Source organism: Desulfovibrio mangrovi (genome assembly GCF_026230175.1).
GTDB lineage: Bacteria > Desulfobacterota > Desulfovibrionia > Desulfovibrionales > Desulfovibrionaceae > Halodesulfovibrio > Halodesulfovibrio mangrovi.
Window position 1 is genome coordinate 2,816,185 of record NZ_CP104208.1, and the last position, 115,343, is coordinate 2,931,527.

Below are 115,343 nucleotides of genomic sequence, written 5' to 3' on the forward strand. Positions count from 1 at the left end.
ATAACGGTCTTGCGGGCCACGTAAAGAATGAGGCAACCGAGCACGGTTACCAGAGCGATGGTACGGGCACCCGTGGCGATGACCTGATCCAGAAGCTCCTTGCGGACATGCTCCACAGTCACCATGACAAGGACGGAACCGATATATTGCCCGTCCATGCCCAGCTCTTCAGAGTAGAGCAGCATATCGCGGGTCTCGTCCACGGGAATGGAAGTAAGGCGGGTGCCATCGTTACGCACACCGAAAAAGACGGTACGCCCGTCATCTTCCAGCACGAACATGGCGTAGACGCGACGGTCGTCCAGTTCTGAAGCTATGATGGATTCTACAGCCTTGATATCGACGTTCCAGACAGGGCGCAGCAGCGTCCGTGCAGTACGCGCCGCCAGATGCTGGGTGAAATTCTCCAGCTCGACATACTTTTGATGCCGCACGGCCACATAGTCGAACGCACTGAAGAGCAGCAGCACCAATGTGGAAACCGCCACCACAAGTGTCGCCAGTCTTGCCTGCAGGCTATTGAATCCCAATCCTGTCGATCTTTTTATCATGCACCGTATCTTCCAAAATACATTACCGTCAGTAGCGGACCATTACCGCACAGCAACGTTCTTCAACAGCAGGCATTCCGAAGCTCAGCACAATACCGTCGCAGAAGGCCGCACCACTTCTTCTAGCACAGCACGCCGCCCACCGGAAGAGGACGACGGCATTTCATCGACGCAACAGCAGTTTTACATCAGGACTTCCGCACAGCATAGCACTTCCGGCGTAGAACACAATGATAACAGGTATTCCTGTAAGACTCCAAAGGCCGAAACGGGCTGCACAGAAATCCGCTCCCGCAAACACCCCCGCGCTGAGAGCAAAGTATACCACCGCCCAGCCCAACCGGAACGGATGCCCGCCTTCTCTTCTCAGGAACAGGCGGTACAACAGGATGACGTTGGTCCATGAGCCGAGCGACACCGCAAGGGCAAGCCCTGCCGCACCCATGAACTGCATGAGCACGGCTCCGCCGCCCACAGTGACCACAAGCCCGCCCACAGCCGCCGCAACAGGCGTTGCGGCATCCCTGCGGGCATGAAAGGCCGCAATCAACGGGCGCGTCGCCGCAAAGGCCGGAAGCCCCGGCGCATAGCCCCACAAGGCATACACGGTCTGCTCCACCGCCGCTGCGTCGAAGGCACCGCGTCCGAACAGGGTATCCACGATGGGCGCTGCCATACCGGCAAGTCCGGCAGCGGCAGGCAGACTGATGAACAGGGTAAGGCGCAGCGCCTCTTCAAGTGCCGCATGAAAACGCGCATGATCTCCGCGTGCAGCCAGCGTTGCCAGCGCAGGCAGTGCCGCGGTGCCGACAGCCACACCGAACACCCCCAGCGGGAACTGCACCAACCTGTCCGCATAGTACAAATGGGAGATACTGCCTTCGGGCAGCAGAGAGGCGAGCATGGTGGTCAGCACGATGCCGATCTGATACACGGCGGCCCCGAAAACGGAGGGCAGCATGAGCCGCCCCACCCTGCGGGCTGCCTCGTCCTTCAAGGAACAAAGCCCATGCCAGCGAAAGCCCGTGCGGGCCAGAAAAGGCTGCTGCAGCGCAATCTGCAACCCACCTGCCACCAGCAGGCTGACGCCCAGCGTCTCGGGCACGGGCCAGCCCGCCATCCATGCGACGGCAGCCCCGCCGATGAGCGAACAGTTGAACAGACTCGGAGCCAGAGCGGGGGCGAGAAAGTGCCCCTGCGCCTGCAAGGTGGCCCCGCACAGGGCCGTAATGCAGATAAGCAGGGCATAGGGGAAACACAGACGGACAAGCTCCGCCGTGCGGGCAAAAACCTCAGGCGTTTTCATCAGCCCGGGAGCCAGCATGGCCGTAACGGGCTCGGGCCAGTACATGGCCGCCAGACACACCGCACCCAGAATGAGCAGCAGCCAGACAAAGCAGGCTCTGACCATGGAAAAGGCGGCTTCAAGGCCAGAGGCTTGGCGGGTATGGGCAAATTCGCCGATAAGGGCGAGAGAAAGAGAGCCTTCACCAAAGAGCCTGCGCATGAGGTTGGGCAGGCGCAGGGCTACGAAAAAGGCATCGGCCAACGGCCCGGCCCCAAGCACAGATGCCACAACACAGTCACGCACAAATCCCAGCAGCCGCGACAACAACGTAGCACCGGAAACCACCGCGGCGTCACGGGCCACGGTTCTGTCCATGCCGCCGTCAGAGGCAGCCCCCAAGCCGTCATGCCCCCTCCCTTCCTTTACGGAAGGAGCCTCGGGCTGGTGGGCCGCAGAGCGGTCGCGGTCGGCTTCAGGCTTCATGTTCCAGTCGCACCGTTAATAGAGTTCCTTGGTTTTCGCAGGTTCCGGAGATTCCGCGCTGGCCATGCGCTCCTGCGCCAGCTTCTCGCGGCGACGTTCTTCCTGCCGCAACTCACGGCGACGCATGGCCTCTTCGTTCCGGCGGATATGGGTCTGGCTTTCAAAAACAAGGGGCGGAGCGGGCGTGGGCTTGCGGTTCTCATCCATGGCCACAAAGGTCAGGTAGGCAGAGGCCACATGGCGCACATCGCCGGTCAGCAGATTCTCCGACTCCACACGCACCCCAACCTCCATGGATTTGGAACTGACCATATTCACGCTGGCCTTGAGGATGAGCAGTTCGCCCACATGCGCGGGGGCCTTGAATTCCATGCGGTCGATGGAGGCCGTAACCACCGTGCAGCCACGGGCATGACGCATGGCGCACACCGCGCCCGCCAGATCGATATGCTTGAGTATGACCCCGCCGTGCACGTTGCCTGCGGGGTTGGCATCACTGGGCAATGCGCGGTGCGTTGCCACGGTTTCACTGTCACTGACCTTGCGCGCTTCCATTCCCACTCCCTGATTCATATTTCCTCCGGCAAAACGGGCGGCTGCCCATGCCGTTACATTCACCAATACATCCCTTTACGATACGCCCCTTTGTCCGCATCGGCAACATGCCTGAAACGCACGCGGAGCAACCATAGCTCCTCCCTCGGGCAAGGAGCCGTCGTCACCGGCCAAACGGCACACGACCGGACACAAGGCGTGCTAACGCCTCCGTGGGATCGGTACAATGCAAAAGGATGATCATCAGCCAGACAGCCTCTGCGTTGCAGACAGCCACGGGCTCAAGGATATTCGAGAAGAAGGACCCGCCCGGGGCGACTCACATCGCCCCTGTCCCCGGCATGCATCTAGGCAACGGCCTTCCTGTCCACGCCTTCGGAAAGTTCCGCCAGCTCCATGAGCAGTTCCATGACCAGCCGAATCTGGTCCCGCAGGATGAACACGGGGGTCACCACCGTGCGCAGGGGAATGGTATCGGGGTCCTTGCGGATACGGCTCAGATAGAGCCGTATGACATCCGCCTCGCGCCTGCCGTCGCCCAGCTTCCGGGCATACCCTTCGCGTATGGCGGGTTCCACGTCCGTGGATTCAATCTTGCGCAGCAGGTTCACTATGCGCCGCGCACGTTCCCGCTCCAGCGACATATCGTCCTGCGCCACCAGCAGATCCACCTTGGCGACGAATTTGCGCAGGCAGTCAAAATAGAAGAACACGGAAGGCGTGGACATGCCGGCCCTGTAGAACAGGCTGGGCGCAAACAGCTCTTTCAGGTCCCCCACGTGAAACGACATGGTGCGCAGTTCTGCGGAGGAGAACTTCTTCACCTTCTTGGCCATCATGCTGTTGATCGCAATCAGCAGAATGACGGCTGCAGGTTCGATAAGATCAAGGCGCTTGGTGATATTCCACAACCGCTTCAATCTTGTTTCGTCCTTTTCCATTTCCTCACGTACACGGGCGTAAAAGCTTGCCAGCGAATTGAGGAACATGCCTATGACAATCACGCCCAGAGTGGCTTCTGAAGCCACTATGCACTTGGCCAGCTGCGAGGCTGGCGTAATATCGCCATAGCCGAGCGTGGTGATGGTGATCATGGAAAAGTAGAAGGCGTCGAGCAGGCTGTGGCTCAGCTGCCTGAATTCCCGGTAGTGCAAAAAGTAGACGAGAGAATAGAAGCAGGCCGTGAACAGGTAGCAGAAGAGGATGAAATAGGGGCGCTGCCACAACCGCATGTCGGCATAGGCCTGCCGTTTAGCCTTGGCGAAGTCCATGGAAGATGCTCCCGCTCCCCTCTTTTCCCGCCCGAACAATTCGGCGGACCGGTACCGGAGAGCTGCCCTCATGGGGGCGTGAAGCGCAGGTATCCCACTTGCAGGGTTTCAGCAATCATCCCTCAGGATCTTTTCCACAACCATCCGCCTTTCCGGGACATTTTCTTCTGACCCGGACCGGAGACACTGCCTGTTATCGATAAGCGCCGGACCACTCCTGCCCGCCCCCGCATCCGCGGATATGAAAAAGCCCCCGTCTTTCAACGGGGGCCACGTATTCGGCAGGTTGCAACAATCCATGCCGCCCGACACATGCGCCTGGCAGCCTCAATGACGGAACCATGGGTTCCGCGAACAGAGGAACCCTAGGCGCCTACGGCTTTGTCGGTATCGCGGATATTACCCAGAATATGGTTGAGCGCCTCGGCGATCTCATCCGTAAGAATGGGCATGGTGCTCAACAGCTGCACCACTTCGGTCACGGTGGCATCTTCGGAAACGGGCAGGCCCGATTCGCGTGCAATGCGGATCAATTCATCTCTGTTGGCTTGGGTCATGGCAACAAACTCGCTTCTTCATGTGATCCCCGGTCCGGCATTCCTCTGCCAGACTGAAGATCCGTAATCCTTGCCGGAACTCATACGGCACGGGCATTGCCCGCCCTGCTGACTATTCCCGCAAAAATCCCCCTTACAATCGCACAACCGATACGTCAAGCCTCGGCGAAACGTCCGTAAACAGCGCTAACCGCCTGAAAAACTGATCATATAAACAGTCTCAACCGAATTGACATGATTGTGTGCATCTGACAGAACTGAAATGATTGTATGGGTTTTTCATGGTCGGGGCGTGTTTCCCGCCCGAGCTTGCCGAATGGAGACCGGCCAGCTCACGGTTCGGCGTCCCCGTCGACACAATTCGGCATTCTCCGGTCGCATATGCGCACCGCAGACGTTGCCGGATCAACGGGCAGCGGACTTTGCTCCGCGTCGCCGGGATTCCGCGATCAACCCGACACCCGCTCCTGCCTGCTGATAGAGGTATCGGCGGGGGGTAACAGGAACGGCGGGAGAATTGCATTCTCCCGTGTCAGTGGCTTTTCTGGAATCAATGAACCGAGACGGAGGATGTATCATTTTTTCTTGGCCTGCAGCGGCAATGTCTGATCGGTGGCACTCCCGCACGCAAGGTCGGTTCCGGCAGCGTTTCGCGCACGACGCCGGAATGGAAAAGCTCAATGAGGGCATCCGGTGGGGCCGGATGTTCGACGGTAACGGCGGCTTGCCGCCCGTGCCACGCACGGAGGACCGGTGCGAAAGGTCCCCGGGCTATTGTGGAGGAGTTTTCCCGACGCGTATGCGAAGGGACTGTTACTGTACATGCGGGACCGCAAGGAGTATCGGCCCGCATAAACGCGAAAGATATGCTTTTGGCATGAAAGGCCTCCCCCTGTTGGCGCTAGGGGAGGCCTTTTCTTTTATCCCACCTGCATTAACGCCTGCGCAGGCCATTCCACCGTATCCCCGAAGGGGTTTTCATGATACGAACACTCCGCAGGCGATTTATTGCGCGGACGGGCAAAATCTGTTGACCGGCCCCGCGCATTGCGCCTATCCCAAGGCAGCGGCCAGAGTGCCATGGCGCACGCACAGCCGCGATACCGGCAGAAAGAAGGTCACTGGCATGGCCTTATCATATTCAGGGATTGCAAGGAGATAGTGTATGCGTAGAACGCAGATCGTGGATGCGCTCAATGCTCAGGGCCCCATGGCGGAGATCAAGATTTGCGGCTGGGTGCGTACCCGCCGCGACTCCAAGGGCTTTTCGTTTCTGGAACTGAACGACGGTTCCTGCCTGACCAACATTCAGGTCATCGTGGATGAAACCGTGCCCACCTACCCCGTCATCAAGGACGTGAACACCGGCGCTTCCGTCGAGGTTACGGGCGAACTGGTGGAGTCCCCCGGCAAGGGACAGAAGTGGGAGGTGCGCTGCACCGAACTGAAGCTCTTCGGCGTGGCAGATGCCGAAACCTTCCCCCTGCAGAAGAAACGTCATTCCGATGAATTCCTGCGCACCATCGCGCACCTGCGTCCCCGCACCAACAAGTACGGCGCAGCCTTCCGCATCCGTTCCGAAGCGGCCTACGCCATTCACACCTTCTACCGTGAACGCGGCTTCTTCTATGTGCATACGCCCATCCTGACCGGTTCCGACTGCGAAGGCGCGGGCGAAATGTTCCGCGTGACCACCCTGCCCGTAACCGGCGCACAGAAGCCGGAAAGCGGCGACTATTTTGAAAACGACTTCTTCGGCCGCGAGAGCAACCTCACGGTTTCCGGTCAGCTGGAAGCCGAACTGCTCGCCATGGGTCTGGGCAAGGTATACACCTTCGGCCCCACCTTCCGCGCCGAGAATTCCAACACCCCCCGCCACGCTGCCGAATTCTGGATGATCGAGCCTGAAATGGCCTTTGCCGACATCCACGACGACATGGACCTTGGCGAAGAAATGACCAAGTACGTGGTACAGCACGTGCTGGACAACTGCGCCGACGACCTGAACCTGTTCGCCAGCTTTGTGGACAAGGAGCTGATGGGCCGTCTGGAAACGCTGGTGAAGGAACCCTTTGCCCGTGTGACCTACACCGAAGCCATAGACATTCTGCTCGCCGCCAAGAAGGACTGGGAATACCCCGTATCCTGGGGCTGCGACCTGCAGACCGAGCATGAGCGCTATCTGGCGGAAGAGCACTTCCGCAAGCCCGTGATCGTGCGCGACTACCCCAAGGAAATCAAGGCCTTCTACATGCGCCTCAACGACGACGGCAAGACCGTTGCCGCCATGGACGTGCTGGTGCCCCGCATCGGCGAACTCATCGGCGGATCGCAACGTGAAGAGCGTCTGGATGTGCTGGAAAGCCGCATCCGCGAGATTGGCCAGAACATCGACGATTACTGGTGGTATCTGGATACCCGCCGCTTCGGCACCGTGCCTCATGCCGGTTTCGGCATGGGCTTTGAGCGCCTGCTGATGATGCTGACCGGCATCACCAACATCCGTGACGTCATCCCCTTCCCCAGAACGCCCAGCAATATCGAGTTCTAGGGTCTGGTTAACAAGACAAATAGAGAGCCGGAAGCGGAAACGCTTCCGGCTCTCTTCACATTTAGGGGACCGTGTTCACGAATCACGCGTGAAGCAAGAAGCTTCTTCCTCCGGAACGGATAGTCAAACCGAAGCCCTTGGTGTCGCAGGTGTGGATAAGGAGGCTGCATTGCATGATGGTACCCCCAGTCGCACCCCATCACTCAAAAAACGCCGCCCCCACCGGATGCCCATTCCGGCAGGGACGGTCTCGACCGGGGCATACGCACAGCTAATTTTCCGCCCCATACGCAGTAAAGGTCGTCCCTACGCCACTTGCTTTTCGCGATACATCTCCCACTGGTGCATGAAGCAGGCTTCAAAGCTGCGGCTTTCGGTATAGGCGCGGGCAGCCTTGCGCATCTCGTCCAGCATTTCCGGGGCATCCGCAAACTGCAGCATGGCATCGGCCAATGCGATGGGATCGCCCTCCGGCACGATGAAGCCGGTCTTGCCGGGAATGAGATTCTCCTTGGGGCCGCCCATATCCGAAACAATCACCGGCAGGCCGGAAGCCTGCGCCTCCAGCACCACGTTGCCGAAGGTATCTGTGCCGGAAGGAAATACGAACACATCCGATGAGGCGTAGGCCGCCGCAAGATCTTCGCCCGTGAGGTATCCGGTAAAGGTGACGGGAAGGCCTTTCAGGTCCAGCTCCATCTCTTCGCGGTAGGGACCGTCTCCCACCACAACAAGCCGAATACCCCGCAATCTGTGGGCCATCAGCCGGAAGGCCTCCGTCAGTACATGGATGTTCTTTTCAAGCGAGATGCGGCCCACGTACACAAACTTCAGTTCACCCTGCCGTTCTCCCGCATCCTTCACTCCTTCTTCCGGCACATATCGCTTGAAAAAGCCGTTGCGGTAACGGGGATGAAACTGCTCCGTATCTATGCCACGCTGATAGAACACCACCTTTTCGCGGGGCAGGCCTCTGGCGACAAGCTCTTCGCCTGTTGCGCGCGAAGGCACGTATACCCTGTCCATCTGGTTGTAATACCAGATCATGTACCGCCACATGGCCTCTTCCAGCGCCGCATCGTCGGTAAGCATGCTCACATACTGCGGGAATGCGGTGTGGTAGGTGCCGTGAATGGGTATTTGCAGAATGCGCGAAACGGCCAGCGCCACCAGACCGATGGGGCCGGGTGTGGCGGAATGGATGTGCGTGAAATTCTGATCGTAGGCATACTGCAGCATGCGCAGTACCGGCGGATAATACAGCGCCAGTTCGGGATATTCCGGCATGGTAAAGGTGCCTATGGGGTCGAAGTTGACCACACCGGGGCGGTTGTCCGTTACGGAAGACGGCCCGCAGGTGATAACCTTGAGCCGCTTCCCCACCCTGTGGGCTATGTCCAGCTGCATTTGCAGGGTCCGCGCCACGCCGTTCACATCATGGTAGGTGTCCGAGAAGTGACCGATGTGCAGCCGCTGCCGCTCATGACTGCGCTCTATGAAATGGTCCCGGCTTTCTGCGCAGAAGGTGCGGTCCTTGGTAAACAGGGTGTAGGCCACGAAATAGGGGGCCAGCATGGCATACAGCGACCCTGCGGAGCCGATGGTGTTGAAGACGCTGAACAGGTTCGCGCCCAGTGCGTGCCCCATGAGCGAATCGGCCAGATTGCGCATTACGGTTTCCGAGGCGTGATTCACAAACCGGAACCATGCCTGTTCCGAGGCCAGTCCGCTGTTTTCCATGGTGTTGATGAGGGTGCGCAACTCATCATCGTTCCAGATGATGTCTTCTGCCTCCTTCTGCAACAGCCCCTGCACACTGCGCGGCGGTCTGGCAAACACATGCTTGGCGCGCCTGAAACCGATAAGGCTGTGCAGACGGGTCAGCAGGCCTCCTTCCGGTTCCGGCGACGAGGTCAGGGCGCGGTCTGCAAAGCGCAGCAGCAGGTCGCGGTTCACGTGGCGGTTCAGGGCAAACTTGTTCTTATAGAACTGGTAGGCAATGGAATACAGGTTGTGGGCCATGGTTTCCGGCTGCGCCGCCTCACCGCAGACCTCCGAACGGCCATCACTGATGCCGCGCAGAAAGTCTGCAATGCGTTCGCCCTCCGTGTGCCCATGCGCCACATCCTGCACAACGGTGTGCGTGCGGGCAATATTCAGGGACGAGTGGTCGTCGGACCCGCCTATCAGATACTTGCGCCATGGCTCGTGCATTCGGGGCAGCATGTTGTGTTCATCAGCCATGCGTTCGACGCGCGCCTTGTCCAGCGAGCCCAGAATCTCGCACAGGGTGCTGTTCAGCACCTCATTACGCGCGCCGTTCAACTCAAAGGTACGGAACAGCAGGATAAGGCGCTCAATATGCTGCTGGGTGAGCTTGCCGTTCAGGGAATACATGGCATGCGCCATGGCGTGCGGAATACCCTGCTGAAGAAAGTAGTCCACCAGCTCATACACGTTGGTACGCAGGCCTTGTATTTCCTCATGTTGGGCTTCAGTGATGTTGTAACAGAGCACATGCAGCTTGCAGCGGTCTTCGGGGAAATAGGCGGTGACTTCTTCGGAGATGAAGGTGTGCGGCAGGTGCGCAATCTGCAATGCCCCCTCGATGGTGTTGTGATCCGTAATGGTCACAAAATCCATGCCCTGTCGTCTGGCGGTGTGGTAGAGCGCCACTGGATCGGTGTAGCTTTCCGCGCAGCCTATCTTCTGCAGAATCCATTCGGACGGTCTGGTGGAAAAACGCGAATGCACGTGCAGGTCTGCCTTTCTGCTGCGCACAGAACCGCGCTTGCGCGTCTCCGTATCGAGCGACAGTGTGTTCTCCTGCTCCTCCGCTGCCAGTGGGTTCTGTACCGAACGCATGACGACCTCCTCCTGTTCACGGTTTCGGGTGCTGCCCGCTCCATGCCCTTTCAGTATCCCTGAGATGCTCCCCCTGCGTGAACACGACATGTCGGCTGCGTTACGGAAGCCGCAAAGTGCGGTGAAATGGCGGTGACCGACGGGCGACAACAGCGTTACACGGGTCCAATGGCTCCCGATGAAAGCATCAGGAATGGCAGAAAATGCCTGTTCTTTGTCATTGCAGACAAGACGCGATGCGCTATGCTGCATTCAAAGGGAGGCCCCGCATGAAACAAGACGTTGTCGTACTGCTCTTTGAACAGGCCCTGAGTCTGGACTTTTCCGGCCCCGTTGAGGTGCTGGAGGCAGCCACGCGCCTGCTTGACGCACAAGGCCGCGGGAACAAGGGCTATACCCTGCGCTATGCCGGTCTGCAGACCGGCCCCGTGCGCCTGAGCTGCGGTTTGCGCGTGCATGCCGACATCACGCCGGAGGACGCCGCAGGCTGCGGCATGCTGCTCATACCGGGCGGTTTCGGCGTAGACAGCTTGTGCAAGGACAAGGTGGCCCTGTCCCGTCTGACAACGCTGGCACACAGTGCAGGCAGGGTGGTCTCAGTATGCAACGGAGCCTTCATTCTTGCACAAACCGGCCTGTTGCAGGGCAGGCAGGCCACCACGCACTGGTACATGGCAGAGGACTTTGCCGCACAGCACCCTGCCGTGCGCCTGCACACGCAGGCCCTGTATGTGCAGGATGGCCACATATACACCAGCGCAGGAGTCACGGCAGGTATAGACCTCGCCCTGAGCCTTGTTGAAGCAGATTTCGGCCATGCCCTTGCCATGCAGGTTGCCCGCATGCTGGTGCTCTACCTGCGGCGCCCCGGCACGCAGCAGCAGTTCAGTGACCCGCTGGAAGCACAGGGCAATGCGGGCACACGATTCCGCCATGTATACGAATGGGCCCAGGCCCATCTGCAACACGCACTCACCGTGGAAGAACTGGCTGATGTGGCTGGCATGAGTCCGAGAAATTTCGCGCGCGTATTCACCAGAACAACCGGAAGGACTCCCGCTAAATTCGTGGAAGAACTGCGACTCATGCGGGCCCGTGAACTGCTGGAAGCCGGAGAAAGCAACCTTGATCACGTTGCGGAACGTGCCGGTTTCGGGCGGGAGGAACGGCTGCGCAGAGCCTTTGCGCGGAGCCTCGGCATCTCACCCAAACAGTATCTGTCGCATTTTGCGGCAAAGGAGCGCTCATCATGACGCTGACATACGGACTGTATATCTTTGACGACGTGGCCAAGCTGGACTTTGTTGGTCCGCACGAAGTGTTCTGCGCCTCGGCCCACCTGTTGCAATCCGGCAGGGTAATCACTGTTGCGGAATCCGCCGCCCCCGTTACCACGGCCTTCGGCATGCGGGTTATTCCCGACCACGCCTTTGACGACGCGCCCCCCGTTGACGTGCTGCTCATCCCCGGCGTGGTGACGCCGGAGGCGGCCCGCCGCAGCGAACGCGCCATGCAGTGGATACGGGATACGGCAGCCAAGGCACGCTTTACCACTGCGGTCTGCACGGGTGCCCTCATACTGCAGCGGGCCGGCCTGCTCGCAGGGAAACGGGCCACCACCCACTGGCAGTTGGTGCCTGAACTGGAAAAAGCCGCAGACGTGACCGTGCTGCCGGATATGCGCTACGTACGCGACGGCAACATCGTCACCTCGCAGGGTGTTTCCGCAGGCATAGACATGGCCCTGTGGCTGGTGGGCCAGCTGCACAGTCCCGACCATGCCCGCGAGGTGCGCAAACTGCTGCAATACGATCCTGCCCCGCCCTATACTGCGGAAGTATAGAACCAACCGCATCCCGCTCTTCACCATAGCTTTTGAAAACGCATGGGCAGTACAACCTGCGTTGCACTGCCCATGCGTTACCCACACAATGGCATGTTCTCTACCGTTACAGCAGGTTCCCCGCAGCGCCCCTGTCCCTGAGAAAGGAACGCAGAAACATGATGTGCTGCACCATGTACCGTCTGGCACCGTTGGCATCCCTGCTGACAATGGCGTCCAGAATTTTGTAATGGTGCTGCTCAATGATGAGATGGACATCCCGATCCTCATAGAGCTTGTCGTGCAGGCTGCTGATACTCTCGAACATGTAGCTGTAGAAATGACGGATCAGGTCGATGTACACGGAGTTATGCGTGGCCAGCGCTATGCCGATGTGGAACCTGATGTCGGAATCCCGTGAACGCGCGCTGTCCGGCTCCCCGTCCATGAGGTCGGCAAGGGCATCCCGCAGATAGGCTATGTCGCGCTCATCGGCCTTTTGTGCGGCAAGAGCCACACCGTGGCTCTCCAGCCCGATACGCACTTCCATAAGCTCATCCAGAGACGCGCTTGAAGGCAGCATGATATGAGGGAACGGATTGTGCGGTGCCTGCGCATGGGGAAGCGCCACAACGCAGCCTTTCCCTCTGCGGCGGTCCACGTAGCCCTGTCTTGCGAGCGTGACCACAGCCTTTTCCGCGGCGTATCTGCTGACATTCATCAACTCGGCAAGCCGTCTGACAGAGGGAAGCTGTTCACCGGGCTTCAGATCGCCACGAAAGATGCTGTCCCGCAACTGCGCAAAGACCACTTCGGCCCCGCAAGGGCTCACCCGTCCTCCGCAAGACATAACCTCACCTCCAGCTTCCCTCTTCCATATCGGAATTCCCGATGCTGCTTCTTGGCAAAGGCCAAACAGCACGGGGGCCACACAAGCCTTTCCGCTCTGCCTACACTGCCGTCACCAGATTGTACAGTCAAACAGCACTTTTTCTAACGGACTCGGGGTGTTACCCCGGAACAAGGCAACATGAAGAAAACCTTGGCAACCGCAGATCAGGACGCCAGCAGGTAATCCCGCCCAGCCACGTATCCTATGGAATGCAGAAAGGCCTCAAGGTCATCGGCGGCACCGTGACCGGCCAGATAGGCGAGGGAGAATCCGGCCTCCGGCGCGGGCAGGCAGTCGCGGCCGCACACACGCACGCCGTCCACCACGTTGCCTATCTTGCGCGGGTCCACGTCTATCCAGCGGTCGATGACAATGCCGTGGTCACGCAGCAGCATTGCCCTGCGCCGACTCATCCTGCCTGCCCCGATAACCGAGATGTGGGGGTGAAAAGGGTTGTTGGCCGCCAGCCAACGGGCGAGATAGCCCGTCTTCATGGCATAGAACACATCCGTGCCGTAGCGGGCATCCGTGCGGGAAAGGCGCGTGGGCGGATCATCCCAGCGCAACAGGGTCTGCGGCAGCTTGGCCAGCCGCACGCCCGCCTCCATCCAGCGCAGCCAGAGTTCGTAGTCTTCGGGGAAGGGGCCGTCCCTGTACGGGCCGTGCTGCTGTATGAGCGAAGCGCGAAACATGACCGAAGGGTGCGCGAAGGGCGACTCTCGGAACCGCTCCACGGCAATCCGGTCGGGATCAAGCAGCGTGTTGGTCCAATCCACATACCGGGCATAGCCGCCTGCATCCTCACCGCCGCCAAAGGCCACACGGCACCCGGCCATCCCAACACAGGGGTGGCACTCCAAAAAATCATACTGTAATTTCAGGCGCTCGGGCAAACTGTAATCATCAGCATCCATGCGCGCGATATAGTTTCCACGGGCAGCGGCAAGCCCCGCGTTCAGGGCGGAGACGATGCCGCCATGCGGCACACGCAGCACACGCACCCGGGCATCACGCGCAGCAAGGGCCTCCAGAACGACGGCCGTGTCATCCGTGGAACCATCGTCCACGGCAAGACACTCGAAGTCCGTGAAGGACTGGGCAAGGATGCTTTCTAGGGCATCGGCAACGGTGCCTGCCGCGTTATATGCGGGCATGAGAACGGAAATGCAGGGTGCGTTCATGCGGCCTTGGTAGGACATTTGAGACAGCGAGGCAAGAGGATGGCAGGGGCCCCGGAACAGCCTTGCGGAAGCAGGCTTTTCTACTGATTCAGGAATTTTCCTGCCGGACAGGAAAAACATTCTTGCCGGACAGGAAAAAAAGTGATCAATCAACCAGAAATCTGCCGGAAAGCTAGATTTTTCGGGGATCGATGAGCTTGAGACTATTTGGCACAAACTGTGCTTTCTTAGATCCGCGTCCACTGGGATTGTTGTTGCGTGAGCCCCCGGAGTAACGGACGTCTCCGGGATCACATATGGAGACTGGTTGTTTGTTGCCGTCCGGAGTCGGAGTGCCCCGAAGCCGGATTCAATCGGTTGGTCATGTTGACCCATCACCCGATATGGAGGAGTCGTTCAAATGAGTTTACACAACGTGACGCTTCATGTGCCCCCGAAGAACAAGCTTTCGGGCCAACTGGATGTCCTGATGATGGTTTCCGGCTTTCTGCTTGCCGTATTCGTCGGCATGCACATGCTGTTCGTGGGCAGCGTCATCCTCAGCCCCTCGCTGATGAACGGGCTGGCATGGTTCTTTGAAGAGCTGTACCTCGTGCAGATCGGCGGCCCGATCATCCTGCTGGTCATGGTTGCCCATTTCATCCTCGGCGCCCGCAAGATGCCCTTCCGCCAGAAGGAATTCATCGCTTTCCGCGCCCATTCCAAGATGATGCACCACACCGACACCACCCTGTGGCTGGTGCAGGTTGCCTCCGCCATCATCATTCTGGTCATGGCGAGCATCCACATCTACACCATGCTCGACACCCTGCCCATCACGGCGGCCAAGAGTGCCGCCCGCATCCAGCATGGCAGCTGGATGCCCTTCTACATCGTTCTGCTTGCCGCTGCGGCCATCCACATCGTGATCGGCCTGTACCGCATCGGTGCCAAGATCGGCTTCATCACCCGCGACAACCGCCCCGTATACCGCAAGTACATGGTCTACCTGCTCATCGCGGCTGCGGCTGTCAGCTTCCTGACCCACGTTCGCCTTTCCCTTCTGACCATCTAAGAGGAGTACCACATGCAGACCATATATACTGATCTTCTCTGCATCGGCGCCGGCCTTGCAGGTGAACGTGTGGCTGTGGAAGCAGCCATGGCAGGATTCAACGTCATATGTCTTTCCATCGTACCTCCCCGCCGCTCCCACTCCTCCGCCGCACAGGGCGGCATGCAGGCTGCCCTCGGCAACGCGGTGATGGGCAAGGGCGATAGCCCCGACGTGCACTTTGCCGACACCGTCAAGGGCTCTGACTGGGGCTGTGACCAGGAAGTGGCCCGTATCTTTGCCGACACCGCACCCATCGTCATGCGCGAAATGGCCCACTGGGGCGTTCCGTGGAACCGCGTTGTTGCCGGTACCCATACCTATTACAAGGGTGGTAAGCCGTTCGAGGCGGAGGAAGCCGCCGACAAGCACGGCCTTATCCATGCCCGCGCCTTTGGCGGCACTGCCAAATGGCGCACATGCTACACCGCGGACGGCACCGGCCGCTCCGTTCTGAATACGCTGGACACCAAGTGTCTGCAGTACGGCGTGGAAATCCATGACCGCACCCAGGCAGAAGCCCTCATTCACGACGGCGAACGCTGCCTCGGCGCCATCGTGCGCTGCCTGAAGACCGGCGAACTGCGTGCCTACCTCGCCAAGGCGACCCTTATCGCCACCGGCGGTTACGGCCGCATCTACCGCGCCACCACCAACGCCATCATCTGCGACGGCGGCGGTCAGATCATCGCACTGGATACCGGCCTCGTGCCCATGGGCAACATGGAAGCCGTTCAGTTCCACCCCACCGGCACCGTGCCCACCGACATTCTAGTGACCGAAGGCTGCCGCGGCGACGGCGGCACCCTGCTGGACGTGAACGAATACCGCTTCATGCCCGACTACGAGCCGGAAAAGGCCGAACTGGCCTCCCGCGACGTTGTGTCCCGCCGCATGATCGAACACATCCGCAAGGGCTTCGGCGTACAGAGCCCCTACGGCGAGCACCTCTGGCTGGATATCCGCCACCTCGGCGTGAAGCACATCACCACCAAGCTGCGTGAAGTATACGACATCTGCACCAACTTCCTCGGTGTTGACCCCATTCACCAGCTCATCCCCGTACGTCCCACCCATCACTACTCCATGGGCGGCGTCCGCGTGGACAAGACCGGTGCCGCATACGGCCTGAAGGGCCTGTTCTCCGCCGGCGAATCCGCCTGCTGGGACATGCACGGCTTCAACCGTCTGGGCGGCAACTCCCTTGCGGAAACCGTTGTGGCCGGTTCCTACATCGGCAAGCAGGTGGCCCAGTTCCTGAAGGGCTACGAAGTGGACTTCAAGTCTTCCGCCATCCGCGATGCCGAAGCCAAGATCGCCGAACGCATCAAGAACATCACCACCAGCGCCAAGGGCCGTGAAAACTGCTTCCAGCTGCGTAACGAGATGCAGGATGTGATGATGGAGCACGTGGGCATCTTCCGTAACGGCAAGGATCTTCAGGCCGGTGTGGACAAGCTGCAGGCCCTGTACGAACGCTCCATGAACATCGGGCTGCAGGCCCCCACCAAGGGCTTCACCCCTGAAATGTCCATGGCCCTGCGCGTTCCCGGCATGCTCAAGCTGGCCCTGTGCACCGCCTACGGCGCGCTGCAGCGTACAGAGTCCCGCGGCGCGCATACCCGCGAAGACTACCCCGAACGTAACGACCGCGACTGGCTGAACCGTACTCTCGCCTACTGGAAGGATGGAGACACCCTGCCCACCCTGAAGTACGAAGAAGCCTCCCCCTACTACGAACTGCCCCCCGGCGACCGCGGCTACGGCGGCGGCAAGATCATTCCTGCCGAACTGCCCGCAGAAAAGTTCGTGGTGCCCGGCAAGAGTGCACCTACTGAAGCGCCCTCTGAAGCACCCGCGGCCAAGCCCGCCAAATCCGAGAAGAAGAAGTAAGGGGAGGTCAACATGTCTCGCAGACTCCATATCGAAGTATTCCGCTACAATCCGCTGGATCCCGATTCCGTACCCCACATGCAGTCGTTCTACGTGAACGAGTACGACTCCATGACCCTGTTCATCGCCCTGAACATCATCCGCGAAGAACAGGACCCCAGCCTGCAGTTCGACTTCTGCTGCCGTGCAGGCATCTGCGGTTCCTGCGGCATGGTCATCAACGGCCGTCCCGGCCTTGCCTGCCATACCCAGACCCGCGACCTGCCCGAACACATCGTGCTGCACCCGCTGCCGGTGTTCAAGCTCATCGGCGACCTCTCCGTGGACACCGGCACCTGGTTCCGCGAAGTGGGCAAGAAGATCGAGGCATGGGTGCATTCCGATGACACCGCCTTCGACTCCAAGGCCGAAGAATCCCGCATGGAAAACGCCCTTGCCGAACAGATCTTCGAACTCGACCGCTGCGTGGAATGCGGCTGCTGTATCGCAGCCTGCGGCACCGCCCGCATGCGTGAGGACTTCCTCGGCGCAGCCACCATCAACCGCGTGGCCCGCTTCTACATCGACCCCCGCGACCAGCGTTCCGAAGACGACTACTACGACGTCATCGGCAACGATCAGGGCGTGTTCGGCTGCATGGGCCTGCTGGGTTGTGAAGACGTCTGCCCCAAGAAGATCCCGCTGCAGGACCAGCTCGGCATCATGCGCCGCATGCTCGCCATCAACTCCGTCAAGGGCATCCTGCCCAAGGGCATTCTGGACAAACTGAAGCACAAGGGTTGCTGCCATGAAAAGCATTAAGGCGCAGGACATACATGACGCCGTGGTCGGCATCGTCATGTCCGCCGCCCGCTATCTGCCCGAAGATGTACGCAAGGCGCTGAAGACCTCGCTGGACGGCGAGACTTCCGACTCCGCCCGCGAGATTCTCGGCCAGCTGCTGGAAAACGCCGACCTCGCCGCCGAAAGCGGCCTGCCGCTCTGTCAGGACACCGGCGTGGGCGTCTTCTTCGTGGAACTCGGCGACGAAGTGCACGTGGAAGGCAATCTGGTGGAGATCATCAATGGCGCCATGGTGGAAGGGTATCAGAAGGGACTGCTGCGCAAGTCGCTGTGCCACCCGCTGACCCGCAAGAACACCGGCGACAACAGCCCTGCCGTGATCCACGTGGACATCGTGCCCGGCGACAAGCTGAAGATCAAACACATGGCCAAGGGCGGCGGTTCCGAAAACATGTCCCGCTGCACCATGCTCACCCCCGCACAGGGCTGGGCAGGCATCAAGGAATTCGTGGTACGCCGCATGGCCGAAGCCGGTCCCAACCCCTGCCCCCCCACCATCGTGGGCGTGGGCATCGGCGGCACCTTCGACCTGGCTCCCACGCTGGCAAAGAAGGCCCTGTTCCGTCCCGTGGGCGTACGTAATCCCGATCCGGAAATCGCCACCATGGAACAGGAACTGCTCGACGCCATCAACGATCTGGGCATCGGCCCCATGGGCCTCGGCGGCAAGACTACCAGTCTGGACGTGAAGATCGAGATGCGCCCCTGCCATATCGCCAGCCTGCCGCTGGCCGTGAACGTGCAGTGTCATTCTTCCCGCATCAAGGAGGTTGTTCTGTAATGGCTACCTACAACCTGACCACCCCCCTGCGCGATGAAGACCTGCTCAAGCTGAAGGCCGGCGACGTGGTCAAACTCTCGGGCACCATCTATACCGCCCGCGACGCAGCCCACAAGCGCCTGTGCGATCAGCTGGACAAGAGCGAGAAGCTTCCCTTCGAGCTGCAGGGTGCCGTGATCTACTACGTAGGCCCGAGCCCCGCTCCCGAAGGCAGACCCATCGGTTCCGCCGGTCCCACGACCAGCTACCGCATGGATACCTACGCCCCACGTCTGCACAGCCTGGGCGTGAAGGCGAGCATAGGCAAAGGCAAGCGCAACGCGGCTGTCCGCGAGGCTCTGCAGAAATACGTGGGCGTGTATTTCGGCGCCACCGGCGGTGCGGGAGCCCTGCTCTCCCAGTGCATCACCGCGGCCGAAGTGATTGCCTACGATGATCTCGGGCCGGAAGCGGTGCGCAAACTCACCGTAAAGGACTTTCCGTTGCTGGTGGTGAATGACGCCCACGGCAACGAGCAATACGCAAAACCCAACTACGATTTGTAGAAGGGAACTCGTCACAACAGAGGAGATTCATATGGCTCTGTATACCAAGCAAGAAGCGCTCGACTATCACGAACTGCCCCGCCGCGGTAAGGTGGAAGTCGTCCCGGTCAAGCCCTGCAATACCCAGAAGGACCTTTCCGTCGCCTACTCCCCGGGTGTGGCGGAAGCCTGCATGGCCATTCACGCCGACCCCTCGATGGTTGACGTGTACACCGGTCGCGCCAACCTCGTGGCCGTTGTCTCCGACGGCACCGCGGTGCTCGGTCTCGGCAACATCGGCCCCAAGGCCGGCAAGCCGGTTATGGAAGGCAAGGGCATTCTGTTCAAGACCTTCTGCGATATCGACGTATTCGACATCAACCTTGACGTGAAGAGCGCTGACCAGCTCATCGACATCGTCAAGGCCATGGAGCCCACCTTCGGCGGTATCAACCTTGAAGACATCAAGGCCCCCGAATGCTTCTACATTGAAGAAACTCTCAAGCGTGAAATGAACATTCCCGTGTTCCACGATGACCAGCACGGAACCGCGGTCATCTCCGGCGCGGGTCTGATCAACGCCTGCGAGATCACCAACCGCAAGATCGAAGATCTGAAGGTTGTCGTTGTAGGCGCCGGCGCAGCCGGTATCGCCTGCGCCAACTTCTACGTCCAGCTCGGCGTGGACCGGAAGAACGTCTTCATGTTCGACTCCCGCGGTCTCATCCACAAGGGACGCGGCGGCATGAACAAGTACAAGGAAGCCTTCGCTCAGGACAAGGACTACGGCTCTCTCGCAGAATGCCTGAAGGGTGCCGACTGCTTCCTCGGTCTTTCCGTGAAGGATCTCCTGAACAAGGAAATGGTTCAGGCCATGGCCAAGGACCCGATCATTTACGCCATGGCCAACCCCGATCCGGAAATTCCGTATCCCCTTGCCAAGGAAGCCAGCCCCAACTGCATCATGGGTACCGGGCGCTCTGACTTCCCCAACCAGGTGAACAACGTTTCCGGCTTCCCGTACATCTTCCGCGGTGCTCTGGACGTACAGGCCACCGAGATCAACGAGGCCATGAAGGTTGCCGCCGCACGGTCCCTCGCTGCTCTCGCCAAGGAACCCGTACCGAGCGAAATCTGCGACGCCTACGGCGTGAAGGAACTGAAGTACGGTGTGGACTATGTAATTCCCAAGCCCCTGGATTCCCGAATCCTGGAATGGGAAGTACCCGCCGTTGCCAAGGCCGCCATGGAAACCGGCGTTGCCCGGGCTCCCATTGCCGACCTCGACGCATACACCAAGCAGCTTAAGGAACGTGTTGCCGCGTCCCGCAAGCGCATCAATGCATACGTCAAGAGCTACGGCTTCGAGTTCTAGTTTGTAGAAACCCCGCCCGCCGGTGCTGCACCGGCGGGCGTCCCCTCCCCCTCAACCCCTGCAACCTGTGGTCCGTGAGGGACCGTCACCCCCCGCTGGCCTGTGACCGATCAACGTGTTTAACGTGTTAAATGAGGATACAACACATGAAACGATTGATTCCGATTCTCGGTCTGGCTCTCATGCTGGTGCTTGTTGTTGCCGGAGTATGCTTCGCTGCAGATGCTCCGCCAGACCCCACCAAAGCTTATCTGACTCTCGGTATTCTCGCTGTTGCCGCAGTGCTGTTTTTCACCGAAGTCGTTCCGCTGCCCGTTACCGCCATGCTGGTACCCATTGCTCTCAGCATATTCAAGATCGTGGATGCCAAAGCCGCGTTCTCGAACTTTGGTAACGTCTGGGTAATCATCTTCATGGCCATGTTCATCGTGGGTGAAGCCACCTTCATCACCGGCTTTGCCGACAAGGTGGGCAAGGCGACCGTAAAGATGGCCGGTGGTAGCGAGAAGCGCCTGCTGGTGCTCTCCGTCGCCGTTATCGGCATCCTTTCCGCCTTCCTGTCCAACACCGGCACCACCGTTGTGGCAATTCCCATGATCATGGGCATGTGCGCCACCGCGGGCATCCGCCCCAGCAAGATCCTGATGCCCGTGGCCTTTGCCTCGTCGCTGGGCGGCACGATCACCCTGGTGGGCACCCCGCCCAACGGCATCATCAACTCCATGCTGCAGAAGATGGGCCCTGCGGGCATTCAGCCCTTCGGCTTCTTTGAATTCGGCTACTTCGGCGTTCCGCTGCTGCTCGTGGGCATTCTCTTCTACGCCACCATCGGCGCAAAGTTCCTGCCCAACACCCATGCGGAGTGCACCCTTGAGGAACAGGCCGCTCCCAAGCCGCAGCGTCCCGAAAAGATGTGGTGGGCCCTCGGCATCTTCGTCTTCGTTGTTGCCGCCATGGCCTCCAACTTCCTGCCGCTGGTCACCGCCGCCATGCTGGGCGCCTGCCTTGTGGTCATCACCGGCTGTATGACCATGAAGGAAGCCTTCAAGGCCATTGACTGGACCACCATCTTCCTGTTTGCGGGCATGCTCTCCATGAGCACCGCCATGGACAAGTCCGGCGCCGCTTCCCTGATCGCCAAGAGCGTGGTAAGCCATGTGACCGACCCGTACATGCTGCTGGCGGTTTGCTGCGCCCTGACTGCAGTCATCACCAACTTCATGTCCAACACCGCCACTGCCGCCCTCATGGCTCCGCTGGCTATTCCGATTGCCGTACAAAGCGGCATCAGCCCGCTTCCGCTCGCCATGGGTATTGCAATGTCGGCTTCGGCATGTTTCCTTACGCCCGTGGCTACCCCGCCCAACACCATCGTGCTTGGGCCCGGTAATTATAACTTCATGCATTATGTAAAGGCAGGCTGGCCTTTGCAGATCATAACCTTTATCATGTGTGTTGTATTAATCCCCATGATCTGGCCCTTCTAGGTACTTCCGGTAGGCGTCAGGTTGCGAACCTGAACAGGATACTCTCATGGCGAACACAATTCTCAAGAAAGAGCAGTTGATTCCCGGGCAGACCAGCAAGCTGGTTATTGATGCGCCGCATATCGCCGCCAAGGCGAAACCGGGGAACTTCGTTATCCTCCGCGTTTGCGAGAAGGGTGAACGAATTCCGCTGACCATTGCGGACACGGATCCTGAAAACGGCACCATCACCATCGTGTATCTGGTTCTGGGCAAGAGTACGGCTCTGCTGGAAGAACTGAACGAAGGAGACGACATCCTCGACCTGTGCGGACCTCTGGGTAAAGCTACCCATATCCACAAGGGCGGAACTGTCATCTGCGTAGGCGGCGGCACCGGCATTGCAGCCATGCATCACATCGCCAAGGGACACCATGAGGCCGGCAACCATGTTGTGGCCATCATCGGTGCACGCAACAAGGATCTGCTGCTCTTTGAAAAGGAATTGAAGAGCTTCTGTCCCGAAGTGCTGATCTCCACCGACGACGGCAGTTACGGCCGCAAGGGCCTTGTGACGGAACTGCTGAAGGAACGGCTGGAGCAGGACAAGTCCGTCATCGAAGTGGTGGCCGTTGGCCCCGTTCCGATGATGGCCGCAGTTTCCAAGACCACCGAACCCTTCGGTGTTCCCACCACGGTCAGCCTCAACTCCATCATGGTGGATGGTGTGGGCATGTGCGGCGCCTGCCGCGTGACCGTTGGCGGCAAGACCAAGTTCGCCTGCGTGGACGGCCCCGAATTCGACGGCCACCAGGTGGACTTCATGGAACTGCGGCAGAGGCTGGCGGCCTTCTCGTCCATGGAAAAGGAATCCTACGAACATCACTGCAGGTGTAAGTGCAATGACAAAAAGTAAAAAAGAAATTGCCGCCCGCGTTCCCATGCCCAACCAGCCGCCGGATGTGCGCAGGAACAACTTTGAAGAAGTTGCGTTGGGCTACACCAAGGAAATGGCAATCGAAGAGGCCAAGCGCTGCCTTCAGTGCAAGAAGCCCAAATGCGTGAAAGGCTGCCCTGTTGAGGTGCCCATTCCCGACTTCATCTCCCATCTGGCAAAAGGCGACGTGGAAAAGGCCTACGCGGTCATCAAGTCCACCAACAGCCTGCCCGCCGTATGCGGTCGCGTCTGTCCGCAGGAGATCCAGTGCGAGGGAGCGTGCATTCTCAACGCCAAGGAACAGCCCGTAGCCATCGGCCGTCTCGAACGCTACGTTGCGGACGAGTACATGTACATGGACGCGTGCGATCTCATCTCCGCTAAACCTGAATGTCCGTTCATCGACCCCGAAAGAAAGGTCGCATGTATCGGTTCCGGTCCCTCCAGCCTTACGGTAGCCGGCTATCTGGCCTCCCGCGGCTGCAAGGTGACCGTTTTTGAGGCTCTGCACGAGGTAGGCGGAGTTCTGGTATATGGCATTCCGGAATTCCGCCTGCCCAAAGAAAAAATCGTAGCCAAGGAAGTAGGCGCCCTGAAGGAACTTGAAGTGGAGTTCGTCACCAACTACGTTGGCGGCAAGACCTTCAACATCAAGGAACTGTTCGATCAGGGCTACAAGGCCGTGTTCATCGGCGTGGGCGCAGGCTTGCCCAGATTCCTGCGCATCCCCGGCGAGAACTTCATCGGCGTATTCTCCGCCAACGAGTATCTCACCCGCGTGAACCTCGGTCGTGCCTACGATTTCCCCAACTACGACACCCCGATTATACGAGGTCGCAAGGTCACCGTATACGGTGGCGGAAACGTGGCCATGGACGCGGCGCGCACAGCGCAGCGCCTTGGTGCCGAATCCGTTCACATCGTCTACCGCCGCACCGCGGACGCTATGCCTGCGCGTCATGAAGAGATCGAACATGCCGTGGAAGAAGGCATCCATCTCGAGTGTCTGGCCAACCCCATCGAGTTCCGTGGAGACGAAAAGGGTAACCTTACGTCTGTCCTCCTCCAGCGCATGGAACTCGGAGAGCCCGACGCATCCGGTCGTCGTTCCCCCAAGCCCGTGGAGGGCGACACCTACGAGCTGGAAACCGATCTCGCAGTCATTGCCGTTGGCACCAACCCCAACCCGGTGCTGCTGGAAAACGAGCCCGATCTGAAGCTCAACAAATGGGGCTACATCGAAGTGGATGAAGCCACCGGCGAGACCTCCATTCCCAATACCTATGCCGGCGGTGACATCGTCACCGGTGCGGCAACGGTCATCCTTGCCATGGGCGCGGGCCGCCGCGCCGCCAAGGAGATAGCCCGCCGTTTTGGTATTGAGGAATAACGCGACCTGTCCCTAAGGCCTTTCGGCCTGTATCCCACCGCTCGCCCGCTGCCCACGGGCGGGCGGAATGGATGCAGGACGGCTGCTCCCCCGCTCCCCTCTGCGCGCCGCACTTGCCGGCGGACTTGTGACGTCTTCCAATCCTGCGGGGAATAGCGTATTCTGGACCCGATTCTGCGTTTCCATTCAGTTTATTTATGAAAAAGCGGCCAATACGCCGCTCCGGAGAAGTCAACTATGCCCGATACCCCCGCACACGAGCCCAAGAAGCTGCCCCGGCAGTCAGGCTCAACCTTCAAGGACAAGGTAGCGGAACTCCTGCCCGAGGGCGGAAACCTTAACCTGTGCCTCACCTGTGGCGCCTGTTCCGCGGGATGCCCCGCCACGGGTCTGGAAGGCATGGACCCCAGAAAGTTCCTGCGTATGGCCGCTCTCGGCATGGATGAGGAACTGACCACCACCCCGTGGGTATGGATGTGCACCATGTGCACCCGCTGTGTGCATGTTTGCCCCATGCGCATCAACATTCCCCAACTTGTGTATCAGGCCCGCAAAAGCTGGCCCGAGGACAAGAAGCCTCGCGGCATCGTGAACTCCTGCCATCAGGCCCTGAAGACCGAAGGCTTCAGCGCCATGGGCGCAAGCTCCGAAGACTTCCGCTTCGTGGTGGAAGACATGGTGGAGGAAGTGCGCGAATCACAGCCCGGTCAGGAAAACCTTGAAGCGCCCGTGGACAAGCATGGTGCCGAGTACTTCCTGAACCAGAACTCCCGCGAGCCGGTGACCGAACCCGATGAAATGGTTCCGCTCTGGAAGATCCTGAACAAGGCCGGATGCGACTGGACCTACGGCTCCGTCGGCTGGGCGGCAGAAAACTACTGCCTCTTTGCTGCGGACGACGAAAACTGGGAACGGATTGTCCGGACCAAGATCAAGGCAGTGGAGGATCTTGGCTGCAAGTACTGGCTGAACACGGAGTGAGGCCACGAACTTTACGCAGTCCGGTTCGGATTGCAGAAATTCAACATCAAGACCGACGTCCAGATCGAATCCATCATCCGTCTCTACGCAAAGTGGGTACGCGAGGGCAAACTGCCCGTGAATTCCGACTGGAACAAGGATGGCATCAAGTTCACCGTGCAGGACCCCTGCCAGCTGGTCCGCAAGACCTATGGCGATCCTGTTGCGGATGACTTGCGATATGTGGTGAAGGCCGTTGTAGGTGAAGAAAACTTCATCGACATGTGGCCCAACAAGTCCAACAACTATTGTTGCGGCGGCGGTGGCGGTTTCCTCCAGTCCGGCTTCCCGGACGCGCGCCGGTACTACGGCAAGCGCAAGGATGAGCAGATAAAGAATACCGGTGCGCCGTATGTAATCGCACCCTGCCACAACTGCCACTCACAGATTCACGATCTCTCCGAATACTATGGCGGCGGGTACCACGTGGTGCACCTGTGGACCCTCATTGCGCTTTCGCTGGGCATGCTCGGTGAAAACGAACGCGAGTATCTCGGTGCAGATCTGTGCGACTGCGGTATGTGCAGCATGGATGACGAATAACGTTCCGCCGTCCGGAAAACGGCGGAAGGCACACCAGAGAGGAAGCTATGAACGCAGCGACCACGTCGAAACTGTCTGATGCCCCTCCCGGTACTTCCGGCCCTTCCCAAGGTGCCGTTATGGTGGTTGGTGGCGGTATTGCTGGCATGCAATCCGCCATTGACCTCGCCAATTCGGGATTCAAGGTATATCTGGTTGAAAACAAGTCCGGCATCGGCGGGGTCATGGCCCAGCTGGCCAAAACCTACCCAACAAACGACTGCGCACTCTGAATACTCTCACCCAAGTTGGTAGAGTGCGGTCGGCACTTGAACATCGAACTCCTGCCCCTCACCGAGGTGCAGAAGGTGGAAGGCGAAGAAGGCAACTTCACGGTGCACCTGCGTCAGGCTCCGCGATTCATTGATCCGGAAAAATGCATAGCCTGCGGCGAGTGTTCCAGAAAATGCCCCAAGAAGATTTCCAACCCCTTCAACGCCGGTCTGGACACACGCAAATCTGTCCACATCATCTACGACCAGACCGTCCCCCTGAAGTACGCCATTGACGAGGAAAGCTGCATCTACCTGCAAAAGGGCAAATGCGGTGCCTGCGCCAAGATCTGTCCCGCCGATGCGGTGAACTTCAATGACAAGCCCCGCGAGTTCAGCGTGAACGTGGGTTCCGTGGTGCTCGCCCCCGGCATCAAGACCTTCGACCCCACGTCCTTTGACAGCTACGCCTATTCCCGCATTCCGGACGTCATCACCAGTCTGGAATACGAACGCCTCCTTTCCGCATCCGGCCCCTGTCAGGGCCATGTGCTGCGCCCCTCAGACAGCACGGAACCCAAGCGCATAGCATGGCTGCAGTGCGTGGGTTCACGCGGCAACAACAAATGCGACAACGACTACTGTTCCAACGTCTGCTGCATGTACGCGCTCAAGCAGGCGCTGGTCACGGCGGACCACGCCCACGGCGAGGGCCACGATCAGGCCATCTTCTTCATGGACGTGCGCGCCCATAACAAGAGCTTTGAACAGTATTACAATCAGGCCATGCACAAGGGCGTGCGCATCCTGCGTGCCCGCCCCCACTCCTTCCTGCCCGGCGAGGGCAACAAGGGCGTGCGGGTGGAATACGTGGGCGAAGCGGGCGATCCGCACTCGGAACACTTCGACATGGTCGTGCTCTCCGTGGCGCTTGAAGCCCCTGCGGAGGCAAAGAAGCTCGCGGAAACCTTCTCCATTGATCTGGACAAGTGGAACTTCGCGGACACCGACCCCTTCGACCCCGTGCGCACCTCGCGCAAGGGCGTGTACGTCTGCGGCGGGTTCCAGGAACCCAAGGACATTCCCCGCTCGGTCATGGAAGCCAGCGCCGCAGCCAGCGCCGCCACGGCCTCACTCGCACCGGCGCGCGGCACCCGCACCGTGGACCGACAGGTGCCGGAAGCCATCAACGTGTTCGGCGAAGCGCCCCGCATAGGCGTGTTCGTCTGCGCCTGCGGTATCAACATCTCCAGCGTCATCGACGTGCATGGGGTTGCCGACTATGCCCGCACCCTGCCCGGCGTGGTGCATGTGGAAAACAACATGTTCTCCTGTTCGCAGGACACGCAGGTGGCCATTGCGGAAGTCATCCGCAAACACAACCTCAACCGCGTTGTGGTTGCGGCCTGCACGCCCCGCACGCACGAACCGCTGTTCCGCGAAACGCTGGAAGCGGCCGGTCTGAACAAATACCTCTTCGCCATGGCGAACATCCGCAACCACGGTTCGTGGGTACACGCCACCGATCCGGAAGGCGCCACCCGCAAGGCCAAGGATCAGGTCCGCATGGCCGTGGCCAGCGCCCGCCATCTTGCCCCGCTCAAGGAAGTGACGCTCGGCGTCACCCCCTCTGCCCTCGTGGTAGGCGGCGGCGTCTCCGGCATGACCGCCGCGCTGGGCATCGCCGAACAGGGCTTTGAGGTGCATCTGGTGGAAAAGGAAGCGGAACTCGGCGGCAACGCCCGCAAACTGCGCGTGGCGCAGGGCCGTTTCGCGGTAGCTCCCTACCTTGACGAGCTTGAAAAGAAGGTACGCGCACACGACCGCATCTCCCTGCATACGCAGACCGCCATTGAGGATGTGGACGGCTTTGTGGGCAACTTTGTCACCCGCCTGAAGGAAAACGGCGCGGAACAGGAAATCCGACATGGCGCCGTGGTGCTGGCCACCGGCGGCGTGGGCCACAAGCCTGAAGGTCGCTACGGTTTCGGCTCGCACCCCATGATCATGACGCACCAGCAGATAGACGCCGGATTCATGGATGGTTCCATCAAGCCGGAAGCCCTGCAAAGCGTGGTGTTCATCCAGTGCGTCGGCTCCCGCGAGCCGGAACGCCCGTACTGTTCGCGCGTGTGCTGCACGCACACCGTGGAAAGCGCCCTGCACATCAAGCGCGCCAATCCCGACGCCCGCGTGACCGTGCTCTACCGCGACATGCGCACCTACGGCCAGCGCGAGCTGCTCTACAAGGAAGCCCGCGCCGCAGGCGTCATCTTCTCCCGCTTCCGCCTGAGCGAACGCCCCCGGGTGAGCGTGGTTGACGGCGTAATCAACGTGACCTTCAAGGATCATGTCCTTCAGGAAGAGCTGACCGTGGAAGCCGACATGCTGGGTCTTGCCTCGGCCATTGTCGCGCCGGACGTGAACGATCTGGCGCAGATGGTCAAGGCCACCCTCAGCGACGAAGGCTGGTACGTGGAAGCCCACTCCAAGCTGCGCCCCGTGGACTTTGTCACGGACGGCGTGTTCATGGCCGGTCTGGGGCACTATCCCAAGCCGCTTGAAGAATCCGTGACACAGGCGCGTGCCGCCGTCTCGCGCGTTGCCACCGTGCTCAGCCGCACGGAGATGACGCTGGCGGGCACCGTGGCCACCATCAACAAGGCCAAGTGCGTCGGTTGCGCGGTGTGCTGGAATGTATGCCCGTACAACGCCATCAGCCCCGACGAGAAGGGGTTCGCCGAAGTGAACGAGGCACTCTGCAAGGGTTGCGGCTTATGCGCCGCGGCCTGCCGTTCCGGCGCGCCGGATCTTCGCGGCTTCACCACCAGCGACATCATGGCGCAGGTTTCCGCCATGCTCGGTTAGCCACGAGCTGACGCAAGGAGAGTTTGCATGAAAGAGTTGGAACTGTACGAACCCCGCATCGTGGCATTCTTCTGTCACTGGTGCTCCTACGGTGCAGCCGACCTCGCAGGCGTGAGCCGCATGGAGTATCCCGCAAGCTTCCGCGCCGTGCGCATTCCCTGCACGGGCCGCATGAGCCCCAAGTTCATCCTCCATGCCCTGCGCCAGGGCGCGGACGGCATATGGGTTTCCGGCTGCCACCCCGGCGACTGCCACTACGGCACCGGCAACTACCATTCCCGCCGCAGGCTTGAGCTGTTCAAGAACATGCTGGAATACATCGGCATCGAAAAGGACCGCATCCACTTCTCGTGGATATCCTCCGCAGAGGCCGAAAAATTCCAGCAGATGGCCATCAGCGTTGTGGAATCCGTGCGCAAGCTCGGCCCCAACACCAAGCTGGTCAAGGACCTGTGCAACGACTGCATACCGCCCGTTCCCACCTGCAACTACATGAACGAGTGCTACGAAGATCTTGAAGCAATCGCGGAAGCAGGGGGCCTCAACAAGCCGATCGGCGGGAGGGACGCAATATGATGCCCGCACGCACCGAAGCAATCCGCGCGGCCGCCCGCAGGCTTCTCGAAGCAGGCAGGGTGGACGCGGTTATCGGCTACACGCAGGGCACCATTCCCCTGCGCGCCCAGCCCTTCATCGCCTACACGCCGGAAGAATGCGACAAGCTCATCTGGAGCAGCTTCTGCGGCGGCAACCTCGCCTCCATCGCCTCCGGTCGCACCGACCGCGTGGCCGTGGTGGCGCAGGGCTGCGTTTCGCGCAACCTGAACGGGCTGGTGCACGAAAAGCGCATCAAGCGCGAAAACCTCTACATCATCGGCGTGCCCTGCCTCGGCATGCTGGACCAGCGCAAGGTTGAGGCCAAGCTCATGGGCCGCAACATAGAGACGCTGAAAAGCGACCCCGAGGAAGATCTGGGCGGTATCGTCATAACCGGCTGCAACTCCACGCGCGAATGCTTCGTGGAGTTCATCAAGCGCCGCGACGTTAAGCGCGACAACTGCTACACCTGCATGCACCGCAACCCAGTGGGTGCGGACGAAGTGGTGGCTGAACCCGTTTCCGAAACCGCAGGCGGCGATATAGATGCCGTGGCCGCCCCCTGGGCACGCTTTGACGCCGACCGCCGCTGGGACGAGTTCACCAAGAACTTCGAGGACTGCATCCGCTGTCACGCTTGCCGCGATGTCTGCCCGCTGTGCTACTGCACCACCTGCTTCGTGGACGAATCCAATCCCCAGTGGTGCGGCAAGACGCAGGACCCGGCAGACGTGCAGACCTTCCACATCCTGCGCGCCTTCCACTGCGCCGGACGCTGCACCGACTGCGGTGCCTGCGAAACGGCCTGCCCGCAAGGCATCAAGATGCGCCGTCTGACCAGCATGCTGGAGAAGGACGTGCGCGCCAAGTGGGGCCACGAACCGGGTATGGATTGCGACACCAAGCCGCCCCTTTCCACCTACAGGCCGGACGACCCGGAAGACCACTTCAAGTAGGAGGCCGCCGTGCAATACAAGATACTGAGCAAGGACAGCCTCGCCGGATTTGTCGAGGCGCTGAGCAAGGAATATACGGTCTACGCCCCCAAGCGGGACAAGAAGGTGCCCAACAAGATGGTCTGGAAGGTGCTGGAAGCGGACGAGACGCCCACCTTCGAGTTCGTCAACACCGAGATGTCGCCCAAGGACTTCGTGTTCCCGCAGAGCGAGTGCATGATGCGCTTCAAGGCCGAGGGCAAAGAGGCCATGGTGCTCAAGCCCGTGGAGATGGACACGGAGCGGCGGGTGCTGCTGAACGTGCGCCCCTGCGACGCCAAGGGTCTCTCCTTCATGGACATGATCTTCTGTCAGGACGAGCAGACCAACGACGTATACTGGCGCGACAAGCGCGAGCGCACCGTCATGATCGGCCTCGCCTGCAACAACCCGTGTCCCAGCTGCTTCTGCCTTGAGGCCAACTGCGGCCCGCACCATGAGGCCGGACTGGACATCCTGATGGTGGACCTTGGCGTGAATCTGCTCGTCAAGCCGCTCACCGAACGCGGCAAGAGCATTGCCGCCTCGCTGCCCGACGCCGAAGCCGGTGAACCGGAGCGCGCGGCGATCATAAAGCGCCATGCCGAAGACGCCATGAAAAAGACCTTCAGCACAGAGCGCGTGGAGCAGCGCAGCCTGATGGAGCTGTACAACCTGCCCTACTGGGAACGGGTGTGCGAGACCTGCATCAACTGCGGCACCTGCACCTTTGTCTGCCCCACCTGCCACTGCTTCGACATTCAGGACGAAATGCCCGCCAACGGGGACACCGGACGCCGCGTGCGCAACTGGGACTACTGCATGGCCCCGCTGTTCACCCTGCACACCTCGGGGCACAACCCCAGAGGCAAGAAGGTGGCCCGCGTACGCCAGCGCTTCATGCACAAGTACAAATACATCCCCATGAAGCGTGGCGGCGAGGTGGGCTGCGTGGGCTGTGGACGCTGCGTGCGCCTGTGCCCCGTGAACATCGACATCCGCGACGTGATCAACGCCATGAATGCCCCTGACGCCACGGCAGAAGGGCGGGAGGTGTAGCCATGCTGAATCCCTATCTGCCCTACCCCGTGCGCATCTCGGATGTGCGCGTGGAGACCGAGGACAAGACCCTGCGGACCTTCGAGTTCGAGTTTCTGCATGAAAAGGACGCCAAGGCCTTTGCATACCATCCCGGCCAGTTTGCGGAGCTTTCCATCCCCGGGGTTGGTGAGAGTCCCATCGGCATCGCTTCGAGCCCCACAGAGGGAAATAAGCTGCTTTTCACGGTATTCCGTGCGGGCAGCGTAACGAGCAAGCTGCACGGCATGAAGGTGGGCGACGTCATGGGCGTGCGCGGCCCCATGGGCAACTGGTATCCGCTCGACCAGAACGAGGGCAAGAACCTCGTCATCATCGCCGGCGGCTATGCCGTTACCACCCTGCGTTCGACCATGGTGTGGCTGCAGGACCCCAAGAACCGTTCCCGCTTCGGCGAGATCGACTTCATCTACGGTGCCCGCACCCCCGGCATGTTGCTGTATCGTGACGAGATGGAGGCATGGCAGAACAAGGGTGGCGTGCGTTGCCACGTTACCGTGGACCGCGAGTTCCCCGACTGGAACGGCCTTACCGGCTTTGTGCCCGCCGTGGTGGAACGCCTCGCCCCCAAGCCGGACAACGCCATAGCCCTTGTCTGCGGCCCGCCCGTGATGATCAAGTTCACCCAGCCCGTGCTGGATAAATGCGGCTGGAAGAGCGACCAGATTTTCCTGTCGCTGGAAAACCGCATGAAGTGTGGCATAGGCATCTGCGGCCGCTGCAATGTGGGGCATCAATACGTCTGCAAGGACGGCCCCGTGTTCAGCAAGGCCGAGCTGGATGAGTTGCCGGTGGAGTATTAGCGGCGAAAGCCGAAAGGCTTAACGAGATGAAATGAAAACGGGCAGGTGAAAACCTGCCCGTTTTATTATACAACAGACTACAATCAAGTTAACTTTTATTGGGAGATCAATAGCTCAAGAATTTCTTTAAGAGGCTTGGCAACCTTTTCAGAACTTTTACAAAACAGAGGAACAACATTAATCTTTAGATCCTCTATATCTCTATGCAATTGATTCGACACACCAACCTTATCGTCAACGATTATTAAAACAAGTACGTCAATCCTATTTGTTTCTATAATATGTAAATATTTTTCTAGAATATTCCGACCTAAATTAGCCGAACTTCCCTTGATTTCAATAGCTATTGACTTACTAACTCCTCTTAATTCAAAATCAAAACTATTATCCAATAACAACCCACACCCATAGTCCTCAGCAAACTTAGCAACAAGTGAATTTACCGCTTCTGACATCGATATAGCTCTTGAAATTCTAACTGTTAAATCAGATGCACTGATCTCTTTATCAACATGCAGACTGTGCTTCTTACCCTTATCATCTAGAATCAACAATTCACTTGTCTTATCATCATATGAAAATGATATAATTTTTTTTACTAACTCAACAGCGACAGGGAACAAAAGCCCTATTAACAAAATTCTGAGCAGCTCACCCATCACAACTTACCTTTTACGTAAGACATTACAAGACTAATCATATATACAACCATACCAATCACCTGATGAGCTGGAAAACTAAAAAAAGCTGGCCCTATAAGCTTTATAGACAAGTAGCAAGCCGAACTCCATGCAAACAGAGACACTAATATAAAAAACCAAACAAAAGGTATAAAATGCATATCCTTTTTTGTTGTCACAAAAACATCATTACGTCCTTCGATTGGTATCTTAAGCTCTTTTGGCTGCACAAGAGGTAACAAAAAGGTAAGCCCGGCAGCAGATAGAGTTGGCCCTATAAACCCTCCAGAATCAACATCAAGCGCACTCCGAAGCCCCCACTCGAACAGAAGCAACGTCAACGGAAACAAATAAATAAGAATTTTATACCACAAAGCAATTACTCCCCACTGCGGACATAACGAATAGCAATTATTGCATAAGCCTTTTTGCTGTTATTTTAACCAGACGCCTTTTGTCAACAGACCAATAGCAAGGAGGACTAGGTAATGATCCAAATCATCCTTTGGCTGACTTTTTCAAACTTTCTTTCCTCCCCCCTTTACAAAACAGGATTGAGCGCTCAACTTATATCCAACGACGAAGAACCAGAGCGACAACGGTTCATCAGGGGATGTAAACATCCCTACGGGAAACCTCCAGACTCCATCTGAAGCAGTCCTCCGCTCAACGCTCCGCGCTCCTCGCTGAAACGGTTACGGCTCGCACGGCAACAGCCCTGCAATCTGTCTCTCAACATTCAGACGATGAGGATGCCATCATGAACAACAACGTTCAGAACTCCCCCTCCTTTGCGTCCGCGCTGGACGCATTCGGCAACGGCCTTCACCACGCACATGCAGACAACGCACACGCTCCGCAGCCTGCCTTTGCTTCCGCACTGGATGCCTTCGGTTCCGGCTTGCACATCAGCCACTCGGCCCCGCCTTATGCGCAGCGCGCACGCAAGGCAGGCCAGCATGCCTGCGATCTGAACGGGCTCTGCTACTACTAGAATCAACCACTCTGCCCCTCGACCTCACTACTACGTAACTACGGCTGGAACATAAAAAACCGCACCGGATGCTCAGCGGCTTCCGGTGCGGTTTTCGTTTTGAAATGCAAATCAGCTGCGACGCAAGCGCCGCTAGATATCCAGATCAAGCCATACAGGACAATGGTCCGAACCCTGCTGGTCCATCTCTATCCATGCATCGCGCACAGCGCCATCCAGCTCATTGGACACGAAGAAATAGTCTATGCGCCAGCCCACGTTCTTTTCACGGGCCTTGAACCGGAACGACCACCACGAATACATGTCGGCTTCGCCGGGATGCTTGAGGCGGAAGGTATCCGTGTAGCCGTGGGCCACGAGCTTATCCATCCATGCCCGTTCAATGGGCAGAAAACCGGACGTGTTCTCGTTCTGCTTGGGGCGGGCAAGGTCTATGGGGTGATGCGCCGTATTGAAGTCGCCGCACACCACAATGGGCTTGGCCTTGCGCAGCGCCTCCGCATGCTCGAGAAAGGCGTCGTAGAAGCCGAGCTTGTATTGCAGGCGGTCTTCGCCGGACTGGCCGTTGGGGAAATAGATATTGAAGTAGTGGAAGCGTTCGAATTCCAGATGAATGACACGCCCTTCGCCGCGATAGTCCGCATGCGGCAGGTCATAGTTCACGGCCAGCGGCTCGATGCGGGAAAACACCGCCGTGCCGGAGTAGCCCTTCTTCACCTCGGCGGCATGCCAGTAGCTGTGAAATCCTTCAGGATTCCTGACGGCTTCCTCAACCTGTTCAGGCGTTGCCTTGGTTTCCTGCAGGCCTACGACATCGGCACCGCAGGTATCGAACCAGCTCCATTCGGGCTTCTTGCTCACGGCACGAACCCCGTTCACGTTCCAGGAGACCAACCGCATTCCTACACCGCTCCCTCATGAGCCTTGCAATAGACTCCGTAATCTTTGTCCAAGCGCATTATGTGCTCCGTAAGCCACGATTGCAGGAAGTGGAACATCTCCATGGGCAGCATGCCCGAGGAATGCCCCTCTTCCAGCACCAGCATGAAATCGCGGATTCGCTCCATGAAACGGATGTGTTCCTGCTGGTGTTCCGCAAGACCGGGGTACCCGCAGCTCCGCATCAACGCCTCCTCATCCTCGAAGTGAGACTGGGCGTATTCCATAAGCTCCATGCCGACCAGCGCCATGGATGCCCAGGCTCCCCCTTGGGCGACCGCGTTGAACAATTCATTGATGATTTCCAGCATCTTCTTGTGCTGGGCGTCCAATTCCTCATAGCCCACACTCAGGCTGTCGGACCATTCGATATACGACATCGCACCACCGTCGTAAGCAATTTCAGAGTGAGCCCCCGCCCATCATACCGACCCGCACGGTATCAACCTATAAAAACAAGAGATTGTACCTTACAGCACCTGTGCAGTTACTGCAACACGGGCGCTCTGGGTATGCGGAAGAGCACCTGCGTTCCCTGCCCCGGCAGGCTGTCGATCTGCAGGCCGTAATCCGGCCCGAACATCTGCGCCAGACGCTGATGGCAGTTCATCACGCCGATGCCTTCGGAAGCGGATTCCACAGCCCGCGGCGTGAACAGGTGTTGCACCTGCTCCGGCGGCATGCCCACCCCGTTGTCCTGCACGGCCACGCAGAGTTCATCACCCTCGCGCGAGATGGCCAGCTTGATCAGGCCCCCTTCCTCGCGGCGGGCAATGCCATGCTTCACGCCGTTTTCCACTATGGGTTGGATCAGAAGCGGCGGCACGGGCCAGCTTTCGCAACCGGGAGCCACGTCCATCTGCACGCGAATACGGTCGCCGAAGCGCGCCTGCTCGATGGCGAGGTACGACTGCACCTGCTCCAGTTCATCGGAAAGCGGAATGAACCCGCGGCTGGAATCAAGGTTGCGGCGCATGTAGCGCGAGAGGTCCAGCAGAAGCTCGCGCGCCTTGTCCGAGTTGGTGCGGCAGAAGGCCGCAATGGTGTTCAACGAGTTGAACAGGAAGTGCGGATTGATCTGGGCTTGCAGACGGCGGATCTCCGCATGGGCGAGCATGCGGGTCTGCAGATGCAGGTCTTCCAGCTCCAGCTGCGTGGAGAAGAGGCTTGCCAGCCCCTTGGCAAGCTCGAAGCGTATGCGGTCCAGCGGATCATCCTTGGAACCGTAGAACTTGAGCGTTCCCACAATGCGGTCGCGCTTGCGCAGCGGCACCACGATGCCGGAATACAGCGGGCATGACTTGAATTCGCAGCCGATGTCCTCCGGCCCGCTCAGAAAAAGAGGTTCGCCCGTTTCCAGAACGCGGCGCGTGCCGAGGGTGCTGATGTCGCACCCGACGGTATGATGGTCGCCGCCGATGCCGATATGGGCCAGCACGGTGGTGTCATCCGTGATGGACACGGCGGAAACGGGAATACGGTCATAGATGATGCGCGCGGTTTCGCGTGCGGAGTCCGCGTTCAGGCCGCCACGCAAATGCGCCACGGACTGGTTGGCAATGGAAAGGATCTGCTCCGCCATGTCCGAGTCGCGCTTTTCACGGTCCTTGAAGACAAGGCTGATGACCTGCACAAAGAGCACCGCGCCCAGCGAGTTGACCACAACCATGGGCATGCCGATGATCTTGACCAGATGCAGGGCGTCCTCAAAGGGACGCGAGAGCAGAAGCACCAGCCCCATATGCAGGGTTTCGCCCAGAATGCCGATTGCGGCGGCGGCGCGCCAGTCCAGACCGTCGCCCAGCTTGCGGGCCACAAGACCGGCCACAAGACCCTCTATAAAGGTGGCAAGGCCGCATGGCAGGGCCGAAAAACCGCCAAGATCGATGAGGTTTCTGTGCAGGCCCGCAATAAGCCCCGCACCGGCGCCGACAACGGGACCGCCGAACAGCCCGCCCGTAATGACGGCCATGGCGCGCAGGTTGGCAACGGACTGATGGATGTCGTTGCCGCTGTAGGTGCCCAGAATGCCGAAGATGCCGAAAAAGGCCATATAAAAGACGGTCTGCACCGATGAGGTGTGCTTGCCGCCAAAACGCTCCAACGGGCGCAGCGAAAGCAGCAGAAACGCCGCCGCCACAATAAGCCCGAACCGCTCAATGAGCACACGGAGCAAGACTTCTGTCGTCATGTTGAATCCTGATTGGTGATACGCAGAGAACGCGCTTTTGCCGCCTACAGTCCGAGGCGGTCCTTGAAATCCTTAACCCTGCTGCGGTTGACCACGATTTCCGTGCCCACGGCGTCGTCCATGATAACGGTGTACTTGCCGTTAAACCATGGAGCGAACTCCCTGACCTTGGCAAGATTCACCAGATCGGCCCTGTTGGCGCGGAAAAAGGCATGTGCGCCCAGCCGCTCTTCCAGTCTGCCGAGGTTGACCATGCCGTGGCCCAGATACTGTTCGTCGCGGGTGTGCACCCACACCTTCTTGTCGTCGGCACGGCAGAAATACACATCCTGCGGCTGCAGCAGCAGAACGCGCCCCCTGCTTTCCACGGAAATGCGGGTGAACGAATCGCGCTGCCCTATCCGTTCCAGCAGCTGCGTCAGTTCCATATGCGGCTTTTCACCGGCCTCCTGGGCCGTATCCCGCGCCAGACGCTGACGCACCTTGTCCAGTCCCTTGCGAACGCGCTGCTCTTCAAGCGGCTTCAGAATGTAGTCGATGGCGTTCTCTTCAAATGCACGAATGGCGTACTGGTCGAACGCGGTCGCAAAAATGACGAAGGGTGGGTCTTCCATATCCATGAGCTGCTCAACGACGGTAAACCCGTTGCCGCCCGGCATCTCTATATCCAGAAACACCAGATCGGGCTCATGTTCGTAAATAACCTCAAGCGCCTGCGTAGCGGAAGACGCGGTGGCAACCACCTCCACATCCTCCATGCGGGAAAGCATGTAGAGCCACTCGTCGCGTGCCGGCGGCTCGTCATCCACTATGATGCACCTGATTTTCATGCGCGGATGCTACCCTGCCATGTATGCGTTGTAAATAGGGGCTTCTTGCCAGCGCGCGCCCTTCGCGGTACAAGAACACCTCTCAGGATGCTCCACGCGCCGGACAATGCCGCTGCGGCATCACTACAACCGACAACACCATCCACCATAGGTTCGGAGGCTCCATGTTCCACAAGGCCCTGACAGCCGCATTGCTCATCTCCCTCTGCCTGTTCGCCGGAACCGCCAGCGCGGCAGACGCCACAACCACCAAGGATAACGAAGCGCTGAAACAGCAACTGGAAAGCATTCTGCGCGAAAATCCCGAAGTGCTCATGAACGTTCTGCGCGAAAACAGCGAAGAGCTGTTCATGATCATGCGCGAAGGCTCCCAGAAGGCTCAGCGCAAGGCCATTACCGCCCAGTGGAAAAACGACGTGGACGTGCCCAAGACCGTGAACCTGAAGAACCGTCTTGTACGCGGCGATGCGGACAGCCCCGTTACCATCGTGGCCTTTTCCGACTTCACCTGCCCCTACTGCGAGCAGGCCGCCTTTACCGTGAACACCATTCTCAAGCACTACGGCAAGACCGTGCGCTTCGTGTTCAAGAACTTCCCGCTTGCCAGCCACGAGCACGCCCGCACGGCTTCCGAATACTTCGTCGCCGCCGGCCTGCAGGACAAGGACAAGGCATGGAAGCTCTATGACGCCATCTTCGCCAACCGCGCCGTGCTCATCGCCGACGGTGAGCCCTTCCTCAAGGACACCGCCGCCTCCCTCGGGCTGGATGTAAAGCGTCTGGAAGCAGACGCCAAGAGCACCGCCGTGAAGGCCATCATTGATGAAGACACCAAGGAAGCACAGGACTTCGGATTCTCCGGAACCCCCTACTTCCTCGTGAACAACATCGTCATCCGCGGCGCGCTGCCCTTCGACCTTTTCAGCGAAGCCGTGGACCTTGCGCTGGATCACGCCAACAAGAAAAAATAGCACCAATCAAAAATGTAAGTCCTGCGTTTGCGGACGCAAGACAGCAGAAACGCACACGGGGCGGAAGGGTAATCCTTCCGCCCCGTTTTTGGTGTCGGGGAAATATGAACCCGCTTTGGAGTATGGCTTCAAGTGAGCCGTTTATCCGGTGCAGGTTCATCACATGAATAAGACTTCATAACATTGCAGCACAATGAATTATAACAAAAAAGCCCCCGTCCTTGCGGACAGGGGCTTTTCATTATCTCGTATTTCCTTGCGAATCGCCTAGAACTGCAGCGTTCCCTTGAAGGACTTGGCCAGCTCTTCCACATTCTCGCTGATGAGCTTGGAAGAACCGGAAGTCACGGTGAACAGGCCGCTGTCGGTGACTTCGCCGAGGCAGGCGATGTGCTGGCCCTTGAACAGGGCTTCAAAGGCATCGGCCTTGGCAGCGGGCACGGTCACGACGAGGCGGGATGCGGACTCGGAGTACAGCGCTTCGGCCTTGTTCAGGCTGCCCACGGTAACGAGCTTGTCGAGGTCCACGGAGGCACCCAGACGACCGGCCAGAGCCATTTCCGCAAGAGCCACAACCATGCCGCCGTCGGAACAGTCGTGACAGCCGTTGACCAGACCGGCGTTGATGGCCTCGTACACGGCAAGGTAGCGGGTGCGGGCGGCAAGAGCGTCCACCTGCGGCACATCGGCCGCGCTCAGCTTCAGTTCGTCAATAAGCTCGGAACCGCCCAGTTCACGCAGGGTTGCGCCCAGCATGTAGATGCGGTCACCGGCCTTCTTGAAGTCGGAAGTGGTGGTCTTGTTCACGTCCTTGATCACACCCATGACGGAGAACAGCACCGTGGGCGGAATGGAGATCTTTACGCCGCCGCCGGTGTAGTCGTTCTTCATGGAATCCTTGCCGGACACGCAGGGCACGCCGTAGGCAAGGCAGAAGTGGGCCAGCGCCTGGTTGGCGCGGACCAGCTGGGCGAGCTTGTACTGGCCGTCGGGGGTCTTTTCCGACTGCACGGGGTCGCACCAGCAGAAGTTGTCGCAGCCGCCCATGTGGCGCAGGTCAGCACCCACGGCCACGGCGTTACGCACGGCTTCGTCAATGGCGTTGGCCATCATCCAGTAGGCGTCGTAGTCGCTGTAGCGGGGGCAGATGCCGTGCGAAAGCACGATACCGGCATCGGAATCCAGACGGGGACGCACAACGCCCGCGTCGGAAGGACCGTCGCGCTTCACGCCCACCATGGGCTTGATGACGCTGCCGCCCTTCACTTCATGGTCGTACTGGCGAACAACGTATTCCTTGGAGCAGATGTTCAGGCGGCCCAGCATGGTCTTGAGCAACCCGCCCTGATCGGCGTCGGCCACTTCAATGGCCTGATCAGCATGCGCGGGACGCTTCCATTCGGCCTTCAGCTGCATCTGCGGCACGCCGTCATGCAGGAAGTCCATGCTCAGGTAGGTCACGGGCTTGTCGCCGTAGGTCACATGGAAGTAGCCGCTGTCGGTGAATTCGCCGAGCGCGGTGGCTTCCACGTCCATTTCGCGGGCAAGCTGCATGAACTCGTCAATGTGCGCGGGCGGAACCGCAAGGGTCATGCGCTCCTGCGCTTCGGAAAGCAGAATCTCCCACGGACGCAGGCCGTCGTACTTGAGCGGTGCCTTGGACAGGTCCATGCGGAAGCCGCCGGTATCTTCGGACATTTCGCCTACGGAGGAGGAAAGGCCGCCTGCACCGTTGTCGGTAATGGCGTTGTACAGGCCCTTGTCACGGGCGCGCATGATGAAGTCGTACATCTTGCGCTGGGTGATGGGGTCGCCGATCTGCACTGCAGTGGCCGGAGATTCCTCGTGCAGCTCTTCGGAAGAGAAGGTCGCGCCGTGGATGCCGTCCTTGCCGATGCGGCCGCCGGCCATGACGATGATGTCGCCAACCATGGCCTTCTTGTAGTGGCCGGGCTGACCATGCAGCTCCTTGGGCATGAGACCCACGGTACCGCAGTACACCAGCGGTTTGCCGAGGTAGCGGTCCTCGAACACGATGGAGCCGTTCACGGTGGGCACGCCGGACTTGTTGCCGCCGTGCTCCACGCCTTCACGCACGCCTTCAAGCACGCGCTGGGGATGCAGCAGACGGGGCGGCAGCTCGCCTTCATGGAAGGGAGAGGCAAAACAGAACACGTTGGTGTTGCAGACCATGTTCGCGCCCATGCCGGTACCCATGGGGTCGCGGTTCACGCCCACGATGCCGGTCAGTGCACCGCCGTAGGGGTCCAGCGCGGAAGGCGAGTTGTGGGTTTCCACCTTGATGCACACGTCATGCGTGTCGTTGAAGGCAATGACGCCTGCGTTGTCCTTGAACACGGAGCGACAGAAGTCGTCCTTGCCCATGCGCTGACGCAGGGTCTTGGTGGAACCCTGAATGAAGGTCTTGTAGATGTTGTCCACCACTTCACGCTTGCCGGTCTCGGCATTGGTGTAGTCGATGCGTGAAGAGAAGATCTTGTGCTTGCAGTGCTCGGACCAGGTCTGGGCGAGCGCTTCGATTTCCGCATCGGTGGGATCTGCGGGCAGCCCCTGCGCGGCGCGGGCCTCACGCACTGCTGCGTCGGCGTAGTAATCGCGGATGGTATGCAGCTCTTCCAGCGACAGGGCCAGTGTGTTCTCGCGGGAGAACGCCACGAGCTGATCGTCCGTCATGGTCGAGAAAGGAATGATGGCGACTTCGCTGCTTGCCTGGCCGGAAACCCGGGCGGCAAAGGGCTTGAAGCCGGGAGCGGCACGCCATGCGTCACCGCTGACATACTCGTAACGCTGGATGAGTTCGTTGGCGAGCAGGTCGCGACCAATGGAGTCTACCTGCGCCTCGGTGAGCTTGCTGTAAATATGGTACTGGTTGGAAACGAAGACGGATACACTCTCGCGCTTGGCAAGCCCGAGCACGATGGCGATGGTTTCACGCGCCGTGCGGCCTTCGTTGTCGGTAACACCGGGGCGGAACCCCACCTCAAGCACCCAGTCCGCGTCAGAGGATACGGGAGTGATCGACGCTTCCTGAAGTACCGGATCATGCAGACCGGCTGCTTCGACCAGCTGCGCAACCTGCGCATCGTCCAGCCCGTCTACCGTAAAAACCTTGACCAGACGCACATCTGCCACGTCCAGTCCCAAAGATTCCTTGATCTTATGTGCTGTCTTGCGTCCTACGGTGTCAACGACACCGGCGCGCAGCCCTACTTCAATGCGCCGCAGCATGTGCTTCTCCTGAAAATTGGGTTGCTGTGGTTATCGGTTGGGCACTCCATACTGGCATTTGCGCCGTTTGGAAAGGCCAAAATTGGCAATCAGGGAACGGGGAAAAAACTCTTGTCAATCTTCCCAGCAGGTCTGGGCGCCGCCCTGATGCTTGGCGGTGTAACTAGCCTTGTCCACGCGCTGCAGCATCTGTTCTGCGGTTTCATCAGGCCGGAGCAACGCCACGCCAATGCTGAGCGAGACAGTATCCTGACACTGCTTGCGCACCATCTCATGCAGACGGGTACACATCATCTCCAGCGTAGGTCTGTCCACTTCCGTCACCACGATGGCAAACTCATCACCACCGTACCGGCAGGGAAAATCCATCCCCTTGCGCACGCTCTGCATCACACCCTTGGCAATAAGCTTGAGCAGGCGGTCGCCGGTTTGATGCCCGTAGGTGTCGTTCACCTGCTTGAAACGGTCCAGGTCAAAGAAAATGAGCCCCATGCCACGACCGGTACGGGCACTGCGTTCCACTTCACGGGTGAGAACGGTATTGAACTGAGAGTAGTTGAACAGACCGGTAAGCCCGTCGAACATGGCCTGCTGGCGAATCTTGTGTTCCAGCCTGCGGATGAGGGTAAGATCACGCCCGACCACAAGATAGGACCGGGTCACTTCGTCCGCCTCGTGCAGGGGGGAGAAGACCAGTTCTAACTGAGAGACGTCCTGCACGCCGTCGTTGATATCCACCTCCACCGGCATGGCGGGCGCAGGGCCCGTGGCAAGAAAGGCACGGTTCCAGTCTCCCGTAAAGGTGCCGGTAGGCTTGGTAAATTCAAAAAGGTTACGCCCCACCAAATGCAGGGAGGCAGGAGCACTCCAGACAACCTCCCCTGCTATATTCACAATAAGGATGGTTTCCTGCATGGCGGCGACCAGCTTCTCAAGGAAATCCCGTTGCTTGAACGCCTGCATTTCAATGGCCGAAAGATCGGAAATATCCTCAAGAACGACAAGGTATGCAGGAGACGAGTCCACCTCATGCCTGTGGATGGAAAGATAGAGACACTGCCCTTCCCCATGCTGGCGGGCGACGCTCACGTAAAACAACTGACTGATGGAATGACGATCTTTCTCTTCACGCAGGGCTTCAAACATGGGTTCCACAGGTATTCCCAGCGTGTTCTTCAGCACTTCCGCCACGTTGTAGCCCACACCCCCCGGCGTAGAATTGCCGCCGTCAAACGACAGAAAGCGCTGGTTCACGTCCAGCACGGTCCCTTCCAGATCGGTCAGGGCAACGCCGATAGGCAGGGCCTGCAACACGCGGGCCTTGGTCGCCATGACTGCATGATCCTTGTAATAGGCTGCCAGCGTGGTCGTGATGAAATTCGAATAAACCGGCATTTCCTGCATAGAGCGTACAGGATTGGGCGGCACCGTGTACCGCAGCTCGCCATAGGGCTGCCCCTTGGGACCAAGCTGCATTTTCTCTCCCTTCACCTTCCACGGCAGTTTGGAAAGCGCAGGGGCTTCGTTCATGGCAAGCGATGCTTCTTCAGGCAGGATGGTGAACAGGACAAAGGCGTTGCCGCCGGCTGTGCGCAAGGCAAGCTGGGCGTGCTCAACTCCCCAGTTCCAGCGCAACTGACGGCAGATGGTGCGCCCCATGCCTTCCACCCCGTTAATCGAATTGCTTATCTCCATGGCGTGGAAATAAAAACTCTGCATGGACTGTAGCGACTGCGAATAGAACCGGCTGTCCGGCGAGGCATTCTGAATACCGAGGAGTTGCAGAAGCGATTCGAAACGCTGGGTGCATTCATCGCGCAGCACTTCCAGCTGCGCGTCATCCAGCTTGAGCAAGGCACGCATCTGCAGTTCAAACTGTATGATGGCCCCGTGGTCGGGCGTGGTAGCATGCTGCAATTCGGCCCAGCGGGTAGCGAGAATGACACTCTGCGACAGCGGAGAATACACCTCAAGCTGCTCCATGTCATGATGGTGCGCAATGGCTTCAAGCAATAAGGGGGGCAGGCTCCATTCGCTCAGCAGCGTACGGGTGAGCTCGGCATGGGTTTCACCCCAGCGGGCCCGTTCAGCATCCATCTGCTGTTCCTCCAACCAGAGAAAACAGGCGTGGTCTTCAGGCTTGGCGCCATCCTGCTCGAGGCAGAGATAGAGAAAGAGGGAAAGATCCTTGAGCAGCCCGGCCAGATAGGCAAGATGGGCTTCCTTGGGAATGAGGCGGGTGGCTATCTGCTCTGCCGCAATGGACGACCAGACGGAAAGACGCCAGTCTGAAAACAGACTTTTCTTGCTGCGCTTGATGGAGCGCGAAGCATTCTGCTGAAAGGAAATGGACAGCGCTATCTTGAGGATTTCCCGTGTGCCGAGCACCACGGCAGCGCGTTCCAGATTGGTGACCTTGCTGGTCATCCCGTAAAACGGGGAATTCACCAGCGTGAGCACGGTTGCGGACAGAACCGGATCACTCTGGATGATCTTGGCAATGTTGTCGAAGGCCGGTATCGGAGCCACCAGCTCCTGAACCAGTTGCACCATGGCGGGGGGAAAGGTCAGCGCAAGGCACTTGGCCAACGCTTCCGGAGTAATCGCCAGAGTGGCGGGGCTGTCCTCTCCCATTTTCCCTCCTCGGGTTAATGCTTGCGGTTCCTCACGTAGTCGATGGTCTGACCAAGCATGAGGCGTTCTGCGCATTCCGGCAGCGTATCAAGTGCTTCCTGCGCCTTGGCGAGATAGGTGTCGGCCAGTTCACGGGTGCGGACATCCAGTCCCAGTTCACGGATGGAAGCTGCTATGGACAGAACCTCCTCTTCCGTAAAAGTACCATTTTCGAAGCTGGTTACAAATGATTTCCGCGCATCTCCCTGCAAGGAATCACAATACATCAGGAGAGGAGGCGTGAGCTTGCCTTCGCGCAAGTCTCCGGCAACAGGCTTGCCGATGTCCTTGGCGGATGGCGCAAAATCAAGCGCATCGTCCACGATCTGAAAAGCGATGCCGAGATTCATGCCGAAATCACTGGCAGCCAGCACCTGCTCCGGCGCAGCCTTGGCAATCATGGCGCCCAGCTGGCAGGAAGCCTGCAGCATGAACGCGGTCTTGCCCTTGATGATATCGATGTAGGTTTCCTGCGGATGCCCGGTGCTGCGCAGATATTCAATCTCCGCAATCTCCCCGGTAGCCGTGGCCATGATGGCTTCCGCAATACAGGTGGTGAGGCGGGCATCGCCATAACGGGCGACAATGGCGTTCGCCTGCGCCAGCAGCACATCGCCCGCCAGCACGGTTCTGGTGTTGCCGAACAGGGTGTGAGCAGCAGGATTGCCGCGACGCAGGTCTGCGTCGTCGATTATGTCGTCATGCAGGAGGGTTGCGGAATGCAGCAGCTCAACGGAACATGCGAGAGGATAAATATCGTCGTTGGCATAGCCGAGCATGCGGCCGAACAACAGAGTGAGCAAAGGACGAAGTCGCTTGCCTCCAGCCTTGAGCACATGGGCTGCCACGGGCTGCACCAGTGCGTTGAGACGGCTGGTTTCCTCTTCAAGGGTGGCATTGATACGGGGCTGCTCCGCCGTCAGGTACGCAATAAGTTCTCGCATGAATCACAATATCCGTTTGTTAGAGTCAAAACAACTAGTTCCGGACCCTGCAGGCGCCGCCTTCTTCCGGGTCACTCCTGTCCGGCCTCCTCAGACCGGCCATCATCCCTACAGATCAGACGAACAACGATCGCGCAACAGCCCCCAGTGCGACAAAGGCTTCGTCCACCTTCCAGTCCTCGGCGGCACGCGAGCCGACCACGTTGGAAACCGTGCGCAGCTCCACAAAGGGAATGCCTGCCTGCCGGCAGCCCAGTGCAAGGGCAAAGCCTTCCATGTTCTCGGTAAGCGCGTTGTAACGCCCCCTGAGCATGGAGGCATATCCTGCCGTTCCGGTAACGCCCGCCACGGTCAGACTGGCGCCGGTGCAGGCATCAGGCCGGTTCAGGCCAAGGCGCTTCAGGTCCTCCACGGGAGACAGTTCCACCGTATCCCACACGGCCTGTTCAAGGGCGGCCTCTGGCTCTGTCTCCGCCGGTGCCCACTGCGGAAAGGCTATGCCGCGGCAGTCTATGCCCTGTGCCGTACGCAGGCCATATTCCGGCCAGATCTCCCTGTCTGCGAGCACGGCACTGCCCAAGGGGCAGCGCTGCGTATCAAAGGTGCCCGCAATGCCGAGATTCAACACGCCGCTTACGCCAAAACGCTCACCCATGATGCGCCCCAGAGTCAGGGCGGCATTGACGGGTCCCACTCCTGTCACGGCTAACAGGCATGCATGTTCGTTAATGGGCGACTCGCACCACTGCCCCTGTGCAGGCAACTGACAGCCGATACGGCCACGGCCGTTGAATCCCTTCAAAACGGCCTTCATTTCCTTCTGCGTGGCAGTGGCAACGATAAGTGTCATGCGCGCTTTTCCAGAACGTAGTTGACCAGGTCTTCCGCTCTGCCCGCCTCCACGTCGGCGGGCAGGAGGCACACTTCAACAACAACAGCATCCCGCACTCTGGCAATACGCTCAATGCGCTGCCGGTCAGACGGCCTCGCCTGCGCTATGATCCTTTCGCCGATTTCAGCAATACGAAGGCGCGAACTCGCCTCCATGAAGCCTATTCAGCAATCGGCCCAGCAGTTTATGACGGGAAGGGGTTCCACGTATTACAGTCTCCACAGCTCCATGCCCGCAGCGCGAACGGCTTCGGGATCGAACATGCACTTTACATCCAGCAGCAGGGCGTTCTTGGGCTCGGCAAACCAGCTGCGCAGCTGTGCAGGGGCGATGGCGCGATATTCATCATGCGCCACGGCCAGAATGACTGCATCCAGCCTGTCAAAATCCTGCAGATGGGAAAGCTCGAGACCGTACTCGTGACGGGCTTCCTCAGAATCGGCCACAGGGTCGTGCACCAGCACTTCCACGCCGTATTCACGCAGCTCATGCACCATGTCGATGACCTTGGTGTTGCGCAGGTCCGGCACGTTCTCCTTGAAGGTGAAGCCCAGCACACCCACGCGGGCACCTTGAATGAGGCGGTTGCAGCGGATGAGTCCCTTCACGCAGCTTTCCGCCACGAACTTGCTCATGGAGTCGTTGATGCGGCGACCGGCGAGAATGACCTGCGGGTGGTAGCCGAGATCTTCCGCCTTGAAGGTGAGGTAATAGGGGTCAACGCCGATGCAGTGACCGCCCACGAGACCCGGACGGAAGGGCAGGAAGTTCCACTTGGTGCCTGCAGCCTGCAGAACTTCCATCGTATCGATGCCCATGCGATCGAAGATGATGGACAGTTCGTTCATCAGGGCGATGTTCAGGTCGCGCTGGGTGTTCTCGATAACCTTGGCTGCCTCGGCCACCTTGATGGAGCTGGCGCGGTGAACGCCCGCCTTGACCACGGTGCCGTAAAGCCCTGCAAGAATGTCGAGGGTCCGGTCGTCGGAACCGGCAACCACCTTCACGATGGTTTCAAGGGTGTTCACCTTGTCGCCGGGGTTGATACGCTCGGGGGAATAGCCCACGGTAAAGTCCGTACCGAACTTCAGGCCGGAAAGACGCTCCAGCACGGGCACGCATTCCTCTTCGGTCAGGCCGGGATACACGGTGGATTCGTACACCACCATACAACCCTTGGACATGTTGCGGCCCACGGTCTCGGAGGCCTTGATCACGGGCGTGAGGTCGGGATTGCGGTGGGAATCGATGGGGGTGGGCACAGCCACGATAACGATGCCGGCCTCGCCTATGCGGGCGGGGTCGGTGGTGAACTCCACGCTGCTTGCCTTGAGGCGGTCGTTCTCCACTTCACCGGTGCGGTCAATGCCGTCGGTCAGTTCCTGCACGCGATGTTCGGAAATATCGAACCCGATGGTACGGAAATGTTCGGAAAGCGACACGGCAAGGGGCAGCCCCACATACCCAAGGCCGATAACGGCAACGGCGGTCTTTCCGGAAACAATATCTTCAAAAGTCATCATACGTTTTCATACTCCTTAAACCCCTCTTGCGGGGTGGACATGCACAGGGTGGTGTGAAACAAGACCCGCATGCACATTGATTGGAAATTATTACTCACCGCTCTGGGCCTGGCGCTCGTTCTTGAAGGGCTGCCCTACGTCATTTTCTCGGACAAACTGCCCGCCATGCTCATGGAGCTGGCGCAGCGGGGTCCTTCCGCCCTTCGTATCATGGGGCTCACGGCCATCTGCGCGGGCGTTCTGCTGGTCTGGCTCGTCCGAGGCTGATCGCCCCGGGAGCAACCGGCAGTCCTGCCCTACCTCTTTTCCGCCACGTGCAGGTAGACGATGCCGGAAGTCATGGGCTTGTAGAACGCACGGTGGAAGCCCGCGTCCATCATCTCCTGCACCAGCTCGTCAGCCGTGGGAAATGCCATGATCGTATCGGCAAGGTACTTGTATGCCCCTGCATCACCGGAAAAAACCTTACCGATGACGGGCAGCAAGCGGTTGAGATAAAAGTTGTAAAACCCTTTCCATACGGGCGTTCTGCCCGTTCCGAACTCCAGAATGCACAATCTGCCGCCGGGAACCAGCACCCTGTGCAGTTCCTTGAAGGCCTCACTGCGCGGCACGATGTTGCGGATGCCGAAAGCGATGGTGGCGCAATCCACACTGGCGTCCGGCAGAGGCAGCGAGCGGCCGTCGGCCTGCACGGGCAGGATGTAGCCGTTGCGCCCCTTGGTCAGCTTGGATTTACCCGTCGCCAGCATGGGCAGGCAGTAGTCCAGGGCGGGAACCGTCACACCGGGATGCTGGCGCAGAATCTCCAGTGAAACGTCCATAGTTCCCGCTGCCAGATCAAGCACACGGCCCGTGGGGCCGGGCAGCAACTGGCGCACAAGCTGCTGCCGCCAGTAATAATCCATGCCGCCGCTGAGCAGATGGTTCAGAAAATCATACCAGCGCGCAATACGCCCGAACATGCCGGAAACTTCATGGGCATGCTCGTCATGCTGACGCTCGCGACAGCTTTGAGAATGGTCCTGCATTCGAAACGCCTTTAGTTCCCGTCGTCAGCCGCCGAGGCATCGGAAGCGGCTTCGCCTCCAAGGGTACCCAGCACCACGTCGTAAACGGCGGGGAAAATTTCCGTGATGTTCTGAGGGGAAACGCGGCCCGTTTCGATGAACTTGACCACAATCTCCTTGGTGACCTGCAGCGCTTCCTTCTGAAGCTTATCCATGAAGAAACCCTCATATACCGTGCCGGAGAGTATCAGTGTCGCGGCACAAACCGCATCGTCCGGCGCACGATGCGTCAAAGCCTGCGACCCTGTTAATGGCAAAAAAACCGCCCGTGGGGGAATGGTTCAGACCGACACGATCAAAACCGGGCGGATACAAAAGGAAGAAACCGGTCAGACCCCTCCCTTTTATTTTCCGCGCTGTATAGCACTAAGCCAAGCGGGAGTCGAGAGCGGTTTTTCACACTTATGCCGCCGGAAGAACGGAAGAATTTCCTACAAAAAAGGTAGGCATGGAGAGTGGTTGCTCAATTATGCATTAATTATGCGTCAATTGGCGCTGCACCACGGCCTTGTCATAGGCTGCCAGCACGTCCCGTTCGCGTATGGTTCCCTGCAACCTGCCCGCATCGTCCGTCACGGGCAGCTGAGAAATGCCGCGCGCAGCCATGGTGTGCATGGCATGTTGAATGGAATCCGATGCCTGCACCGTCTGTACGCAGGTGGTGGCGATGTCCTTGGCGATGATCAGATGCTCAAGATACTCCTCCATAAGCACATTGCGCAGATCGCGGAAGGAGATGATGCCCGTGAGCACGCCCTGGCCGTCCACCACGTGCAGGTAGGAGGCATTATGGCGATGGAAGGAACCCAGCACGTCCATGAGCGGCGCGCCTTCATAAATAGTGGTGTCGTCCGAATGCATGAACTCATGCACCTTCAGGTTGCGCAGGATGTTCTGCTCCATGCCGGAACGGATATCCACCCCGCGCCGCAGCAGCTTGATGGTGTAGATGGACCCGCTGTTCAGCCCAGACGCCACCAGCGTACTGATGATGCAGGTGGTCATGAGCGGCAGAATGCACTGATAGTCACTGGTCAGTTCGAAAATGATGAGAATGGCGGTAATGGGGGCATGGGTGGTGCCCGCCACCAGACCGCCCATGGCCACCAGCGCATACGCGCCCGGACTGGCCGTTATGTCCGGAAACAAATAATGAGCAGCACACCCGAAGGCCCCGCCCGTCATGGCGCCAATGAACAGGGAAGGCGCAAACACGCCCCCGCTGCCGCCGCTGCCGATGGTGATGGTGGTAGCCAGAATCTTGATGCCCACAAGCGCCAGCATGAGCTGCCAGCCCATGTCATTCATAAGCGAAAGGTTGATGGCCCCGTAGCCCACCCCGAAGACATGCGGAAACCACAGCAGGATGCCGCCGACAAGCAGCCCTCCCAGCGCAGCCTTGAGCGGTGCAGGAATGCGCACTTCGTCGAACACGTCCTCTCCCTTGTAGAGTACCGTGACAAAGGCGAGCGCGGTAAGGCCGCACAGAATGCCGAGGAAAGGATAGATGCCGAATTCCCACAGCGTCCGCACCTCGTAGGCTGGCACCTCAAAGGCCGGGAAATCCCCGAAATAGTAGCGGGCTATGGTGGTGGCCGTAACCGAGGATATGACCACCGGCGAAAACGCGGATATGCCGAAGTCTCCCAGCAGCACTTCCAACGCGAACAGCACGCCCGCAATGGGCGCGTTAAAGGTGGCGGCTATGCCCGCAGCCGCGCCGCACCCCACAAGCGTACGCTGGTTGGGGCGGGAGACATTCATGATCTGGCCCAGCGTGGAGCCGATGCCGGAACCGATCTGCACGATGGGCCCTTCACGCCCCACGGAACCGCCGGAACCGATGGAGATGGCCGAGGCAAATATCTTCACCAGCGCCACGCGCTTTCGGATACGCCCGTCCCTGAGCGCCACCGCCTCCATCACCTCCGGCACGCCGTGCCCCTTGGCCTCCGGTGCACCGCGCGAGACAAGAAAGCCCACAATCAAGCCGCCCGCAGCAGGCAGGATCAGCTTCAGATACCACGGCACCGTGTGGGAAAACGACAGGAAGTCCTCGGCGTTCTGATAGAACGTATACTGCACGCCCTTGATAACAAAACGGAACAGCACGGCTCCGTACCCTGCCAGAACACCCACGCAGATGGCGAGCAACAGCAAGGGCAGATGTTTGTCCAGACGTGAAAGCCGTTGTTTGAACCAGTTCTCCGGCGTCATGGTGCAGGCTTCAGGCATGACCGCTCCCTCGGCTTGCAGCCTGCCGGATCAGCCCCACTGCCTGGCAGTCTGCGTCATGAAAGAAATTCCACACCACCGTAGCCCATTTGACCAGTAATGGGAACCGGATGCGGCATCCTGCCTGCCATGAATCCGGCCGCCGGTTGTGGCCCGGCCCGAAACACCGTATACCTGCCCCATCATACCGGAGGAACTCATGATCTTCAGCACCCCCGCATGGGACCGCTCTCTCTTCTTTCTCGTGAACGACGCATGGCGCAACGACATACTGGACGAGCTCATGCCCGTCGTATCCAACAGCGTCGTGATGTGGGGACTGGCCGCCGCCTGCTTTGCCATTGCCGCCCGCCGCAGCGGGCAATGGAAGCCGCTGCTGGCCGGACTGCTGCTCATCGCCATCGTGGCGGGCCTGAGCGACCTCGCCTGCCAGCCCATCAAGAAGGAATTCAAACGGGTGCGCCCCCTCAACGCCATGGCGTCCGTGCACTACGTGGATGACGGCGAATGGATGCAGCGCCCTGCCGACTTCCAGCCCACCAAGACCAAGGGCCAATCCTTTGTCTCCGCACACGCTGCCAATTCCATGGCCGCCGCAGGCATGGCCGCGCTGCTCTGGAAACGCGTGCCACTCATGCGCCTGATCCTGCTGCTGCCCCTGCTCATAGGCTATTCGCGCCTGTATCTGGGCAAGCACTATCCTTCAGACGTCATGGGCGGCTGGCTGGTGGGCTTAGCCGTACTGATGACGGCGTGGTTCTGCGTTCCCGAGCGGGTGAAACGCTATGTGCGGGCAGAAAACCCCGCCCCCTGACGTTAGGCGAAACTACGCTACCTTACGCCTCCAGCCCCATGCGCTCCAGCGCCTGACGGGCCATATCGCCCACCGTGGTGCAGACGATGGCGCGATCTTCAAAGTGTTCCACAGGGGTAGGGTCATCCAGAAGGGTGCGAATCTTGTCCGCCGCATCCCGCGCATTCAGATTGCCCAGAGCCCACGCGGCCATGCCGCGACCGGGGTGGTGCTCATCCTCAAGCCCCCACCACAGGGCGCGCACGGCGGGCTGCATGAGCTCGGGCCGAACCTGTGCCAGCCTGCCGAGCCCCCAGTAGACAGCGGCCCTGAGCGGCGGATGATCCAGATAGTTGTCGTCCTCCGTGGTCTCACGCACGTAGGAATGCAGCATGCGGTTGTAGTCATCCGCAAGCCTGCGGTGATTGCACATGACCTCCGCCATGGTCTCGGGGATACCCCAGCCCACGTTGCCGGACTCTTCGTTCATGTGCCAGAGCAGACGCCGCATGACCACACGGGCCTGTTCCATGTCTTCATCCGCCATACGGGCAACGACAAGCCCCAGCGCCGTGGCCGCACGCCACTTCATTTCACCGCCGAAGAGCAGAAAGGACATGAGCGGACCTACCGTCTCGCGTCCGGGTATTTCCAGTAATTCAGGAAGGCTGTCCTGCCACATATCAGATTGCAGCAGGCAACGCAGTTGAGTCTTGAGAGAACGGAATCGAGCCATAACGCCTCCTTCTTGGAAGATTAATAATAATCATTCTCGAAAGATGCGCAACAAGAATCATAAAAATGCGTCCGGCCTTCCCATTCGGGAAAGCCGGACGCGTATTGCTCGTGTCTTGGTCTATGCAGGCCGGAAACGTGGAGGGCTGCAGACAATGTGGCAGATCGTCGTGAGCCTGTTGCCGCCTAGATGAGCCTGTCGAAAATGAGCCGGAACATGGCCCGGATGGCAAGGGCCAGCTTGAGCCGCGCCCTGTCCTTGGCGCCCTGATCCTCCAGCATGAGGTCGGCAAGAAAGGCAGCCACTTCAGAGAAGTCCTTGTCGCGGTTCTTCTGCAGCAGGGTGACATAGACCTCAATGCTGCGCAGTTGCAGTTCCACGTCCTTGTTGCTGCCCTTGGCGGAATAGCTGTAGCGATTGACGAATTCCTCAAAGACCAGTTCGCGTTCCGTGGGAAAGGACTTTTGCAGCGCCAGGTCCCACAGGGCTATGAACAGCGCCGCGAGTTCCCGCAGCGCCTTTTTCTTCTTGATGAATTGATGTTTCCTGAAGCCGAAGATGGCGACTTCGGCCTCGAAATCGTAGGAGTCAAGCAGCGCAGTGAAGATGCGGATGAGCTCGTCGCTGGTGTACTGGGTTTGTTGCACGTACTGGGACATCCTGTAACTTGTTAATCCTGACGCGGAGCCGAAGGCTTCCTGCGTCTGCGGGAACGGCCGGTGCGTTTACGCCTGCCTTCCCCTTCCCCCTCTCCTGAGCCGGATACGGCCTTGTCCTGCCCCTCTGCAGGAGCCGCACCCGAGCCTGATGGCTGGCCATCCTGCTGATCACCGGAGTAGCCGCCTCTCTGGCCGCCCTTTCGTCCGCCCGGCTTACGACTGCGTCCTCCACGGGACGACTGCGAGCCGCCATGCGCTGCCGGAGCCTGCGGCTCGGGCATCTGCAACGGGACATGCAGAGTGGCCTGATAGAGTTCGTCCAGCAACTGGGCCACCAGCGGAAGTTCCTCTTCATCCATCAGCAGGCTCTTCAGCATGGGCGCAAAGCGCTTCATGCGTTCCCTTTCAAGGGCGGTCTTGCCGCGCAGGCGGGATTCCAGCATGGCGGTCATACGCTGCCCCACAACGGCGGCAAGGTCTTCGTCCGTGGGCGTGGCGCGATGCTCCATCTGAATCTTGTAGTGCTTGGCAATACGCTCAAGCTCCAGCTTCTGCATGATGTCCACCAGCGAGATGACTTCGCCGGAGGCACCCGCCCTGCCCGTTCTGCCGGCGCGGTGAATGTAGGATTCACGGTCTTCCGGCGGTTCGTACAGAATGACGTGCGAAAGCTGCGGAATATCGATACCGCGCGCCGCAACGTCCGTAGCCACGAGGAAGCGCACCTTGCCTTCGCGCAGCTTTTCCAGAACCTTTTCGCGCTTGCTCTGTGAAAGATCGGCGGAAAGCTCGTCCACGTCGTAGCCGAATCCCTGCAGCACGGCGGTGACGAAGTGTACGTTCGCCTTGGTGTTGCAGAAGATGATGGCCGAAGCAGGGTTGATGACTTCCAGCACCCGCACAAGCACACGGTCCTTTTCCATGGGCTTTGCGCTGTAGTAACAGTGCGGAGTATCCGCCACGTGCACCTGCTTGTGGCTCAGGCTGAGCATGCAGGGATTGTGCATGAACTCGCCTGCCAGCTGGATGATCTGGGGCGGATAGGTGGCGGAAAGCAGGAAGGTGGAGCGCCGCTTGGGCAGATAGCGCTTGATCTCGCGCATATCGGGATAAAAACCGATGGAAAGCATGCGGTCCGCTTCGTCAAAGACCAGCACGCGCACCTGATTCAGGTCCATGGTGCGACGGAGCAGGTGGTCGAGAATACGTCCGGGCGTGCCCACAACCACATGAGCACCATCGCGCAGGGCATCCACCTGCTTGCCGAAGCCCACACCGCCGTACACGGCGCAGGTACGCAGGCCGTTATCGGCAAACAGCGTCTTGGCTTCATGCTCCACCTGCAGGGCAAGTTCACGGGTGGGCACCAGCACAAGCATCTGCACATGGGGCTTGGAGGCGTCCAGCCGCTCAATGGCGGGCAGCAGGTAGGCACCGGTCTTGCCGCTGCCGGTGCGCGACTGCACCATGATGTCGCGGCCTGCGAGCTGATAGGGAATGGAGCGCGACTGCACCGGCATGATGCTGCGCCAGCCTGCCTTCTCGCAGGCGGTACGCATGGCCGGAGGCAGTTCCTCCAGCGTCACGGGCGGCAGTGCGTCTTCCGGCTCTTCTATTTCGGTAATTTCTGCGGCAATGCGCGCGGCGGGATCAAGATCGGCAGCGGGCTGTACGCCTGAAGCCACGTCGGACGCTGCCTCGGCATGCGCCTCGATTGCGGTATCTTCAACGCGAGAGTCGGAACCCTGCACGTCTTCGGGACGGTCAGTCATGAATGGTATCCTTTTTCGCCCTTGTGGACGAATATAATGCAGCCCACTTCAGGCCACCCGTCTATATAGCGCGTTATCCACAGCCCCGCAAGTATGCCACTCCTACGCCAGCTTTGTCCCCGGAGCGTTGGCACAAGGCGCGTTGACAGGGGGCGATGCGGCAATTAATTCAATGTTGAACCGTTTCATCTTTAACCGAAGGGGCGCGCCATGGATACGACCCGACTCGCGCTGGGAACATACGTGAAGCTGGCCCGCGCCGCCGAAACCATAACGGCCTGCGCGCACGCGCACCTGAACCAGCACAACCTCACCATCAGCCAGTTCGGTGTGCTGGAGGCCCTGCTGCACAAAGGCCCCCTCTGCCAACGCGCCCTTGCCGACAAGCTGCTCAAGACCGGCGGCAACATGACTACCGTGGTGGATAATCTGGAGAAACGCGGGCTTGTGCGACGCCAACGTGAAGAATCCGACCGCCGCTTCAGCACCGTTCACCTCACGGACGAAGGCCGCGAGCTTATTAAGCGCCTCTTCCCCGCCCACGCGCAGGGCATCACCGAGCTTTTTTCCACGCTGACCGCAGAGGAGCAGGAGCAACTCGGCAATCTGTGCCGCAAGCTGGGGCATGCCTGCGCAGGCATCGGCCTGGAGAAATAGACTGCTGGCGGTTCCCATGCTGCAACAGGGAACCCGAATGCATATCCCCACACGTCATCGTATGCGGACAACACTGTCTGAGGGAATTTCCGCAGCGAACGCTCCATCTGTCATACGTCAGATTGCGGTAAACAGAACCGCAACCCCCTGCGACTAGGACAGCATTGCCCTACTCCCGCAACGCATGCACCATGGCCTTCAGCCTGTGTTCGTACGTATGTTCGGCAAGGATGCGCCTGCGGGCACTGGCAACCACCTTCCCTGCTGCCTCACGGTTCTCACCGTAGTATTCCACCAGCGGGCCGATCTCTTCCGCCCGTGCGTAGGTTATCGCCTCCTCACCAATCACAAAGCATTCCGCTATCTGGTCCTTGTGGTCGGAGATGACGAAGCCGCCCGCGCAGGGAACATCGAAAATGCGCTGCGTGGTCGCCGTAGGCAGCTGCGCGCTGGAAACGTTGAGATTCACCCGCGAATGCCGGTAGAACTCGAAAAGGTCCGATGAATAGTAACCGATGGGTGGATGCAGTTGCACGCCCTTCACCCCGCCTGCATACAGCCTCCAATAGGCATCTCCGGCAATGACCGGAGAATACGGCAGCAGCGCCCGCACCATGGGCACCCTTTTCGCCGCGTTGGCGTCCCAGCAGATCAGGATGCACAGGTCCCGTAGCTGCTCTTCATCAAGTGCGGCACGGGCCGATTCCAGAAAAGCAGGCACCTCACGGGCGAGAAAACTTTGGACAGACGGCTCGGGAGAATCCGCAAAACGCGCCCCCAGCTCCCTGTACCTGCGCAGGATGAACCCCGGAAAGCGGGCATTCTTCAGGCACTTCGCCTTCTTCTCAACCCAGGTATTGCCGATGAAAGAGGCGGTTATCTCCGCATCCGGGAGAAAGCACCCGTCCGCTCCCCGCATGCGGGAGGTGTCCGCCGCAAGCGGCAGATAATGCACACGCCTGCCGCCCCAGGCCTGAAGCAAAGGCATGGCCTGCCGCTCACAGGAGAACAGCAGGAGATTGTCGTTATCCGGCACGGCACCGGAAATGAAATGCTCGGGGCTGTCTATGAACCACACGCACAGGGCCATACCCAGACGCCCCAGCACATCCGGCAGCTCCATCCATCTGCCGAGACCTCTGGCGTTGATGCTCAGAACCGCCTCCGGCCTGAAACGCATCAGGTGCTCCAGCAGCGCCGTGCCGAAATCGTGCGGGTGCTTGTGCGCGGGAAAGACTTCCATATCCACGGCAGCCATTCTCGCCGCGTTACAGAGTTCCCGCTCCAGATAATAGCCTGACCCCACAAGCAGCAGCCGTCCGTTGTGGCGCGTACGAACCTGCATTTGCCCCCCATATCTGAAGCCCGGTCCCCCGCAGAACTCGTACCGCATTCTCTGCAATAATGCCAGAGTGATACACAAGAAAACAGATGCACGACACAACAAAACGCGGGACAACGCACTGCGCGTTACCCCGCGTTCGAATGTCACAGCAATCGCCGCAACCTGACCGCAACCGATTCAGGAAGCGGACACAAGACTTGTCATCACAGCATCTGCGCCTTCACCTCGCGTCTGCGGGCATGCAGAATGGGTTCGGTATAGCCGCTGGGCTGCTGGCGTCCCTTGAACACAAGATCGCAGGCAGCCTTGAAGGCTATGCTGGCCTCGAAATCCGCAGCCATGGGCTTGTAAAGCGGGTCGTCCGCATTCTGGCGATCCACCACGGCGGCCATGCGCCGCATGGTCTCCATGACCTGTTCGGGCGTGCACACGCCATGGTGCATCCAATTGGCCAGATACTGGCTGGAGATGCGCAGAGTGGCGCGGTCTTCCATCAGCCCCACGTCGGTGATGTCCGGCACCTTGGAACAACCGATGCCCTGATCGACCCAGCGCACCACGTAGCCCAAAATGCCCTGTGCGTTGTTATCCAGCTCGCGCTGCACCTCTTCGGCAGGCAGGGTGCCGGACAGCAGAGGCATGGCGATAAGGTCATCAAGGCTTGCACGGGGCTTGCCGATGAGCGCGGCCTGCTGCGCAAACACATCCACCATATGATAGTGCATGGCATGCAGGGTGGCCGCAGTGGGCGAAGGCACCCACGCGCAGTTGGCAGCGGCTTTGGGATGGCCGATCTTGGCCACCAGCATTTCCGCCATCATGTCCGGCTTGGGCCACATGCCCTTGCCTATCTGGGCACGCTTGTGAAAGCCCACGGCGAGACCCACGTCCACATTCCAGTCTTCATAAGCCGCAATCCACGGCTGCGACTTCATGTCGTTCTTGCGCACCATGGGGCCCGCTTCCATACTGGTATGAATCTCGTCGCCGGTACGGTCGAGGAAGCCGGTGTTGATGAAAATGACGCGATCCTGCGCAGCGCGGATGCACTCCTTCAGGTTCAGGGTAGTGCGCCGCTCCTCGTCCATGATGCCGATCTTGAGCGTACGGGCGGGAAGACCTGTGGCCTTTTCCGCCGCGGCAAAAATGTCGCAGGCAAAAGCCACTTCGTCAGGGCCATGCATCTTGGGCTTTACGATATACACGCTGCCGGTTTTGCTGTTGCCGTAACGCACCGTCCCCTTATGCTCATGCAGAGTCACGTAGGCCGTGACAAAGGCATCCAGAATGCCTTCCGGAATCTGCTTGCCGTCCATGAGCACGGCATCTGTAGTCATGAGGTGACCCACGTTGCGGATAAGCAGCATGCTGCGGCCGGAAAGGGTCAGTGCGGAGCCGTCCGGCGCAATGTAGCTGCGGTCCGGGTTCAGGCAGCGCTCGACGGCCCTGTCTCCCTTGGGAAAGGAGGCGACAAGTGTGCCCTTGATAAGACCGAGCCAGTTGCCATAAGCCAGCGCCTTGTCTTCGCCGTCCACCACGGCCACGGAATCTTCGCAGTCATTGATAGTGGTTATGGCGGCTTCCAGCACCACATCCCTGAGTCCGGAAGGATTCTGAGCACCGATGGGATGCGAGCGATCCACCTGCAACTCGATATGCACCCCGTTGTTCCGCAGAAGAACGGTCAGGCGTTCGCCGTCCACGGCATAGCCGACAAACTTTTCCGGCTCTGCAAGCCCGGACACACCGCCCCCCGCAAGATGAACCGCAAGCCGCTTCCGGTCGCCGTCGTCAGCAAGGGCATACGCGGTTACGTCCGCGTGGCTGCCCATGGTCAGGGGCGCTACGGTATCGAGAAAATGCGCGGCATATTCGATGACCCGCCCACCGCGGACCGGATTATATCCCTTGCCCTTTTCCGCACCGTCGCCTTCCGGCAACACGTCCGTTCCATACAGGGCGTCGTACAGGCTTCCCCAACGGGCATTGGCCGCGTTCAGGGCATAACGGGCATTGGTAACAGGCACCACAAGCTGCGGCCCCGCAATGGTCGCAATCTCAGGGTCCACGTTCTCGACGGTAATGGAAAAGTCGCCTCCGGCAGGCCGCAGGTAACCAAGGTCGTACAGAAACTGCTTATATGCGGCCGCGTCGTGCGGCGTATTCCTGTGCTCGATATGCCACTGGTCTATGGCATCCTGCATGCGGTCGCGAATGGCAAGCAGTTCCCTGTTGCGCGGAGCAAGCTCCCGCAAGGCTGCTTCCAGATTCCGCCAGAAGTCGTCCGGCGCAAGGCCCGTCCCCGGGGCAATGTCGTTGGCGACGCAATCATGCAGAGGCCTGGAGATTTCCAGATTCCCGATAGATACCCGCTGTCCCATGCCAGTCTCCTTGTATCCGGCCGCCTCCGCCGCCATTTGCGAGGCGGAGAAAAACGGCCACAGGCTAGTGTGCTGTCCCATGTGGAAATGGCTTCGTGGTAAGACCAATCCACCCTATCACAGGCTGAAAGCAACCGACGTTATTTTTCACACAGCAAGGCACGCCGCGCCTGCCCGGGAAATATGGGACAAATATTCAGACCAAATTGGTCAGACCAGTTTGGCACATATCGAAGACCAATAGCAAGGACTAACCAAAAAGAACCTGCGCACGCTGCGCCCAATCTACACACAACCGTCACAACACCCTGCATTGACAACCAGAATGCACCATTTCATATTGCTCAACGATAGCATCCTTCTGCCCGTAAACATATTGAAGCCTTTCCCCGTCCAGTTACCCCAGCCAAGGAGCCTCCCATGCCTTTTGTCTGCATCGAAATTCGCAAGCGTTATACGCAGGAAGAGGAAATCGGCATTATCGATGCCGTGCACGCAGCCTTGCAGGAGGCGTTCCTGATCAAGCCCGATGACAAGCATCTCCGGCTGATCGTGCATGAGCCGCACCGCTTCACCTGCCCCGAAGACAAGAAAAAGCCTGAATGCTGCACCATGGTGACCATAGATGCCTTTGCGGGCCGCTCGCTGGACGCCAAGCGGAAGCTGTACAAGGCCATTGTCCGCAATCTGGAGCCCTTCGGCATTCCGGCGGACCATGTGCTGACCGTGCTCCGCGAGCATCCCAAGGAAAACTGGGGCGTACGCGGCGGGCAGGCAGCCTGCGACATCCAGCTGGGATTCAAGATCGACGTATAACCGCCCGAGATGCCTTGTAACCAGGGCAACCCGTCATAAAGCAGCTGGAGGCTCTGCAGCCAGACAGGTCCGGCAACCTCGCGAGCCATTCCCTCCCGATGACGCCGGGCAGTCTCGCAGCGTTCGGTTGACAAACCGCCCTACGGCCCATCATGGTCCCTGCGTATGCATGACGAAGCGGAAATCATAGCGGAGTACGTAGCCGCACTGAAGGCCTCAGACCGGCTGGGCGAGCAGGTGATCTATCATCGTGTCCTGCCCGAGGCGGAGGCGCAGTTCGCCCCGAACAGGCGACCATGGCCCACGGCCATCCGCGACCTGCTGGCCATGCAGGGCATCCGCGAACTCTATGCGCATCAGGCGCTGGCAACTGACTACATCCGTTCCGGCAGGCACGTGGTGGTGGCAACCCCCACGGCCAGCGGCAAGACCTTTGTCTACAACCTGCCGGTCATCGAGCGTTTCCTGCAGGACCGCGACGCCCGCGCACTCTACCTCTTTCCGCTCAAGGCACTGGCGCAGGATCAGCTCAAGACATTCCGCCAGCTCACGGCCCACTGGCCCAAGGAAGCACGGCCCGAGGCCGCCATCTACGACGGCGACACCACTCCGCACTTCCGCAAGAAGATCCGCACCAATCCGCCCACGGTACTGATGACCAATCCGGAGATGCTGCATCTTTCCATTCTGCCGCACCATGAACAGTGGGTGCAGTTTCTGGCCTCGCTCCAGTTCATCGTGGTGGACGAGGTGCACACCTACCGTGGGGTGCTCGGCTCACACATGGCCCAGCTTTTCCGGCGGCTGCTGCGTATCTGCAAGCAATACGGCATCACGCCCACCTTCATTTTCTGCTCCGCCACCGTGGGCAACCCCGGCGAGCTGTGCCAGCAGCTGACCGGCCTGCCGGAATCGGACATTCAGGTCATCACGCAGAGCGGCGCACCGCAGGGCAAACGACATTTCGTGTTTCTGGACCCGTATGAAAGCCCCTCCACCGCCGCCATCCAGCTCCTGAAATCCGCGCTGTCCCGCAACCTGCGCACCATCGTGTACACGCAGTCGCGCAAGATGACGGAACTCATCAGCCTGTGGGCGGGCCAGAAATCCGGCCCGTACAAGGAGCGCATCTCCGCATACCGGGCGGGCTTCCTCCCCGAGGAACGGCGCGAGATCGAGGCGAAGATGTCCAGCGGCGAACTGCTTGCGGTCATCTCCACCAGCGCGCTGGAACTGGGCATAGACATCGGCGCACTGGATCTGTGCATTCTGGTGGGCTACCCCGGCACGGTCATGGCGACCATGCAGCGCGGCGGTCGCGTGGGCCGCTCCACGCAGGAGAGCGCCGTGGTGCTGGTGGCGGGCGAGGATGCGCTGGATCAATATTTCATGCGCCACCCGCAGGACTTTTTCGAGCGCCCCGCCGAACACGCGGTGCTGAACCCGCACAACCCCGTGATTCTGAAGCGGCATCTGGAATGCGCGGCGGCGGAGCTGAGCCTGCGTCCGGCCGAACAGTGGCTGCAGGCGCAGGACGTGCAGAGCGCCATCCGCGAGCTGGAACTGGAAGGCCTGCTGCTGCGCGATGCGGACGACACCGCCATCTTTGCCGCACGCAAACGGCCCCAGCGGCACGTGGACCTGCGTGGTGCGGGCAACAGCTTCCACATCCAGACGACGGACGGCACGGTCATCGGCAGCGTGGACGGCATCAAGGCCCTGCGCGAAACACACCCCGGCGCGGTCTATCTGCACAAGGGCACCTCATGGACAGTGACCTCTCTGGACCTTGAGACCCGCACGGCCCGCGTGGCCGAGGAGAAAGTGGACTACTACACCCGCGTGCGCGGCAACAAGGACACCGAGATTCTGGAAGTGCTGGACCAAAAGGTGGTGTGGGGCACCCGCATCTGCCTCGGCAAGCTGCGCGTTACCGAACGTATCAGCGGCTACGAGCGGCGCAGCGTACGCGGCGGCGGCAATCTGCTCGGCATCATCCCGCTGGACCTGCCGCCCCAGATATTCGAGACCGAGGGCCTGTGGTTCGAGATTCCCATGGATGTGCAGCGCGCCATGGAGGATGCGTTCATGCACTTCATGGGCTCCATCCATGCCATTGAACACGCGGCCATCGGCATTCTGCCCCTGCTGGTCATGACGGACCGCAACGACCTTGGCGGCATTTCCACGCCCATGCACGCGCAGGTGGGCAAGCCTGCGGTATTCATTTACGACGGCATGCCCGGCGGTGCAGGACTGACCAGGCTGGCGTTCGAGCGCGCCGTGGACATGTTTGAGCGCACCCTTGCGGTTATCCGCGACTGCGGTTGCGAACTGGGGTGCCCTTCTTGCGTGCATTCGCCCAAGTGCGGGTCGGGCAACCGCCCCATAGACAAGGCCGGAGCCCTTGACCTGCTGCTGCGCCTCGCCTCGCGTGATGCTGCTTCTGACGAACACTTACGCGAACAGTTCGTATTACAACCTGTCGATCACCCCACCACGACAACCAGACCTGCGCAGTTTGAGCCCACCGCGCACTCTGCCTCTGCCAGACCAGAGACCCCAGACACGGCAACGCTTCCTAACGAGTCAGCACTCTGCCGTGGGGTGGATGGGGCCCAGCGAAGCGAGCCGGTACATCCTCCCCTCCCCGCCGGAGGCATGCCTTTGGCTGCTCAATCCCCCACGTCAAAATTTCTCCCCCCTGCCCGCTATGCGGTGCTGGACGTGGAGACCCAGCTTTCCGCGCAGGAGGTGGGCGGCTGGAACCGTGCCGAGCGCATGCGCGTGAGCATTGCGGTCCTGTACGATTCCGCAACAGACGCCTTCACCGCCTACACGGAAGACCGCATGCCGGAAATGCTGAAGCTGCTTGAGGAGTTCGACCTTGTGGTGGGCTTCAACATCCTGCGCTTCGACTACAAGGTGCTTTCTGCCTATACCACGCAGAACCTTGCCACCCTGCCCACGCTGGACATGCTGGATGTGATCCGCAAACGGCTGAGCTACCGCGTCTCGCTGGATAATCTGGGTTCGGCCACGTTCGACGCGCCCAAGTCGGCGGACGGCCTGCAGGCGCTGAAGTGGTGGAAGGAAGGCAAGGTGGACGAGATTGCCCGCTACTGCGAACAGGACGTGCGCATAACCCGCGATCTGTACCTGCACGGACGCGAGCACGGGTATGTGCTGTTCACCAACAAGGCCAAGCAGAAGGTCCGCATTGTGGTGGACTGGTAGATCTGCCCCCCCCTGTCAGCGCCCGCTGACGCCTCATTGCTGATTTCTCTTTTCCTTAACAGGAATGGTGTGCTATAAGAAGGGTTCCTGCCCTGTCCCTTGCGGTCAGAGCGGCTAACTCGATCATACTGCTGTCCCTGCAGATGTTGGAAACGGAAGGGGAACAACACCCCCAACGCCATTACGGACTGATATGGCGTGAACCGTTGTCCGGTCGTCCGCAGAGAGAGTCGGGCATTGTGCCCTACCCGTCACACCCTGTTTGCTGGAGGAATATAGCATGTTGCCGGCACCGTATGCTGATTTCTACAAGGAAGTCCTCGACGTCGTCCCCAAGCAGAATATCTACACCGACCCGCTCCGCGTGCTCGCGTACGGCACAGATGCGAGCTTTTACCGCCTCATCCCGAAGATGGTCATCGATACCAACGTAGAGGCTGAGGTTGTTCACATTCTCAAGCTTTCCAACAAGTACCGTGTTCCGGTGACCTTCCGCGCGGCCGGAACGAGCCTTTCCGGTCAGGCAGTTTCGGATTCCGTGCTGGTCCGTCTGGGCGACGGCTGGCGCAAGTTCCGCATTTTTGACGATGCCACCCGCATCACCCTGCAGCCGGGCATCATCGGCACCAACGCCAACCGGCTGCTGGCCGAGTTCGGCAAGAAGATCGGACCGGACCCCGCATCCATCGATACCGCGAAAATCGGTGGCATTGTAGCGAACAACGCATCGGGCATGTGCTGCGGCGTAGCCGAGAACAGCTACAAGACGCTGGACAAGATGCGGCTCGTGTTCTGGGACGGCACCGTGCTCGACACCTCGGACGACAAGAGCCGCGCGGAATTCTCGCGCAAGCATCCCAATATCCTTGAACGCATCCGTCTGCTGCGTCAGGAAGTGGTGGCGGATTCCGCCCTTTCCGACCAGATCGCCCGCAAGTTCAAAATCAAGAACACCACCGGTTACAGCCTGAACGCGCTGGTGGACTTTGAAGATCCCTTCGACATCATCCAGCACCTGATGGTGGGCTCGGAAGGTTCGCTGGGCTTCATTTCCGAAGTCACCTACCGCACGGTGGTGGAACACCCCAACAAGGCATCCGCCCTGATCTTCTTCCCGGACATCAAGTCCGCGTGCGAGGCCACCATCATCCTGCGCGACACGCCTGTTTCAGCCGTGGAACTGATGGACGACCGCGCACTGCGTTCCGTCTGCGGCAAGCCGGGCATGCCCGCATGCCTGTTGGGCGAAGTCGCGGACAACACCACCGCCCTGCTGGTGGAAACCCGCGCCGGAACCAAGGCGCAGCTCACCAAGCAGATCGGCAAGATCACCAAATCCATTGAACACATTGCCAAGGTTGGCGATGTGGAATTCACCGACGTGCCTGCCGAGTTCAACCAGCTGTGGGCCGTGCGCAAGGGGCTGTTCCCCGCTGTGGGTGCCGTGCGCAAGGTGGGCACCACGGTCATTATCGAAGACGTGGCCTTCCCCATCAAGGAACTGGCAAACGCCACCCTCAGACTGCAAGAACTGCTCAAGAAATACGAATACAACGAAGCCATCATCTTCGGCCATGCGCTGGAAGGGAACCTGCACTTCGTGTTCACGCAGGACTTCTCCGAGGCCAAGGAAGTCATTCGCTATCAGGGCTTCATGGACGAAGTGTGCGCCATGGTCGTGAAGGACTACGACGGCTCGCTCAAGGCCGAGCACGGCACGGGCCGCAACATGGCTCCCTTTGTGGAAATGGAATGGGGCGCAGCCGCCTATCGCCTGATGAAGGAGATCAAGAACATCTTCGACCCCTACGGCCTGCTGAACCCCGGCGTCATCATCAACGAAGACGCAGAGGCGCACATCCGCAACCTGAAGCCGCTGCCCGCCGCGCATTCCATTGTGGATACCTGTATCGAATGCGGCTTCTGCGAACCCATCTGCCCCTCACGCAACGTCACCTTCACCCCGCGCCAGCGCATTACCGCATGGCGCGAGATCAGCCGCATGAAGGCCGGCGACGAGAAGGACAAGCTGCTCAAGAAGCTCTTCTCCGACTACAGCTACTTTGGCGACAACACCTGCGCCACGGACGGCCTGTGCGCCACCCGCTGCCCGGTGAGCATCAACACCGGTTCGTTCATCAAGAAGCTGCGCGGCGAACATGTGACCCCGCGTCAGGCCAAGGCTGCGGACTGGGTGGCAAGCAACTTCGGCACCGTTGCCAAGGTCGTGGCCAACACCCTGAAGGGCGTGAACCTTGCGCACAAGCTGCTGGGCACCACGGTAATGGATACCGGCTCGCAGACCCTGCGTGTGCTCACCCTGAAGAAACTGCCGCTGTGGAACAAGGAAATGCCCTCGGGCCTGAGCCCCGTGAAGCCGGTGCCTGTGAACCAGACCAACCCGCTCAAGGTGGTCTATTTCCCCAGCTGCATCAGCCGCACCATGGGCCCCTCGGAAGGCGATACGGAAAAAACCGAACTGCCCAGAAAGACCATCGCCCTGCTGCTCAAGGCGGGGTACGAAGTCATCTTCCCCGAGCGGCTGAACGAGCTGTGCTGCGGTCAGGCATTCGAATCCAAGGGCTTTGACGCGCAGGCGGACATGAAGTCCAAGGAACTCTCCGAAGCCCTGCTGAAGGCCAGCAACAACGGCGAATATCCCATCCTCAGCGATACCAGCCCCTGTCTGTACCGCATGAAGGATACCATGGATAAGCGCCTCACCCTGTTCGAACCCATCGAGTTCGTACTGACGCACCTGAAGGACAAGCTCCGCTTCACCAAGGTGCCCAGATCCGTGGCCCTGCACGCCACCTGCACCGCCCGCAAAATGGGGCTGGACGGCAAGTTCAAGGAGCTGGCCGAACTGTGCGCCGAACAGGTTGTGATGCCGGAAAACGTGTTCTGCTGCGGCTTCGCAGGCGACCGGGGCTTCCGGTATCCGGAACTGAACAAGGCCGCGCTGGCCGAGCTGAAGGCGCAGGTGGAGCACTGCTCGGAAGGGTATTCCACCTCCCGCACCTGCGAGGTGGGTCTGGCGCTGCACGCCACCATTCCGTACCGGAACGTGATCTACCTTGTGGATGAGGCGACCAGACCGCTGTAACGGCTGGCCTGTGTTGCATGGAGACTGAAAGACAACAGCCGGAGCATTTGCTCCGGCTGTTTTTTGTATCATTCAGCAACGTATGCTGACGGTCTCACTCTTTTCTCTTTGTCACGCGCTCGATTGGCGCTCCTATCAACTCGGCAAGCGCGTCATCATGCCGCAAGTAGACAACATATGGTTCTTTTTTTGCTGTATAGATATTCCACACAGGGACATTTACTGTCGTGCTACAATAAGGAATTTCCTTAATCATCAACTCCGTCCTGATAACGGCCTGACACAAAACACGGTGCTCCCGGGACAGCAAGCCCCTCCTCATGACTATATGCACCCCGTCAGAGGCTATGAATGCCCCCAGAGATAACAACATAACCGTATACAAAAACAAGAAAATCATAATGCCTATATCATCAGTGTTTAACCAGCCCTTTAACTGAAGGTCGCTTTCTGTACCCCAAAGCACCAGTGCTGTTATAAGAATGATCGCAACCTGAGATCTGCCTTTACAACTCACAAACACTTCCCCGGCGGGCTCGCAGTTGGCTCTGAATCTGCTGAGTGCATACACCTTCCTGTAATCGCCATAGCGCAACCGCAAGAACAGAAATACGGCAAAATGAGAGGCCAGATAAACCAGAGTTCCGACCGGAAGGGGAGAGGGAGCTTTCATATCATGTTTCCCGTTAGCTAAAAGCTAAAGCAACAAACTTACAGCCGCGGCTTCTCTGAATGCAATACCGGCAATCCTTCATCGATCTAGCCATCGATCGACAGGTGCCCCAATCAGCGCGGCAAGCTCTTCGGAATGCCTGGCCGTAATGATATATTTCTCACCCCGAGAAGTATGTATGCGCCATTCGTCATATCCCGCGACCTCTCCGAGGGCACCGGGGTAAGACCTGTTTGCCATTTCAGTCAGCACCACGTCTGAGCACGGAATGCAGTATTCACGCTTTTTGATGCCCTTACGCATAACCAGACTCTTCCCATCAGAGGCGATAAAGTCGCCCCAACCGCTCTGCCAGAGGCGGTAAATGAATACAAACATGCACACAAAGCCGATCTTAGAGAGCATAGCCCCCCCTGCCGGGAGCACCACCTCGAGTATCCAGAATGAAAACGCCGCCACAAGGGACCCCAAGATCAAATAAGGCCTGCAATACGTCACAGCCACTTCCCCTGCAGGCTGGCAATTGGCACTGAATCTGTGAAGGGCATAGGCCTTTCTGTAATCGCCATAGCGCGTTCGCAGGAACAGCATTACGACCCAGTGGGCGGCCAGAAAGAGCAATGTTGCGATAGGAAAAGGGAAAGATCCTTTCATGATTCACCCCGCTTTGCAGGACGAATGAAGGAGAACCGCGTCAGAAAAGCGGCAGAGCAGGCGGAACGCGGCAGATCGGCGTCCCGAAACAAGGAAGGATTGTGCCCGCAACGGTGCCCTGCGGAAACGGAGGCATTGCAAAGGCACTGCTCTGGTGCGCAGGAAAAGCGGCCAAAAGACAGCCCAGATGGCAAGTCTGATCTCTGGGAAAACGGTAGGCCGGAAAGACGACAGTGCATTCGGGATAACTCCTCTCGGCACGCCCCGAGCACGCCGGTAACAAGTATCCCCCCTATGGGGCAGGAGTTTGCTACACAACCCCAGCTCCGTCAATTACTCATGTTAACATCCCTAATAAACTCACAATAAAAAGACAACACATCGTCACCTATTGATAAGCGTTCGGATGCACTCCGATCACTTTCAATGCTTCACCCCCTACGCATCTAGGCTTCCGGCTCGGCTACAGGTTCGCCGACAAGGGCACGTGCTCTCCACGTCTCCATGGCGGCAACCTTCCGCCTGCGCATGCCCGCCACTCTCAGCACCACAACGCCGCACAGAATGAGCGCCGCACCGGTCCATTGAATGGGGGTCATGCGCTCGCCCAGCGCCCAGTAGGCAACAACAGCCGTCAGCGCCGGTTCCAAGGTCAGGATGATGTTCGCCACCGAGGAAGGCAGATAGCACAGGGACACGTTGTACAGCCCGAATCCCAGCAGGGTCGGACCTGCAGCGAGCACGAACAGGGCCAGCCAGCCGCCCCACTGGAGGCGCTCCGGTGCCATCTCGGAAAGGGAGGTCGCGGCAAGCCCCAGTTCCGGCTTCAGATTGCCCATGATCAGGTTTAACAGGGAAAGGAACAGCACCGCAAAGGCAAAGGTGTAAAGTAGTGTCACCCATGGCTGCAATCCGCGATTTCCGGCCGTGCGGCCCATGATGCTGTAGCCCGCATACAGCAGGCCGGAGGCGATGCCCGCCCCTGCTCCGAGCGCGTTCAGCCGCCATGTCTCCGCATTCAGGGCATCGGCCACCAACACGCAGCCAGCAATGCACAGAGCCACGGCAATCAGCTTGGAGACACCAAGCGCTTCACCAAAGAACATCCTGCCCAGCACCACCGTGTAGGCCGCCGAACAGTAGACCAGCACCGTCCCTACTGCGGCCCCGTTGAGAATGACCGTGGTGGTCCACATGGAATTGAACACCGCCAGCATGCCGCCGTAACAGACAAAGAACCTCCAGTGCTCGCGCAGAGGCTCCAGCACGGCAACGCCACGCAGCGCAAGGGCGCAGACAAGCACCGCACAGACCATGCTGTTACGCCAGAAGGCCAGCACCATAGGGGCCAGGTGGTAGGTATCGCCGATATATTTGATCAGAATGCCCGTGAAGGACAGCATCACCGCGCTGGCTACGGCGATGGTGTAGCCCTTGCCCGCGGCGCTGCCCGCTGTATCTGTTACGCTCATCCGTCTTCTCCTGTCAGAACCTGCTTTCACAACGAATTGTTCTGATAAACAGATACCGGCAGGATTGACCCCTTTGAAAGGCATGGTTTATATGAAAAACAACCATGCCAATTTTACACCCTTTCCAAGGATGACAGCACAATGCGTATTCCGCTGGACAGAGAGAGCGGCAGCCCGCTCTATTCACAGATCGCCGCCTTCATCCGCGAGGGCATAGAATCGCACGCCCTGCCTGCGGGCATGCGCCTGCCCGCCATACGCAAACTTGCCCTGGAGCTGGGGGTGAACCGCATCACGGTGGAAAACGCCTATGCAGAACTGGAGGCCGCCGGACTGCTTGCGGCCCGCGTAGGCAGCGGCACCTTCATCCTTCCGCCCTTCCCTGACGTACGCAGGAGCCCAGCCGCCTCAAGACATACGGAAGCTAGTACGAAGTGTAATACGAAGTGTGACACATGGCCCGCATGGCAGCAGACCGTGGTGGAGCGCTTCAGTTCCCTGCCCGCCAAACCGCCCATTCCGCTGCTCACGCACAGCCCCGACAGAAACATCATCTCGCTGAACTGCGGCAACAGCGATCCCGCCCTCTACCCACTGGATGAGCTGCGGGCCAGCCTGCGCGACACCCTGCGCAAGGAAGGCACCGATGCCGGTGAATATGCCGACATGGCCGGTTACGCCCCCCTGCGGCGCACCATTTCGCACGTGCTGGCGGATCAGGGCATTCCTGCCGCCACGGACGACATCATCATCACCTCCGGCTCCCAGCAGGCCTTGGCACTGGTGACACAGCTGCTCACCCGCCATGGTGACACGGTCGTCACGGAAGGCCCCTCCTATGCCGACGGCATGGACCTGTTCCGCGCCCGCGGCCTGAACATCATCCAGATTCCCATGGATGCCGAGGGCATGCGCATGGACAAGCTGGAGGAAGCGCTCAGGGCACACAGCCCCAAGCTCATCTTCACCATGCCCAACTTCCAGAATCCCACAGGCATCTGCATGAGCGGACAACGCAGGCGGCAGCTGGTGCAGTTGGCCGCAGCCTATGCCGTGCCCCTTGTGGAAGATGATTTCGTGGGAGACCTGCGATACGAAGGACACGCCCAGCCCGCCCTGAAGGCGCTGGCGGCCAAGGGCGCATGCTTCTACATGGGCACCTTTTCCAAGATGCTCATGCCGGGGCTGCGCGTGGGGTACATGGTGGCGGAAGGCCCCGTGCGCGACCTGCTGGTGCGCTGCAAACGCCTGAACGACATCTCCTCTTCAGGAGTCATCCAGCGGGCCCTGTACCGCTTCGTGTCCGTGGGCAGGCATCGCACGCACCTTTCCCGCTCGTGCAGCATCTACCGCAGACGACGCGACGCCCTGCTCGCCGCCTGCGCCGAATATCTGCCGGAGGACATCACGGTCAGCCCCGTTACAGGCGGCCTCTTCGCATGGTGCACCCTGCCGCCGGACCTGACCGCCACTGCCGTAACCGAAGCCGCCCTGAACAACGGGGTGGCCGTTGCTCCGGGTACAGCCTTTTTCCTCAATCCTGCGGATGGAGAACGATTCCTGCGGCTCAATGTCACCCTGCATGACGCGGAGGTGATACGTGAGGCCATGCGCAGGCTGGGGCGGGCCTGCGAAACGCTACGGCAACAACAGGATGCTTTTGCGAAATAATAGCACTATGCATCGGGGCACCGCCTGCTTGAAGCAATTACGCCTGCACCTCCCCTTACATGACAGAAATATTCGCTTGTCAAATAACACAAAGCAATTGTATTCGAAACCAGCACTCCATCTTTTTACGGTATTGCATGTATACATTTTCCACACATCACCTGCGGTGCATCTGCATAGCATTCATCCTCTGCCTGCTACTGGCTTTTGCGGGCCATTCTGCGGCCCAGCCCGTAAGACCGGACAAACTCATAGCCTCCATCGGCCCTCAAGGCTGGCCTCCTTTTCTCATAAGGGCCGAAAAGCCCGAGGACAGCTCTGGCATCATGTTGGAAGTATTGCGGCGGATAACGCAACGAACCGGCGTACAGCTGCAGATAGTGGAGTATCCCGAAAAACGGGCCATGGCCGTGCTGGGCTCAGACAAGCTGCACGTGTACTTCAAGAGCCCCAACTGGGTACACAATCCCCAAAGATACCTGTGGAGCGACACCGTTCTGGATATTGCAGAGGTGGTCATTTCCCGACGCGCCGTCCCCTATTCTCCCGACGATATTGCCAGCGACCAGAGCCTTACATTGGGTACCGTGCTCGGCTTTCTCTATCCGGAATTCTCCGATGGTTTCATGTCCGGCAGGCTTAGCCGCTCGGATTGCTCCACCCCCTACGAGTCGTTGCGTATGTTGCAGTTGCGCAGAGTGGATGCCGTGCTCGATTGCGAATATGTCACGCGCTATTACATGCAGAACAATCCTTCCTTCCGCGACGAGTTCGTCATCAGCAAGCCCTACACGCCAAAGCATGGCTACGGCTTTGTCTTCGGCAATACGCAGGAGCTGGCTGACTATCTGCCGATCTTCAATGCCGAACTCGCCCGCATGAAAAAGAACGGCGAACTGCAGGAAATCATAGAGCGCTACATCGGCAGCACCCCGAAGTAATCAAGGCTGCGCCTTTACTCCCTGGTAAAACAGACAAAAGGGGAACACGGAAATACCGTGTTCCCCTTTGCACTTTCTACACGACAGACCTAATGCACCGGCAACAGCCGGACAGACCTGCTATTCGATGCCCGCGTCTTTGAACGCCTTGGCAATGGATTCCGCATAGGGAGCACGCAGCACACCCACTTCCGTGATGATGCCTGCGATCAACTCGTTGGGGGTGGCGTCGAAGGCAAAGTTGTATACCGGAACGCCGTCCGGGGTGATCTGGGTTTCGCCCACATGGGTCACTTCACGTGGGGTACGGTCTTCAATGGGGGTGGAATCGCCGTCGGGCATGTTGCGGTCGATGGTGGAAAGCGGCGCGGCAACATAGAAGGGAACGCCGTGTTCACGGGCCAGCAGGGCCACGGAATAGGTGCCGATCTTGTTCACGGCATCGCCGTTGGCAGCCACGCGGTCTGCGCCCACCACCACCTTCTGCACCATGCCGCGGCGCATGAGCAGGCCGCAGGCGTTGTCGCAGGCAACGGTGACGGGAATGTTGTCTTCCTTCAGTTCATAGGCGGTCAGGCGTGCGCCCTGCAGGAAGGGGCGGGTCTCATTGGCGATAACCTTGATGCCCTTCTTGCCCGCGTCAATGGCACCACGAACAACACCCAGCGCGGTACCATAACCGGCGGTTGCCAACGCACCCGCGTTGCAGTGGGTCATTACGGTGTCGCCGTCGTCAATGACGGTTGCCCCGTGTGCGCCCATGCGGGTGTTGATCTCAATATCTTCTTTATGCACAAGTTTGGCTTCGGTCAGCCACAGGGCCACCAGCGCCTCGCGGTCCAGCCCCTCGTTGGCGGCCCAGAGCGTCTTCATGCGTTCCACGCCCCAGCGCAGGTTCACGGCCGTGGGACGCGCCTCTGCGATGAGTTCCAGCTTTTCCTTCAGAGCCGTCTTCCAGTCAGCCTCACCGGCAACTTCCATGGCCGCCAGCACGCAGCCATAGGCCGCGGTCACGCCGATAGCGGGAGCGCCGCGCACCACCATGGTCTGCAGGGCGTAGATGGTGTCCTGCGTATTGCGGCAGAAAAAGTCGTCTTCACGGGAGGGCAGATAGCGCTGGTCAAGCAGGACAAGCGCGTTGTCCTTGTCGGAATAACGGATATGGCGTTCCATTCGATTCGTCCTTGCGGCTTGAAGGTTGTTTGCAGTGCAGCTAGATTATTGAATTTTGTCTCAGGCGGGCGAGAGCCATGCGGCCTCTGCCCCCCGCGAGCGCGATGGGAGCCATCACGTGTACCATGAAATCCGAACGCGCTTCGGCCCCGCGTCTGGATACCCCCTTACGCCGGTACGGGCAAGTCACGAAACAGTGCCGGCTCCTTCAAACTGCAACCGTCCGAACACCGTTTCTCCCTCCTTTACAATTTTCATGGCGCGCCACGCCTGCCTGCCGTTGCCCCTGTCGCCCCTTCGCGCTACACTCTGTACATGTTTCGACACACTCACCCTGTTTTATTGACTATCGGAGATCTTTCGGCATGACTGCCCTGTTCAGAATCTTCATTGCGCTTGTGGTGCCCGTGGCGCTGGTTATCGGAGCCTTCTTCGTGGCTGCCAAACCGGCAAGGCTTCCTTCCGCGCTGCTCCCCATGCTGCCTGCCCTTCCCTACATCTTCAGTTTGACGGGCATAGCGCTTGCGTGGCGGTTCAAGCGCAGCCGCAGCGTCTTCCTGCTGCTTCTGCTTGCTGCAGGCTGCTGGATAACCACCAGCTTTCTGCCGGAGGCCCCCGTCTCAGCACTCAACGTCAAACTCGGCTACGCCGCCACCTGCTTTCTGCTGCCGCTCAACATCGGTGTTCTTGAACTGCTGGAAGACCGTGGCGTGCTCACCGGCTGGGGGATTCTGCATTTCAGCGCCGTCCTTGCGCAAGCCGTTGCGGTCTTGCTGCTGATGACCGCAGGCACCATGCTCAGCCCTGAATCGGCACATGCCGTCATAGACATGGCCCAGCGCATCGTCTACTTCCGCCTGCTGCCGGAATGGGCGGACAGCTGGACCTATATTCCGCAGATGGCTCTGGTACTCTCCGGCATCATGATTCTGGGGCTGGTGATCCACCTTGCGGTTGCCCCCACCGCCAGAGATGCCATGCACGGCGCGCTGGTCACCACCATAGTCTGCGCCATGGCAGGGCTGCACCACGTGGAACAGCCCGATCAGGCAGCTCTCTTTTTCAGCGTGGGAGCGCTCATTGTCACCCTGACCCTGTTTCAGGAATCCTACTCCATGGCCTTTGCCGACGAACTCACGGGCCTGCCCGGACGCCGCGCCCTCATGGCCGACTGCAAGAAGCTGGGCCGCAAGTACGCCATTGCCATGTGCGACATAGACCACTTCAAGAAGTTCAACGATACCTACGGACATGACGTGGGTGACGACGTGCTACGCATGGTGGCAGGCCATCTTTCTCGCGTTACCGGGGGCGGCACCGCCTACCGCTACGGGGGTGAGGAATTTACCGTGCTGTTCCCCAAGGGCACGACCATTGAGGCGGCTCCGCACCTTGATGCTGTGCGCGAAACCATTGCCCGCGCCGAGTTCCGCATCCGCGGCCCCCTGCCCAAGAAAGCCCGAGGCAAGAGCGTGGTGACCGTGACCATCTCCATCGGCGTTGCGGAACGCACGGACGAGGCGACCACGCCGGAAGAGGTCATCAAGGTTGCTGACGGATTGCTGTATCAGGCCAAGAAGGCAGGCAGGAATAAGGTCGTGGCTGGCTAGCCCCTCCCCGCAATACGCAAAAAAGCCCGTTTCCGGCACAAAAAGGCCGGAAACGGGCTTTGTCATTCATAACCCGTAAATGGCGCTAGATACGCCCTTCCTCGACGCCGTGGCAGGCCACCACGGTGCCGCTCTCAAGCGTTCTGGCTGCGGGAACCTCGCGCTTGCAGCGATCATTGGCATGCGGACAACGGCCATGGAACACACAGCCGGTGGGCAGATTGATGGGCGTGGGCACATCGCCGGTAAGCTTGATGTGCTGGAAGCCCTTGCCGATGCGCGGAATGGCCGACAGAAGCGCCTTGGTGTAGGGGTGCTGCGGATTGTCGAACAGCTCCTTGGAGGTGGCCAGTTCGCACAGGGAACCCAGATACAGCACGGCCACACGGTCGGAGATATGCTCAACAACCGAAAGGTCATGGCTGATGAACAGGTAGGTCAGCTTGCGCTGCTCCTGCAGGTCCATCATCAGGTTGAGCACCTGCGCCTGAATGGACACGTCCAGTGCGGAAATGGGCTCGTCCGCCACGATGAATTCAGGGTCCAGCACCAGAGCGCGCGCAATGGAGATACGCTGACGCTGGCCGCCGGAGAATTCATGCGGATAGCGCTCCGCCCACTGGGGGTTGATGCCCACCTGCTCCATCACTTCCGCCACCTTCTCACGCACCTGCGCATCGCTGAGCTCGGGCTTGTGGAAGCGCACGGGCTCTTCGAGAATCTGGCGCACACGCATACGCGGGTTCAGCGAGGCATAAGGGTCCTGAAAGACCATCTGCGCCTTGGTGCGGAACGGACGACGCTTGGTGCCCTGCAGGTTGTCTATGCGCTGGTTGCGGTAGTGAATCTCGCCGCTGGTGGGAGGATACAGGCCGATGACCACGCGGGCGAGCGTGGACTTGCCGCAGCCGGATTCGCCCACCACGGAGAGGGTCTCCCCTTCCATGATGTCGAGGCTGACGTTGTTCACCGCATGCACCACGGAACGGTTGCGGACGATCTTGCCGCCGGAGAGGGACAGCTGGTCCAGCAGACCGCCGGAGATGTCAAAGTGCTTTACGACATTCTTTATGCTTACAAGAGGCGTATTACCCATGACTACTCCAGTTCGTGACAGGCGGCGTGCACGCCGGATTTCTTGAGCTCAAGCTGCGGAACCTTGGAAAGACAGATGTCCTTGCAAAGCTCGCAACGATTGTTGAAGGCACAACCATCCGGAATATCCGTCAGGCTGGGCATGCTGCCGGGAATCTGGTTCAGGCGCAGGCCGGTAGCCCCTTCGGGCAGCGCGGCGATAAGGCCCTTGGTGTAGGGATGCTGCGGGTTGCTGCACACCTGCTCCGTATCGCCCAGTTCCACGATGCTGCCCGCATACATAACGGCAACCTTCTGGGTCACCTGCGACACAACGCCGAGGTCGTGGGTGATGAGAATGAGCCCCATGTTCTCATTCTCGCAAAGCTCCAGCAGCAGGTCCATGATCTCGGCCTGAATGGTCACGTCCAGTGCGGTGGTGGGCTCGTCCGCGATGATGAGCGCGGGGTCCGTAAGCAGCGCAATGGCGATGACGATGCGCTGACGCATGCCGCCCGAGAACTCGTGCGGGTACTGCTTCAGGCGCTTTTCCGGCGAGTTGATGTACACCTTGCGCAGCTTGTCGATGGCGATGGCCTCCGCCTCCTTCTTGGTGACTTTCTTGTGGGCCATCAGGGTTTCGACCATCTGCGTTCCGATGGTGAGCACCGGATTCAGGGTCATCATGGGATCCTGGAAGATCATGCTGATGCGGTTACCGCGCACCTGACGCATTTCTTCTTCGGAAAGGGTCGCAAGGTCGCGACCGTCAAACCAGACCGAGCCGCCTGCAAGGAAGCCCGGCTTGGAGATCAGATTGATTATGGAAAAACCCGTTACCGATTTGCCCGCGCCGGACTCGCCCACAAGGCCGAGACGCTCTCCGCGCTTCAGCGAGAAGGAGACATTGTTCACAGCGGTGAGCGCATAGTCGCGCAGGGCAAACTTGACGGTCAGGTTTCGTACGTCAAGCAAAGTATCCATGTTCCCTAGTCCTTATAGAGTTTGGGATTCAGGAAATCCCGCAGCCAGTCGCCCAGCAGGTTGATGGAAAGCACCAGCAGCACCAGTACCAGACCCGGGAACAGGGTAATCCACCAGCTTCCGCTCAGCACGTAGGTAAAACCGGACTTGATGAGCGAGCCGAGAGAAGGCTGGTTGGCAGGCATGCCGAGGCCGAGGAAGGAAAGCGCCGCTTCACTCATGACCGCGTTGGCCACCTGCACGGTGGAGATGACGAGCACGGGGGTGAGCGTGTTGGGCAGAATGTGGCGCCACATGATGCGCGAGGGCTTCAGGCCGATAACGCGCGCGGCTTCCACATATTCCTTCTTTTTTTCCGCAAGCACCGAGGCGCGGACGGTACGGGCATACTGCGGCCATTCCGAAATCCCGATAACGAAGACGAGGAACGGCAGCGCGATGTTGGCGTATCCGGCAACGCCGAAGGCCGTCTGCAGGATGGCACCGAAGAAGATGGCCACCATGTAGGAGGAGAAGGACAGCTGCACGTCAGTGATTCGCATCAGGATGGAGTCGATCTTGCCCCCCTTGTAGCCGGAGACCAGCCCCACGAGGATGCCAAGGCTGGCCTGCAGCGCAACCGCGCCAAGGCCGATGAGCAGGGATACGCGTGCGCCGTACAGGATGGTGGACCAGATGTCGCGGCCCTGCGCGTCGGTACCGAAGAGGAACTTCTCGCCGGAAATCCATGCGGGCGCGATTTCTGCGTCCATGATGTCGATGGCGGAACCGTCATACGGATTCTGTGTGGCCAGCAGCGGCGCAAAAAGCGCCAGCACAACCAGCACCAGCAGAATAAGGAAGCTGCAGACCGCTACAGGGTCGCGCAGGAAGCTGTACAGAAAGTAGGATTGGCGGAATTTTTTCCACATGGTCTATTTCCTCCCCGAGATACGGACCATGGGGTTCACCAGGCCGTAGATGATATCCACCACCGTGTTCACGGTGACGAAGAGTGCGCCTACAAAGACAAGGTAGGCAACAAGCAGGGAGGTGTCGGAACGTTCAACGGCTTCAATGAACATGAAGCCCATACCCTGCCACTGGAACACGGTTTCGGTCAGAATGGTGTAGGCAATCATGATGCCTATCTGCACGCCGCCCACGGTAATAACCGGCAGCAACGTATTCTTGAACCCGTGTACCATGAGGATGCGCCACGGCTTAAGGCCCTTGGCGCGGGCGAACTTCACGTATTCCGTCTGCATCACTTCCTTCATTTCCGCACGAATGAGGCGGATGAAGAGCGGCAGCATGATGGAGGACAAGGCAATGGAAGGAAGAATGAGGTGCTTCAGGCCATCCACCGTAAGCAGGCCGGAATCCCAGAAGCCCCATAGTCGCACTGTCTCGCCGCGTCCGTACGATGGCAACCAGTGCAGTTCAACCGCAAAGAGATATATGAGCAGGATTGCGGTAAGGAAGACGGGGACTGAGACCCCTACAATACTGAATCCCATGATAAAGCGGGCCAGTCCCGACTTGGGCTTCACCGCGGCATAGATACCGGCGGGCGTGGAGACCAGCAGAATGATCATGGCGCTGCAGAACACCAGTTCCAGCGTTGCGGGCGCCTTTTTCAGAATCACTTCTGTCGCGGGTTTGCGGTAAAAGAACGAACGGCCGAGGTCGCCATGGAGCGCATTGTTCACAAAGCGGGTCCATTGCACCACGATCGGATCATTCAAGCCAAGCTTGTCCCGAAGGGCCTCGCGCTCTTCGGCAGACACGGACATGCCTACCATTTCGCGCACAGGATCCCCGAAGGAATACTTGATGCCAAAGCCGATGATGGAGATGACGAACATGACGAGGAGGGCCTGCGCCACGCGTCGTATGATGAACGCGAACATAACGGTTTAGTATCTTTATGAGTTATAAGTAATGCTGTGCAGTTGCCCAGACACGGGAGAACCGGCGCGGGGCCGGTTCCTTATTGTTGGTCCTTTCCAAAGTTGCCTAGTTGCGACGGCGGACCCCCGCCGCCGCTCAAAGTCACTTTGAAAAGGAGAAGCCGGAGCGGGGGGCCGCTCCGGCATTTCATCCATTCAAGGCTATTGCATTACCAGATCGCCAAAGTAGGGGAAGTCCATACCGTTAACGATGGCCTGGGCGTTCTTCACGTTCTTGGAAGCGGCCCAGGAAAGGTCCTGCCAGTGCAGCGGAATAAAGGCTGCGTCTTCGTACAGGATCTTTTCAACCTTCTGCAGCATGGCGGTACGCTTGGCTACGTCGGTTTCAGCGTTGGAATCAGTGATGAGCTTGTCAACTTCGGGATTGCAGTAATCGCCGGAGTTGTAAGCGCCCATACCGGTTTCCTTGTTGCGGCACATGAGCAGGTATTCGGTGAAGTTAGCGGAGTCTTCGGTATCGGAGTGCCAGCCGATCATCTGGATGTCGGCTACCTGTGCGTCGAACTCATCCCAGTACTGAGCCTTGGGCATGGTCTTCAGGTTAACCTTGATGCCGATCTTGTCCATCATGGCTACGAAGGCCTGAGCAATGGCTTCGTCCTTCACGTAGCGGTTGTTGGGGGCGATCATGGTCACTTCGAAGCCCTTTTCGAAACCGGCTTCCTTCATGAGCTGCTTGGCCTTCTCAACGTCGAAACGGGGGGTCAGTTCTTCAACGTAGCCGAGGTAACCCTTGGGGCTCTGCTGACCGGCAACGGTGGAGCGGCCCTTGAGAATCTTCTTCACGATACCGGCGTTGTTGGTAGCATATGCTACAGCCTGACGAACGCGCTTGTCGGCAAATGCGGGCACGCGCTTCTGGTTGAGCTGCAGGGTGATGATACGGGTACCGGAAAGGGTGATCAGGTCAACGTTCTTGGCTTCGTCAAGACGGTCGTAGTCCTGGGGGGGAACGGGCTGAATCCAGTCGACGTCGCCGGAAAGGATGGAAGCAACGCGGGTAGCTTCGTTGGCGATGGGCTTGAATTCGATAACGTCAAGGTTACCGCGGGGGCCCCAGTAGCCGTCGAACTTGGTGAGCAGCAGCTTAACGCCCTGTTCACGCTCGGTCACAACGAAGGGACCGGTGCCGGATTCGTTGTCGTTGGCAAAGGAAGGACCGGACTTCACGATGGCGCCCTTGTCCTGACCTGCAGCGTCCTTGCCAGTGTAGAAAGCGCTGTCCATGGGGAAGATGTAGGTAGCCATGTTCATGAGCAGGGGGTAGGCAACCTTGGTCTTCAGATCAACAGTGTAATCGTCAACAACAACGGCGGGTTCGAATACTTCGAACAGGCCCTTGAAGTCGGGGGAAACTTTCAGACGGTCAAGGGTCCAGGCAACGTCCTTGGCGGTAAAGGAGTTACCGCTATGGAACTTAACACCCTTGCGCAGGTGAAAACGCATGGTCATGGGATCAAGACGTTCCCACTTCTCGGCCAGACGGCCTTCGAACTGCATGTCCTGGGTCCAGCGAACCAGCGGATCGAAGACCATGTGGGAATACTGCAGCATGCCGCCGGAAAGCTGAACATGCGGGTCAAGGGACACCGGGTCGGCGTCCATGGCGAGACGCAGGGTCTTGCCGGCCATTGCGGGAACAGCAAACAGCGCCAGAGCAAGAGCCAGCACCATTGCGGAAACAAAACGTTTCATCCAGTACCTCCAGTACTCTTTCAAACAGGTTTACCTACCTCAACGACGGATCGTTGCCACATTCCTATAGCAAAAAAACCATGATCCGGAATACCCCCGGCATCACAGCCCATCGATCCAAAGTAAACAACAGGAAAGCGACTTATCCAACCCATGAACGGGGTTCAAGTCAAGTGATTTCTAACAGAAAAAGGTCAATGTTGTTATGTTGATACGACTAAAACGCCCCTCTCGGAAACGCGATTGTCACTCTTGGAGCAATTTTTCACAATTAGTGACGCGGGGTTGCAGCTGTCTGTGCGCACAATGGCCCAAAGGAAGCCTCAGGCAAAAAATGTTGCAAAAAAACTTCGTGGATATCCCCGAAAGCACCCCTCCCATTTGGAGAGACCTGAAAAACCGGCACGCCATTTTGCTCCATCATGCAGCACAGGTCAGACCAGCACCTGCACAAACCGCTGTAACGCCTCTGAAAGCTGGCTTTTGGCGCATGCGAAATTCAACCGCATGCAGCTCTCTCCGCCGGGGCCGAAGGTATGGCCGTGATTCAGGGCCAGACGGGCCTCCTGCTGAATACGGCGGACCACCTCCTGCATGTCGCGCCCGGTTTCCGCACAGTAGCCGCTGAAATCGAGCCACGCGAGGTAGGTGCCCTCCAGCGGCATGGTAGATACGGAAGACAGGCCCGCCACCGCCTGCGCAACAGCGTCTCGGTTTGCAGCGAGATACGGCAGCAGGGTGTCCAGCCAGTCGTCGCCCTGCGTATAGGCCGCCGTGGCCGCCGCCATGCCGAAGGCGTTCGGCAGGAACATGCCCGCACGGTGCATCTGCCGTTCAAACTGCCGGTGCAGCGCAGGGTCGGAGATGATCACATTGCCCGTAAGCGTACCTGCAAGGTTGAAAGTCTTCGTGGCCGAGGTGCAGGTAATGGTGCGCGCCGCAACTTCCGGCGACAGCGAGGCCATGACCGTATGCGGATGCCCCGCATCGCCGTACACGAGATCGTGATGAATCTCGTCGGACACGATGAGCACGTCATGACGACAGCACATCTCGGCCAGACGCTCCAGCTCCTGCCGCGTCCACACGCGCCCGCCGGGATTGTGGGGGCTGCACAGGACGATCATGCGCGTGCGCCCGTCCATCTGCGCCTCCAGCGCGTCAAAATCCATCTCGTACTTGCCCTGCCCGTTGCGGACCAGCCTGTTGGCCGTCACACGGCAACCGTTGTTCCGCACGGCCCCGAAGAAGGGATAATACACGGGCGTCTGGAGAATGACATTGTCTCCGGGACGGCAGAAGGCCTGCACGATGGTGTTCACGGCCATGACGATGCCGTGGGTGGCGAATATCCACTCTGGCTTGATGGTCCAACCGTGCCTGCCCTGCATCCATCCGGCAATGGCGGCATGATATTCCCTGTAGTCACCGGTGTAGCCCAGCACGCCTTCCAACATGGAGGCCAGCGCCTCCTTCACCGCAGGCGGCGGCAGGAATTCCATATCCGCCACCCAGAGCGGAATGCCCCCATCTGCAGGAGAAACGCCGAAATAGGCCTGCATGTCATCCCATTTTTCGCAATGGGTGTTGTTGCGGTTGATGACGGTATCAAAATCGAAGCGGGATACGGACACGGGCATTATCCTTTGAGTGTATGATTGAAGGTCATTGAAACGAGGAAATATAGGTGGTTATGCCTCCTCAGGCACGGGCCACGAACCAGCCGTTCAGCAGATCCGGCTTGCCGTAGAGGAAAGGCTCGCCCTCAAAACCGCAAAGGGAACCGCCCGCCGCCTCAAGCAAGGCCTGCCCTGCGGCGGTATCCCATTCCCACGTGGCGTGCAGGCAGGGAAAAAGCTGGGCCCGGCCTTCAGCCAGCAGGCAAAACTTGTAGGAACTGCCCACGCGCAGGCGGGTATGGGGGGCATCGCCCATGTAGGCGTCCAGTCTGGGGGTTTTATCCACATTGCTCTGCAGCACTACGGGCGCCTCCCCTTCCTCAACGCGGCTGGTGCGGATGTCCTGCACGGGAACCTCTCCGTCCCCGATGCGGTAGGCGCCCACGCCGGTCACACCAAGATAGGTGCTTCCCTTCAGAGGGACGTGGATGATGCCTGCCACGGGCCTGTGATTCTCCATGTAGGCAATATTCACGGTAAACTGGGCATTGCGACGGATAAAGCCCTTGGTGCCGTCCAGAGGGTCCACCAGAAAATAGCAGGGCCATTCCGAACGTTCCTCATACGGTGGCAGACCGCCCTCTTCCGAAATGACCGGAATCTCGGGCAGGAGGCGGGAAAGACCGGCCAGAATTAGATCATTGGCTGCCTCATCCGCAGTGGTGACGGGCGATTCGTCATCCTTGTAGGACACCTCCGCAGGCTCGCTGTAATAACGCAGAATCAGAGCACCGGCCTCTTCCGCAAGCTGCGCCACACGCCAGAACACCCCTGCAAGACGGGGTGGCAAGGTATGGAGAAGCGATTCAGGGAGCTTGCGTTCCGCAAGCAGTTGCTCAAGGCTCTGTCTGTCCATGCAATGTCCTCTTGGCGAAGTGCCCTATACTGCTGTAGTACATGCATTAGCCGAGGATGTTAAGCACTGTACGAACGTTGGATTCCGCCGCGCGAGGTTGCCATGGTCATTCACCGCCATACGCCCTTCTCTCCCTGTCTGAAGGGGCGCCCTGCCCGGACCGGCCCCATGTCCGGCCATTCCCGTGCAACACCCTGCTCCCGGGCATTTCTCGCCTCCCTTCTCCTCTGCCTGCTCCTGCCGCTGACCTTGGCGGGCTGCGGTTCCCGTAACACCGCAAGCACGCACCACGACAGCGGCCCGCCACCCACGCGGCATGAAGCCGCCATCGTGCAGAGCGCCAAAGCTGCCATTGGCACAAGCTACCATTTCGGCGGATGCAACCCCGCCGAAGGATTCGACTGCTCAGGACTGGTGTGGTGGGCCTACAACGAAAACGGCTATGCCGTGCCCCGCACCACCGACGCCCAGCGAAAGGCAGGACGCGCGACCGACTGCGCAGCCCCGCGACAGGGGGATGTAATCGTCTTCCGCATCTCCGAGAAGGGCCTGCATTCCGGCATATACTCGGGCAACGGGTATTTCGTGCACAGCCCCAAATCCGGCCATGTGGTGCGGGAAGAATCGCTGCGCAAGAACTACTGGCAGTCCAGACTGCTCACCTGCCGCCGCTACCTGCCCTGACGCAGGCAGACCGGGCCATGACCCACGCATACCGCTTCTAACGGCCCTCTCCCCGCAGCAGCCAGACGTGCTGCCAAGCCCTTTTCCGGTGCCCCACAGCCCCGCTGCCCCTTCCCGCTTTCCAACGCCCTGCCCCCCGCCCGCAAGCAACCGCAGACCATGTTGGCAACCACTGACATTTTTCATGCATTGCACCAGAAATAACTATCTGATATTCTTGTATATTATTAATATTTTCTATCTGGAGACCCCCAATGCATAGACAGATTCTATCCATCGCCCTTGCCCTTGCAGCCTGCGTGCTCCTGCTGACCGGCAGCGCCTTTGCCGGCAGCTACAATTACATCGCGCCGGAACAGGTGAAGGCCAACCTTGAGCACAAGGCCCCCATGCATGTTCTGGACATTCAGGTGGCAGACGCCTACGCCAAGCACCACCTGCCCGGGGCCATGCAGTCCTGCGCGTATCCCGTGAAATCCGCTGAAGACAAGGCCAAGCTGGATGCCTTTCTGGGCGAAATCAGCAAGGACGCAGCTCCGGTCGTCATCGTCTGCCCCCGCGGCAAGGGCGGTGCCGAGCGTACCTATGAGTACCTGAAAGAAAAGGGCATTGCCGAAAGCCGCCTGCTTATTCTGGAAGGCGGACAGGACGGCTGGCCCTATCCCGAGAGCCTTGCCAACTAGACGCATCGCTTTCCCTCTGTATTGATGCAAAACGCCCCCCTGCATACCTTGCAGGGGGGCGTTTGTTGTCACGGGCACATCACTGAACCGCGCCCGGAAATAGCTGCAGCAACACAGAACTGCCGGAACATCCCCACGAGGGTATGTAACCTGTTTCAGAAGAATGGAGCGGTAAGGAGTTGTGCGGCGCGGTTCAGCACCGGACCGATCAGTTGCAGATGAGGAGGGGTCAGCGGGCCATGTGCTGCTTCAGTTTGTCCAGCACGTCCTGCTTCTTGGCGGGCTTGGTCAGGTAGTCGCTACAGCCCGCCGCAAGGCACTTCTCGCGATCTTCCGCGTAGGCGTTTGCGGTCAGAGCGATAATCGGCACAGGCTGCCTGCCGCTTTCCACCTCGAAATCACGGATGGCCTGCGTGGCGGCATAGCCGTCCATGCCGGGCATCTGGATGTCCATGATCACCATATCGAAAATACCGGCACGGAACTTGGCAACAGCCTCGTTGCCGTCTTCGGCGTAGTCGAAGGTGAAGGGCGAATCCTTGAGATAGAAGCCCATGAGCATACGGTTTGCGCTGGAGTCCTCGGCAATCAGCACCCTGCCGGAAAGAACGGTATCTTCGATGATATCCCCTTCCTCCGGCTTCAGCTTCATGTCTGCCGCCAGAGTTTCATTCAGCAGGGCATCCACAACGCTTACCAGCCTGCCCGGAACGGCAGGCTTGGCCAGCATGGGCAACGCGTTCTGCGGCAAAGTCTTGCCGCCCTGTGCCGAATGCGAGGAATCCATATACAGCAGGGTGGGAGGCAGTTGCGCGCCGAATCGCTTCAGCATCTGCCTGTGCGCGGAAACACCGTCGAGCTCAGGCAGGTCGCTGCCCATGATGATACCGTCAAAACCGGTTGCACCTGAACCATTCTGCTGCTCCAGATGGTTCTGCGCCTCCTGTACGGAGAACGCCTCAACAACTTCTGCCCCATGGTTGGCCAGCGTCAGCACCAGATAGTGCAGGGTGACGGGGTTGTCGTCCACCAGCAGCAACCGTTTGCCTGCAAGCAAGGGCGGGCTTGTCTCCTCTGCCAGCCGGACAGCGCCTTCCGGCAGGGGTAGCACACAGGTAAAGGTGAAGGTCGCCCCATGCCCGGGACGGCTTTCCACGCTGATAGTGCCGCCGAGGTACTCCACAAGGCGTTTGGTGATGGCAAGGCCCAGACCGGTGCCGCCGTACTTGCGCGCCGTGGAACTGTCCGCCTGCGTGAAGACCTCGAAAATGCTCTGCTGCTTGATGATGGGAATGCCGATGCCCGTATCCTTGACGGAGATTTCCAGCGTCACGCTGCCGCCCGTCCTCTGGCGCACATGCACGGTGGTGATAACGTGCCCGAGCGAAGTGAACTTGAGCGAGTTGCTGAGCAGGTTCAGCAGAATCTGCTGCAGCTTGTTGGGATCGCCCACCACCTTTTCCGGCACATCCGGCGCAAAGTAGAGGATGGTTTCCAGCCCCTTCTGCGCCGCCTGCACGCCGGTCATGGAGAACACGCGCTCGAACAGGCCTTCCAGACTGAAGGGAATATGCTCAAGCTCGATATGCCCAGCCTCGATCTTGGAGAAATCCAGAATGTCGTTGATCAGATCGAGCAGCAGTTCGCCCGATCCGCGAAGCATCTCCAGATACCGGCGCTGCTCGTCGTTCAGCCCGGAGGTTTCAAGCATGTCCACAAAGCCCAGCACGGAATGCATGGGGGTGCGGATTTCATGGCTCATGGAGGCAAGGAAACCACTCTTGGCGCGGTTGGCGTCCTCGGCATCCTGCATGGCCTTGCGCAGAGCGTTTTCCGCGGCAAGACGGGTGGAAATATCGCGGATGACGCACAGGACGGCATCCTGATCCTGATACCTGAGTTTGCGGATGTGCATTTCCGCATGGAAGACATCCCCTTCCACCGGCACGATACGCATCTCGAACTGCCGTTTCGCCAATGAGTTGCCCGAAGGCGTCTTGCGCAGCATCTCAAGCATCTGCCACATCTTCTGGCCGTATTCCTGCCCTACCAGATCCTGCATGGACAATGAGAGCATACGGGCTCTGTCCGTGCCCATGAGGTCGAGAGCCTGCCCGTTGCATTCAAGAATTCTGCCGTCGAGGTCGTAGATGACAATGGCATCCATGACTTCTTCAAACAGCAGCTGATAGCGCGCCAGCTCTTCAGCCTTGCGCAGGTTGAGGAGCATGGCGTCCAGTGCGTACAGCACATCGTTTACTTCGGAAATGGGCGAAGGGCCGTCAGGCAGAGCCAGACGCGCCTCTCCGAGCGAAATGCTGCGGGCGCTCTCTGAAAGGGCCCGCAACGGCCCCGTGATGCGCATGCCGATGATGTAGGCGAGTATGGAACACAGCAGACCTGTGAACAGCAGAACAACGACGTTGTTGGCAAGGTTGGAACGCTTCAGTTCCTCTAACGGGGCGGAGGAGGCAAAATAATACATGCCCTCAAAGCCCGTGGCCGCCAGCAGCCCTTCACGCCCGTTCACTTCGCAGGGCTGCGGCACTCCCTTGTCCGTGGTGCCGGAGGTGTATCGCAGCGCAACCGGCCTGCCGGTCTGCAGATCGCGAAACGCGCCGAGATGAAGAACAAGCAGGGAGTAGTCGGTCTTGTCCAGCAGCACCCCTTCTGCAGGGGGGCGGAAGAAATACATGCCAACCGCAGTGCCTACTATCTGCGAACGGTTGCGTATCTGTCTGGTGGAGGCAACGTAGAAACGCCCTTCAGAGGTCAGGGAAAGACGGCTGGTCTGCGGAGAGGGCTGCATGGAGAACTCATGCGCCTCAATGGGAATGGATGCGTCCGATGCCGAATACAGCCGCTGCGAGTCAGTGGACCGGAGAAAGAACAGCATGTCCGGCGCTGCCGCGGCAAAGGCGGCCAGCCGTTCACGCATCTGGTACTCCACCCCCAGCTGCAGGGTCACGCGGATGGAGTTGTCTTCGCCAAGGGCGTCCAACTGGCGCTGGGCCTCGCCCACGGCACGAAAATAGTATTGGCCGAGCTGCTTGGCCTCCGCCCCGACACGGTCCTGAAACTGACGGTACATTGAGCCGGAATACGTATACTGCATCACGCCCAGCAACGCGAGGGCGCACACGAAGACCAGCCCCACGGTTGCCATGATGATGAGCGAGGTCACCGATCTCGATGTATTACGATTCAGCATACAGAATGCACATCCGAATAATTACTCAGAGTATACGTAGTCCGCAGCCAGCAGTATATCTTCAGGAATGACGATGCCCAGTTCCTTGGCACGGGCCAGATTGAAAACAAGTGCGTACCGTTCCGCCTGCTGCAGGCCAATGTCGCCTGGTTTCTCTCCGTTGAGAATGCGGGCCACGATTCTTCCTGTCTGAATGCCCATGTGCTCAAAATCAACACCCACGCCGCCCATCACGCCGAGCTTCACAAAGGAGTAGTTGATGGGAATGCTGGGCTTGCGGCACACCTTGGTGGTCCAGCGCAGCACCTCCGGCGCAGTATAGGTCTTGCCCTTGGCGTCCTTGAGCAGCAACGCCATGGGGTAGATGGTGTCGATCTCCGGATCGGTGCAGGCAGCAAGCATCAGCTGCTGATACTCTTCCCAGCTGTCCGTCACCATGTGCCGCCACAAAAAATCGTGAGGCTCGGAAGCCATTTCCTCGCGGAACTGGGTCAGAGCCGCCTCGCCGGTTGGTGAATTATCCGCAATGACATACACCATATCCAGCTTTTTCAAAATGCTGCGCTGCACCTTGAGTGCCTTGAGCGTGTGCAGCTTTTCCAACACGCCGGTAATGTTGTGGCCGGGCTGCTCACGCGTATCCAGCCACGGCACCTTCTCGGCATACTTCTCCGGACGCACGTTCAGCCCGGAAAAGACAACGGGCAGGTCCGTATTCGCATACGCGAGTCCGACCATGCGGAAGGCGTTGTCATCCAGCGTGACCAGCACGTCCGGCTTGTAGGCTGCAATGGCTTCCTGCGCCGCCTCAGCCTGCCTGCGCATGAGTTCCGGGGTGTTGTTCACCCGCTTGGTATCCATGGCAAAGGCCATCGCCACGAGGTTCACCCCTTCGGTGAACCCTCCTTCTGCAAGCCCCCGCAGCACACCCACATGCTGTGGTCCGCCGCAAACGTGCTCCAGCTCGTAACTGTGCAGAATGAAAACCCGCTTTGCATTCTGTGCATGCCCCGCAGAGGCAAATCCAAGGCACAGCACGCCGCACAGCACAACGCCAAGCATAGTCCGGAGATGCGCAATCATATTCCCGCCGGATTGTTGCTGAGTATACCCAAACGTCTCCCTTGCCGATTCCCCGTGATTATCTACCGTGCCTGACTACAAAGGTAAAGCTCTACCCTTCGGGAGTATGGCATACGCAGGTTGCGATTCCTGAGCGGAGGGACACAACGCCTCCCGCCCTTGGCAGACCGGCGCGCGCCCGTGCATGCCTGAAGTCCGCCTACGGCCCGCAGGGGGATACCCCCCCATAGCGGGCTTTCCATGGCAGCATCGCCCGTCGATGCCTGGCCGATATCTGGCCGATGTCTGGTCGATGTATACGCCTTCGTCCGTGGGCCATCCCCCCCTCATAGCACGCAAGCCCGTCATCCCGTCAATTATTGTGCGTTGTAAGGTCACGGTTTCTCAGAGTCATCCCGAGGTTGCCTCCCGTGCCGATGCGTGGCATCACAACCCACGCGGGATCAGGCGCGCTGCGTGAAGCCGCCCCGAGACCGCAATACGCACTTCAGACCAAGAGACGCACCGTGCCCCAGACCGTTACCGGAACCCACTGCCTGCTGGAACTGACCGGCTGCCCCGCCCCCCTGCTGAACAATGAGGCTTTCATCCGGCAGGCCATTACGGACGCCGCTGCCGCCGCAGGCTCCACGCTGCTCTCCCTCACCAGCCACGCCTTCTCTCCGCAGGGCGTCACCGCCCTCGGCCTGCTGGCCGAATCGCATATCTCCATCCACACCTGGCCCGAAGCCGGATACGCCGCTGCAGACATCTTTACCTGCGGCACCACCTGCCAGCCCCGCGCCGCCTGCGATCTGCTTGCGGAACGCCTGCGGGCTGAGAAGGTTGCGGTACGGGAGTTCGAGCGGGGGAATGGATAAAAAAACGCGCTCCCGACCGTATAGTCAGAAGCGCGCTCTCTCTTTTCCTGTCCGGAATGACTACTTCAGCATGGAGCTGTAGTAGACCTTCTCGGTCACGTCGGTCCACTCCTTCCACTGCGCCATGAAGGCCTTGTAGTTGTCGTGGATCTTGCGTGCCATGGGGTCCTTGTCGGCTTCTTCTTCCAGCACCTGCTTTGCCGTCTCGCGGAAGGTGTCGAGCACGGTGTCGGGGAAGGGCACGATCTGAAGGTTCTTGTCGGCCTTCAGTTCGATGAGCGCCTTGGCGTTCTCCATGTCGAACTCGGCGAGCATGATCTGAGTCATCTTGGCGGCCGCGCCGTCCAGAATGGCCTTCAGGTCTGCGGGCAGCTGGGCATAGGCAGCCTTGTTGAAGACCACTTCGGTGTAGCCGGTGGGTTCCTGCCAGCCGGGGAACATGTAGAACTTGGCAACGCGGTTCAGACCAGCGCGCTTGTCGAGGTGCGGGCCGACCCAATCGGTACCGTCGATGACGCCACGCTCAAGCGAGGTGTACACCTCGGAACCGGGCAGCAGCACAACCGATGCGCCGAGCTTGCCGTATACCTTGCCTGCCAGACCGGGGAAGCGCAGCTTCAGGCCGTGCAGGTCTTCCACCTTTTCAATCTTCTTGTTGAACCAGCCGCCCATCTGGAAGCTGGTTGCGCCGAGCGGACGGGGCACAAGATTGAACTTGTCGTAAAGCTCTTCCCACAGCTTCAGGCCGTCACCGGCATTGAACCATGCGTTGTAACCGCCGGAGTTCATGCCGAAGGGAACGGAGGTGAACCACTGGGTGGCGGGGTGCTTGCCCGCCCAGTAGTAGGAAGCGGAGTGGTAACACTGCACCATGCCCTGCGATACGGCGTCGAAGACTTCCAGCGGGGGAACCAGTTCACCACCGGCGCTGACTTCGATGGTCAGGTCGCCGTCGGACATCTCCTTCACCAGTTCGGCAAAGCGCTGTGCGCCGGTCTGCAGAATGGGCATGCCGGGAGGCCACGAGGTGACCATACGCCATACGAATTTCTTACCCGCGAGCACGGCAGGGGCCTGCGCTGCAACCGCAGCGCCTGCGGCGAGACCGAGACCGGCCTTTTTCAGAAATGCGCGTCTTTCCATGGATATCTCCTTGAACCGTATTGATTTCAGCAAGCAGCGAGTCGTCTTACTCATGAATGCTACAATTTTGTGAAAATCAATACTCGCAAAGACGCTCACATTGCAATCATTTTTCGCAGTATCAGCACAGCTTGGCCCCGAGAGGCACCTCCTTATCCGGCACGGCCAGCACGATATGTCCGTTCTCGTCCGCAAAGCCCGTTACCAGACACTCGGACATGAAGGGGCCTATCTGCTTGCGGGGAAAGTTCACCACCGCAATAACCTGCCTGCCCGCCAGTTCCTCCGGCGTATAATGCTGTGTGATCTGCGCGCTGCTCTTGCGCTCGCCGATCTCCGGTCCGAAATCTATCCACAGCTTGTAGGCAGGCTTGCGGGCTTCTGCGAATACCTCGGCCCTGATCACCACACCAACACGCAACTCTACCCGCTCGAAATCATCCCACGCTATTTCCTGCATATCCTTCCTCCGTACCGGCGCACACGCCATGACGATTCCGCTTTCATTGCCGGCTGCCCGGCCTGTCTGCCGTCTGTGCCGTATCAACCTGAAACAGCAGCACACATCATCACCGCAACACCGCTCCGATTTTTCCGCAACCCGCTCCAGTTCACCCCTCCCTACCCCCGCAATCGCCAGCCACGCTAGAACAAAATGAACCTCACACTCAGGCAACGTTGCTGCAAACCTGCGGATGGCGTATAGTCAAAGCAGCCTCATCCAGACGGCATATTACTGATAAGGACCGACCATGCACACCGGCAAGACATCATCCCTTCGCGTCATCATCTTTGTTATGTTTTTTGCCGTTGCACTCTCCATCACGACCTCCGTGGCGGGATACAACGCCTACATGGACGAGGTGGCGGCACACCAGATGGCGGACATCCAGTTGAGCAAGCAGTGCGACAAGGTCATCCTTGAATCCAGCAGGCTGCTTGATCCGGCCTACTCCACGGTCGCCATGCTTGGCACAACCAATACCCAGCTTACGGACGAACCGCCGGCAGCACTTTCCCCCCAGATGCAGGAGGTTCAGCTGCTGCTGAATATTCTCAAAAGATACCCGCAGCTCACGTCCATATATGCAGGGTATGACAGCGGAGAATTCTTCGAGGTCATCTCCTTCATTGACGGGGAGGCAGAGCTTCGCCAGGGACTGACAGCCCCGGACAACGCTCTTTTCGGCCTGCACAACATACGGACAGAACACCTGAATGACGCCACCCTGCACACGCCGGTACACGTGGAATCCTGGGTATGGCTGGCTGAAGACCATTCGGTCATCGGCAACACCGCAGAACGGGTGACCGAGTATGATCCCCGCGTCAGGCCGTGGTATACAAGAGCCCTGACCTCGCACGAAATCATTCAGACCGGCTACTACGTATTCGCTCCCGGCAGAGAGCTGGGGTTCACCGTGGCGCGTCGTTTCGGAGGAGAGCACCCCGGCGTATTCGCCGTGGACATGACGGTTCATTCCATCTCGCAGTTTCTGCAGCAACAGGAGACAAACACTAAAGGCCTCGTGTTTCTCTTCACGGAAGACGGAACCCTCACAGGCTACCCCGACCCACACAAGGTCGTGCACCGCCATCCTCCCCGGGCGGGTGTTGCCACGCACGAGGTCAGCCCCGTCATGCTGGATTCGTTTGACGATCCGGTAGCCGCGAAAGCGTATTCCCTGTTCCGCCAGCAAGGGGAATACCTGCACAACACCTTCACGGTGCAGGGCGAAGAATGGATTGCCCGCGTCACCCCGCTGCCCGACCAAACCGGACTTGCAGAACGGAAGGAATATGTTGCCGTTGCCGTACCGCTACACAACTACACCAGAATTCTTGACCAGATCCGTCTGGAAAGTCTGTTTTTCGCTACGACTGTGATGCTGTGCATCATTCCCCTGCTCCTGTATCTCTCGCGGCGCATATCAAACCCGCTGACCCTTCTTGCGGACGAAATGGACGAAATCAGGCACTTCCGGCTCGGCAGCAAAACGGTCATCCGTTCCCGCATCAAGGAGGTTGCGGAACTGACCACCGCCTTCGACACCATGCGGCACACGCTTGGTGCCTTCACCCGCTACCTGCCCAAGGCTCTTGTCCGACAGTTCGTGCTTTCCGGCATCGAGCCCGTGCTCGGGGGAGAGCGAAGGGAGCTTAGCCTGCTGTTCTCCGACGTTGCCGACTTCACGCGCCTGTCCGAACATGCGAAGGCCGAAACCCTGATGCTCAAGATGTCCCGCTACTTCCAGGTGCTGGGCACCCCTGTTCTGGAATCCGGCGGCACCATCGACAAATACATCGGTGACGGCATGATGGCCTTCTGGAACGCGCCACTGCCACAGGAAGATCATGCCCTTCGCGCCTGCGAAGCAGCCTTGCGCTGCCAGACCGCGCTGAAGGAGCAGAATGCCCAGTGGCAGGCCGAAGGAAGAAACACCATGGTCACCCGCTTCGGGCTGCACGCCGGGGAATGCATCGTGGGCAACGTGGGCACATCTGACCGCATGAACTACACAGCCATTGGCGCTGCCGTAAACATTGCCTCGCGCCTTGAAGGGCTGAACAAATTATACGGCACGGGCATTCTCGTCAGCGGCAGCATAGAGGAAAAGGCCCGCTCCGCGTTTGTGTTCCGCTCCGTAGACATCGCCAGTCCGCGGGGTACCACAGACCCCGTGCAGATATTCGAGCTTCTCGGCACCCGCATCCCGCTTGCGGACGGCACCACCTGCCCCCCGATCCAGACGGACGACGCTCTGGCCGAATGGGAAACAGCCATGGCTGAATACAGAAGCATGCAGTTCCATGCCGCGTTCCAGCGCTTTTCCATGTTGCAAAGCGTCAATACCGACGACCGTCTGGCCGCGCTCTATCTGGAACGCTGCCGTGATGCCCTGAGCAACCCGCCGGAACCCGACTGGTCGCCTGTTGTGCATCATTCCTGAGTGCACCCGCTCTTCCGCGCAAATGTAAAACAGCAAGAATGATCAAGACAGCATTCCTGTAATGTTGTAGCCGTATCCAATCACAAGGCTTCAGCAACACCGGAAACAGCATGCGAAACACAAGTTACAGGCAACGGATTCTGCGGGTGCTTCTGCATATGGAAGAATGCATCAATGCGCCTTCAGGCCATGAAGGAAGCACCGCCACGGACAATGCTCTCGCATTGGATACGCTGGCGGGCATAGCCTACCTCTCTCCATTTCACTTTCACCGCGTCTTCACCGGTATGGTGGGTGAATCGGTCAAGGCATACATCCGCAGGCTTCGGCTGGAGCGGGCTTCCACCATGCTGGCGTTCACGGAACGCCCTGTGCTGGAAGTGGCGCTGGAGTCCGGTTACGAGTCGCAGGAAGCCTTCACCCGCGCCTTCAAGGCGCGTTTCGGCAGCAGCCCCGCGCAGTACCGCAAAAGCGGTTGCCGGCTCGCCCCGTCCAACCCGTACCTGAAGGAGTATCTCATGCCCGACAACAGCGAATTCAGCCCCGAAGCGCTGGGCCTGAATGTGGAAATTCGCACAATTCCCGCCATCCGCGTAGCGGCAGTCCGCCATGTTGGCCCCTACAACGAGTGCTGCGGGGCGTGGAAAACCTTGTGCGAGTGGGCCTTCCCCAAAGGCCTGCTCACCGAGAAGACCATGTTCTTCGGCATCTGCCACGACGACCCCGCCGTGACCGAGCCTTCCAAAATCCGCTACGACGCCTGCATCGACCTGCCTGAGGGCGCCACGGTTGACGGCCCCGCAGCCGAAATCACCATCCGCTCCGGCGAATATGTCACTGCAGTGCACAAGGGACCCTACGAGAATCTCTTCAAGTCCTACGCCGCCGTCTACGGCCAGTGGATTCCTTCCTCCGGTCGTGAAATGGCCATGGAGCCGAGCGTGGAAGTATATCTGAACAATCCCGAAACCACGGCCCCCGAAGACCTGCTCACGGAGCTTCGGATTCCGCTGGCGTAACTGATGTCGCAATGCCTCCGGCGGACCACGGCCCTTCGGAGGCTCTTTCACTCACCCGGACATTGCCAACTGTCCTGAAATGACTACCTGAACGCATGGCCAACCCGCAGAATACAACGTCCGCACAGCGCACCACATCTCCTGCTCCGCAGGCAAGGGAGGAAATCCAATACCACGCCAGCCGTCGCGTGGCGGGCCTTGAGACCTTGCGTGCCCGCTACCTCACGCACAGCTTCACGCGCCATGCGCATGACGGCTACGCACTCGGGGTAATCGTGCACGGGGCGCTGGCCTTCCGCTATCTGGGCCGCGACCATGTGGCCCCCAGCGGCTCGCTGAATCTGGTTATTCCGGGAGAGGTGCATGACGGTCATGGGGCGGATGAACGCGGCTGGGCCTACCGCATGCTGTATCTGGCTCCGGAGATCATGCAACGCGCGGCCATGGAGGCCGGGCGCAGGAATGATGCCCTGCCCGCCTTCAACGCGGGCGTGCTGCAGGATCCGCTGCTGGCGGGCGGACTCTTGAGCCTGCATGCGGACATGGAGAGCGAAGGGGACTGCATGCCGTCCCTTGAGCAAGAAGAACGCCTGCTGGCCCTGCTCACGCGTTGGATACGCATGCATGGCGATGCCACGGCACGCCTGCCCCGAGCGGGAAAGGACCCGCGGAGCGTCCGCATGGCCCGCGAATATCTGGACGCCCACTACACGACCGACGTTCGCCTGGAGGCTCTTGCGGCCCATACGGGCCTCAGCCCCTTCCATCTGTCCCGCGTTTTCCAGCGCACCACGGGCCTGCCCCCGCACGCCTATCTCATGCAACGCCGTATCACAGCGGCCCGCGACCTGCTCGGCACGGACGAGCCGCTGGCAGACGTGGCGCTTTCCTGCGGCTTCAGCGATCAGAGCCACCTGACCCGCCATTTCAAGAAGGTCCTTGGCCTTCCCCCCGGGGCATACCGCAAGATTGTCCAAGAACGCTGACGCGGTAACATGCATGATGGCTGCCTCATCCAAAGGAGGTTCCCCATGCCCGTTTCCCTTCGCTGCTTCGGCAGCGCCCTGCGTCCCGGTGCCGACACCGCCGCCTCAGGCAATCATTCCGGCGACCATCCGGCCGTTTCTGCCCCGAACACGGATTCACCCCTCACATCAGGCTCCCGTTCCCGGCAACGAACCGGCGCGGAAGAGCCTGAGCCTCTCCCTTGCGCCACCGGTAGACAACAGTCCTCAGTGATGTCCCGCACAGCAATTCGCAAGAACAACGAGGTTGTCCCCCCTGAACGCACCGCAACTGCGCCTTCCGCAACCGTTTCGCGGTTTTGGCCCCGCCTTTCGCTGGCGCTGGCCATGATCATAGTCGGATCTTCCGTGGTTACGGGTAAATATGTCACTGTCACCCTGCCCGTGTATGCTTCGCTGTGGCTGCGGTTCTGCATGGCGTCCGCCGTAATGGTCACCATTCTGTACTGGAAAGAAGGCGGGCTGCCGCAATGCTCCTTGCGGGATTACGGCATCATGTTCGCGCAGGCTGCCTGCGGCGGATTCCTGTTCAACACCCTGCTTCTGGAAGGATTGCGCTACACCGATCCCGCAACCGCAGGCATCATCACCGCAACCGGCCCTGCCTGCGCCCTGCTCGTTTCCAGCATTGTGCTGCGCGAACCGTTTACCCGCAACGCCGCCCTTTCTGTATGTCTGGCTGCATCCGGCATTGCGCTCCTGCATGTGCCCACACCGCAGGCAGGTACCGCGCCAGAGCTCATGCATGCCTTTTCGTTCTCAGACCTTGCAGGCTCCTTCTCGGCACTGCTGGGCACCTTTCTGATCATTGGCGCGGTCATGGCGGAATCGCTGTTCCTGCTGCTGGGCAAGCGCATGCAGCGCCCTGTTTCACCACTTGCGGTCTCAACCATGCTCTGCGTTTTCGGCACAGTGCAGTTTGCGCCGCAGGGTATTACGGAACTGTTTTCCGGCGGACTGGGCAGCTTTACGCACACCGCGTGGCTGGTGCTGATCTGGTATGCCCTCGGCATAACCGTTGGGGCCTATCTGTTGTGGTTTTCCGGCGTGGCGCATGTCCGCGGCTCCGAGGCCGGCGTATACACTGGCATCATGCCCCTTTCCGCCATGTTCCTTGCGGGTCTGCTGCTGGATACCCCCATACGCTGGCAGCATCTGGCAGGCTGCACCGCCGTGCTGCTGGGCATTGCCGTGGCGACACGGCGAACAAGCAAGGAGCCTGAGAAAGCTTCCGGACAATCGTCGAGGCAGACATCAGAACCATCCGCGAACTGCTGATATCCGGCTAATAATCAGCTGATACCCACAGCAAATGGACCGCAATGGCGGCGTGCGCTTGCCCCTCGCATTGCCGGATATCTTCGCCCCCCCACCGCCACGCCACTACCGGCAAACAAAAAAGGGAGCCTGCAAAGGCTCCCTGATCTGTCAGTTCTCGGAAGAGCAAGACCTTGCTGAAGGGTCAGACTCTTCCGAAACCGTGGGTTAGTTACCCCGGAAACGAGGTATATCAACGGTTAGTGCGATTTGGAAATCGCCGACATAATACCCACGGCCGCTCTTTCTGCAAATGAAATCTTTTCATGTGGCTGATTAGTTTTTTTTAGGTGAGCGCACGAACAGTTCTGACGTATCGCATACACGAAACGGCTGCGTCTGACGGCAGCGGACGTCAGCAGGCATAAAAAAAGCCACGGAGAACCCCGTGGCCTTTGAGCAGCTTCGCGTAGAAAGACTACTTGTTGACGTCGTCAACCAGAGCCTTGGCGGCGGAAAACTTGATAACCTTGCGAGCGGGAATGGAGATCGGCTTGCCGGTCTGGGGGTTGCGGCCGGTACGGGCAGCACGCTCAGAAACGGAAAAAGCGCCAACGCTGGGCAGGCGTACGCCGGACTTGGAGACAACGCCATCAGCAAGAACCTTGCAGAATGCATCGTATGCCTTCTCGGCACTCACCTTGGTCTCGAACACTTCGGGCAGGGCGTCTTTCAGAGCCGTAACAAATTCAGCCTTGGTCAACATCAGGAATATCCTCCTTAAATCACAATTCGGTTTCCCCCCGGAATTACTAGCCGTGACCACATAACTATGTAATCCTATGCAGCGATCCACAATCAATGTCAATCGTTTCACGGAGCCACAACCGATTAGCACTCAATTTTCCCGAGTCCCGAGCCTTTTTGGTTACGGTATTGCTATTATCATATGAAGCGATTACGGTGTAAGGTATTACCAATTATTCAACTCACACAAACGATTGCGGAGCCTGCTGCATGAAAAACGCAACGACGCATGACAACCATGCCCTGCTGACCATTGCGGAGCTTGCCACGCGCTTCTCTTTGCCGGAATCCACAGCCCGATACTACTGCAAACGCTTTCTCGACTACCTGCCCCATGTGGGCGAAGGCAAGCGCAGACGCTACCGCGGAAACGCTGTTGCGGTTTTCGCCGTGATCCTTGAGGAGATGAAGAAAAACAAAAACGCAATGGCGGTTGAGGCAGTCCTTTCCAACAAATTTCCCAAGAATATCGACGTAGTTGTTCCAAAACCGCAAGCGCAACAACAAAACAACCACTTGGCAATATCTCCTGCGGTTTCCCCTGTTTCAGAGGCGGATGCCGGACGCTTTCTGGCCCTCATGGAACAGCAGACTTCCGCCATGCAGAGTATTGCAGGCACCCTTGAAGCCATAGCGAAACGCGATAGCGTGATACAGCATCTGGAGCAAGCACTGGAAACCAGAAATGAGGAAGTGACGCAGCTTCGCAAGGAAGTGGAGCACGTGAAGACCCTGCAGAGCGAATCCGAAAAGCTGCATCAGCAGGATCTGGATCAGATGCGCAAGTGGCTTGGCCGTATCGCCAGCGAGCAGGCCAACGGCAAATAGCGCCAAAGAAAAGCTGCGGACCCTGCGATCCGCAGCTTCAGCATGTCTTCATATCTACCGCCAGCCCACATACAGCGTGGCGGGCACACACGGGCGGCACATCACTGCCGCGTCTCTTCGCGCCAAAACCAGCACTATTCCGGAATGGCAGCCGTAGTCGGGGTTACTTGGCCTTGACCCGCTTTTCCCACAGCTTCATGTCTTTCATCTTCTTGCGACGCTCACGCTGCAGGGTCTTGCAGACCAGCGGCACACCCTTCTTGTAGCCATATTTTTCGCGGTACTCGGCCAGACTCAATCCATGCGAGGCAAGATGCTTGCGGGTAAGGATCTTGAAGGCCTTTCCGCACTCAAGGCACGTAATGGACTTTTCCTTGATCACTTTCAGGGGGTCCTGGTCCGTCTCCACCGCCGGTGCTTCAGGCTCCGCACCTTCTGCAATCTGCTTGATGGAAAGAGCTATACTCCGCATCATGGAGCTAATCTCTTCTTCATTCATGGTGCGCACCGATGCCTGAGCCTTGATGATCTCCAGCGCTTGCTTCAGATACTCATCCATACGGTACTCCTTTAGGCTTTCCGCACTTCAATCCGTTATCGGGGCCCGAGAATACTATGCCCTCCCGGATTCATGCACATACGTTGCGTACGCCCCATGCGGATGCATATTCTGTCCTTATACTCCATTTAAGCAATACAATGACCATGCGCCATTATTTTATTCAGTGTCCAAACAGCATTACACAAAACTGTGTGCTCCCTCCCACGTACCCATAACTACACGGAGCGGTGCGTCCCTGCATATAACGCAAATAAAAAAAGCGCGGGCATATATGCCCGCGCTGTAGCGTCGCATCAGATGATAGAACAGGTTACAGGCCAACAGGACTGATCAGTTCTTCTTTTCTTCCCACCAATTACGCTTGCTGTGCAGAAAATCGTGCCCCTCGCCGGGGTAGACCATGCGGTCCTCCTCAGGTGTCTGGGCACCCTCGGGCCATACTCCGGCAACAGGTTCCGGCCCTTCCATGGCTACAGGGGTGGGGGCAGAATCTGTCATGCGCGGCTGGCTGCGCACATCCACCCCCGGGACATAGCAACTGAATTCAAGGGCAATGCCGTTGGGATCGAATGTGTAGACCGAGTGGATGAAACCATGATCCACAGGTTCGGAGACCCATACGCCCGCCCCTTCCAGCCTGTCACGGATTTCCCAGAGGGCATCGTCATCCGGCACACCGATCGACACATGGTCAAAGGCGTGTTTGCCGCGCACGGGCGCGCCGTGTTCCTTCTCATCCAGAGGTTCCACGCCGGGCCACTCGAAGAAGGCGATCATGTCCGTGTCTGAAATCTCGAAAAAATACTGACGGTAGCCCGTATGGCCAAGACCGGCCACAAGGCGCATTCCCAAAAGATCACGCCAGAAGCGCACGGTGGCGTCCATGTCGCCCGTGGTCATGGCAAGATGATTCACTCCGGTATAACGGGTCATGCGGTCCATGTTCGATTGAAGGTTGCAGGGCACAACGTCCTGAATTACGGCAGCAACTCCAGCTGGTTGATGATGTTGCCGAGTTCAGGCCGCACATTGATGTCCGATACAGCCGCGTACCGGATTATTCCCTGCCTGTCGATAATGATGATGGCCCGCTCGCTCACCCCTTCGGGACGCAGCACCCCGTAAGCGGCAGCAACGGCCCCGTGAGGCCAGAAGTCGGACAGGACCGGAAACCACAGCCCTTCAGGAGCCATCTGGTGCGTCCATGCATACAGGGAAGGCAAGTTATCCGTGGTGATCCCCAGCATGATGGCATCATGCATCTCGAACAGCTCCCGGGCAATGTTGTAGCCCGGCCACTGATCAGAACAGACTGGGGTGAATGCCGCAGGCACAAACGTGATGACCACGTTCTTCTTGCCCCGATACTGCGACAGGCTCACCGGTTCGCCGGAAAGCGAAGGCAGCGTGAAGTCCGGTGCGGGCTCACCGACCGCAACCTTCAGCGTACTGTCCACCGGCTTCAGGTGGCCGGGATTGAATAACTGAGCAGGATCAACCACCGCCATGGCCTGCCCTGCGAACAGCACAAGGGCCAGCACAGACACACAGAGCATATGTACACTTAAACGCCGCATGGCTACCTCCCACTATTTCAGTCCGGCCGCCTTAAGCTGTTTCTTCAAAAAGGTTTCCGGCGTTTTCATGCGTCCTGTTTCCGAATAGGCTGTCTGCAGGACGCCGTTCTTCAAATTAACCAGATAGAAATGCGGGGTGCCGGGCTGCCCCAGAAGCGAATGCAGAGTCATATCGCCATCCTCGAAAACCGGCAGGGATACGTCATATTTCTTTCTGAAAAACTGAACCTCAAAACGTGAATTGCCTGCGCCGATGCCGATAAGCTTCATGGCTCCGGCATAGCTGGAACTATTCAGCAGCGTGAACAGTTCGTTCACTGCCGGAGCCTCAGCCTGACAGTGCGGACAGTACATGCTGAACACCTCGATCAGCACATAGTCCGCCTTCACGTCTTTCAGCGTCCAGGGCCCCTCGCCCTGCAGCCCCAGATAAGCCTTCTGGGTATCGGTCAGGTCGCCGACCAGAGCCACGTCCGGAAAGGCCTCCCCGGCCTTTATGGGTTCGGCACGGACCACAGATGCCATTACGGTCGTGAGCAACGCAGCCAGAACCATCATTATCAGCCAGCGCTTCATATCGCTACTCTCCTTTCGGGAAATTCGTTTGCCATTTCTGCCACTACAGGTAGTACAGCGGCTCACCGCTTCCTGTCCATCCCATGCGACCTGCGCACGGTTCTCCACCTCCCGCCCGCAGGCACAACTATTCCTTACCCCACAGGCAGCACCACATAAATAAATATAAAAGCAAATTTAGTTCAACAGCACAGCACGTTAGCAGCTAGTGAACACGCATCTTACTGTCACTTCTCATCATATATTTTACTGCAACACCATAGACACAACTCTGCAAGTGTCGTATGTTTTAGTAAATGATACACGTACTGAGTCGTCTTTGCGTGTCGTTTTTGCAAAGGCCAACAGAAATTTACGTAGTATCGTTGACATAATACAATGGCAAATTGAGTTGCCCTTATTCAACCCAGTGTGCACACGGCCCGAAGAGTTGGAAGGCATACCCCCCAACCGGGCACCGCCGGTCACCGGCAAGCACAGAACGTGGCTAAGGCGTATTGCGAACGTGATAAGGAGGATAGCCCTGGCAGAGATGTTTTCCCATATCGGCAAAGTGAGTTGCCCATGAGCAGGGAAGATCTTGAGGTAAACCTGCCTGTCGTGCGCGAAAAGTCCCATTGACACGGTCCTGAAAGGACATGGATGCATGGGAACGCCGGTCACCGGAACGCGCACGACTTTTTTATTCAATAACCCCACCCCCTTTGCAAACGCGCTGCCTTTATCTTCGGCAGTAAATACACACAAACCTTGCCAAACGACCGATAAGGCATTAGACCTACCTTTCGGGTAGGATTTGACTTGTCGCCCGCTGCTGCGTATTCAGGCAACTTCCTGCCCTGTAAGGGAATTCTCGTACTGTTTTCTCTTGATACCACTTATTTCCGCCGCCCTATCACATACCCCCTGCAGGCATGACGGACGGCCTTATTCATGATCGACGGCACAATCCGTCGCAAGCACGTGATTTCGGAGGATGCTCCATGTCCAAGCATGTTGTTGTCATCGGCGCGGTGGCGCTGGGTCCCAAGGCCGCCTGCCGATTCAAACGCCTCGAACCCGGCTCCAGGGTCACGCTTATCGATCAGGCCCCCCGCATATCCTACGGCGGCTGCGGCATTCCCTATTTTGTGTCCGGTGAAGTGAACAGCGTGACCGACCTGCAGTCCACGCCTTACCACATCATCCGTGACGCCGCGTTCTTCAAGACCAACAAGGATGTGGATGTTCTCACCAACACCCGCGCCACCAAGGTGAACCGGACCGACAAGACTGTTGAAATCGAAAACGTGCTTACCGGCCAGAAGGAAACCCTCAAGTACGACAAGCTCGTGCTGGCCATGGGTTCCAAGCCCAACCTGCCCCCCTTTGAGGGCATGAATCTTTCCGGCATTTCCGCCGCCACCAACCTGGACGAAGCCGAATTGCTGCGCAACGCCGTGGCCGCCGGTCAGGTGAACAGCGCGGTTATCGTGGGCGCAGGCTTCATCGGCCTTGAAATGGCCGTTGCCTTTGCCGACATGTGGGGTATTGAAACCACCGTGGTGGAACTGCAGGATCAGGTGCTGCCCAATTTCCTCTCCAAGTCCATGGCCGCCATGGCGCAGCATGACCTTGAGGAAAAGGGCGTGACTGTACTGCTCGGCGAATCCGTACAGCGCTTTGAAGGCGAAGACGGTGCCGTTGCCCGCGTGGTGACCAACAAGCGCACCATCGAGGCCGACCTTGTGGTCCTTGCCGCCGGTGTTTCTCCCAACACTGCGCTGGCGAAGGACGCGGGCATCGAGTGCGACCCGCGCGGTGCCATCATTGTTGACGAATACATGCGCACCAACGACCCCGACGTTTATTCCGGCGGCGACTGCGTCACCATTCCCAACCTCGTGACCGGCAAGCGCGGCTTCTATCCCCTCGGCTCCATGGCCAACCGTCAGGGCCGCGTCATCGGCACCAACCTTGCGGGCGGCAACGACACCTTCCCCGGCGCCGTGGGCAGCTGGGTCGTCAAACTCTTTGATCAGTCCGCATGCGGTGCAGGTCTGACCATCGAGAACGCCCTGAAGGAAGGCTTTGACGCCATCAGCGTGCATGTGGAGCAGTTCGACCGCGCCCACTTCTTCCCTGAAAAGGCGCTTATGTCCCTTGAACTGGTGGTGGACAGGCCCACCCGCCGCGTGCTCGGCATTCAGGGCATGAGTGAGCTGGGTGACGCGCTCACCGCACGCATCAACGCCGTGGTGCCGCTGCTCAAGGCTCACGACACGATTGAAGAAGTTTCCAACCTTGAAGTGGTCTACTCCCCGCCCTTCGCTTCCGCCATGGACATCGTCAATGCGCTGGGCAACGTGACCGAAAACGTGCTGGCAGGCCGCAACCACATGATGACGCCCACCGAGTTCGCCGAAAAGTGGGAAACCTGCGACACCGACGAGATGTGCTTCATCGACACCCGTCTCATCGGCAACGCCCAGCCCTATGTTGAAAAGTACCCCGGTCGCTGGAACAGCATCCCCAACGAGGAGCTCCGCGAACGCATCAGCGAAGTTCCTGCCGACAAGCCTGTTGTCGTCATCTGCAACACGGGTCTGCGCTCCTACGAAGCGATGCTGCTGCTCAACGAACTGGGTCGCACCAACGTCAAATCCGCTGCCGGCGGCATGGTGGCACAGAAAAAACTGGGTTCCGGCATCTAAGCACTCCACCCCCCTTGAAAACACACAAAACCGCCCTTCTGGGCGGTTTTTTTATTGGGCGCAAACAGCAGGTCGTTTTTTTTGTTTTACCGGCGCAAATCGCAATTACGAAGCTTGCGTTTTTGAAGTGTTTCCTGCGTTTTTCGACAGCAACACTTGTCGTTGCGGTTGCCCATCCGCAACGGCCTTGCTGAACCATGTTTACAATTGACGAACGCTTTTCGCTTCCCCTATCATCCTTTGACTACACACAATGCACGACGACCTCAAGGCGCACTGCCCTGCCGTATACGCAGGCTTCGACGCTCTTGCCCGAGTCAATCAGCTTGTCATGACCCCATCGCCCTTATCTTCATCAGGAGACTCAGCCATGCCCATTCCGCCCCTCACCCCCGACACCATCCTTCAGACACAGGACGCTCTTGTCAGGGTTATGCGGCTCGGCCCCCGCGAGTCTTCCCCGCAGCATTTTCATACCGAGATCACCGACACCATGGTCGGGCTTACCGGCACCATCGTGGTGACCATGCATGCCGTTACGACTTCGGACGCCATTGCCGCATCAGACGATCAGCCCGTCCCGCCCATGCCAAAAGAAAGGGCGACCGAAGCCGCCGTTTCCCTCGCTCCCGGAGAGCGTCATACCGTGCCCCCCTTCACCAGCCATTCAGTTTCCAATCCCGGTGATGAACCGGTGGAATACCTGCTGATTCAGGGTGTGGGCAAATACGATTTCATTCTTACTGTGTAACGGCGCCTTCTTCCATTCCTTCCAGGAACTTTGCCCGCATACGGGAAATCTCGTCGGAAAGCTCGCGGCGGTCTTCGCTGCTCAGCGCCAGCACGTCCATGCGGTGCACTTCCGGCTCCAGATACTGAATGGAAATGAGGCCTCCCTCTTCCGCAAAGATAGAGGCCAACCCGCGCACGGTGTAACCCTCGCCCACCTTGATACGCTCATAGGTTGCCTTGTCGCACTGCGGGAAGAACAGGATGATGTCGTTCTCCTCATCCTCGGCGAACAGCACCTTGCCGTATACGTCCAGTTCATGACCGCCTTCTTCCATGTGCTTTTCCACGATGAAGACGTCTGAATTCACTTCTACTACCAGAGGCATGTGTTTCTCTCTCTGTATATGGGGTTGCGCCTGACAGAGGCGTGGTACGTTTTATCTGTAGTTCATTCGCCTACGACGGGCAGGGGCCAAACGGTCCGCACCCCGAGACGATGACATTGGTTACTGTTGATTCCAGATCCGGCCTGACGGAGACGTGTTCTTCAAATCCGGGAGGAGCGTTGCAGTGCCTTTTCCTTTTCAGATATCCCTTCAGATGTCCCTTACGATATCAGGCGGAGGCCATCTCTACATGGCTCCCGTCCTGTTGACCAGCGGAAAGCGGCACCTGCCTAACGCTTACTTATCGTAATACGACTTACGACTTTATCGTAATACTCGTTTTCCATATCCACGACCATGGCGCCCTGGCCGCGCTCCTTCATCCGGAAAAAGATGGCCTGCAGCTTCTGCATCTGGCGGTAGCGGGTCTGCTCATCCACGTTGCCTTGCAACATCTCGATGATGGTGGTGGCGTCCTTCATGTCCTGCGCTTCAGGCGGCAGATACCCGGCGTTCTTCAACACCTTGTAAGCCATGCGCAGGTCGGGCGGCACCATGGAGTCGTCTTCCAGCTCCAGCGGCCTGCCCGCCCCCGGCAGTTGCTCAAAAGCCCCTTTTTCAGTGGCTTCAGCGATGCGCTGTTCGGCTATGGTGGCTATGATGTTCATGATTCCTGATTATCTCCGCGCAGGCAGTTACCTGCCCGCAAAAACCTAACGGGCCGCGGCAATGGCCTTCAAGCCTTCCGTACGCAGCCATTCGCCGATACGACTGGAAGCCGTGGCCATTCCCTTTGACGCCGCCTTTGCAATGGCCTGCGGGTTGAGCGTGGAAAGGGGTTCCGTCACCTCAATGCCGCGGGTGAGCAACAGACGCTTGCCCCGTTCCGTCCACAGAGACATGTGCAGGCTGATCTTCATCACGGAGTCCTGCTCGCGTACCTCAAAGGCTTCCACCCGTCCTGTCAGCATGGCTTCATGCTCCAGCCTGTTGCGCGAAGGCCACACCAGGGTGAATTCCGACAGGCTCTGCAGGTGTGAGGCAATGCTTGCCGAGGCTATGGCCGCCGGTGCGCCCTCCCAGTACCAGCGGGAGCTGGGGGTGAGTACGTTTCCACGGGCCAGCATCACGGCCGACCTGTCGAGAGCGGGAAAGCAGTCCAGATTCTCCATGAGAATCATCGGACCGCTGAATTGACGCGATTCGCCAGCATGCTGGCCCTTTTCCGGCTGGTCAATGCGCAGAATCTGCTCGGACGGCACCGTGCCTCCCACACACCCCGCCAACACGGAAAGACACAGGGCAGCCAGAATAATACAGACAAGAGACTTTCGGGTACGAGGCATGGCTACTCCTTCTTTCTGTCATCCGGCCGGTAAATGACCTGCCACGGACGTTCCTTGAGGGACTGGGTAAGCACTTTAAGGTTGTGGGTCAGCTCGGCCGTATTATCCAGAATCTCTTCCACCTGTCGCTGATCATAATCCAGATCCTTCTGCAGCTGGTTGCTCAGCGTGGTGATGGAACCGCCAACGGCCCCGATCTGCGAACGCAGAGCCTGCAGCGTTGCCGCAGTATCGCCGTGCACGCCGGTGATGGCACTGTTCAGATTGTTCATGGCGGCGTTCATGTTCTGGCGTGTTTCACCTATGAACTCCCGCGTTTCCCGTATACCAGCGCTGGCTTCCTGGGTCATGGTGCGGACATCGGTATTCATTGACCCCACCATTTGATGGGCTTCCTTCAACACGGCAGTCGTTTCCGACAGTATGTTCTGCACCTGCTGCCTGTTGTCGTTATTCAGCAACTCGCGCAGGCTTTCGGCTATTTCGGAAATCTTGGGTTGCAGATTGGCGGCCATGGTGGCCATGGACGCTGCAAGCTCCATGAGGTCGGGCGTCAGTTCCGGCGGAATCTCACTGCCCGGCTTCAAGGGCGGGCCCGCCTTGCGCGAAAGGTTGAGCAACACGAAGTTATCTCCCACAATCCCTTTCTGGGAAATGGAAGCCATGGTTCCTTCATACACCGTAAACCCTTCCTGCAGGCCGACCACCACACGAACAAGGCTGGGATCCTCCCCGTCCACGGCGATTTCCAGTACACGGCCCACGTTGATGCCGGCGTACTTCACCGGACGCCCCACATCCAGATTCTTCACGCCGTTGAAACGGATGACGTACGTATCCAGCTTCTCCCAGAAACGGTGCCCGCCAAAGGCAATGATGAAAAGCCCCAGTATGAACAATCCTGCGACCACCGTTATGGCGGCGCGGATAAGTTCCTTTTTTCCTGCTGCCTTATTCAGCACGTTGCTTCTCCCCGTTGGTTAGGTATCGGTCCCTTCCCGCAGCAGACAGACGGGTGCCTGCCGGATGTTGGGCTGCCTATCCAGAAACTGTCGTATATAAATGTCTTCAGTCGTCTTCAGCTCTTCAATGCCGCCTTCAAAGAGCACCATGCCCCCGTGCAGCACCACCACATGCTCGGCAATGGTGAACAAGCTATCCAGATCATGGGTGACAACCACTACGGTCATGCCCAATGCGTCATGCAGATCAAGTATAAGCTGATCCACCTCTGCCGCAGTGATGGGATCAAGCCCTGACGAAGGCTCGTCGCAAAGCAGGATACGCGGGTCCATGATCAACGCGCGTGCCAGCCCTCCCCGTTTGCGCATGCCGCCGGAAAGCTGGTTGGGGTAAAAATCCATGAACTTATCCAGCCCCACCAGAGAAAGTTTCAGGCGTACCATGGTGCGAATGGTAACTTCGTCCAGCTCAGTATGCTCAAGCAGCGGCAGGGATATATTCTCAGCCAGCGTCAGCGATCCGAGCAAGGCACCGTCCTGAAACAGCACCCCCATGGATCGCTTGTGCTCATAGAAGCGTTTCGGACTCATGCCGAAAAGATCCTCACCTTCAATGAGGATCTGCCCTTGATTGGGCACTGCCAACCCCAGAATATGCCGCAGCAACGTGGACTTGCCGCAGCCGCTTGCGCCCAGAATGACGGAAATCCTGCCGCCGGGAAGCGTAATGTTCGCATCGTGCAGGGTCACGAGTCCGGGATGCCCGACCTCAAGATTGCGGGTCACGATGGTAGGTGCTGGCGGCCGAGGCGTCATAGGCGTTCCCGTTTACATGAAGGTGTAGTTGATGGCCGTGAAAAAGAAGTCGAGCAGGATGATCAGGAAGATGGACTGCGCCACCGCACGGGTTGTGCGCCTGCCCACGTCAGCGGCTCCGTCACGCGCCATCATGCCCTGCCAGCAGGAAACGATGGTGATGGTTATGCCGAATCCCAGCGCCTTGATGAGTCCAGAGAACACATCGCCCACCGTGAGAAATTCCACACACTGGTCAAAATAGGTCTTAAGGGTCAGCCCAAGGAAAATGGCGGAGAACAGCCCACCCGCCACAATACCTACCATGTCCGCAATAAGTGTCAGAATGGGCAGCATCAGCGACATGGCTATCAGCTTGGGCCAGACGAGAAAACGGATGGGATCGATGCCGATGACCTGCAGGGCGTCGATTTCCTCCGAGATTTTCATGGTAGCCAGTTCCGCGCAGAAAGCCGCGCCGGAACGGCCTGTGAGGATGATGGCGGTAAGGAGCGGGCCAAGCTCCTTGATGATGGTGACGGACACCATGTTTGCCACGTAGCTGAGCGCACCGATCTTTTCGAGCTGACCGGCGGCCTGCAGCGCAAGGATCATGCCCGTACAGGCGGCAATGGTAGTCACAATGCCGATGGACCCTGTACCCACCGCTGTGAGATGGTTCCAGTTCTGCCACGAATAGAAGGCGCGCCTGCGCTTGAAAATGCCGCCAAGGCATTTGACCAGATCATTGATCAGGCCTGCGAGTATGGCCAACTCCTTCCACATGGCTGCGCCTTTTCAGTGCCTACATGCCGAAGAGAATGCCGACCTGCGTCAGGCTGAACAGCTTGCGCACCTGCGGAGAGGCGTCTGTGACTTCAAGTCCGCGACCGTCCATCATGAGTACCCGTCGCGCCTCGATGAGCACGGCAAGACCAGACGAATCAAGGTAGCTGACATTGCCGAGGTCCAGCTTGAGAACGCCGCTGGTCTCCTTCACTGCGTTCAGAAGGAATGCCCGAACGTCCGGCGTCACGGAATAATCAATCTCTCCGCTCAGAGAGATGAAGCCCTCGTCCTTTGTGGCTGTCCAGAGATCCTTTGCCGCCATTAAGTATCCTCCCCGCTCATGTGCGACGCTCTGCCACTGCCCGGGCTGTGTGCTCCGGCCAGCATCAGGACGGATCGCGCCACACTTCCAGAACAGTCTTGTCGTCGTTGCTTGGAACGCCTTCCTGCCAGAGATCCACCGCCGCCATGAGCGCCTCGCCGTAAGGCGGTTCACTCTTGGCATGCAGCAGCTCCATGACCCGCTCATCGCCGTACATGACATGGGCGGCATCATACGCTTCGGTTATGCCGTCGGATAACAGCAGAATAGCCTGGCCCGGCTGCAATTCCACCAAGGTGTCAATATACGGCACATCAGGTTCTATGCCAAGCGGCAAGCCTGTGGAAACAGATAATTCGCGTACCTCCCCGCCCGAAGCCACTATGGGCTGCAGATGTCCTGCGTTGGCAAGGGTTACCGTGTGGTTGCGTGAATCATACACCGCAATGCATACCGTAACAAACAGGCTGTTCTCCATGTCGTTAAGCAGCATTTCATTTAATATTTTCAATATATTGGATGGAGAAGATTCGATCTGTACATGGCTGCGGATGCGAGACCACACCGCAGTGCCCACCAGCGCCGCACCAAGCCCCTTGCCCGCCACGTCCGCGATGTAGGTCACCAGTCGACCGTCGGACAGGGAGATGCAGTCATACATGTCGCCGCCCACATGAATGGCGGGCTTGCTTGTGGCCCAGATGTGACTGCCATTCGGCATGGTCGGCAGCTTAGGAAGAAAGGCCTGCTGAATGCGGGCTGCAGCCTGCAACTGCACGGTCATGCGCTCCTGTTCAAGCAGAGCTTCAAGCAATTTGGAGCGCACAAGTGCAACGCCGGCAAGATGGGCAAAGCTTTCCAGAATCTCGAGATCTTCCGTGGTGAAATCCTCACCGCTGTGAGAATTCAGCACCTGTGCGACGCCGAGCAGTTCATCCTTGTAGAGAATGGGGACGCAGATCAGCGATCGGGTCTTAAAGCCCGTTGCCGCATCCGCCACGCGATTGATGCGGACGTCATCGCCGCTGCACATGACTGAGGTCCGGGTCACAGCCACGGTACCTGCTATGCCCTCACCCATGCGGAGCGTGAAATCCCCTTCCAGTATCTGCTGTGCAATTCCCGGGGTATCATTGCGGGCAAGCGCAAAGCGCAGCACGTGCTCCGCGCTGTCGTACAGCAGAATGGACGAGGCCACAGCCTCCGTCACGTCCTGTGCCAGTTCCAGCAGTCTGGGCAGCAGTTCCGGCAAGGACTCCGTCTGCGCAAGCATCTGATTCGCCTGAATCAGTTTACGCAAACGGCTTTCCTGTCTACTCGCCATATCCAGAAACTCCATTTGCCCCCCTCTTGTGTACTTCCCCCCCGGGAAGCTCAGGCTACACCCAGCGCTGCACGTCCGGTATGCCTGAACGCTTGATGGCCTCCACAAGCCCTTCCGGCGAGACGGTGGCAGCCCCCACATGCCCTACCACCACGCCCGCGGCATAGTTGGCCAGCATACAGGATTCAAGAAGCGGCAGTCTTGCGGCAAGCGCAAGCGCCGCCGTGGCAATGACGGTATCGCCCGCGCCGGTCACGTCAAAGACCTCCTGCGCCATAGTGGGAATATGCCAGACCGCATCGCGCCCTTCAAAAAGGGCCATGCCGCGCGGTCCCAGCGTGGTTAACAGCCTGTCGCAACCAAGCAGGTCAAATATGGCCTGCCCTGCCGCCACAATCTCTTCCTGCGTCCCCACGGGCATGTTTGCGCCTTCGCTGGTTTCCTTGGCGTTAGGCGTAAGCATGAACACGTTCTTGTACCACTTGAAGTTCGGCGTCTTGGGATCAACCAGAATCAGGGGCTTGCTTGCAGAAGCGTCCCGCAACGCCACCAGGCGTTCCATGAAGTTTTGCGTAACCAGTCCCTTGCCGTAATCGGAAACGATGCAGACTTCGTAATCATTAATGCACGCAGCAACCACGCCGAGAACTTCTTCAAGCACGGCTCCGTTGATGGGCGAAGTGTCTTCCCTGTCTATGCGCAGCATCTGCTGCCGACTGGCAATGATACGGGTCTTGCGGGTGGTCTGCCTGCCTGCGATGCGGATGAAGGTGTGATCAATGCCGTCAGTGGTCAGCAGGGAATCCAGCAGGTCTGACCCGCTGCCCGTGCCCGTGATGCAAACAAGATGCGGCACCCCGCCAAGGCTGCACAGATTGCGGGCCACGTTGCCCGCACCACCCAGCACATGCCTGTCGTTGAAAACACGTACCACGGGAACCGGCGCTTCAGGAGAGATGCGCTCCGCTTCACCGGTGAGGTATTCATCCACCATCACATCGCCGATCAGCAGCACCTTCTTGCCCGCAAGCGAAGGAACCATGGCGGCAAGCGCCTGAGTAGTCATTCTGGATTCGGTCATCTAAGCTATCCGTTTACCGTAACGCCGAGTCTGGCAAGCAATTCGTTAAGTTCATCCTGACTGGAGAAGGACAGGGTCACCTTGCCCTTCTCTTCCGTTCCGCTCACGGCAACCTTGCCGCTGAACACGGAAGAAAGCTGCGTATGAATATCCACCATACGCTCGGAAAGGCTCACGGCAGGTCTGGCTCCCTTGGCTTCCTTACCCTTTTCTGCGCCGGATGCAGGCGGCAGTTCACCATGTGCCTTCCAGTACTGCGCCATGGCTTCCGCCTCACGCACGGTCAGCATATCCTTGATGATACGATCAAGCATTTCTGCGCGGACGTCTTCACCCACGGCAAGCAGCGTGCGGGCATGCCCTGCACTGATGGTACCGTTCTGCAGCATGCCCCTCGCCGACTCGGAGAGTTGAAGCAGACGCAGCGTGTTGGCAATGGAAGAACGGCTCTTGCCCAGCTTCTGGGAAAGATCTTCCTGAGAAAGACCGAACTTTTCCTTGAGTTCCTGCATGCCAAGCGCCTCTTCCATGGGGTTGAGGTCTTCACGCTGCAGGTTTTCAATAAGCCCTACGGCAAGGGTCTCAAGGTCCGTCATCTCCTTGATGATAACCGGCACCTCGCGCAGCCCCACCATGCGGCTGGCACGCCAGCGGCGTTCACCGGCCACAATCTCGTAGAAGGATGTGTCGCCGTCCTTCAACGGACGAACCAACAGGGGCTGTAACACGCCTTGCGCCTTGATGGATGAAGCCAGCTCCTCCAGCGCTTCCTCGGTAAAGGCCTTGCGCGGCTGGTTGGGGTTCGGCTTCAGCATGCGCAGGGGAAGGGTATTCGGAGTGGTGGCACCGGCTGCAGCCGCCGGTTCTTCATTCGCCTTGAACAGGGCGTCCAGCCCTCTGCCGAGACCTCTTGGTGCTCCTGCCATGTATAACTCCTTGACAATCCGTCATTTCGCCCTAAGTCTACACCTCAACGCAAATCAGCCGAAGCGCAAACGGAGGCATTCATGTCTGAAAAAGATTCTCACGTCGTCCCGCTCTATACCAAGGACGGCTCCATGTACGGCATTCTGCTCAGCCCCGAAATTTGGGACGTGGTGAGCCGCAAGGTGGCTCCCATTCTCGAGCAGGCTCTGGATACCATGTACCCTGCCCTTGCCAATCAGAAGCCGGAACCGCTCGATGACTGGCAGCAGTTCAAGGACTACTGGGACTTCAAGTATCCGTTCAACGCCGAGGTAGAGTGCAAGCTCTGCGGTAGCAAGACCGATGATTGGGAGCATGATCCTGCAAAGCCCTTCCACCTCAAGAACGCCAGCCTGAGCGGGCTGTGTGTGTTCCACTGTAAGAAGTGCCAGGCAACCGTGCGCAAAAAACACTTCAAGGATCACATCTGCTTTGAGGCTTCAGCTACTGATTCCGGCAACACCGTGGGCAGTTGCGGAACCATCGTGAAGTAATCTCAAAACCACTACAGCGCGTATTACGGGCGCGGGGGCCTTCTCAGCACAACCTCTTTGGCCAGTGCGAGATAGGACTCCGCGCCTTTTGATTTCACATCATAATGAATGATGGAACGTCCGAAGCTGGGCGCTTCAGACAGTCGTACATTGCGCGGCACCACGGTCTCGAAGAGGTGATCGGGGAAGCACTTGCGCACTTCGTTCTTCACCTGGCGCGAAAGCCTGTTGCGCACATCGTACATGGTAAGCACCACACCCAGCAGATTCAGGCCGGGGTTGAGGCGCTTCTTAACCTGCTCAAAGGTCTGCAGCAGCTTTACAATGCCTTCCAGCGCAAAAAATTCACACTGCAGCGGCACCAGCAGCTCGCGTGCGGCGCACAGCGCGTTCAAGGTAATGAGTCCCAGCGATGGCGGGCAATCCAGCAGAATATAATCGAACCGCGATTCCAGCGCATTCAACACATCCTGCAGATAGTACTCACGCCCCATCTTATCCACCAGTTCCAGTTCAATGGCGACCAGATCCGTGGTGGATGGCAAAATGGAAAGAAAAGGTGTCTTGGTCTCATACACCGCTTCCAACGCCTCTTCAGGCTGGAAGAACGTGGTATACAGGTTGTTGGGCATGTTTTCATGATCAAGCCCAAGACCGCTGGAACAGTTCGCCTGCGGATCGCAGTCCACGACCAGAACCCTCTTTTCCATAACAGCCAGAGATGCAGCAAGGTTGATGGAGGTGGTGGTCTTCCCTACTCCGCCCTTCTGGTTGGCTACAGCGATAATCCTAGCCACGTTGACCTCATTCTAAGTTGGTTGTGTGGTCATGTTTCATGTGAAACATCAAGAATCATCCAAACGCACACGTGTACTTTCACTAGCTAGAAAAAGCAGCCTTTTGTGTCAACACGCCTCTCAGTTTACAGCGGTTACTTAATTTCTTCTCAACCTGCGCTACGTATGGGTTTGCGCCGAAATATGGTCTCAAAACTTTTTTCAGAAAATTTGCGATTTTTTCAGATCTCGAAACTGAATGTTTCACGTGAAACAATCTACACGTTAAAGTGAAGTTAAAGCGTAATACGAAGTATAGTTCAAAAGCATTGGTTGAAGGGATGTCAAATCGAGCACAGGTAAAAGCGATGCAAGGGGCAAAGACTGGTTTCAGACCCAATCATTACTCCATTTACGGAGTAGCGGACGCAAGCCACTCGCCATGCTGGAAACAAGACCAACATAGGCAGGTATTGATCAGGTAACATGCAGACATAAAAAAAGCCCGCACAAGGCGGGCTCTGAATCAGCATCAAAAGGCGTATTACACCTTGTAGTAATCGCGGTACCAGTCAACGAAATTGCTGATCCCCTCTTCCACGGTGGTGCTGGGTTTGAAGCCGGTGTCCGCGATCAGATCATCCACATTGGCAAAAGTGGCAGCAACGTCGCCGGGCTGCATGGGCAGCATGTTCTTCTGAGCCTTCATGCCCAGCTTGTCTTCAAGCACTTCGATGAAGTGGCCGAGCTCTACCACGTTGTTGTTTCCGATGTTGTAGATGCGGTAGGGAGCTGGGCTGGTGCAAGGATCG

General features: G+C 58.9%; 101 protein-coding genes (2 of these 101 only partly in view). 41 read left to right on the forward strand and 60 right to left on the reverse strand.

Annotated elements, in window-relative coordinates; all coding sequences use genetic code 11:
• The 5 genes from N1030_RS12715 to N1030_RS12735 all read right to left on the reverse strand — a co-directional run.
• Window positions 1-551, reverse strand: the 5' end (the start) of a protein-coding gene (locus N1030_RS12715; protein ID WP_265825848.1) for a response regulator. The gene continues 2,293 nt to the left of window position 1, outside the view; 551 of the gene's 2,844 nt are visible here — the first part of the coding sequence; its start codon is at window positions 549-551; the stop codon falls past the left edge of the window.
• A gap of 163 nt (window positions 552-714) precedes the next feature.
• Window positions 715-2,322: a murein biosynthesis integral membrane protein MurJ gene (gene murJ / locus N1030_RS12720; RefSeq protein ID WP_265825849.1), complete on the reverse strand. Its 1,608-nt coding sequence runs from the start codon at window positions 2,320-2,322 to the stop codon at window positions 715-717.
• Window positions 2,323-2,337: 15 nt separating this feature from the next.
• On the reverse strand, window positions 2,338-2,877 hold the full coding sequence (locus N1030_RS12725) for an acyl-CoA thioesterase (protein ID WP_265829065.1): 540 nt from the start codon (window positions 2,875-2,877) through the stop codon (window positions 2,338-2,340).
• A 347-nt stretch (window positions 2,878-3,224) separates the two neighbouring features.
• On the reverse strand, window positions 3,225-4,148 hold the full coding sequence (locus N1030_RS12730; protein ID WP_265825850.1) for a potassium channel family protein: 924 nt from the start codon (window positions 4,146-4,148) through the stop codon (window positions 3,225-3,227).
• 365 nt (window positions 4,149-4,513) lie between these two features.
• Window positions 4,514-4,705, reverse strand: a complete 192-nt coding sequence (locus N1030_RS12735) for a hypothetical protein (RefSeq protein WP_265825851.1) — start codon at window positions 4,703-4,705, stop codon at window positions 4,514-4,516.
• A gap of 1,165 nt (window positions 4,706-5,870) precedes the next feature.
• Between N1030_RS12735 and asnS the strand changes: the two genes are divergently transcribed.
• On the forward strand, window positions 5,871-7,256 hold the full coding sequence (asnS, locus tag N1030_RS12740; protein WP_265825852.1) for an asparagine--tRNA ligase: 1,386 nt from the start codon (window positions 5,871-5,873) through the stop codon (window positions 7,254-7,256).
• A gap of 306 nt (window positions 7,257-7,562) precedes the next feature.
• Here asnS and N1030_RS12745 read toward each other — a convergent pair whose 3' ends face one another.
• Window positions 7,563-10,121, reverse strand: coding sequence for a glycosyltransferase (locus tag N1030_RS12745; protein ID WP_265825853.1), 2,559 nt, complete (start codon window positions 10,119-10,121; stop codon window positions 7,563-7,565).
• A gap of 269 nt (window positions 10,122-10,390) precedes the next feature.
• Between N1030_RS12745 and N1030_RS12750 the strand changes: the two genes are divergently transcribed.
• Both N1030_RS12750 and N1030_RS12755 read left to right on the forward strand, forming a co-directional pair.
• Window positions 10,391-11,374: a GlxA family transcriptional regulator gene (locus N1030_RS12750; protein ID WP_265825854.1), complete on the forward strand. Its 984-nt coding sequence runs from the start codon at window positions 10,391-10,393 to the stop codon at window positions 11,372-11,374.
• Window positions 11,371-11,964 carry a DJ-1/PfpI family protein gene (locus N1030_RS12755; protein WP_265825855.1) on the forward strand — a complete coding sequence of 198 codons (594 nt, stop codon included), beginning with the start codon at window positions 11,371-11,373 and terminating at the stop codon, window positions 11,962-11,964. The genes N1030_RS12750 and N1030_RS12755 overlap by 4 nt, the downstream gene beginning before the upstream one ends.
• Before the next feature lie 106 nt (window positions 11,965-12,070).
• On the opposite strand, the gene N1030_RS12760 is transcribed toward N1030_RS12755, so the two are convergent.
• Complete coding sequence (locus N1030_RS12760) at window positions 12,071-12,793, reverse strand: FadR/GntR family transcriptional regulator (RefSeq protein ID WP_265825856.1); 723 nt, start codon at window positions 12,791-12,793, stop codon at window positions 12,071-12,073.
• 206 nt (window positions 12,794-12,999) lie between these two features.
• Window positions 13,000-14,016 (reverse strand): glycosyltransferase family 2 protein, encoded by a 1,017-nt coding sequence (locus N1030_RS12765; protein WP_265825857.1) that lies wholly within the window; start codon window positions 14,014-14,016, stop codon window positions 13,000-13,002.
• Between the two features lie 400 nt (window positions 14,017-14,416).
• Here N1030_RS12765 and N1030_RS12770 point away from each other — a divergent pair, with 400 nt between their 5' ends.
• The 16 genes from N1030_RS12770 (at window position 14,417) to N1030_RS12840 (ending at window position 32,472) form a co-directional block, all read left to right on the forward strand.
• Window positions 14,417-15,070 carry a succinate dehydrogenase/fumarate reductase transmembrane subunit gene (locus N1030_RS12770; RefSeq protein ID WP_265825858.1) on the forward strand — a complete coding sequence of 218 codons (654 nt, stop codon included), beginning with the start codon at window positions 14,417-14,419 and terminating at the stop codon, window positions 15,068-15,070.
• A 12-nt stretch (window positions 15,071-15,082) separates the two neighbouring features.
• On the forward strand, window positions 15,083-17,002 hold the full coding sequence (locus N1030_RS12775; protein ID WP_265825859.1) for a fumarate reductase flavoprotein subunit: 1,920 nt from the start codon (window positions 15,083-15,085) through the stop codon (window positions 17,000-17,002).
• A 12-nt stretch (window positions 17,003-17,014) separates the two neighbouring features.
• Window positions 17,015-17,803, forward strand: a complete 789-nt coding sequence (locus N1030_RS12780; RefSeq protein ID WP_265825860.1) for a fumarate reductase iron-sulfur subunit — start codon at window positions 17,015-17,017, stop codon at window positions 17,801-17,803.
• On the forward strand, window positions 17,790-18,626 hold the full coding sequence (locus N1030_RS12785) for a fumarate hydratase (protein ID WP_265825861.1): 837 nt from the start codon (window positions 17,790-17,792) through the stop codon (window positions 18,624-18,626). Before N1030_RS12780 ends, N1030_RS12785 begins: the two co-directional genes overlap by 14 nt.
• Window positions 18,626-19,171, forward strand: a complete 546-nt coding sequence (locus N1030_RS12790; RefSeq protein ID WP_265825862.1) for a Fe-S-containing hydro-lyase — start codon at window positions 18,626-18,628, stop codon at window positions 19,169-19,171. Before N1030_RS12785 ends, N1030_RS12790 begins: the two co-directional genes overlap by 1 nt.
• 31 nt (window positions 19,172-19,202) lie before the next feature.
• Window positions 19,203-20,525: a malic enzyme-like NAD(P)-binding protein gene (locus N1030_RS12795; RefSeq protein ID WP_265825863.1), complete on the forward strand. Its 1,323-nt coding sequence runs from the start codon at window positions 19,203-19,205 to the stop codon at window positions 20,523-20,525.
• A gap of 146 nt (window positions 20,526-20,671) precedes the next feature.
• Complete coding sequence (locus N1030_RS12800) at window positions 20,672-22,012, forward strand: SLC13 family permease (RefSeq protein WP_265825864.1); 1,341 nt, start codon at window positions 20,672-20,674, stop codon at window positions 22,010-22,012.
• 46 nt (window positions 22,013-22,058) lie between these two features.
• Window positions 22,059-22,907 (forward strand): sulfide/dihydroorotate dehydrogenase-like FAD/NAD-binding protein, encoded by an 849-nt coding sequence (locus N1030_RS12805; RefSeq protein ID WP_265825865.1) that lies wholly within the window; start codon window positions 22,059-22,061, stop codon window positions 22,905-22,907.
• Window positions 22,894-24,318 (forward strand): NADPH-dependent glutamate synthase, encoded by a 1,425-nt coding sequence (gene gltA, locus N1030_RS12810; protein WP_265825866.1) that lies wholly within the window; start codon window positions 22,894-22,896, stop codon window positions 24,316-24,318. The genes N1030_RS12805 and gltA overlap by 14 nt, the downstream gene beginning before the upstream one ends.
• A 237-nt stretch (window positions 24,319-24,555) precedes the next feature.
• On the forward strand, window positions 24,556-25,881 hold the full coding sequence (locus tag N1030_RS12815; protein WP_265825867.1) for a (Fe-S)-binding protein: 1,326 nt from the start codon (window positions 24,556-24,558) through the stop codon (window positions 25,879-25,881).
• Between the two features lie 47 nt (window positions 25,882-25,928).
• Window positions 25,929-26,153 (forward strand): FAD-dependent oxidoreductase, encoded by a 225-nt coding sequence (locus N1030_RS17740; protein ID WP_476728709.1) that lies wholly within the window; start codon window positions 25,929-25,931, stop codon window positions 26,151-26,153.
• Between the two features lie 36 nt (window positions 26,154-26,189).
• Entirely contained in the window at window positions 26,190-29,000 is a 2,811-nt protein-coding gene (locus N1030_RS12820; protein ID WP_476728710.1) for a 4Fe-4S binding protein, read from the forward strand.
• A 27-nt stretch (window positions 29,001-29,027) separates the two neighbouring features.
• Entirely contained in the window at window positions 29,028-29,576 is a 549-nt protein-coding gene (locus N1030_RS12825; RefSeq protein ID WP_476728711.1) for a hydrogenase iron-sulfur subunit, read from the forward strand.
• Complete coding sequence (locus N1030_RS12830) at window positions 29,573-30,553, forward strand: coenzyme F420 hydrogenase/dehydrogenase beta subunit N-terminal domain-containing protein (protein ID WP_265825868.1); 981 nt, start codon at window positions 29,573-29,575, stop codon at window positions 30,551-30,553. Before N1030_RS12825 ends, N1030_RS12830 begins: the two co-directional genes overlap by 4 nt.
• 9 nt (window positions 30,554-30,562) lie before the next feature.
• Window positions 30,563-31,630, forward strand: coding sequence for a 4Fe-4S dicluster domain-containing protein (locus tag N1030_RS12835; protein WP_265825869.1), 1,068 nt, complete (start codon window positions 30,563-30,565; stop codon window positions 31,628-31,630).
• A 2-nt stretch (window positions 31,631-31,632) separates the two neighbouring features.
• On the forward strand, window positions 31,633-32,472 hold the full coding sequence (locus N1030_RS12840) for an FAD/NAD(P)-binding protein (protein WP_265825870.1): 840 nt from the start codon (window positions 31,633-31,635) through the stop codon (window positions 32,470-32,472).
• 95 nt (window positions 32,473-32,567) lie between these two features.
• Here the strand turns inward: N1030_RS12840 and N1030_RS12845 are convergent, their stop codons facing one another.
• Both N1030_RS12845 and N1030_RS12850 read right to left on the reverse strand, forming a co-directional pair.
• Window positions 32,568-33,131: a hypothetical protein gene (locus N1030_RS12845; protein WP_265825871.1), complete on the reverse strand. Its 564-nt coding sequence runs from the start codon at window positions 33,129-33,131 to the stop codon at window positions 32,568-32,570.
• A complete protein-coding gene (locus N1030_RS12850) occupies window positions 33,131-33,526 on the reverse strand; it encodes a hypothetical protein (protein WP_265825872.1) in 396 nt (131 codons plus the stop codon). Before N1030_RS12850 ends, N1030_RS12845 begins: the two co-directional genes overlap by 1 nt.
• 386 nt (window positions 33,527-33,912) lie before the next feature.
• On the opposite strand from N1030_RS12850, the gene N1030_RS12855 reads away from it, so the two are divergent.
• Window positions 33,913-34,146, forward strand: coding sequence for a hypothetical protein (locus N1030_RS12855; RefSeq protein WP_265825873.1), 234 nt, complete (start codon window positions 33,913-33,915; stop codon window positions 34,144-34,146).
• Window positions 34,147-34,278: 132 nt separating this feature from the next.
• On the opposite strand, the gene N1030_RS12860 is transcribed toward N1030_RS12855, so the two are convergent.
• The 4 genes from N1030_RS12860 to N1030_RS12875 form a co-directional block, all read right to left on the reverse strand.
• Window positions 34,279-35,046, reverse strand: a complete 768-nt coding sequence (locus N1030_RS12860; protein WP_265825874.1) for an exodeoxyribonuclease III — start codon at window positions 35,044-35,046, stop codon at window positions 34,279-34,281.
• A gap of 2 nt (window positions 35,047-35,048) precedes the next feature.
• The gene (locus N1030_RS12865) at window positions 35,049-35,465 is read right to left on the reverse strand and encodes a bacteriohemerythrin (protein WP_265825875.1); all 417 of its coding nucleotides are present in this window, start codon (window positions 35,463-35,465) and stop codon (window positions 35,049-35,051) included.
• A 107-nt stretch (window positions 35,466-35,572) separates the two neighbouring features.
• Window positions 35,573-37,276, reverse strand: coding sequence for a LytS/YhcK type 5TM receptor domain-containing protein (locus N1030_RS12870; RefSeq protein ID WP_265825876.1), 1,704 nt, complete (start codon window positions 37,274-37,276; stop codon window positions 35,573-35,575).
• 44 nt (window positions 37,277-37,320) lie between these two features.
• The gene (locus N1030_RS12875; RefSeq protein ID WP_265825877.1) at window positions 37,321-38,106 is read right to left on the reverse strand and encodes a LytR/AlgR family response regulator transcription factor; all 786 of its coding nucleotides are present in this window, start codon (window positions 38,104-38,106) and stop codon (window positions 37,321-37,323) included.
• A 164-nt stretch (window positions 38,107-38,270) separates the two neighbouring features.
• Between N1030_RS12875 and N1030_RS12880 the strand changes: the two genes are divergently transcribed.
• Window positions 38,271-39,077, forward strand: a complete 807-nt coding sequence (locus tag N1030_RS12880) for a DsbA family protein (protein ID WP_265825878.1) — start codon at window positions 38,271-38,273, stop codon at window positions 39,075-39,077.
• 267 nt (window positions 39,078-39,344) lie between these two features.
• Here the strand turns inward: N1030_RS12880 and N1030_RS12885 are convergent, their stop codons facing one another.
• The 6 genes from N1030_RS12885 to N1030_RS12910 form a co-directional block, all read right to left on the reverse strand.
• The gene (locus N1030_RS12885) at window positions 39,345-42,326 is read right to left on the reverse strand and encodes an AIR synthase-related protein (RefSeq protein WP_265825879.1); all 2,982 of its coding nucleotides are present in this window, start codon (window positions 42,324-42,326) and stop codon (window positions 39,345-39,347) included.
• Window positions 42,327-42,440: 114 nt separating this feature from the next.
• Window positions 42,441-44,960, reverse strand: a complete 2,520-nt coding sequence (locus tag N1030_RS12890; RefSeq protein ID WP_265825880.1) for an HDOD domain-containing protein — start codon at window positions 44,958-44,960, stop codon at window positions 42,441-42,443.
• A gap of 14 nt (window positions 44,961-44,974) precedes the next feature.
• Window positions 44,975-45,943, reverse strand: coding sequence for a polyprenyl synthetase family protein (locus N1030_RS12895; RefSeq protein WP_265825881.1), 969 nt, complete (start codon window positions 45,941-45,943; stop codon window positions 44,975-44,977).
• A gap of 115 nt (window positions 45,944-46,058) precedes the next feature.
• The gene (gene mqnB, locus N1030_RS12900) at window positions 46,059-46,793 is read right to left on the reverse strand and encodes a futalosine hydrolase (RefSeq protein ID WP_265825882.1); all 735 of its coding nucleotides are present in this window, start codon (window positions 46,791-46,793) and stop codon (window positions 46,059-46,061) included.
• Window positions 46,790-46,990 carry a hypothetical protein gene (locus N1030_RS12905; RefSeq protein ID WP_265825883.1) on the reverse strand — a complete coding sequence of 67 codons (201 nt, stop codon included), beginning with the start codon at window positions 46,988-46,990 and terminating at the stop codon, window positions 46,790-46,792. The genes mqnB and N1030_RS12905 overlap by 4 nt, the downstream gene beginning before the upstream one ends.
• Before the next feature lie 54 nt (window positions 46,991-47,044).
• Window positions 47,045-48,358, reverse strand: coding sequence for a nucleotide sugar dehydrogenase (locus tag N1030_RS12910; protein WP_265825884.1), 1,314 nt, complete (start codon window positions 48,356-48,358; stop codon window positions 47,045-47,047).
• A 69-nt stretch (window positions 48,359-48,427) separates the two neighbouring features.
• On the opposite strand from N1030_RS12910, the gene N1030_RS12915 reads away from it, so the two are divergent.
• Window positions 48,428-48,625: a DUF2065 domain-containing protein gene (locus N1030_RS12915; RefSeq protein ID WP_265825885.1), complete on the forward strand. Its 198-nt coding sequence runs from the start codon at window positions 48,428-48,430 to the stop codon at window positions 48,623-48,625.
• A gap of 29 nt (window positions 48,626-48,654) precedes the next feature.
• Here the strand turns inward: N1030_RS12915 and N1030_RS12920 are convergent, their stop codons facing one another.
• The 3 genes from N1030_RS12920 to N1030_RS12930 all read right to left on the reverse strand — a co-directional run bounded on the left by N1030_RS12920 (window position 48,655) and on the right by N1030_RS12930 (window position 51,663).
• Window positions 48,655-49,389 (reverse strand): ubiquinone/menaquinone biosynthesis methyltransferase, encoded by a 735-nt coding sequence (locus N1030_RS12920; protein ID WP_265825886.1) that lies wholly within the window; start codon window positions 49,387-49,389, stop codon window positions 48,655-48,657.
• Window positions 49,390-49,400: 11 nt separating this feature from the next.
• Window positions 49,401-49,583: a hypothetical protein gene (locus N1030_RS12925; RefSeq protein WP_265825887.1), complete on the reverse strand. Its 183-nt coding sequence runs from the start codon at window positions 49,581-49,583 to the stop codon at window positions 49,401-49,403.
• A 319-nt stretch (window positions 49,584-49,902) separates the two neighbouring features.
• The gene (locus tag N1030_RS12930; protein ID WP_265825888.1) at window positions 49,903-51,663 is read right to left on the reverse strand and encodes a chloride channel protein; all 1,761 of its coding nucleotides are present in this window, start codon (window positions 51,661-51,663) and stop codon (window positions 49,903-49,905) included.
• Between the two features lie 199 nt (window positions 51,664-51,862).
• Here N1030_RS12930 and N1030_RS12935 point away from each other — a divergent pair, with 199 nt between their 5' ends.
• Window positions 51,863-52,477, forward strand: coding sequence for a phosphatase PAP2 family protein (locus N1030_RS12935; protein WP_265825889.1), 615 nt, complete (start codon window positions 51,863-51,865; stop codon window positions 52,475-52,477).
• Between the two features lie 22 nt (window positions 52,478-52,499).
• On the opposite strand, the gene N1030_RS12940 is transcribed toward N1030_RS12935, so the two are convergent.
• From N1030_RS12940 to N1030_RS12950, 3 genes are all read right to left on the reverse strand, one after another.
• Window positions 52,500-53,192 (reverse strand): DVU0298 family protein, encoded by a 693-nt coding sequence (locus N1030_RS12940; RefSeq protein WP_265825890.1) that lies wholly within the window; start codon window positions 53,190-53,192, stop codon window positions 52,500-52,502.
• Between the two features lie 185 nt (window positions 53,193-53,377).
• Window positions 53,378-53,839, reverse strand: coding sequence for a CIA30 family protein (locus N1030_RS12945; RefSeq protein ID WP_265825891.1), 462 nt, complete (start codon window positions 53,837-53,839; stop codon window positions 53,378-53,380).
• 23 nt (window positions 53,840-53,862) lie between these two features.
• Window positions 53,863-55,623 (reverse strand): DEAD/DEAH box helicase, encoded by a 1,761-nt coding sequence (locus N1030_RS12950; RefSeq protein WP_265825892.1) that lies wholly within the window; start codon window positions 55,621-55,623, stop codon window positions 53,863-53,865.
• 210 nt (window positions 55,624-55,833) lie between these two features.
• On the opposite strand from N1030_RS12950, the gene N1030_RS12955 reads away from it, so the two are divergent.
• Entirely contained in the window at window positions 55,834-56,280 is a 447-nt protein-coding gene (locus N1030_RS12955) for a MarR family winged helix-turn-helix transcriptional regulator (protein ID WP_265825893.1), read from the forward strand.
• A gap of 169 nt (window positions 56,281-56,449) precedes the next feature.
• Here N1030_RS12955 and N1030_RS12960 read toward each other — a convergent pair whose 3' ends face one another.
• Both N1030_RS12960 and N1030_RS12965 read right to left on the reverse strand, forming a co-directional pair.
• Window positions 56,450-57,625 carry a glycosyltransferase family protein gene (locus N1030_RS12960; protein ID WP_265825894.1) on the reverse strand — a complete coding sequence of 392 codons (1,176 nt, stop codon included), beginning with the start codon at window positions 57,623-57,625 and terminating at the stop codon, window positions 56,450-56,452.
• Window positions 57,626-57,828: 203 nt separating this feature from the next.
• Window positions 57,829-60,006: a malate synthase G gene (locus tag N1030_RS12965; RefSeq protein ID WP_265825895.1), complete on the reverse strand. Its 2,178-nt coding sequence runs from the start codon at window positions 60,004-60,006 to the stop codon at window positions 57,829-57,831.
• 420 nt (window positions 60,007-60,426) lie between these two features.
• On the opposite strand from N1030_RS12965, the gene N1030_RS12970 reads away from it, so the two are divergent.
• The 3 genes from N1030_RS12970 to N1030_RS12980 all read left to right on the forward strand — a co-directional run bounded on the left by N1030_RS12970 (window position 60,427) and on the right by N1030_RS12980 (window position 67,165).
• Window positions 60,427-60,822 (forward strand): tautomerase family protein, encoded by a 396-nt coding sequence (locus tag N1030_RS12970; protein WP_265825896.1) that lies wholly within the window; start codon window positions 60,427-60,429, stop codon window positions 60,820-60,822.
• A gap of 165 nt (window positions 60,823-60,987) precedes the next feature.
• On the forward strand, window positions 60,988-64,059 hold the full coding sequence (locus N1030_RS12975) for a DEAD/DEAH box helicase (RefSeq protein WP_265825897.1): 3,072 nt from the start codon (window positions 60,988-60,990) through the stop codon (window positions 64,057-64,059).
• Window positions 64,060-64,339: 280 nt separating this feature from the next.
• On the forward strand, window positions 64,340-67,165 hold the full coding sequence (locus tag N1030_RS12980; protein WP_265825898.1) for an FAD-binding and (Fe-S)-binding domain-containing protein: 2,826 nt from the start codon (window positions 64,340-64,342) through the stop codon (window positions 67,163-67,165).
• Between the two features lie 94 nt (window positions 67,166-67,259).
• Here the strand turns inward: N1030_RS12980 and N1030_RS12985 are convergent, their stop codons facing one another.
• From N1030_RS12985 to N1030_RS12995, 3 genes are all read right to left on the reverse strand, one after another.
• Complete coding sequence (locus N1030_RS12985; RefSeq protein ID WP_265825899.1) at window positions 67,260-67,838, reverse strand: hypothetical protein; 579 nt, start codon at window positions 67,836-67,838, stop codon at window positions 67,260-67,262.
• Between the two features lie 78 nt (window positions 67,839-67,916).
• The gene (locus N1030_RS12990; RefSeq protein WP_265825900.1) at window positions 67,917-68,492 is read right to left on the reverse strand and encodes a hypothetical protein; all 576 of its coding nucleotides are present in this window, start codon (window positions 68,490-68,492) and stop codon (window positions 67,917-67,919) included.
• Window positions 68,493-68,938: 446 nt separating this feature from the next.
• On the reverse strand, window positions 68,939-69,964 hold the full coding sequence (locus N1030_RS12995) for a DMT family transporter (protein WP_265825901.1): 1,026 nt from the start codon (window positions 69,962-69,964) through the stop codon (window positions 68,939-68,941).
• Between the two features lie 141 nt (window positions 69,965-70,105).
• Here N1030_RS12995 and pdxR point away from each other — a divergent pair, with 141 nt between their 5' ends.
• Window positions 70,106-71,635 carry a MocR-like pyridoxine biosynthesis transcription factor PdxR gene (gene pdxR, locus N1030_RS13000; protein WP_265825902.1) on the forward strand — a complete coding sequence of 510 codons (1,530 nt, stop codon included), beginning with the start codon at window positions 70,106-70,108 and terminating at the stop codon, window positions 71,633-71,635.
• Window positions 71,636-71,772: 137 nt separating this feature from the next.
• Entirely contained in the window at window positions 71,773-72,576 is an 804-nt protein-coding gene (locus N1030_RS13005) for a substrate-binding periplasmic protein (RefSeq protein WP_265825903.1), read from the forward strand.
• A 120-nt stretch (window positions 72,577-72,696) separates the two neighbouring features.
• Here the strand turns inward: N1030_RS13005 and mtnA are convergent, their stop codons facing one another.
• Window positions 72,697-73,749 (reverse strand): S-methyl-5-thioribose-1-phosphate isomerase, encoded by a 1,053-nt coding sequence (gene mtnA / locus N1030_RS13010; RefSeq protein WP_265825904.1) that lies wholly within the window; start codon window positions 73,747-73,749, stop codon window positions 72,697-72,699.
• Between the two features lie 365 nt (window positions 73,750-74,114).
• Between mtnA and N1030_RS13015 the strand changes: the two genes are divergently transcribed.
• Window positions 74,115-75,359: a GGDEF domain-containing protein gene (locus tag N1030_RS13015; RefSeq protein ID WP_265825905.1), complete on the forward strand. Its 1,245-nt coding sequence runs from the start codon at window positions 74,115-74,117 to the stop codon at window positions 75,357-75,359.
• Between the two features lie 85 nt (window positions 75,360-75,444).
• Here the strand turns inward: N1030_RS13015 and N1030_RS13020 are convergent, their stop codons facing one another.
• The 7 genes from N1030_RS13020 to cysQ all read right to left on the reverse strand — a co-directional run bounded on the left by N1030_RS13020 (window position 75,445) and on the right by cysQ (window position 83,599).
• Window positions 75,445-76,455, reverse strand: a complete 1,011-nt coding sequence (locus N1030_RS13020; RefSeq protein WP_265825906.1) for an ABC transporter ATP-binding protein — start codon at window positions 76,453-76,455, stop codon at window positions 75,445-75,447.
• 2 nt (window positions 76,456-76,457) lie between these two features.
• Entirely contained in the window at window positions 76,458-77,417 is a 960-nt protein-coding gene (locus N1030_RS13025; RefSeq protein WP_265825907.1) for an ABC transporter ATP-binding protein, read from the reverse strand.
• 5 nt (window positions 77,418-77,422) lie between these two features.
• Window positions 77,423-78,328 carry an ABC transporter permease gene (locus N1030_RS13030; protein ID WP_265825908.1) on the reverse strand — a complete coding sequence of 302 codons (906 nt, stop codon included), beginning with the start codon at window positions 78,326-78,328 and terminating at the stop codon, window positions 77,423-77,425.
• A gap of 3 nt (window positions 78,329-78,331) precedes the next feature.
• Window positions 78,332-79,309, reverse strand: coding sequence for an ABC transporter permease (locus N1030_RS13035; RefSeq protein WP_265825909.1), 978 nt, complete (start codon window positions 79,307-79,309; stop codon window positions 78,332-78,334).
• Between the two features lie 201 nt (window positions 79,310-79,510).
• Entirely contained in the window at window positions 79,511-81,064 is a 1,554-nt protein-coding gene (locus N1030_RS13040) for an ABC transporter substrate-binding protein (protein WP_265825910.1), read from the reverse strand.
• A 434-nt stretch (window positions 81,065-81,498) separates the two neighbouring features.
• Window positions 81,499-82,698 (reverse strand): MalY/PatB family protein, encoded by a 1,200-nt coding sequence (locus N1030_RS13045; protein ID WP_265825911.1) that lies wholly within the window; start codon window positions 82,696-82,698, stop codon window positions 81,499-81,501.
• A 67-nt stretch (window positions 82,699-82,765) separates the two neighbouring features.
• A complete protein-coding gene (gene cysQ / locus N1030_RS13050) occupies window positions 82,766-83,599 on the reverse strand; it encodes a 3'(2'),5'-bisphosphate nucleotidase CysQ (RefSeq protein WP_265825912.1) in 834 nt (277 codons plus the stop codon).
• 102 nt (window positions 83,600-83,701) lie between these two features.
• Between cysQ and N1030_RS13055 the strand changes: the two genes are divergently transcribed.
• Together N1030_RS13055 and N1030_RS13060 are read left to right on the forward strand one after the other, a co-directional pair.
• Entirely contained in the window at window positions 83,702-84,283 is a 582-nt protein-coding gene (locus tag N1030_RS13055; protein ID WP_265825913.1) for a C40 family peptidase, read from the forward strand.
• Between the two features lie 254 nt (window positions 84,284-84,537).
• Window positions 84,538-84,966, forward strand: a complete 429-nt coding sequence (locus N1030_RS13060; RefSeq protein ID WP_265825914.1) for a rhodanese-like domain-containing protein — start codon at window positions 84,538-84,540, stop codon at window positions 84,964-84,966.
• A 229-nt stretch (window positions 84,967-85,195) separates the two neighbouring features.
• Here the strand turns inward: N1030_RS13060 and N1030_RS13065 are convergent, their stop codons facing one another.
• Together N1030_RS13065 and N1030_RS13070 are read right to left on the reverse strand one after the other, a co-directional pair.
• Window positions 85,196-88,177 (reverse strand): hybrid sensor histidine kinase/response regulator, encoded by a 2,982-nt coding sequence (locus tag N1030_RS13065; protein WP_265825915.1) that lies wholly within the window; start codon window positions 88,175-88,177, stop codon window positions 85,196-85,198.
• Between the two features lie 21 nt (window positions 88,178-88,198).
• Window positions 88,199-89,260, reverse strand: a complete 1,062-nt coding sequence (locus N1030_RS13070) for an ABC transporter substrate-binding protein (RefSeq protein WP_265825916.1) — start codon at window positions 89,258-89,260, stop codon at window positions 88,199-88,201.
• 416 nt (window positions 89,261-89,676) lie between these two features.
• Between N1030_RS13070 and speD the strand changes: the two genes are divergently transcribed.
• Window positions 89,677-90,120, forward strand: coding sequence for an adenosylmethionine decarboxylase (speD, locus tag N1030_RS13075; protein ID WP_265825917.1), 444 nt, complete (start codon window positions 89,677-89,679; stop codon window positions 90,118-90,120).
• Between the two features lie 60 nt (window positions 90,121-90,180).
• Here the strand turns inward: speD and N1030_RS13080 are convergent, their stop codons facing one another.
• A complete protein-coding gene (locus N1030_RS13080; protein ID WP_265825918.1) occupies window positions 90,181-91,263 on the reverse strand; it encodes a TRAP transporter substrate-binding protein in 1,083 nt (360 codons plus the stop codon).
• Between the two features lie 121 nt (window positions 91,264-91,384).
• Window positions 91,385-91,723 carry a tRNA-binding protein gene (locus N1030_RS13085; RefSeq protein ID WP_265825919.1) on the reverse strand — a complete coding sequence of 113 codons (339 nt, stop codon included), beginning with the start codon at window positions 91,721-91,723 and terminating at the stop codon, window positions 91,385-91,387.
• Window positions 91,724-92,015: 292 nt separating this feature from the next.
• Between N1030_RS13085 and N1030_RS13090 the strand changes: the two genes are divergently transcribed.
• From N1030_RS13090 to N1030_RS13105, 4 genes are all read left to right on the forward strand, one after another.
• A complete protein-coding gene (locus N1030_RS13090) occupies window positions 92,016-94,214 on the forward strand; it encodes an adenylate/guanylate cyclase domain-containing protein (RefSeq protein WP_265825920.1) in 2,199 nt (732 codons plus the stop codon).
• 110 nt (window positions 94,215-94,324) lie between these two features.
• The gene (locus N1030_RS13095; protein ID WP_265825921.1) at window positions 94,325-95,233 is read left to right on the forward strand and encodes an AraC family transcriptional regulator; all 909 of its coding nucleotides are present in this window, start codon (window positions 94,325-94,327) and stop codon (window positions 95,231-95,233) included.
• Between the two features lie 95 nt (window positions 95,234-95,328).
• The gene (locus tag N1030_RS13100) at window positions 95,329-96,219 is read left to right on the forward strand and encodes an AraC family transcriptional regulator (protein ID WP_265825922.1); all 891 of its coding nucleotides are present in this window, start codon (window positions 95,329-95,331) and stop codon (window positions 96,217-96,219) included.
• Window positions 96,220-96,264: 45 nt separating this feature from the next.
• Complete coding sequence (locus tag N1030_RS13105) at window positions 96,265-97,536, forward strand: DMT family transporter (protein WP_265825923.1); 1,272 nt, start codon at window positions 96,265-96,267, stop codon at window positions 97,534-97,536.
• 457 nt (window positions 97,537-97,993) lie between these two features.
• Here the strand turns inward: N1030_RS13105 and N1030_RS13110 are convergent, their stop codons facing one another.
• Window positions 97,994-98,281: an HU family DNA-binding protein gene (locus N1030_RS13110; RefSeq protein WP_265825924.1), complete on the reverse strand. Its 288-nt coding sequence runs from the start codon at window positions 98,279-98,281 to the stop codon at window positions 97,994-97,996.
• A gap of 251 nt (window positions 98,282-98,532) precedes the next feature.
• Here N1030_RS13110 and N1030_RS13115 point away from each other — a divergent pair, with 251 nt between their 5' ends.
• On the forward strand, window positions 98,533-99,150 hold the full coding sequence (locus N1030_RS13115) for a helix-turn-helix domain-containing protein (protein WP_265825925.1): 618 nt from the start codon (window positions 98,533-98,535) through the stop codon (window positions 99,148-99,150).
• Between the two features lie 163 nt (window positions 99,151-99,313).
• Here the strand turns inward: N1030_RS13115 and N1030_RS13120 are convergent, their stop codons facing one another.
• From N1030_RS13120 to N1030_RS13135, 4 genes are all read right to left on the reverse strand, one after another.
• Window positions 99,314-99,709, reverse strand: coding sequence for a Ros/MucR family transcriptional regulator (locus tag N1030_RS13120; RefSeq protein WP_265825926.1), 396 nt, complete (start codon window positions 99,707-99,709; stop codon window positions 99,314-99,316).
• Between the two features lie 333 nt (window positions 99,710-100,042).
• On the reverse strand, window positions 100,043-100,645 hold the full coding sequence (locus N1030_RS13125) for a VOC family protein (protein ID WP_265825927.1): 603 nt from the start codon (window positions 100,643-100,645) through the stop codon (window positions 100,043-100,045).
• A gap of 44 nt (window positions 100,646-100,689) precedes the next feature.
• Window positions 100,690-101,289, reverse strand: a complete 600-nt coding sequence (locus N1030_RS13130) for a redoxin domain-containing protein (protein ID WP_420842812.1) — start codon at window positions 101,287-101,289, stop codon at window positions 100,690-100,692.
• A 12-nt stretch (window positions 101,290-101,301) separates the two neighbouring features.
• On the reverse strand, window positions 101,302-101,865 hold the full coding sequence (locus N1030_RS13135) for a TlpA family protein disulfide reductase (protein ID WP_265825928.1): 564 nt from the start codon (window positions 101,863-101,865) through the stop codon (window positions 101,302-101,304).
• A gap of 983 nt (window positions 101,866-102,848) precedes the next feature.
• On the opposite strand from N1030_RS13135, the gene N1030_RS13140 reads away from it, so the two are divergent.
• On the forward strand, window positions 102,849-104,558 hold the full coding sequence (locus N1030_RS13140) for an FAD-dependent oxidoreductase (protein ID WP_265825929.1): 1,710 nt from the start codon (window positions 102,849-102,851) through the stop codon (window positions 104,556-104,558).
• Window positions 104,559-104,928: 370 nt separating this feature from the next.
• The gene (locus N1030_RS13145) at window positions 104,929-105,309 is read left to right on the forward strand and encodes a cupin domain-containing protein (protein WP_265825930.1); all 381 of its coding nucleotides are present in this window, start codon (window positions 104,929-104,931) and stop codon (window positions 105,307-105,309) included.
• Here N1030_RS13145 and N1030_RS13150 read toward each other — a convergent pair.
• The 10 genes from N1030_RS13150 to N1030_RS13195 all read right to left on the reverse strand — a co-directional run bounded on the left by N1030_RS13150 (window position 105,299) and on the right by N1030_RS13195 (window position 113,221).
• Window positions 105,299-105,676: a hypothetical protein gene (locus tag N1030_RS13150; protein WP_265825931.1), complete on the reverse strand. Its 378-nt coding sequence runs from the start codon at window positions 105,674-105,676 to the stop codon at window positions 105,299-105,301. The two genes, N1030_RS13145 and N1030_RS13150, sit on opposite strands and share 11 nt — an antisense overlap.
• Before the next feature lie 290 nt (window positions 105,677-105,966).
• A complete protein-coding gene (locus N1030_RS13155) occupies window positions 105,967-106,344 on the reverse strand; it encodes a DnaJ family domain-containing protein (protein WP_265825932.1) in 378 nt (125 codons plus the stop codon).
• 45 nt (window positions 106,345-106,389) lie between these two features.
• Window positions 106,390-107,022 carry an ABC-type transport auxiliary lipoprotein family protein gene (locus tag N1030_RS13160; RefSeq protein WP_265825933.1) on the reverse strand — a complete coding sequence of 211 codons (633 nt, stop codon included), beginning with the start codon at window positions 107,020-107,022 and terminating at the stop codon, window positions 106,390-106,392.
• Window positions 107,023-107,024: 2 nt separating this feature from the next.
• Window positions 107,025-107,984, reverse strand: coding sequence for an MlaD family protein (locus N1030_RS13165; RefSeq protein ID WP_265825934.1), 960 nt, complete (start codon window positions 107,982-107,984; stop codon window positions 107,025-107,027).
• Window positions 107,985-108,002: 18 nt separating this feature from the next.
• Window positions 108,003-108,800 carry an ABC transporter ATP-binding protein gene (locus tag N1030_RS13170; RefSeq protein WP_265825935.1) on the reverse strand — a complete coding sequence of 266 codons (798 nt, stop codon included), beginning with the start codon at window positions 108,798-108,800 and terminating at the stop codon, window positions 108,003-108,005.
• Between the two features lie 12 nt (window positions 108,801-108,812).
• Window positions 108,813-109,565, reverse strand: coding sequence for an MlaE family ABC transporter permease (locus N1030_RS13175; protein WP_265825936.1), 753 nt, complete (start codon window positions 109,563-109,565; stop codon window positions 108,813-108,815).
• A gap of 19 nt (window positions 109,566-109,584) precedes the next feature.
• Window positions 109,585-109,890 (reverse strand): STAS domain-containing protein, encoded by a 306-nt coding sequence (locus N1030_RS13180; protein ID WP_265825937.1) that lies wholly within the window; start codon window positions 109,888-109,890, stop codon window positions 109,585-109,587.
• A gap of 64 nt (window positions 109,891-109,954) precedes the next feature.
• The gene (locus N1030_RS13185) at window positions 109,955-111,190 is read right to left on the reverse strand and encodes a PP2C family protein-serine/threonine phosphatase (RefSeq protein ID WP_265825938.1); all 1,236 of its coding nucleotides are present in this window, start codon (window positions 111,188-111,190) and stop codon (window positions 109,955-109,957) included.
• A gap of 79 nt (window positions 111,191-111,269) precedes the next feature.
• Entirely contained in the window at window positions 111,270-112,295 is a 1,026-nt protein-coding gene (locus tag N1030_RS13190) for a bifunctional heptose 7-phosphate kinase/heptose 1-phosphate adenyltransferase (RefSeq protein WP_265825939.1), read from the reverse strand.
• 5 nt (window positions 112,296-112,300) lie between these two features.
• Window positions 112,301-113,221, reverse strand: coding sequence for a ParB/RepB/Spo0J family partition protein (locus N1030_RS13195; protein ID WP_265825940.1), 921 nt, complete (start codon window positions 113,219-113,221; stop codon window positions 112,301-112,303).
• Between the two features lie 81 nt (window positions 113,222-113,302).
• On the opposite strand from N1030_RS13195, the gene N1030_RS13200 reads away from it, so the two are divergent.
• The gene (locus N1030_RS13200; protein WP_265825941.1) at window positions 113,303-113,755 is read left to right on the forward strand and encodes a hypothetical protein; all 453 of its coding nucleotides are present in this window, start codon (window positions 113,303-113,305) and stop codon (window positions 113,753-113,755) included.
• Window positions 113,756-113,778: 23 nt separating this feature from the next.
• Here N1030_RS13200 and N1030_RS13205 read toward each other — a convergent pair whose 3' ends face one another.
• Window positions 113,779-114,552 (reverse strand): ParA family protein, encoded by a 774-nt coding sequence (locus tag N1030_RS13205; protein ID WP_265825942.1) that lies wholly within the window; start codon window positions 114,550-114,552, stop codon window positions 113,779-113,781.
• 523 nt (window positions 114,553-115,075) lie between these two features.
• A protein-coding gene (locus tag N1030_RS13210) for an NAD-dependent epimerase (protein WP_265825943.1) crosses the window boundary here: on the reverse strand, window positions 115,076-115,343 show its end. 740 nt of this gene lie beyond the right edge of the window; the window shows 268 of its 1,008 coding nt (coding positions 741-1,008); the start codon falls outside the window, past its right edge; the stop codon is at window positions 115,076-115,078.

Excerpts from the sequence above, each read along its gene's own strand:
- N1030_RS12870 (WP_265825876.1), bottom strand. The coding sequence starts at position 37,276 with ATGACGACAGAAGTCTTGCTCCGTGTGCTCATTGAGCGGTTCGGGCTT.
- N1030_RS13175 (WP_265825936.1), bottom strand. The coding sequence starts at position 109,565 with ATGTGGAAGGAGTTGGCCATACTCGCAGGCCTGATCAATGATCTGGTC.
- N1030_RS12885 (WP_265825879.1), bottom strand. The coding sequence starts at position 42,326 with ATGCTGCGGCGCATTGAAGTAGGGCTGCGCGCCGGTGTCGTTGACACC.
- N1030_RS13105 (WP_265825923.1), top strand. The coding sequence starts at position 96,265 with ATGCCCGTTTCCCTTCGCTGCTTCGGCAGCGCCCTGCGTCCCGGTGCC.
- N1030_RS12805 (WP_265825865.1), top strand. The coding sequence starts at position 22,059 with ATGGCGAACACAATTCTCAAGAAAGAGCAGTTGATTCCCGGGCAGACC.
- N1030_RS12775 (WP_265825859.1), top strand. The coding sequence starts at position 15,083 with ATGCAGACCATATATACTGATCTTCTCTGCATCGGCGCCGGCCTTGCA.
- N1030_RS13115 (WP_265825925.1), top strand. The coding sequence starts at position 98,533 with ATGAAAAACGCAACGACGCATGACAACCATGCCCTGCTGACCATTGCG.
- N1030_RS12745 (WP_265825853.1), bottom strand. The coding sequence starts at position 10,121 with ATGCGTTCGGTACAGAACCCACTGGCAGCGGAGGAGCAGGAGAACACA.
- N1030_RS12755 (WP_265825855.1), top strand. The coding sequence starts at position 11,371 with ATGACGCTGACATACGGACTGTATATCTTTGACGACGTGGCCAAGCTG.
- N1030_RS13080 (WP_265825918.1), bottom strand. The coding sequence starts at position 91,263 with ATGGAAAGACGCGCATTTCTGAAAAAGGCCGGTCTCGGTCTCGCCGCA.
- N1030_RS12825 (WP_476728711.1), top strand. The coding sequence starts at position 29,028 with ATGAAAGAGTTGGAACTGTACGAACCCCGCATCGTGGCATTCTTCTGT.
- N1030_RS12960 (WP_265825894.1), bottom strand. The coding sequence starts at position 57,625 with ATGCAGGTTCGTACGCGCCACAACGGACGGCTGCTGCTTGTGGGGTCA.
- gltA (WP_265825866.1), top strand. The coding sequence starts at position 22,894 with ATGACAAAAAGTAAAAAAGAAATTGCCGCCCGCGTTCCCATGCCCAAC.
- N1030_RS12950 (WP_265825892.1), bottom strand. The coding sequence starts at position 55,623 with ATGACTGACCGTCCCGAAGACGTGCAGGGTTCCGACTCTCGCGTTGAA.
- N1030_RS12770 (WP_265825858.1), top strand. The coding sequence starts at position 14,417 with ATGAGTTTACACAACGTGACGCTTCATGTGCCCCCGAAGAACAAGCTT.
- N1030_RS13095 (WP_265825921.1), top strand. The coding sequence starts at position 94,325 with ATGCGAAACACAAGTTACAGGCAACGGATTCTGCGGGTGCTTCTGCAT.
- N1030_RS13020 (WP_265825906.1), bottom strand. The coding sequence starts at position 76,455 with ATGGGTAATACGCCTCTTGTAAGCATAAAGAATGTCGTAAAGCACTTT.
- N1030_RS12925 (WP_265825887.1), bottom strand. The coding sequence starts at position 49,583 with ATGGATAAGCTTCAGAAGGAAGCGCTGCAGGTCACCAAGGAGATTGTG.
- N1030_RS12915 (WP_265825885.1), top strand. The coding sequence starts at position 48,428 with ATGCACATTGATTGGAAATTATTACTCACCGCTCTGGGCCTGGCGCTC.
- N1030_RS12730 (WP_265825850.1), bottom strand. The coding sequence starts at position 4,148 with ATGGACTTCGCCAAGGCTAAACGGCAGGCCTATGCCGACATGCGGTTG.
- N1030_RS12985 (WP_265825899.1), bottom strand. The coding sequence starts at position 67,838 with ATGAAAGCTCCCTCTCCCCTTCCGGTCGGAACTCTGGTTTATCTGGCC.
- N1030_RS12865 (WP_265825875.1), bottom strand. The coding sequence starts at position 35,465 with ATGTCGTATATCGAATGGTCCGACAGCCTGAGTGTGGGCTATGAGGAA.
- murJ (WP_265825849.1), bottom strand. The coding sequence starts at position 2,322 with ATGAAGCCTGAAGCCGACCGCGACCGCTCTGCGGCCCACCAGCCCGAG.
- cysQ (WP_265825912.1), bottom strand. The coding sequence starts at position 83,599 with ATGGACAGACAGAGCCTTGAGCAACTGCTTGCGGAACGCAAGCTCCCT.
- N1030_RS13190 (WP_265825939.1), bottom strand. The coding sequence starts at position 112,295 with ATGACCGAATCCAGAATGACTACTCAGGCGCTTGCCGCCATGGTTCCT.
- N1030_RS13125 (WP_265825927.1), bottom strand. The coding sequence starts at position 100,645 with ATGACCCGTTATACCGGAGTGAATCATCTTGCCATGACCACGGGCGAC.
- N1030_RS12930 (WP_265825888.1), bottom strand. The coding sequence starts at position 51,663 with ATGCCTGAAGCCTGCACCATGACGCCGGAGAACTGGTTCAAACAACGG.
- N1030_RS12760 (WP_265825856.1), bottom strand. The coding sequence starts at position 12,793 with ATGTCTTGCGGAGGACGGGTGAGCCCTTGCGGGGCCGAAGTGGTCTTT.
- N1030_RS12890 (WP_265825880.1), bottom strand. The coding sequence starts at position 44,960 with ATGGGAGAGGACAGCCCCGCCACTCTGGCGATTACTCCGGAAGCGTTG.
- N1030_RS13140 (WP_265825929.1), top strand. The coding sequence starts at position 102,849 with ATGTCCAAGCATGTTGTTGTCATCGGCGCGGTGGCGCTGGGTCCCAAG.
- N1030_RS12940 (WP_265825890.1), bottom strand. The coding sequence starts at position 53,192 with ATGGCTCGATTCCGTTCTCTCAAGACTCAACTGCGTTGCCTGCTGCAA.
- N1030_RS12905 (WP_265825883.1), bottom strand. The coding sequence starts at position 46,990 with ATGGAGGCGAGTTCGCGCCTTCGTATTGCTGAAATCGGCGAAAGGATC.
- N1030_RS12750 (WP_265825854.1), top strand. The coding sequence starts at position 10,391 with ATGAAACAAGACGTTGTCGTACTGCTCTTTGAACAGGCCCTGAGTCTG.
- N1030_RS12725 (WP_265829065.1), bottom strand. The coding sequence starts at position 2,877 with ATGGAAGCGCGCAAGGTCAGTGACAGTGAAACCGTGGCAACGCACCGC.
- N1030_RS13100 (WP_265825922.1), top strand. The coding sequence starts at position 95,329 with ATGGCCAACCCGCAGAATACAACGTCCGCACAGCGCACCACATCTCCT.
- N1030_RS13005 (WP_265825903.1), top strand. The coding sequence starts at position 71,773 with ATGTATACATTTTCCACACATCACCTGCGGTGCATCTGCATAGCATTC.
- asnS (WP_265825852.1), top strand. The coding sequence starts at position 5,871 with ATGCGTAGAACGCAGATCGTGGATGCGCTCAATGCTCAGGGCCCCATG.
- N1030_RS12765 (WP_265825857.1), bottom strand. The coding sequence starts at position 14,016 with ATGAACGCACCCTGCATTTCCGTTCTCATGCCCGCATATAACGCGGCA.
- speD (WP_265825917.1), top strand. The coding sequence starts at position 89,677 with ATGCGTGGCATCACAACCCACGCGGGATCAGGCGCGCTGCGTGAAGCC.
- N1030_RS12845 (WP_265825871.1), bottom strand. The coding sequence starts at position 33,131 with ATGGGTGAGCTGCTCAGAATTTTGTTAATAGGGCTTTTGTTCCCTGTC.
- N1030_RS12860 (WP_265825874.1), bottom strand. The coding sequence starts at position 35,046 with ATGCGGTTGGTCTCCTGGAACGTGAACGGGGTTCGTGCCGTGAGCAAG.
- N1030_RS13090 (WP_265825920.1), top strand. The coding sequence starts at position 92,016 with ATGCACACCGGCAAGACATCATCCCTTCGCGTCATCATCTTTGTTATG.
- N1030_RS13030 (WP_265825908.1), bottom strand. The coding sequence starts at position 78,328 with ATGTGGAAAAAATTCCGCCAATCCTACTTTCTGTACAGCTTCCTGCGC.
- N1030_RS12790 (WP_265825862.1), top strand. The coding sequence starts at position 18,626 with ATGGCTACCTACAACCTGACCACCCCCCTGCGCGATGAAGACCTGCTC.
- N1030_RS13110 (WP_265825924.1), bottom strand. The coding sequence starts at position 98,281 with ATGTTGACCAAGGCTGAATTTGTTACGGCTCTGAAAGACGCCCTGCCC.
- N1030_RS12910 (WP_265825884.1), bottom strand. The coding sequence starts at position 48,358 with ATGATGACTTTTGAAGATATTGTTTCCGGAAAGACCGCCGTTGCCGTT.
- N1030_RS12980 (WP_265825898.1), top strand. The coding sequence starts at position 64,340 with ATGTTGCCGGCACCGTATGCTGATTTCTACAAGGAAGTCCTCGACGTC.
- N1030_RS13130 (WP_420842812.1), bottom strand. The coding sequence starts at position 101,289 with ATGCGGCGTTTAAGTGTACATATGCTCTGTGTGTCTGTGCTGGCCCTT.
- N1030_RS12955 (WP_265825893.1), top strand. The coding sequence starts at position 55,834 with ATGGATACGACCCGACTCGCGCTGGGAACATACGTGAAGCTGGCCCGC.
- N1030_RS12920 (WP_265825886.1), bottom strand. The coding sequence starts at position 49,389 with ATGCAGGACCATTCTCAAAGCTGTCGCGAGCGTCAGCATGACGAGCAT.
- N1030_RS12875 (WP_265825877.1), bottom strand. The coding sequence starts at position 38,106 with ATGAAAATCAGGTGCATCATAGTGGATGACGAGCCGCCGGCACGCGAC.
- N1030_RS13040 (WP_265825910.1), bottom strand. The coding sequence starts at position 81,064 with ATGAAACGTTTTGTTTCCGCAATGGTGCTGGCTCTTGCTCTGGCGCTG.
- N1030_RS13135 (WP_265825928.1), bottom strand. The coding sequence starts at position 101,865 with ATGAAGCGCTGGCTGATAATGATGGTTCTGGCTGCGTTGCTCACGACC.
- N1030_RS13035 (WP_265825909.1), bottom strand. The coding sequence starts at position 79,309 with ATGTTCGCGTTCATCATACGACGCGTGGCGCAGGCCCTCCTCGTCATG.
- N1030_RS12800 (WP_265825864.1), top strand. The coding sequence starts at position 20,672 with ATGAAACGATTGATTCCGATTCTCGGTCTGGCTCTCATGCTGGTGCTT.
- N1030_RS12830 (WP_265825868.1), top strand. The coding sequence starts at position 29,573 with ATGATGCCCGCACGCACCGAAGCAATCCGCGCGGCCGCCCGCAGGCTT.
- N1030_RS13145 (WP_265825930.1), top strand. The coding sequence starts at position 104,929 with ATGCCCATTCCGCCCCTCACCCCCGACACCATCCTTCAGACACAGGAC.
- N1030_RS12855 (WP_265825873.1), top strand. The coding sequence starts at position 33,913 with ATGAACAACAACGTTCAGAACTCCCCCTCCTTTGCGTCCGCGCTGGAC.
- N1030_RS12935 (WP_265825889.1), top strand. The coding sequence starts at position 51,863 with ATGATCTTCAGCACCCCCGCATGGGACCGCTCTCTCTTCTTTCTCGTG.
- N1030_RS13200 (WP_265825941.1), top strand. The coding sequence starts at position 113,303 with ATGTCTGAAAAAGATTCTCACGTCGTCCCGCTCTATACCAAGGACGGC.
- mqnB (WP_265825882.1), bottom strand. The coding sequence starts at position 46,793 with ATGACACTTATCGTTGCCACTGCCACGCAGAAGGAAATGAAGGCCGTT.
- N1030_RS13085 (WP_265825919.1), bottom strand. The coding sequence starts at position 91,723 with ATGCAGGAAATAGCGTGGGATGATTTCGAGCGGGTAGAGTTGCGTGTT.
- N1030_RS13180 (WP_265825937.1), bottom strand. The coding sequence starts at position 109,890 with ATGGCGGCAAAGGATCTCTGGACAGCCACAAAGGACGAGGGCTTCATC.
- N1030_RS12965 (WP_265825895.1), bottom strand. The coding sequence starts at position 60,006 with ATGGGACAGCGGGTATCTATCGGGAATCTGGAAATCTCCAGGCCTCTG.
- N1030_RS13060 (WP_265825914.1), top strand. The coding sequence starts at position 84,538 with ATGCATAGACAGATTCTATCCATCGCCCTTGCCCTTGCAGCCTGCGTG.
- N1030_RS12795 (WP_265825863.1), top strand. The coding sequence starts at position 19,203 with ATGGCTCTGTATACCAAGCAAGAAGCGCTCGACTATCACGAACTGCCC.
- N1030_RS13155 (WP_265825932.1), bottom strand. The coding sequence starts at position 106,344 with ATGAACATCATAGCCACCATAGCCGAACAGCGCATCGCTGAAGCCACT.
- N1030_RS12970 (WP_265825896.1), top strand. The coding sequence starts at position 60,427 with ATGCCTTTTGTCTGCATCGAAATTCGCAAGCGTTATACGCAGGAAGAG.
- N1030_RS12840 (WP_265825870.1), top strand. The coding sequence starts at position 31,633 with ATGCTGAATCCCTATCTGCCCTACCCCGTGCGCATCTCGGATGTGCGC.
- N1030_RS12735 (WP_265825851.1), bottom strand. The coding sequence starts at position 4,705 with ATGACCCAAGCCAACAGAGATGAATTGATCCGCATTGCACGCGAATCG.
- N1030_RS12780 (WP_265825860.1), top strand. The coding sequence starts at position 17,015 with ATGTCTCGCAGACTCCATATCGAAGTATTCCGCTACAATCCGCTGGAT.
- N1030_RS12785 (WP_265825861.1), top strand. The coding sequence starts at position 17,790 with ATGAAAAGCATTAAGGCGCAGGACATACATGACGCCGTGGTCGGCATC.
- N1030_RS12990 (WP_265825900.1), bottom strand. The coding sequence starts at position 68,492 with ATGAAAGGATCTTTCCCTTTTCCTATCGCAACATTGCTCTTTCTGGCC.
- N1030_RS13065 (WP_265825915.1), bottom strand. The coding sequence starts at position 88,177 with ATGCTGAATCGTAATACATCGAGATCGGTGACCTCGCTCATCATCATG.
- N1030_RS12880 (WP_265825878.1), top strand. The coding sequence starts at position 38,271 with ATGTTCCACAAGGCCCTGACAGCCGCATTGCTCATCTCCCTCTGCCTG.
- N1030_RS13150 (WP_265825931.1), bottom strand. The coding sequence starts at position 105,676 with ATGCCTCTGGTAGTAGAAGTGAATTCAGACGTCTTCATCGTGGAAAAG.
- N1030_RS13070 (WP_265825916.1), bottom strand. The coding sequence starts at position 89,260 with ATGATTGCGCATCTCCGGACTATGCTTGGCGTTGTGCTGTGCGGCGTG.
- mtnA (WP_265825904.1), bottom strand. The coding sequence starts at position 73,749 with ATGGAACGCCATATCCGTTATTCCGACAAGGACAACGCGCTTGTCCTG.
- N1030_RS13055 (WP_265825913.1), top strand. The coding sequence starts at position 83,702 with ATGGTCATTCACCGCCATACGCCCTTCTCTCCCTGTCTGAAGGGGCGC.
- N1030_RS13025 (WP_265825907.1), bottom strand. The coding sequence starts at position 77,417 with ATGGATACTTTGCTTGACGTACGAAACCTGACCGTCAAGTTTGCCCTG.
- N1030_RS13160 (WP_265825933.1), bottom strand. The coding sequence starts at position 107,022 with ATGCCTCGTACCCGAAAGTCTCTTGTCTGTATTATTCTGGCTGCCCTG.
- N1030_RS13170 (WP_265825935.1), bottom strand. The coding sequence starts at position 108,800 with ATGACGCCTCGGCCGCCAGCACCTACCATCGTGACCCGCAATCTTGAG.
- N1030_RS13015 (WP_265825905.1), top strand. The coding sequence starts at position 74,115 with ATGACTGCCCTGTTCAGAATCTTCATTGCGCTTGTGGTGCCCGTGGCG.
- N1030_RS12895 (WP_265825881.1), bottom strand. The coding sequence starts at position 45,943 with ATGCGAGAACTTATTGCGTACCTGACGGCGGAGCAGCCCCGTATCAAT.
- pdxR (WP_265825902.1), top strand. The coding sequence starts at position 70,106 with ATGCGTATTCCGCTGGACAGAGAGAGCGGCAGCCCGCTCTATTCACAG.
- N1030_RS13195 (WP_265825940.1), bottom strand. The coding sequence starts at position 113,221 with ATGGCAGGAGCACCAAGAGGTCTCGGCAGAGGGCTGGACGCCCTGTTC.
- N1030_RS12975 (WP_265825897.1), top strand. The coding sequence starts at position 60,988 with ATGCATGACGAAGCGGAAATCATAGCGGAGTACGTAGCCGCACTGAAG.
- N1030_RS13120 (WP_265825926.1), bottom strand. The coding sequence starts at position 99,709 with ATGGATGAGTATCTGAAGCAAGCGCTGGAGATCATCAAGGCTCAGGCA.
- N1030_RS17740 (WP_476728709.1), top strand. The coding sequence starts at position 25,929 with ATGAACGCAGCGACCACGTCGAAACTGTCTGATGCCCCTCCCGGTACT.
- N1030_RS12995 (WP_265825901.1), bottom strand. The coding sequence starts at position 69,964 with ATGAGCGTAACAGATACAGCGGGCAGCGCCGCGGGCAAGGGCTACACC.